The organism is Bradyrhizobium sp. Cp5.3 (genome assembly GCF_000426265.1).
In the GTDB taxonomy this organism is placed as follows: Bacteria; Pseudomonadota; Alphaproteobacteria; order Rhizobiales; family Xanthobacteraceae; genus Bradyrhizobium; species Bradyrhizobium neotropicale.
This window is the reverse complement of record NZ_AUFA01000001.1, coordinates 56,766-170,599: the sequence shown is the minus strand read 5'-3', so window position 1 is coordinate 170,599 and position 113,834 is coordinate 56,766. Positions and strand designations below refer to the sequence as shown.

Genomic DNA, 113,834 nt, shown 5'->3' with positions numbered 1-113,834 from the left:
GCCACTCCTGGAGCTTCAGCTATCCCGACGTCGAAGGCGGGTCGGCGGTGTGCTGGCTCAAGAACACCGTGCCGCCGCGCGTGCCGGAAAATTGCTGCATCTCCGGTGTGCGCGGCGCCGGCGTGATCGAGCCGCGCATCGAGGGCGTGGAGACGTCGATCGACCGTCCCGGCGGCGACCTGCGCAGTTTCGAGCTCAAGGTCGGCGAGGGCGAGGAGGCCTGCAAGGCCGCCTGCACCGCCGACAACAAATGCCGCGCCTTCACCTATGCCCGTCCCGGCTATACCGGCCGGGAGGCGCGCTGCTTCCTGAAAAAGGAGATCAAGCCGCCGCGCCGCAAGGCGGGGTTCACGTCGGGTGTGGTGCGGTAAAGCGCAAGCTCTCAACGTCGTCATTGCGAGTTGCGCTCGCAATGACGACGAGGCTGTATCGTGCGCCAAATATTCAGGGCCGTAGGGTGGGCAAAGGCGCGTTTGCGCCGTGCCCACCATGTCACAGCGACTACGGTTGGTCGTGGTGGCACGGCGCGCGAAGAGCGCGCCTTTGCCTACCCTACGGCGTCCTCACTCCGCCTTTATCACCGTAATCTCCGGCCACAGCGCCTTCCATCGCGCGGCTTTCACGGCGTAGTTCGCGGCGGAGAAATTCGGGCCCGGATTGGGGCGCGCGATCAATCCTGCGACATCGTCGAAGCCGTGCGGCGCATAGACATCGAAATCCCCGCCGACGCGCCTGACACCGACTTGCGTGTTCTGCGTCAGAAAGCGGTCGATCCCTTCGGTCGAACAGGTCAGTGGCGGATAGGGCAGGCCATGCTTGCCGGGGTACCATAGATGCACGCGCGCCTGGTTGCGCGCCTCGACCTTGACCCCGAGATGCGCGAGCCGCGCCTGCAGCGTGCGGATCACCGCGTCCTCGGCCTCCCATGAGGTGTCGGGATCGAAATAGAACACGTCATAATCGGCGATGCCGTGATCGACTGCGCGGCCCGTGAGCACATTCCACGCCGTCTGCACCAGGCATCCCGACACCAGCCACGCATCCGGCAGCGCGAGCTGCGCCAATTCATCGATGATGGCAACATTGACTGGATTCTTCAGCGCCAGGGCGAGGAACCGCGCCGAGTCCATCGCTTCGCTCACGCGTTCTCACCCGAATCGTATTTCGCGCACGTCGCCTTCGACGCGAGCGCACGCCAGCGCCGCCGCAGGAACGGCTCGATAATCGCGCGCTTCGCCTTGGACAGGCGGATCAGCACGATCGGGTAGACGGCGTAGTGATCGGTGAAATAAAAGATGTTTGGCTGGCTTTCGACCAGCATGGCGCGCTCGTCGACGGGGACATCCGGCATCACCAGGCTGTCGCCGTCCTCCTTCAGCCGCGCGAGCATCTTCTTGCGCACCTTCAGCGCCGGCGTGCCGTAGGAGCTGCCGTCCTCGACCTCCGGCCACGTCAGCGCAAATTTTCTGACGTCGTCGAAGGTCACGAGGAGTGGCTCAGTGCACGGCGGTGAAGAACCGCGCAAGGCGGAAGCCGGAGAGCCAGGTCCACACCGGCTGGCCGCGCATGCCGAGGTCCCAGGAGCCGAGCACGGCGTCGGCACGGCCGACCAGATTGTCGATCGGCAAGAGGCCGACGCCGCCGGAGCGCAGCGGCACGCGGCTGTCGGCGGAATTGTCCCGGTTGTCGCCGAGCACGAAGAGATGGCCGGCAGGCACCGTCACCTCCGGCGTGTTGTCGAGCGGACCGTTGTCGCGCATCTTGAAGATCAGATGCGACACCCCGTTCGGCAGTGTCTCGACATAGCGATAGGCGGGCTCGCTGCTGCCATTGTCGTCCTCGGCCGAGCCGACGCCGTCCGGCTTCAGCTCGGCGGGGCGGTCATTGATGAAGAGCTGACCCTGGCGCATCTGGATGCGGTCGCCGGGCAGACCAACGACGCGCTTGACCCAGGCCTGCGAGCGGTCGCCGGGCCAGCGGAACACCACGACGTCGCCGCGCTTCGGCGTCTCGGCGAACACGCGGCCGGTTTCGGGCAGGTTGATCTGAATCGGCAGCGACGAGGTGCCGTAGCCATAGGGGAATTTCGAAGCGAGCAGCGCATCGCCGATCAGCAGCGTCGGCTCCATCGAGCCCGACGGCACGTAGAACGGCTCGGCCAGCGCGCCCTTGGCGATGAACACGGCGGCGACGATGCCGGCGAGCTGCACGAACTGCCCGCGCCAGGTGCTGGACTTCGGCTTGCTTGTCTTCGGCTGGCTGGTCTTCGGCTCGGTGGTGGTCGCGCTCATTTTCTCCACACTCATGCGCCGGTGCCTCCGACCGTAATGCGTTCCATCAACAGCGTCGGCTGGCCGACGCCGACCGGCACGCCCTGGCCGTTCTTGCCGCAGGTGCCGATGCCGGTGTCGAGCGCGAGATCGTTGCCGATCGCGCGGATGCGGTGCAGGTCGGTCGGACCGTTGCCGATCAGCATGGCGCCCTTCAGGGGCGCGCCGATCTTGCCGTTCTCGATCTTGTAGGCCTCGGTGCACTGGAACACGTATTTGCCCGAGGTGATGTCGACCTGGCCGCCGCCGAAATTCGCGGCGAACACGCCGTTCTTGACCGAGGCGATGATCTCGCCCGGCTCGCGGTCGCCCGCGAGCATGTAAGTGTTGGTCATGCGCGGCATCGGCACATGGGCATAGCCCTGGCGGCGTCCGTTGCCGGTCGGCTTCATGTTCATCAGACGCGCGTTCTGGCGGTCCTGCATGTAGCCGACCAGAATGCCGTCCTCGATCAGCACGGTCCGGTTGGTCGGCGTGCCTTCGTCGTCGATCGACAGCGAGCCGCGCCGCGAGGCCATCGTGCCGTCGTCGACCACGGTGACGCCCTTGGCCGCGACCTGCTGGCCCATCAGGCCGGCGAAGGCCGAGGTCTTCTTGCGGTTGAAGTCGCCTTCGAGGCCATGGCCGACCGCTTCATGCAGCATCACGCCGGGCCAGCCGGCCCCGAGCACGACGTCCATCTCACCGGCGGGCGCCGGAATCGATTCCAGATTGACCAGCGCCTCGCGCAGCGCGCCATCGGCGGCTTCGCGCCAGTTCCTGGACTCGATGAATTCGGCATAGCCGGCGCGGCCGCCATAGCCCTTGCTGCCGCTCTCCTGACGGTCGCCCTGGCCGGCGACGACGGAGACGTTCACGCGCACGAGCGGACGGATGTCGCGATAGCTCTCGCCATCGGGACGCAGGATCTCGACGACCTGCCAGGTCGCGCCGAGGCTGACGCTGACCTGCCGCACCCGCGGATCCTTGTCGCGCAAATAAGCGTCGATCTCGGCGAGCAGCTTGACCTTGGTCTCGAAGCCCGGGGCATCGAGCGGATTGTCATCGGCATAGAGCCGCACATTGGTGTGTGGCGGGGGGCTTGCGAAGCTGCCGGAATAGCCGCCGCGCACGGCGGCGACTGCATCGGCGGCGCGAATCAGCGCCGGCAGCGACACGTCGGAGGAATGCGCGTAGCCGACCGCATCGTCCTTGACGGCGCGCAGGCCGAAACCCTGCGAGGTGTCATAGGTCGCCTGCTTGAGCCGCCCATTGTCGAACATCAGCGCTTCGGTCTGGCTGTATTCCAGGAACAGTTCGCCGTCGTCGGCGCCCGAAAGCCCGCGCGCGACCTCGTTGCGAACCTGGTCGCGATCGAGATTGGCGCGGTCGAGCAGGGAGGTCGTGGCAGGGTTGGTCATCTGTCCGTCCATTATCGGGGGATGTGAGGCAAGATAATGGTTTCGGGTGCATTCCGCGAGGGGGCGCACCGTCACATTACGGAAACGATAGGTACGGCTCTCCGTCATTGCGAGCGCAGCGAAGCAATCCAGAATCCCTCCGCGGAGACAGCCTGGATTGCTTCGCTGCGCTCGCAATGGCAATCGGGGCAAAGGCGCGCGCCACCCTTTCAGTCGGCATGCCCGGGCTTGTCCCGGGCATCCACATCCACGTCCGTCCTCGATCGCGGTGGTGCGTGGATGGCCGGGACAAGCCCGGCCATGACGGCGCTGATGGTGGGAGAGAAAAGGAGGCGCGGGGCGTGTGGCGCCCTACGGCAACTTGTCATATCCCTCGCCCAGCCCGTTCAGGCTGAGCGGGAAGCCGATGCCTTCCTCGGGGGTCTCGAAGATGATGAAGGTGGCGGTCTTGGCGCTGCGGAGCTGGCCGAGCAGCTTGTCGTCCATGACGACCTCGGCGACGCAGCCATTGGGCAGGCAGCGGACGAAGCCGGCGCGGCCGACGTCCTGGTTGTCGAGCTTGAGACCGAGGCCGGAGGGCAGCAGCACGCCGAGCGGGGCGACCACCCGCATCAGCCGGCTCTTCTGGTCGGCGGTCTTCAGCACGATCACGGTCAGGCCGGCATTGGAGCGGTCCTCGGCGACCACGCTCTGGATCAGGGCGCATTGCTCGGTCTGGGCGCCCGGCGGGGTGTCGCAGCGGATCTGCCAGTCGCCATGGACGGAGCGCACCGCGCCCTGCGCATGGGCGAGACCGGGCAGGGCGAGGAGCAGAACCGCAGCCAGCAGGGCTGCGAGGGTCCTGAGGCTGTTAGCCGGCCTTGCCATGCATGTCGAAAGCCCCATCGGGGTCGGTCCCTTTAATCGCTTGGGTCGCTGGTCCCTTCAGGACTGATACGGGAATGAGGGCGGCTTGAAGGCGCTTCCCAAGCAAATCTCGCGCCGCGCCAGCCGTCTCGCCCCCGATCCGAATCAGGTTCCGGCGCGGCGGTTGACCAGTGCCTACCGCGGGCAATCCCGCTGTCAAGCCGCGGCATCCCGGGAAACGGTATTTTTGTCTGAACTTACTAGGAAATATCTTGCGGGTGACGACTGACAGACAGGGCTCAAGACTGCATTGCGATAGATCAAGAATTATGGTTTGAGAGGCTTGATTTCGGCGTTCTAGCGATCTGGCCCCAATTCCTCTTAGAGGTATTCTTGAGCGGCGGTTTGTCAGACGGACGAATCGAATAAGCGTTTCCCATCAAGAGGGGGGCGCACTTGGGGTGATTTCGTAAGGGGAGCGCGACGGCATGAGGATGTCGATGGGCCGTGTGGGCCGGCACTTGCTGGGAGTGGCCGTAGCTGGCCTGACGCTGGCGACGGGCGGAGCGGCATTTGCCGAGCTGGGCCAGCCGCAGCCGTGGGAATGGACTCTGCAGGCCTCCGGCTCGCCAGTGATGGACAACATCGTCTGGTTCCACAATTTCCTGTTCGTCCTGATCGCCGCCATCACGCTGTTCGTCCTGGCGCTGCTGGTGATCGTGGTCATCAAGTTCAACGCGAGGGCCAATCCGGTGCCGTCGCGGACCACCCACAACACGCTGATCGAGGTGGTCTGGACGCTGGTGCCGGTGCTGATCCTGGTCGGCATCGCGGTGCCGTCGTTCCGCCTGCTGTTCCTCCAGTTGGACGTGCCGAAGGCGGACCTCACCATCAAGGCCACCGGCAAGCAGTGGTACTGGTCCTACGCCTATCCGGACAACGGCAAGTTCGAGTTCGACTCGCTGATGGCGCAGGACAAGCAGCCGCGGCTGCTCGGCGTCGACAACGAGATGGTGGTGCCCGTCAACAAGGTGATTCGCGTCCAGACCACCGGCGCCGACGTCATCCACGCCTTCGCGGTGCCGTCCTTTGGCGTCAAGATCGACGCCATCCCCGGCCGGCTGAACGAGACCTGGTTCAAGGCCACCAAGACCGGCATGTATTACGGCCAGTGCTCGGAGTTGTGCGGCAAGGATCACGCCTTCATGCCGATCGCGGTGCGCGTGGTCTCCGACCAGGAGTTCGCCTCCTGGGTTGAATCGGCCAAGAAGAAATTTGCGAGCGGCGGCACCAGCACTTACGCCTCCGCCGCCGGCCCGACGCAGTAAGCGAAGGGCTAAGGGGACTGAACGCGACTTGAAGGGCGGGACCGCAACAAGGTCCGAATGGGACGCAAGGCAGGATTTGAAAATGGCAACGAGCGCAGCGGCACACGGCGATCACGCGCATGACGAGCACGCCCATCCGACCGGATGGCGGCGCTACGTCTATTCGACCAACCACAAGGACATCGGCACGATGTACCTGATCTTCGCGGTCATCGCCGGCATCATCGGTGCCGCGATGTCGATCGCGATCCGTGCCGAGCTGATGTATCCGGGCGTGCAGATCTTCCACGAGACCCACACCTACAACGTCTTCGTGACCAGCCACGGCCTGATCATGATCTTCTTCATGGTCATGCCGGCGATGATCGGCGGCTTCGGCAACTGGTTCGTGCCGCTGATGATCGGCGCGCCGGACATGGCGTTCCCGCGCATGAACAACATCTCGTTCTGGCTGCTGCCGGCCTCCTTCGCGCTGCTGCTGTGCTCCACCTTCGTCGAGGGTGAGCCGGGCGCCAACGGCGTCGGCGCCGGCTGGACCATGTATGCGCCGCTGTCGACCTCGGGCCATCCGGGTCCGGCCGTCGACTTCGCGATCCTGTCGCTGCACCTTGCCGGTGCCTCGTCGATCCTCGGCGCCATCAACTTCATCACCACGATCTTCAACATGCGCGCGCCGGGCATGACCCTGCACAAGATGCCGCTGTTCGTGTGGTCGATCCTGGTGACCGTGTTCCTGCTGCTGTTGTCGCTGCCGGTGCTCGCCGGTGCGATCACCATGCTGCTCACCGATCGCAACTTCGGCACAACCTTCTTCGCGCCCGATGGCGGCGGTGATCCCGTGCTGTTCCAGCACCTGTTCTGGTTCTTCGGTCACCCCGAGGTCTACATCCTGATCCTGCCCGGCTTCGGCATGATCAGCCAGATCGTGTCGACCTTCTCGCGCAAGCCCGTGTTCGGCTATCTCGGCATGGCCTACGCCATGGTCGCGATCGGCGGCATCGGCTTCGTGGTGTGGGCGCACCACATGTACACGGTCGGCATGTCTTCGGCGACGCAGGCCTATTTCGTCGCCGCCACGATGGTGATCGCGGTCCCGACCGGCGTGAAGATCTTCTCCTGGATCGCCACAATGTGGGGCGGCTCGATCGAATTCCGCGCCCCGATGATCTGGGCGATCGGCTTCATCTTCCTGTTCACGGTCGGCGGCGTCACCGGCGTCGTGCTGGCGAATGCCGGCGTCGACCGCGTGCTGCAGGAGACCTACTACGTCGTCGCGCACTTCCACTACGTGCTGTCGCTCGGCGCCGTGTTCGCGATCTTCGCCGGCTGGTACTACTGGTTCCCGAAGATGTCGGGTTACATGTACAATGAGGCACTCGCGAAGTTGCACTTCTGGGTCACCTTCATCGGCGTCAATCTGGTGTTCTTCCCGCAACACTTCCTCGGCCTGTCGGGCATGCCGCGCCGCTATGTCGACTATCCCGATGCCTTCGCAGGCTGGAACTACATCTCGTCGCTCGGCTCCTACATCTCCGGCTTCGGCGTCCTGATCTTCCTCTACTGCGTGTTCGACGCCTTCATGAAGAAGGTGCCGGCGGGCAACAATCCCTGGGGTGCGGGTGCGACCACGCTGGAGTGGACGCTGTCCTCGCCGCCGCCCTTCCACCAGTTCGAAGTGCTGCCGCGCGTGCAGTAAGCAAACGCCCGCGGCGCCTGTCATGGGCGCCGCGGCTCTAAAGCGAAGCGAGTAGAATTAAGTGTCCGTCCTCGATCATAACGCCATCGACATCGGTCCCCGGATCTCCGAGGCGGAGGTTGGTGATTATATCGCGCTGCTCAAGCCGCGGGTGATGTCGCTCGTGATCTTCACAGCGCTGGTCGGGATGGCGATGGCGCCGGGGCATTTCCACCCCGTGCTGGCGATCACCTCGCTGCTCTGCATCGCCGTCGGCGCCGGCGCGTCCGGCGCGCTCAACATGGCGCTCGAGGGCGATGTCGACGCCAAGATGTCGCGCACGGCGAACCGGCCGATCCCGCGCGGCCGCATCACCCGGCCCGAGGCGATGACGTTCGGCATGACGCTCGCCTTCTTCTCGGTGATGACGCTCGGCATCCTCGTCAACTGGATCGCGGGCGCGCTGCTCGCCTTCACGATCTTCTTCTACGTCGTCATCTATACGATGCTCCTGAAGCGCTGGACCGCGCAGAACATCGTGATCGGGGGCGCCGCCGGCGCGTTGCCGCCGGTGGTGGCCTGGGCCGCCGTGACCGGCACGGTGGACGTCGAGCCGCTGCTGCTGTTCGCCATCATCTTCTTCTGGACCCCGCCGCATTTCTGGGCGCTGGCGCTGTTCCGGTCCGATGACTATGCCCGCGCCGGCATTCCGATGCTGCCCAACGTCGCCGGTCCCGATGCGACGCGGCTCCAGATCCTGCTCTACACGATCGTTCTGATCGCGGTGGCCGCAGCGCCCTGGGCGCTCGGCTATTTCGACGCCATTTACGGCGTCACCTCGCTGATCCTCGGTGCCGGCATGCTGGTGCTCGCGATCAACGTCTATATGCGTCGCGAGCGCAGCCAGTCGCTGCGCGCGACCCGCAAGCTGTTTGCTTTTTCCATCCTTTATCTGTTCGCGCTGTTTGCGACCCTGCTCGCCGAGGTCGTGTTCCGAGCGCTTGCTCCGATGGCAGGGGGCGCATGATAACGGAATGGCCGACAAGCAAGATCCAGATGGAATCGTCCTCACCGAGGCACAGAAAAGGAGCCGTCGTCAGCGCTCGATCGCGATCGCGCTCGCGCTCGGCGTGCTCGTGGTGCTGTTCTTCGCCGTCACCATGGTCAAGGGACCGGCAGTGCTAGTTCGGCCGTTGTAGGAAAGATGGATCAGCAACCGACCATATCGCGGGATGAGAGCCGGACGGCGGGAAAGCGCCGTGGCCTTGGTCGCGATGCGCTGGTCGCCTCGATCTGCGGCGGCGTGGTCGCGCTGATGGTCGGCGCATCCTACGCCGCGGTGCCGTTCTATAACTGGTTCTGCCGCGCCACCGGCTTCAACGGCACGACGCAGGTCGCGACCTCGGCGCCAGCCACCGGACCGATCGCGCGCAAGATCTCGGTGCGCTTCGACTCCAACGTCGCGCCCGGCCTGCCCTGGAAGTTCGAGCCGGAGCAGAGCGAGGTCGAGGTCAATATCGGCCAGGTCACGACCGTCTACTATACGGTGACCAACCAGGCCGCGCGCACCACTGCAGGCCAGGCCGCCTACAACGTCGCGCCGCTGACGGTCGGATCCTATTTCCAGAAGATCAACTGCTTCTGCTTCACCGAGCAGACCATGGCGCCCGGCGAGAAGCGGGAGATGCCGGTGGTGTTCTACGTCGACCCGTCGATCGTCGACGACCCCGAAAATGATGGGCTGAACACGATCACGCTGTCCTATACGTTCTATCCGGTGCGCGAGCCGGTGGTGAAGCCGCTCGCCTCGGGCGACGGTGACAAACGCAAGGGAAATCTCTGATTGCCGGGTGCACGTACCGGGGGTTGGATCTAAGGGGATAAGTGCCGGACAGGCACGGGATTGAGGAGACAGACGGCAATGGCCACAGCGCAAGGCAAGCATCACGACTATCACCTCGTCGATCCCTCGCCGTGGCCGGCGGTCGGCTCGATCTCGGCCTTCGTCATGGCGTTCGGTGCGATCGCCTGGATGCACCACATGTTCGCGGCCGCGCCGATCATCTTCGGTGTCGGCACTGTCGGCGTGCTCTACACCATGGCGAGCTGGTGGGCCGACGTGATCAAGGAAGCCCAGTACAAGGGCGACCATACCCGCGTCGTGCAGCTCCATCACCGCTACGGCATGATCCTGTTCATCGCCTCCGAGGTGATGTTCTTCGTCGCCTGGTTCTGGGCCTATTTCAACGCCGCGCTGTTCCCGGCCGATGCCGTCCACGCCACCCGCGATGCGGTGTTCGGCTGCGGCCTCGGCACCCAGGCCGGCGCCTGCTCCGTGCCGGGCACCTGGCCGCCCCACGGCATCGAGACCTTCGATCCCTGGCACCTGCCGCTGCTCAACACGCTGATCCTGCTGACCTCCGGCACCACGGTGACCTGGGCCCACCACGCGCTGCTCGAGAATGACCGTCAGGGCCTGAAGTACGGCCTGATCCTCACCATCCTGCTCGGTGCGACCTTCACCTGCGTGCAGGCGTACGAGTACAGCCACGCGGCGTTCTCGTTCGCCGGCAACGTCTACGGCGCGACCTTCTTCATGGCGACCGGCTTCCACGGCTTCCACGTGCTGGTCGGCACCGTGTTCCTGATCGTCTGCCTGGCGCGCGCCTATGCCGGCCACTTCACGCCGAAGCAGCACCTCGGCTTCGAGTTCGCCGCCTGGTACTGGCACTTCGTCGACGTGGTCTGGCTGTTCCTGTTCCTCTGCATCTATGTCTGGGGACGCGGCGCCGAGACCATGGCCCACGGCGCGCACTGACGCCGCGACGGATCGATCAAGAAAGGGCGGCCGGAAGGCCGCCCTTTTGCTTTCACGCGCGGCAAGTTTCGGCAGAACTGTGATAGGCTCCTTCATCATGAACGATACGGCCGGTACCCCCGAATCCCAGACCACGGTCCTGCAAAGCGCGATGCGCGGTCTTGCCTGCAAATGCCCGCGCTGCGGCGAGGGCAAGCTCTATGCGGGCTTCCTGACGCTCGCCCCGCGGTGCGACCATTGTGGCCTCGACTACGCCTTCATCGATTCCGGCGACGGCCCCGCGATCTTCATCATCATGCTGGCCGGCGCGATCGTGGTCGGCTGTGCGCTCGTCGTCGAGGTCAAGTATCAACCGCCATTCTGGCTTCACGCCGTGCTTTGGCTGCCGCTGATCCTCGCGACCACGCTGTTGCCGCTGCGCGCGATGAAGTCACTCTTGATCGCCCTGCAGTTCCACCACAAGGCGGCGCCCGGCCGGTTGATCGACCGCGCGAAATGAACGGGACTGCGCGCAAGCCTCGCGTGGCCGGCTTCGCGCTGTTCACGCTGATGATGATGGCATTCTTCATCGCGCTGGGCGTCTGGCAGTTGCAGCGCCGCGCCGCCAAGCATGAGTTGATCGACGCGCTCACCGAACGGCTCGCGGCCGCGCCGATCGCGTTGCCGCCGCCGGCGCAATGGGCTGCGCTCAATGCCGCAAGCGACGAATTCCGCCGCGTCAGCTTCACCGCGACCTACGCGCCGCTTCCGGATGCGATGGTCTATTCGTCCGGCTCCGCCGTGCGCAAGGATGCCTCCGGCCCCGGTACCTGGGCCTTCCTGCCGGCGCGCCTGCCGACCGGCGAGATGGTCGTGATCGATGCGGGCTTCGTCGAGAACACGATGCAGGACCGCGCCGTCGAGGACCGCGCGGTGAAGAAGCTCGTCACCGGCGAGCCCGTCGCGCTCACCGGTTATTTGCGGTTCCCCGAGCCGCCCGGCCTACTGACGCCGGCGGAAAATCGCGACAAGCGGCTGTGGTTCGTGCGCGATCATCTGGCGATCGCAAGCTCACTCGGCTGGGGCGCGGTCGCGCCGTTCTACGTCGACCTGGAGCAGCCGGTGCCCCAGAACGGCGTTCCGCGGCCGGGCCCGCTCGACGTGCATCTGAAGGATGATCACCTGCAATACGCCATCACCTGGTTCGCGCTCGCGCTGGCCGTGCTGATCGCCTTCGGCGTCTGGGTGCGAGGACGGCGGCAAGGTTAGGGGCAAGACCAGGTGCGCCGCGGGGATTCTTCGAAGGAACCCCGTATTTTCCGGGGTTTATTATTAAGCCGATATTCACGAGGCTAGCCCTAGGCCGCCCGGAAATTTTCCTCGGCAGAGAGGATTGCGACGTGAGCGATTTTGATCAGATGGGAATCGTCGTCGACTGGGTGGATGCCTGCCGGAAGGGCGACCTTGCGACGCTGCTCGACCTCTATGCCGATGACGCCGAGCTCGAATGCACATGCAACGACACGCGTCGCTATCGCGGCCGCGGCGAGCTCGAAGCCTATTGGGGGGCGCAGCTGAACGCCTTCTCGTCGGCGGGTTTCGGCCTGGAGGAGATCAGCCCACGGCCGTACGGGGTCGATCTCGAATATTCGGTGGCGCGCTCCCTGTGCATCCGCGTCTCGTTTCACTTCAGTCCGGACGGCAAGATCCACAGCATGCTCTGCAAGCCCGCATGGCAGGCCGCGCGCGACGGCTGTGCATGCTGAAGCGCGATGAGATTAGGATGAATCGTCATCGCGCTTCAGTTTATTGTTGGAGCATGATCTCCGCGCAAACGCGTTCCGCGTTTGTCGCGAGGGAAAACCGCTGCACACTTTTCCGGATCATGCTCTAGCCGGATGCTGGCGCGTCCCGTGCCGGTTCGACCGGCAGGCGGCAACGCACATAGGTGCGCTCGTCCGCGCGCAGCAGGGACAGCGATCCGCTGAGCGCGCGCACCCGCTCGTGCATGCCGGTCAGGCCGCGCCCGAACACGTTCTCGGCCGGAAAGCCGCAGCCGTCGTCGGAAATCTCGATGGCGATCGCGCCGCCATCGACGGTCGCCTGCACATGGGCGCTGCTCGCCCTGGCGTGGCGCAGAACGTTGGTGAGCGCCTCCTGGATCACGCGATAGACGGTCTGCGCCGGCGGCCCCTCGATTCGATCGAGCACCGGATCGAGGGTTGCCGTCAGCTCGATGTTTGGCGCCTGCTTGCGGAAATTCTGGAGCAGCGTCTGCACGCTGGTTCTAAGCCCGAGATCCGAAATGTAGAGCGGCCGCAGCCGGTCGAGGATACGGCGGTTGGCCTGCTGCAGCGCCTCGACCGACAGCAGCACCTGTTGCGTCGGATTTCCGGGATTTCCCGCATCGTTCGGCGCGGCTTCGAGCAATGCGATCGCACCGGCGCGGATGCCGAACAGAAGCGGCCCGAGCTCGTCGTGCAGCTCGCGCGCGAGATCGCGCCGCTCGTCGTCCTGGAGCGACACCAGGCGGTGCAGCAGCTGGCGATTGTCCCGGCTCAATCGTTCGAGCGTGCGCGCCAGCGCATTGGCTTCCTCGCAGCTTTGCCTGATTTCCGGCGGCCCGCCGACAGGAATCGGTTTTGCGTAGTCGCCGCGCCGCATCCGCGTCAGGCCCCGGCCGAGGTTTTCCAGAGGACGTAGCGCTGATCCAGCGAATCCGTATGCGATGATTGCCGTCATCCCGGTGAGCGCGACGATGAAGCAGGTGAGTGCCAGGAAGCCGACCCATTTTTCGAACAGGTCTGCCGACAGGTCGGGCTGGAATAGGATGTCGCCGACATGCTTGCCGTCAATCAGGACAGGTGACGCGGCACTCACGTCTGGAATGGCAAGCAGGTCAGCGAACCATTGCGGGATGCTATGCGTGTCGCGCAACGCATCCTTCGGGGACGGCGATTGACCCGATTCCACAGAGCGGAATTGGATATCGGAAGGCGCGCCGAGAGAATGCACAAATGCATCCAGCGTCTGCCGCGGGTTGTCGGAGGCGCGCAGCGCCTCGTTCAGAGCCGCAGCGACGATAACAGCCGAGCGCCGTCCCGGTTCGTTCTCGTCGGCCAACTGGCCGGTCGCGAACTCGTGCAGCAGTGCGCCGCCCATGATCAGCGCTATGATGAACATCACGCCGAGCGGGAGGAATAATTGGGTCCTGAAGGAGAGCCGCTGCCACATTAGGTCAATTCTAACGCGTATTGGCGGGATTCTCTCTTTCCATTTGTTCCCGCCGGTCTATGACTTCGTCAAACGAGAGTGCGCGATGCAAGATAGTGCCAAAGCCGCTACCCGGGTGCTGATCGTCGACGACCATCCGGTGGTTCTGTCCGGCTGCCGGACCCTGTTCGCCTCCGACCAGTCGATCCGCATCGACGAGGCGAGCGACGCCAAATCCGGTCACCGCGCCTTTATCAGCAAGCGTCCGGACGTGACGGTCATCGACATCAGCCTGCCGGACGTGTCGGGCTTCGAGCTGATGCGGCGGATCCGCAAGGACGACCCGGACGCCAAAATCATCATGTTCAGCATGAACGACGACCCGGCCTTCGTGGTGCGGGCGGTCGAGCTGGGTGCGCAGGGCTACGTCTCCAAGGGCGACGATCCCAGGATTCTGCTGAAGGCGGTGCGCAAGGTGGTCGCGGGCGACAACTTCATCTCGCCGCAACTCGCTGAGGCCGTGACGTTCTCGGGCGCGGCGATCAAGGCCAATCCGGCCTCGCAGATGACACCGCGCGAACTCGAAATTCTCCGCCTGCTTGGCCGCGGCGACAAGATCGTCGAGGTCGCCGAGGCGCTCGGCATCTCCTACAAGACGGTCGCCAACACCACGTCCCTGCTCAAGCAGAAGCTCGGCGCCAAGAACCATTCCGACCTGATCCGGATCGCCGTCGAAATCGGTATGAGCTGATTGTCCCGGCAGGGACCGGACCGGGCGGCTCGGGGCTGCAGCCGGTCCGGCCGGCGGGGATCGGTGCCGTCTCTGGGTTGGGCAATGCGTGGACAAGGCGGACACCATCCGCCGACACAATCGGCGGATGCCGCCGTTGTTCCTGGCATTGCCCGACGATCGGGAAAAAATGGCAAGAAAAGGGAGTGCCACGCTCGCTTGCGTTGAGCGCGGCTAAATCTGCATCGGGAAGAATCGGAACATTTGCAGAGGTACGTCGTTTTTGCCCTTGACGATTTGATGACACGCGGGGAAAGCTCGCGCGAGCAATTCAACGGGTAGGCGTCCCGAACGAGGCAAACGGGTCTGCAAGAAACAACGACAGACCTTCCAAGAGAGGGCTGCGGCATCGCCGCAGCCCTTTTTCGTGGGGCGCCAAGCGGAGCGGGAAGCGGTTTCCCGAGGCCGCAAAACACTTTATGGTGCCGGTGAGCTTGTGGCGAAAGAACTAGGAACATCATGAAATCAAAGGCTTAAGGTGCAAGCTTGGGCTTGGGCCGGCCTTTGGAGGGCGGTTTTGACTCGTTATATCTCGACCAGGGGCGAGGCCCCCGAACTCGGCTTCTGCGACGTGATGCTGACCGGGCTTGCCCGCGACGGCGGCCTCTACGTTCCGGTGACCTGGCCGCAACTCTCGGCTGCGACGATCGCGAGCTTCTTCGGCCGCCCCTATTGGGAGGTCGCGGTCGACGTCATCCGCCCCTTCACCGGCGGTGAGATTTCGGATGCCGAGCTCGGCCGCATGGCGAACGAGGCCTATGCCACCTTCCGCCATCCGGCGGTGGTGCCGTTGCGGCAGATGTCGCCGCACCAGTTCGTGCTGGAGCTGTTCCACGGTCCAACGCTCGCCTTCAAGGACGTCGCGATGCAGTTGATCTCGCGGCTGATGGATCACGTGCTCGCCAAGCGCGGCCAGCGCACCACCATCGTGGTCGCGACCTCAGGCGACACCGGCGGCGCGGCGGTCGAGGCGTTCGCGGGCCTTGAGAATGTCGATCTCATCGTGCTGTTCCCGCACGGGCGCATCTCCGAGGTGCAGCAGCGGATGATGACGACGACGGGGGCGGCCAACGTCCACGCGCTCGCCATCGAAGGCACGTTCGACGACTGCCAGGCGCTCGTGAAGGGGATGTTCAACAATCACCGCTTCCGCGATGCGACCGCACTGTCCGGCGTCAACTCCATCAATTGGGCGCGCATCGTCGCCCAGGTGGTCTACTACTTCACCTCCGCGGTTGCGGTCGGCGCGCCGGCGCGTGCGGTGGATTTCGTGGTGCCGACCGGCAATTTCGGCGACATCTTTGCCGGCTACGTTGCCAAGCGCATGGGCCTGCCGGTGCGGACCCTGCACATCGCCGCCAACGTCAACGACATCCTGGCGCGCACGCTCAAGACCGGGATCTACGAGGTGCGTGAGGTGCACGCCACGGCCTCGCCATCGATGGACATCCAGATCTCCTCGAATTTCGAGCGGCTGCTGTTCGAGGCGAGCCGGCGTGATGCGCCTGTCGTGCGCCGGCTGATGGACTCGCTAAAGCAGTCCGGGCGCTTCGTGCTGCCCGACGCCATGCTCGCGGCGATCCGCGAGGAGTTCGACGCCGGCCGTGCCGACGAGACCGAGACCGCAGCGGCGATCCGCGCCGCCTGGCGGGAAGCTGGCGAACTCGTCGATCCCCACACCGCGGTGGCGCTGGCGGTGGCCGACCGCGACACCACCGATACGACGGTGCCCGGCATCGTGCTCTCCACCGCGCATCCGGCCAAATTCCCCGATGCGGTGGAGGCGGCCTGCGGCCAGCGGCCGCAACTGCCGGCATGGCTGGATGGTCTGATGACCAAATCCGAACACATGAAGGTGATGAAGAACGACCAGAGCGAGGTGGAGCGGTTCGTGCTGTCGGTCAGCCGCGCCGCAAAACAGGGAGTAGCCGGATGAGCGTCGAGATCTCCAAGCTTGCATCCGGCCTCACCATCGTCACCGACAACATGCCTCACGTCGAGACCGCCGCGCTCGGCGTCTGGGCCGGCGTCGGCGGCCGCGACGAGAGGCCGAACGAGCATGGCATCTCGCATCTGCTCGAGCACATGGCATTCAAGGGCACGACGCGGCGCTCCTCGCGTGAAATCGTCGAGGAGATCGAGGCGGTCGGCGGCGACCTCAATGCCGGCACCTCGACCGAGACGACATCCTATTACGCGCGGGTGATGAAGGCCGACGTGCCGCTCGCGCTCGACGTGCTCGCCGACATCCTCGCCAATCCCGCCTTCGAGCCGGAAGAGCTCGAGCGCGAGAAGAACGTCATCGTGCAGGAGATCGGCGCCGCGCAGGACACGCCCGACGACGTCGTGTTCGAACATCTCAACGAGCTCTGCTATCCCGACCAGCCGATGGGCCGCTCGCTGCTCGGCACGGCGAAGACGTTGCGCGGCTTCAACCGCGACATGCTCCGTGGCTATCTCTCGACGCATTATCGCGGCCCCGACATGGTGGTGGCGGCCGCAGGCGCCGTCGATCACAGGCAGGTCGTCGCCGAGGTCGAGAACCGGTTTGCGAGCTTCGAGGCGGCGCCGGGCCCGAAGCCGCAGGCTGCGACCTTCGGCCAGGGCGGCGCCAAGGTGGTGCATCGCGAGCTCGAGCAGGCGCATCTGACGCTGGCGCTGGAAGGCGTGCCGCAGATCGAGCCGTCGCTGTTCTCGCTCCAGGTCTTCACCAACATCCTCGGCGGCGGAATGTCGTCGCGGCTGTTCCAGGAGGTGCGTGAGAAGCGCGGCCTCTGCTACTCGATCTACACCTTCCACGCGCCCTATAGCGATACCGGCTTCTTCGGACTCTACACCGGCACCGATCCCGCCGACGCGCCCGAGATGATGGAGGTCGTCGTCGACATCATGAACGAGTCGGTGGAGACGCTGACCGAAGCCGAGGTTGCGCGCGCCAAGGCGCAGATGAAGGCCGGCCTCCTGATGGCGCTGGAGAGCTGCAGCTCCCGGGCCGAGCAGCTCGCCCGGCACGTGCTCGCCTATGGGCGGCCGCAGACGGTGCAGGAGCTAGTGGCCCGGATCGACGCCGTCAGTGTCGAATCGACCCGCGACGCGGCGCGTGCGCTGCTTTCGCGCAGCCGACCTGCGGTGGTTGCATTGGGCAGCGGCAGGGGTCTGGACACGGCGGTGTCTTTTGCGGAAGGATTGACCCGGGCGCGCGCCAAGGCGCGGCTTCACTAGGAGCTGCGCAAGGGCTGACGCCCCCCGGAAGCATCACCATGGCTCTTTTTCGCCTGCCATCCAGTGGACCCGCCGCCCTCGCGCCACGCGGCAACGGGCTGTTGCTGCGCGCCCCGCAGATGTCGGACTTCCTGCAATGGGCACATCTGCGGGAGACCAGCCGCGACTATCTCACGCCCTGGGAGCCGATCTGGCCGTCGGACGATCTCACCCGGTCCGGCTTCCGCCGCCGCCTGCGCCGCTATGCCGAGGATATTGCCGCGGATCGCTCCTACCCCTTCCTGATCTTCCGCGAACTCGACAGCGCCATGGTCGGCGGCATCACGCTCGCCAATGTCCGGCGCGGCATCGTGCAGGCCGGCACCATCGGTTACTGGGTCGGCCAGCCCCATGCCCATCGTGGTTACATGACGGCGGCGCTGCGGGTGCTGCTCCCGACGCTGTTCGGCGAGCTCAACCTGCACCGGGTCGAAGCCGCCTGCATCCCCACCAACGCGCCGTCGATCCGGGTGCTGGAGAAATGCGGCTTCTCCCGGGAGGGGTTGGCGCGGCGCTATCTCTGCATCAACGGGGTCTGGCAGGACCATCTGCTGTTCGGCCTGCTGCACGAGGATTTCCGCGGCTGAACCTGATCCGTCCATGCAGCCAAAGTCTGGGCTTGGGCCGTCCTTCCTGCCTTGTTTCCTGCCTTGGGTTCGCCGATTTTGACGATATAACGCGCGGGTCAGCCGGCCATTCGCCGGAACCTTTTCATGGAGTACAGGCGTTCATGGTGAAGCAGCTTCGATCATCGCGAAATGCGTTGCGCCGGGGTCCGGTGATCGCGCTGGCGCTGTCGGTTGCGCTCGCTTCCGTCTCGCCGGTGGCGGCGCAGTCGCTTTCCGACCGCTTCAAGAGCCTGTTCGGGGGCAAGTCCGACGAGCCGGCCCAGACCAATCCGGCGCCTGCGCCGGGCCAGCCGCCGGCCGACGACGTCGATTGTCCCCAGGTCACGGTGCGCGCCGGCGCGTCCACCTACGCCGCCGCAGCCCCTGGCAAGCAGGCGATCGGCAATGACGTCCGCTTCCAGGCCACGGTCACCAAGATGGCGCGCGAATGCGTCCGCAACGGCGGCGAGATCACCGCGCGCATCGGCGTCCAGGGCCGCGTCATCGCGGGCCCTGCCGGCGCGCCGAGCTCGATCGAGGTCCCCTTGCGCGTCGCCGTGGTGCAGGGCGGCGTCGGCGAGAAGGTGATCGCCTCGAAGGCCTACCGGATCACGGTGTCGCTGCCGGAAGGCGGCAGCGTGCCCTTTACCTTCGTCGCCGAGGACCTGGTCTATCCGATGCCCTCGGCCGCGGTCGCCGATGCCTATGTCTTTTACGTCGGATTTGACCCGCAGGCGCTGGCGCCCGAGCCGAAGGCGCGCGGGAAGAAGAAGTAGGTCTCTCATGCCCCGGACGCGGTGCAACGCGTAGCGGTGCTCCGCAGAGCCGGGGCCTATCCATCGCGAGCCGATGGGTCCGGCTCTGCGTCGCGTCATTTCATGCCGCGCCGCGTCCGGGACACGAGAGCAGTTCACGCATCGCCAACAAAAAAGCCGGCGCTTTCGCGCCGGCTTTTTGATTGGTGAGGGCGGAAGCCGTTAGTTCAGCTTCTGCCGGACCTCGGTGATGCCCTTGGCGAGCAGGTCGTCGGCGACCTGGCCCTTGACCGACTGCGACAGGATGGTCGAAGCGGCCTGGACGGCGGCTTCCGCGGCCGCGGCGCGGACATCGGCCAGCGCCTGGGCCTCGGCGAGCGCGATCTTGCTCTCCGCGGTCTTGGTTCTGCGAGCGACGAAGTCTTCCATTTTCGCCTTGGCGTCGGACGCGATGCGCTCGGCTTCGGCCTTGGCGTTGGCGATGATGTCGGCTGCCTCGCGCTCGGCCGTGGCGCTGCGCGCCTTGTAGTCGGCAAGCACCTTGGCGGCCTCTTCCTTGAGACGCTGGGCGTCGTCCAGCTCGGCCTTGATGCGGGCGGCGCGATGATCGAGCGTCGTCAGCACGGTCTTGAAGATCCCGAGATAGCCGAAAATCACCATCAGGACCACGAAGGCGACGGCGACCCAAAACTCAGGTTCGAGGAACATATCGACTAACCTTTCAGGGACGCATCGACCGCGGCATTGACCGAGGCCGCGTCGGGCACGACGCCCGTGAGACGCTGCACGATCGTGCCGGCCGCATCGGCCGCGATGCCGCGGACGTTGCTCATGGCGGTCGCGCGGGTCGAGGCGATGGTCTTCTCCGCCCCGGCGAGCTTGGCCGCCAACTGCTCTTCCAGCGCCTTGCGCTCGGCTTCCGCCTGAGCGTTCAGCTTGTCGCGGGTCTCGTTGCCGATCGCCTGTGCCCGCGCGCGCGCCGAAGCGAGCTCGCTCTCATAGGCCTTCAGCGCCGCGTCGGACTGGTCCTTCAGCTTCTGCGCCTCGGCGAGGTCGCCCTCGATCTTGTTCTGACGCGCCTCGATCGCACCGCCGACGCGCGGCAGAGCGAGCTTGGACACGATCACATAAAGCACGACGAAGAAGATCGCGAGCGACACCAGCTGCGAAGCATAGGTGCTGCTCTCGAACGGCGGAAAGCCGCCACCGTGGTGACCACCGTCAGCCTCGGTGTGAGCGCCCGCCGCCGGACCTTTTGCGCCGCCATGACTCTCAGCCATGGAGATCTCCTGTTGCTGTCACGCGCGCCGTCCCAAAAGCATGGAACGGCGCGAAAAACGTCGTCCTCAGAGCGGAACGAACAGCAAGAGCAGCGCGATCAGCAGCGAGAAGATGCCGAGCGCTTCGGTCACGGCGAAGCCGAAGATCAGGTTGCCGAACTGGCCCTGAGCGGCCGACGGGTTGCGAACGGCTGCGGCGAGGTAGTTTCCGAAGATCACGCCCACGCCGACGCCCGCACCGCCCATGCCGATGCACGCGATGCCCGCGCCGATAAGTTTTGCTGCTGCCGGATCCATTTTAGACTCCTTGGAAGAAAGATTGGGTTGTGGGTGGAAACTCCCCCGGACCGCTCAGTGTCCGGGATGAAGGGCGTCGTTGAGGTAGATGCAGGTCAGGATCGCGAACACGTAGGCCTGGAGGAACGCGACCAGGAGCTCCAGCGCGGTCAGCGCGACCGTGAGGGCCAGCGGCATCACGCCGCCGATCCAGCCGACGGCGCCGAGCGAGACGCCGAGCATGGCGACGAAGCCCGCGAACACCTTCAGCGCGATGTGGCCGGCCAGCATGTTGGCGAACAGACGAACGCTGTGCGAGACCGGCCGCAGGAAAAACGACAGGATCTCGATGAACATGACCAGCGGCAGGATGTAGCCGGGGACGCCGTGGGGAACGAAAATCTTGAAGAATTTCAGGCCGTTCTTGTAGACGCCGTAGATCAGGACGGTGAAGAAGACCAGAAGCGCGAGCGCGGCGGTGACGATCAGATGGCTCGAGACCGTGAAGGTGTAGGGGATGATGCCTACGAGGTTCGAGACGCAGATGAACATGAACAGCGAGAAGATCAGCGGGAAGAACTTCATGCCTTCCGCGCCGGCGTTGCTGCGGATCATGGTGGCGACGAATTCGTAGGAAATCTCGGCGATCGACTGCAGGCGGCCGGGAACGAGCTGCGTGCCGCTGGCGAGCATCAGGATCGAGATCACCGCTACCGCCACCAGCATGTAGAGCGACGAATTGGTGAAGGCGATCGTGTGATTGCCGATATGGCCGATCGTGAAGAGAGGCTCGATGTTGAACTGATGGATCGGGTCGATTGTCATCCGCGCGGCATCTCTCGGTCTGCCGGGCTAGCCGGCTGGTCTCGGTCTGCCGGCCGGGCCGGCCCGCACCGGCGAGGCCGGCGCGATCAATTCCTCAGGCCGGGCTACGAACCACCGCGTCTGTTTTGACCCGCGCCCGCCGACCTCACCACATTCACCACGCCGGCCACGAAGCCCAGCAGCGTGAACGCGATAAATCCGAAAGGCGACGTCGACAGCAAGCGGTCGAACCCCCAGCCAATCCCCGCTCCGACAATGACACCGGCGATCAACTCGGAGGATAACCGAAAACCAAGCGCCATCGCCGAGGCTCTGGCCGCTCCGTCTCCACCGTCACCTGCGGGTTGCTCGGTCTTGCTCTTGCGGTCGCGAATTTCGGACAACCGCCGATTAAGACTTCCGAGCCGTTCGGAAAGCGCAGCTTCCTCGGGCGATCTATCGCCATTTCCATTCTCGCCGTGTCCCGTGCCCTGTGTCATGCAACGAAGACCCGAAACGCCGCGGCTGAATGGAAATTACGCCCAACACCCTCAAAAGCCGCGCGGACCATACTGATGGCACATAATCAAGTCAAGCCAAGTCACGATTGCGTCTTGTTCTGCTATGGTATTGATTTGGCTGATGATATTGCCGCGCGCGTCAGCGCTGCACACAGCGTGACGCCGCACCGCAGCAGCTCTCCGCGCGATCCGCCGACACGGCTTGAGGTTCAGCCGCCATTTCCAGGATCAAACCGGCCGCCGCGATCGTTGATGTCGCAGGCGGGTTTTCCACGGGAAGCCGTGCGGCGTCGTCCGGGCGGGTGTAGGATTGCAGCTATCCACAGGCGCGTCGTGGCGGAGCAGCGCAATGAAACCAGCAGCGACGTCATTGTTGAGGTCATGGTCCTTGAAATGGTCTTTGGCGGCGGCCGTCACACTGCTCGCGATCGGCGGCGGCGGGGTGGTGGCGCAATCCGCGCCCGACACTGAAAACGGCCGCTACACAATGACGCCGATTCCCGAGGGCGTGCTTCGGCTCGACACCCGCACCGGCACGGTCTCGACATGCACCAAGAATGATGCCGGCTGGGCCTGCTATGCGGTGCCTGACGAACGTTCCGCGCTCGACGCCGAAATCGGCCGCCTGCAGGCCGAGGTCGAGAAGTTGAAGGCTGACCTCGCGGCCGGGCCGACCGTGTCGGGCAAGGTCGAGGAGGCTCTGCCGAAATCCGATCAGTTGAAGAAGGGGCCGCCGAAGGTCGCCGAAGGCGACCGCAGGATCGAGATCCCGCTGCCCAGCGACCAGGACGTGGATCGCGTGATGTCGTTCCTCGAGCGGACATGGCGGCGGCTGATCGAGATGGCCAACCGGGTGCAGAAGGACGTGTCGGGGAAGATTTGACGCGGAGCATTCGCGAACGGATGGCTCGCAAACGCGTTCTTCGTAGGGTGGGCAAAGGCGTCCTTGCGCCGTGCCCACCACCTTTTTCACGATTGCGGCAGAAGAGGTGGGCACGGCGCTGACGCGCCTTTGCCCACCCTACAAGAGCGTTCGAGACAACGAGACCCTTTATGACATCGACTACGCGATCAGCGCCATCAACGGCGCAGGCCACCACCATCACCTCGTCGCTGCTCACGGTGCAGACGCAAGGTCGCGGCTTCACCGATCTCACCGGTGAAGCTGCGAAGTTCATCGCGGAGGCCGGCGCCGGGACCGGCGCGTTGACGCTGTTCATCCGTCACACCTCGGCCTCGCTGACGATCCAGGAAAACGCCGACCCTTCCGTTCTGGTCGATCTCACCACCGCGCTGGCGCGGCTCGCGCCGGAGGATGCGCCCTGGACGCATGATGCCGAAGGGCCCGACGACATGCCCGGGCACGTCAAGACGATGCTGACGCAGACCTCGCTCAACGTGCCGGTCCTGAACGGCAGGCTCGCACTTGGCACGTGGCAGGCGATCTATCTCATCGAGCACCGCAGGCGCCCGCACCAGCGCGAGGTCGTGCTGCAGTTCATTGGCGGCAATCGGTAGCCGCCCAAAACAAAACCGGCCGCGGGATCCGCGGCCGGCTTGTATTTGGCAGGGATCGGCCCGTCCGATCAGGTCGCCTTGATATCGACGTCCTTCGTCTCGGGCAGGAACAGGAAGCCGACCACCGCGGTGATCACCGCGAACACGATCGGGTACCAGAGGCCGGCATAGATGTCGCCGGTCGAGGCCACGATCGCGAACGCGGTCGCGGGCAGGAGGCCGCCGAACCAGCCGTTACCGATGTGATAGGGCAGCGACATCGAGGTGTAGCGGATGCGGGTCGGGAACAGCTCGACAAGCATCGCCGCGATCGGCCCGTACACCATGGTGACGAAGATCACCAGGATGAAGAGCAAGCCGATGATCGCAGCCACCTGCGGACGGAAGATGTCGAACGGGTTCGACATCTTCACGATGCCGGCGTCGCCCGCCTTAGGATAGCCGGCCGCCTGCACCGCGGCGAGGACCGCCGGGTTGCCGTCCTTGGCGTTCGCGTAGGGCACTTCCTTGCCATTGACGACGACCTTGACCCCCGAGCCTGCCGGGGCGGGGGCCGTCGTGTACCTGACCGACGACTGTGACAGGAAGGCGCGCACGATGTCGCAAGGTGCACTGAAGATGCGGGTGCCGACCGGATTGAACAGATCGCCGCAGGTCAGGGGATCGGCCACCACCTCGACCTTCGTCGATTCGATCGCCTTCTCCAGCGCCGGGTTGGCGTTGGTGGTGATCATCTTGAAGATCGGGAAGAAGGTCAGCGCCGCGATCAGGCAGCCGCCGAGGATGATCGGCTTGCGGCCGATCCTGTCGGAGAGCGCGCCGAACACGATGAAGAAGCCGGTGCCGAACAGCAGCGACCAGGCGATCAACAGGTTGGCGGTGTAGCCGTCGACCTTGAGGATCGATTGCAGGAAGAACAGCGCATAGAACTGGCCGGTGTACCAGACCACGCCCTGGCCCATGGTGCCACCGAGTAAAGCGAGCAGGACGAGCTTGCCGTTCTGCCAGTTCGCGAAGGCCTCCGTCAGCGGCGCCTTCGAGCTCTTCCCCTCGTCCTTCATCTTCTGGAAGATCGGCGATTCATTGAGCCGCAGCCGGATCCAGACCGAGATGCCGAGCAGCAGCACCGAGACCAGGAACGGGATGCGCCAGCCCCACTTCGCGAAGTCGGCTTCGCCCGTCGCGGTGCGGGTGAACAGGATCACCAGCAGCGACAGGAACAGGCCGAGCGTGGCAGTGGTCTGGATGAAGGAGGTGTAGTAGCCGCGCCTGCCGTTCGGGGCATGCTCGGCAACGTAGGTCGCCGCACCGCCATATTCGCCGCCGAGTGCCAGACCCTGGGCGAGGCGCAGCGCGATCAGGATGATCGGGGCCGCGATGCCGATGGTTGCCGCGTTCGGCAGCAGGCCGACGATGAAGGTCGACATACCCATGATGAGGATGGTGACGAGGAAGGTGTATTTGCGGCCGACGATGTCGCCGACGCGCCCGAACACGATCGCGCCGAACGGACGCACCAGGAAGCCGGCCGCGAAGGCGAGCAGCGCGAAGATGTCGCGGGTGGCGGGCGGATAATCCGAGAAGAACTGCGCGCCGATGATGCCGGCCAGCGAGCCGTAGAGGTAGAAATCGTACCACTCGAAGACGGTACCGAGCGAAGAGGCGAGAATGACGAACCGTTCGTCCTTCGTCATACCCCCCGCGCGTGCCTGAGACACAGCAACTGTCGACATATTGGGTCGCTCCCCGAAATGCGTTTCCTCGCGTCCCGGGTTGTCCGGACGAGCCGGATCAACCTGGGTCTTGCGGTGAAGGTAACATCGGCGTGAAACTCGCCCCAATACGACTTTCGGCCTTGCGCACTGACATTGGCCTGACGCCGCGGGTACCCGGGGCCACGCTTTGCGGATTAACCCCTTTGCAGCAAAGGGATAATGTGTACTTGCATGCCACGGCCGGCCGGGAAAGAATTGACCGAGGCGCGGGTCCAGCTAACCGGCCCGTCGAACCACAGAAGAGATCGATGAACGCTCCCTCCACCCATCTCGTCATCGCCGATGATCATCCCCTGTTCCGCGACGCGCTACGGCAGGCCGTGGCGGGCGTCCTGACCTCGGCCAAGATCGACGAGGCGGGATCGTTCGAGGATCTGACGAAACTCCTGGAGCAGACCCCCGACTTCGACCTGATCCTGCTCGACCTCTCGATGCCCGGGATCTCGGGCTTTTCCGGCCTGATCTATCTGCGAGCGCAATATCCTGCGATCCCGGTGGTGATCGTCTCGGCTTCTGACGACAGCGCCACCATCCGCCGCTCGCTCGATTTCGGCGCCTCCGGCTTCATCCCCAAGCGCTTCGGCGTCGAGACGCTGCGCGACGCCATCCTCAAGATCATGGACGGCGACGTCTGGGTTCCCGCCGACACCGACCTGTCGGCCGTGGCCGATCCCGACATGACCCGCCTGCGCGACCGCCTGGTGACGCTGACCCCGCAGCAGGTGCGGGTCCTGATGATGCTGTCGGAAGGGCTGCTCAACAAGCAAATCGCCTACGAGCTCGGTGTCTCCGAGGCGACCATCAAGGCGCATGTCTCTGCGATCCTGCAAAAGCTCGGCGTCGAGAGCCGCACGCAGGCCGTGATCGCCGCCGCCAAGATCGCCGGCGGCCAGTGGAAACAGGGCTCGCCGACGGGGTAAGAGCCGTTCGCTGCTATTAGACCGTCATCCCCGCGCAATGGCGAAGCCATTGTCGCTGGAGGTGCCGGAGCGTAGCGGAGGCCTCGAAGGATGACGGGACGCGTGAAAGCACGTCCTGCTTCCGTTCCGCCGCTCACTCCGCCGCTGCCACCATCTGCTGCGTGCGCCACTGCCCGAGCAAAGCGCGGAGCGAGGCGGGCTTTACCGGCTTGTTCAGCACCGCGATGTTTTCCTCGCGCGCGGCGACCTGCACGGCAGGACTGCGGTCGGCGGTGATCAGGATCGCGGGAATGCTGTCGCCGAAGCGGCGGCGGATGTCGCGGATGGCGGCGATACCGTTGCCGCGGTCGAGATGGTAGTCGACGAGGAGGCCGGTGACGCGGCGGCCGGCGACCTCGATCGCCGCGATCGCGGCTTCCGGATCGGCCACCGCGATGACCTCGGCGTCCCAGGCCTTCAGCAGCGTGCGCATGCCGTCGAGGATCGCCGCATCGTTCTCGATGCAGACGATCAGCGCGCCCGCGATCGGCGTGCGCGCCAGCGGCGTCGCGCTGGTGACCGCAGCGGTGTGGGTCACCGCCTTTGCCGTCGGCACGGTCACGGAGAATACCGAGCCGCCGCTGGCATTGGCGTCGATCGCGATGCCGTGCTTGAGCACGCGCGCCAGCCGCTCGACGATCGACAGCCCGAGCCCCAGGCCGCGCGCAATTCGCGCACCCTGCTCGAGGCGGTGGAATTCCTTGAAGATCTCGCCGCGCTTGACGGCGGGGATGCCGACGCCGGTGTCGTAGACACAGATCTTGAGCGATTCGCCGCGGCGGCGGCAGCCGACCAGCACGCGGCCGCGCGGGGTGTATTTGATCGCATTGGAGATCAGGTTCTGAAGCAACCGCCGCAGCAGAAGCCTGTCCGACTTCACCGGCAGCGAGCAGGGCACGAAGACAAGCTCGAGGCCCTTGGCGCGCGCGATCGGAGCGAACTCGATCTCCAGCGAGCGCATCAGATCGGCCATCCTGAAGCTCGAGATCGAGGTCGTCATCGCGCCGGCATCGAGCCGCGAGATGTCGAGCAGCGCGCCGAGGATCTCCTCGATCGCCTGCAGCGACTCGTCGATGTTCTCGACCAGCCGCGTCTCCTCGCCACTGTGCTGGCGCTCGACGAGGCTCGTGACATAAAGCCGTGCCGCGTTCAGCGGTTGGAGAATGTCGTGGCTGGCGGCGGCGAGGAATCGCGTCTTGGAGATGTTGGCGTCTTCCGCCGTGCTCTTGGCGAGCGCCAGCTCCGAGTTCAGCAGCGTCAGCTCCTCGGTGCGGTCGCGCACGCGCTTCTCCAGCGTCGCATTGGCGCGCTCCAGCGCTTCGGCCGCTTCGAAGGTCGGCGTGACGTCGGTGAAGGTGATGACGAAGCCGCCGCCGGGCATGCGGTTGGTCAGCACCTCGATCACCATGTGCCGGTCCGGCAGGCGCTCCAGATAGGGCTCGCTGTCGGTGGTGTAGGCCGCGAGGCGTACCTCCAGCAGGGTTTCGCGCTCGGCCGGGTCGGTGGGATTGCTCGCTCCCATGAATTCCAGGATCTCGCGCAAAGGCGTACCGAACTGGATGAAATGCGGCGGCACGTTGAGGAGATCGCCGAACTGGCGGTTGGAGCAGATCAGCTGCAGGTCGGCGTCGAACACCGCGATGCCCTGGCGCACATGGTTGAGCGCGGTCTGCAGGACCTCGCGGTTGAAATGCAGCGCTGCATGGGAATCATCGAGCAGTTTCAGCGCGGCCTTCGCCGAGACCGTCCGCTTGCGCAGCAAGAGCGACATCACGAGCCGCGAGGAGGCCGCGCCAATCGAGGAGGCAATCAAATGCTCGGCGTGCTGCAACAGCTCGAAATCGGCGGGCGCGCCGGGCTCCAGCCGCATGTTGCGCCGGGCCGCGAAGGCCTCGAAGGAGTGCCGCGCGCGGTCGGGGCCGAGATATTGCGCGACCGTGCTCTGGATGTCCTGCACCGTGATCGTGGTGCGCCAGCGGCGGAAGTTCGGGGCGATCGGCGCAAGCGTGTTCGGCACGAACAGGTCGGCCTGGACAAGCTCGATCGAGGTCGGCTGCCGTGCCAGCGACAGAGCGACATAGGTGAGGATGTTGAGCGACAGCGACCAGGCGACACCGTGCAGCAGCGGCGGGAGGTCGGCACCGAACAGTGCCTGCGGCCGCAGCGCCTCGATGCCGAACGGGCCGTGCTGCAGCAGCAGGATGCCTGACGTCGAGGAGTCCATGAAGCTCGGCAGGAACAGCGTGTAGACCCACACCGCGAATCCGACCAGCATGCCGCCGATCGCGCCGCGCGCGGTCGCGCGCCGCCAGAGCAGCCCGCCGAAGAAGCTGGGTGCGAGTTGGGCGATGGCGGCGAAGGAGAGCAGGCCGATCGCCGCGAGCTGGGTGTTGCCGAGCGCGCGATAGTAGAAATAGGCCATCACCATGATGGCGAAGATCGCAAGCCGCCGCGAGCGCAGCAGGAAGTCGCTGAAATCGGCCCCGCCGGTGCGCCCCTCGGGCCGGCGCTGCAGCACCAGCGGCACCACGAGGTCGTTCGAGACCATGATCGAGAGCGCGACGCATTCGACGATGACCATCGCGGTTGCCGCCGACAGGCCGCCGACGAAGATCGCGACGCTGAGCAGCTCCGCGCCGCCCTCCATCGGCAACGCCAGCACATACATGTCGGGATCGACGGCGCCGAACGGGAAGCTGACGAGGCCGGCGAGGGCGATCGGGATCACGAACAAATTGATGGCGACGAGATAGAGCGGGAACAGCCAGCGCGCGCGGCCGACCTCGGCATCGGACGAATTCTCCACCACGCTGACGTGGAACTGGCGCGGCAGCAGCATGATCGCGCAGAACGACAGCAGCGTCATGGTGAGGAAGTTGCCGATCGACGGCGAATAGTTGATCGTGCGCACCGCCTCCGGCGTCTTCATGGCGCGCTCGACCAGCTCGTGCGGCGAGAACATCCAGAACGTGACGAAGATGCCGGCAGCGAGGAAGGCGACCAGCTTGACGATGGATTCGGTCGCGATCGCGAGCATCAGGCCGTGCTGGTGCTCGGTCGCGTCGGTCTGCCGCGTGCCGAACAGCACGGCGAAGGCCGCCATCGCCAGCGTCACCATCAGCGCCATGTCGCCGAGGATCGGGATGTGGGAGAAGGCCTGGTCCTCGCTCAAGATCGTCTCCAGCGAGGAGGCCACTGCCTTGAGCTGGAGCGCGATGTAGGGCACCGAGCCGATGATCGCGATCAGCGCCACGGTCGCGGCCACCGCCTGGCTCTTGCCGTAGCGCGCGCCGATGAAGTCGGCGGTCGAGGTGATGTTGTGGGTTTTGGCGAGCTGGATCACGCGGCGCAGCACGCCGGTGCCGAGCCCGATCATCAGGACAGGGCCGACATAGATCGCGAGGAAGTCGGTCGAGGTGCGGGTGGCGAAGCCGACCGAGCCGAAGAAGGTCCAGGAGGTGCAGTAGATCGCCAGCGACAGCGGATAGATCAGCCCGGAGGCACGGCCGGGCTTGGCCGGCGAGCGGCGGTCGCCGTGGCTCGCCACCAGGAACAGGAAGCCGATGTAGCCGAAGGCGGCAACGATCACGCCCCAGTCGTGCAGCATGGCGAGCGCGCTCTCCCTGGGCGCGAAACCTCGCGCCCGATCTCATTTTCCGAGCAAATTTAGCGCGTTAAGCCGCCGCAAGCGACAGCGATTTTCCCGGGGCGTTTAGGAACTATCATCGAGGTTAAGCCGCTGGCGCGCTGCCGTGTGCGCGAGGGCGGCCTTGGGAATACTGAGCGAGTCCCCGTGTGGCACCCCCCTCCCTGACCCTCCCCCGCAAGGGGGGAGGGAACGGAAAGAGCGGAGTGCGAGGCTAGATGAGCGCGCCGTGTACTTTGCCTGATTCCGCAAGCAACACTGTGCTCCCTCCCCCCTTGCGGGGGAGGGCTGGGGAGGGGGGGTAGCCCCGGGGACGGTGCGCGTTGGATTGGAGAAAGACGAGCGCCCTACTCCGCGGCCAGCGACTTCTCGCGGAGCGGCAGGCCGAGGCGGTCCCAGACTTGCAGCAGGGCTTCGGCGAGCTGATCGATCAGGCCGTCGTCGTGATAGGGCGAGGGCGTGATGCGCAGCCGCTCGGTGCCCTTGGCGACGGTCGGATAGTTGATCGGCTGGATGTAGATGCCGTGGTTTTCCAGCAGCAGGTCGGAGGCCTGCTTGCACTTCTCGGGATCGCCGACGAACAGCGGCACGATGTGGGTGTCGCTCGACATCACCGGCAGGCCGGCGGCGTTGAGGATCGCCTTGACGCGGGCGGCGCGGTCCTGGTGGCGCTCGCGCTCCCAGTTCGAGGTCTTCAGATGCTTGATCGCGGCGGTCGCGGCCGAGCAGATCGCCGGCGGCAGCGCGGTGGTGAAGATGAAGCCCGGCGCGTAGGAGCGCACGGCGTCGATGATCTGGCCGTTGGCGGCGATGTAGCCGCCGAGGCAGCCGAACGCTTTCGCCAGCGTGCCTTCGAGGATGTCGATGCGATGCATCACGCCGTCACGCTCGGCGATGCCGCCGCCGCGCGGGCCGTACATGCCGACCGCGTGGACCTCGTCGACATAGGTCATCGCGCCATACTTCTCGGCGAGATCGCAGATTTTTGCGAGCGGAGCCACGTCGCCGTCCATGGAATAGAGGCTCTCGCAGGCGATCAGCTTCGGCCGGTTCGGACCGGCGGCCTTCAACAGCTCTTCGAGATCGGCGAGATCGTTGTGGCGGAACACGATCCGCTCGCAGCCGGACTGGCGGATGCCCTCGATCATCGAATTGTGGTTGAGCTCGTCCGACAAGATCAGGCAGTTCGGAATGAGCTTGGCGATGGTTGCAATGCCGGTCTGGTTCGAGACGTAGCCGGAGGTGAACAGCAGCGCGGCTTCCTTGCCGTGGAGATCGGCGAGCTCGGCCTCGAGCTGCACCAGCGGATGGTGCGTGCCGGCGATGTTGCGCGTTCCCCCGGCGCCGGTGCCGACGCGGGTCGCGGTCTCGACCATGGCGCCCACGACCTTCGGGTGCTGGCCCATTCCGAGATAATCGTTGGAGCACCAGATCACGACGTCGCGCTTGCCCTTCGGCGAGTGCCAGACCGCATGCGGGAACCGGCCGGCCATGCGCTCGAGGTCGGCGAAAACGCGGTAGCGGCGCTCGGTGTGGAGACGATCGAGGGCGGAATTGAAGAAGTGGTTATAATCCATCGACAGACCTGCAGCGGAACCCGGCCAATGCGGCCGCTCATTTTTAGAGCTTTTCCAGCTCCAATGTCCATGTGCCGGCCCACATTTCGGGCGCGGCGACCGGGCAAATTGATAATAGCCGGCCAGCCGTAATTGTTGATTTGGATCAACCGGCTAGCGCAGGCCTGCCGCGCCTGAGGCCGGATCGAACAGGCGACGGCGTCGCCAAGCCTGGCATGGACATTTTGTCCATGGCGCCCATCCGTTCATGATTGCCCGAGCGGGCTGAGCCGCCGCGATCCCTCTTTCAAGCGGGATCAGGCGTCAGCTCCAGATATTCCATGCGAAAGGATGGCCCATGAAGCGCGTATTGATCCTCAACGGTCCCAATCTGAATCTCCTGGGTATCCGTGAGCCGCATATCTACGGCACGACGACGCTCGACCAGATCAGGGCGAACTGCGAGGAGAATGCCGCAAAGCTCGGGCTTTCCGTCGCCTTCCACCAGTCCAACCACGAGGGTGTCATCGTCGACCTGATCCAGTCGGCGCGGCAGGATGCGGATGCCATCATCATCAATCCGGCCGGCTTCTCCTTCACATCGGTCGCGATCATGGACGCGATCAAGGTGTTCGACGGCCCGGTGCTGGAGGTCCACATCTCCAACATCCACGCCCGGGACGAATATCACCGCCACTCGAAGATCTCGTTCGTGGCGACGGGCGTGATCTGCGGGCTGGGGCCTTATGGCTACATTGCGGCGATGCACGCGATTGCGAACATGAAGTGAGCTGTGGCCGCGGCGGAGGTCTGCTCCCTCGCCCCGCTTGCGGGGAGAGGGTCGGGGTGAGGGGGACTCTCCACGGGGGCGGTGATAGTGGGATTCGTGGAGAGTCCCCCTCACCCGGATTGCATCTCCGATGCAATCCGGCCTCTCCCCGCAAGCGGGGAGAGGCGAAGCAGCGTTCACGTCGTCCTGAACTGGAGCACGCCGTCCTGCGTCTCGGCCGTCAGCCGGCCCTCGACCAGCATGTAATTGACGTGGGCGACCAGTTCGCCGGAGGCAAAGCCCATCTGGTGTTCGTCCAGCACGTGCTTGTTGAACACCACGGGCACCAACTCCCGCGAGGTCTTCGGCACCTCGCGGCAGGCATCCGCGATCAGCCGGCAGCGCTCCTCGTGGTGATCGGCGAGCTGCTTGATGCGGGTCTTCAGGCCGTAGAATGGCACGCCGTGGCCGGGCAGCACCAGCACGTCATAGGGCAGGGTGGTGGTGAGGCTCGCCAGCGAGGCCAGATATTCGCCGAGCGAGTTCTGGTCGGGCTCGACCGCCCAGACGCTGACGTTCGGCGAGATCTTGCTCAGCACCTGGTCGGCGGACAGGAACAGCTTGTCGTCGGCGCAATAGAGCATCACCTGGTCGAGCGCGTGCCCGCCGCCGGTGATCACCTTGAACCGGCGGGTGCCGATCACGACCTCGTCGCCATGCGAGATGCGGCGATAGGATGGTGGCAGCACCGAGACGCGCTTGAGATAATCCTGGCCGCGGCCGAGCAGTTTTTCGGTGAGCGACTCGTCCATGCCGTGACGGCGGAAGAACAGCCGCTGCGCGTTGCGCCGCTCCTCGGTGCCGCGGTTCTGGTGATAAACCGATTGGAGATATTCGACCTGCGACATCACCAGCGGGCAGTTGAACCGCTCGACGATCCAGCCCGCGAGCCCGACATGATCAGGGTGCGAATGAGTGACGATGAGCCGGGTGATGTTGACGCTCTTCAGCGGACCCTCGAACAGTTTCGTCCAGGCCTCGATCGTCTCTTCGTTGCCGAAGCCGGTATCCACCATGGCGTAACCGTCGCCGTCGGCGAGCAGGTAGATGTTCACGTGGTTGAGGCGGAACGGCAGTGTCAGCCGCACCCACAACACACCGGATCGCACCTCCACGACCTCTTCGGGGCCGGGATGCTGTTCCCAGGGATAACGCAGCGCCTCGGCCGAGGACTGCACGCTGTCGGTCTTCGTATGCATGCTACCGGCTTAAACCCACCGGGGACGCCGCGCCAGCCGAAAAAGGGCACTGGGCGGCGTGCATGGTCGTCATACCGGGCCTGATTTTTCCGTCGTATGGGATGGCGTGCCGCGAATTCGCTTACCTCTCCCGCTTGCGGGGGAGGTCGGCGCGAAGCGCCGGGTGGGGGTTCTCTCCCCAGAGGGATTTTCTCCGAGAATCTCCGACATGCGGAGGCACCTCCACCCCGGCCCTCCCGCAACCGCAGGGCTATCGCATATGCTCTTGCGGCGGGAACGCGCTCGGCCTTCATGGTTCGAGACGCGCCGTAAGGCGGCGCTCCTCACCATGAGGGTCTAAGATTTTGCCGAAAAACAAGACCTCATCCTGAGGAGCCCGCCAAAAGCGGGCGTCTCGAAGGATGGGCCGCAAGGAGCCTACCTGCCAAGCTCTCTCTCATATGCGATTGCCCTACCCGCAAGCGGGAGAGGGAGGGGCAGTCCTTTTGCGGTAGGCGCGTTACGCCGCCCGCATGTTGTTGAGGAACGCGTCGATCTCCGAGCGCAGCGTGTCGGCTTCGCGGCGGAGCGCGTCGGAGGCGCTCAGCACTTCGGTGGCAGCGGCGCCGGCTTCGGCCGAGGCGGTGGAGACGCCGACGATGTTGCTGGAGACCTCGCTGGTGCCGCCGGCCGCATGCTGGATGTTGCGGGCGATCTCGCGGGTTGCCGCGCCCTGTTGCTCGACCGCAGCCGCGATCGCCGTGGTCACGTCGTTGATCTCGCCGATGGTCTGGCCGATGTCCCTGATGGCACCGACCGCGGAGGTCGTGACTGACTGCATGCTGGCGATCTGGGTGCGGATCTCCTCCGTCGCCTTCGCGGTCTGGCTTGCCAGGCTCTTCACCTCCGAGGCGACCACGGCGAAGCCGCGGCCGGCCTCGCCCGCGCGCGCCGCCTCGATGGTGGCGTTGAGCGCGAGCAGGTTGGTCTGCGAGGCGATGGTCTGGATCAGATCGACCACGACGCTGATGCGGCTCGCGCTGTCGGCAAGGCCCTGCACGGTGGTGTCGGTGGCGCCGGCTTCGCTGACGGCCTTCCTGGCGATCTCGGACGAGGTGACCACCTGGCGGCTGATCTCCTGGATCGAGGACGACAGCTGCTCGGTGCCGGCGGACACGGTCTGTACGTTGACCGAGGTCTCCTCGGCCGCGGACGCGACCGCGTTCACCAGCGCGCTTGACTGGTCGGCCGTGTTCGACATGCTCTGCGCAGTCGCCTGCATCGAATTGGCTGACAGCGCGAGGTTGTCGAGCGCGGTTCGCACCGTGCCCTCGAACTCCGCGATCTTCGCCTCCATGCGTGCGGCACGCTCGGCCTTGGCGACGCGATCCTTGTCCTGCTCGCCCGACAGCGCGCGGGCCTCGAGCATGCTTTCGCGGAACACCTGGAGCGTATCGGTCATCGCGCCGATCTCGTCATTGTGCTTCGAGCGCGCGATCTCGGTGTCGAGATCGCCGGCGGAAAGCAGCTGCATCGCGCGCTGCAGGGAGCCGATCCGGCGCAGGATGTTGCGGCCGACATAAAGCCAGACGAACAGGGCCGAGCCGACCAGCGTCAGCGCGCCGAGCGCCAGCATGACGGCGGTGGCGAGCGAGATCTCCTGGCGCGCCTGGAAGGTCGACGCGTTGGTCTCCTTCTGCACGCCGTCGACGAGCTGCTGCACGCTAATGCTGAGGCCGACATTGAGCTTGCGCGTCTCGTCCAGAATGGTCTGGCCGTAGTCGATGGAGTCGAGCTCCTTCTCACGCAGGTTGAACACGCCGGTCTTGCCGGTGCCGAGCGCGAGCAGCTTTTCGGCCGTCTCGCGCAGCATCTTGGTGCCCTGATTGTTCGGCAACAGATCGAGGTTGGACCGCAGGCGCCCCTGTGCCGTCTTGAATTCCTTCTGGATGTCGTCGAGCTTGTCGCTCGTGTTCGCCGACAGGGCCGCGCTCATGTCGGCGGCTGCGAGATTGCCGCTGGCGACGACGTTGCCGAGCTGGCCGACGGTCTGCGCGGCTTCGGTGGCATCTTCGGCGGAGAGGTTGGCCGACCCGAGAATGGCGTTGACCTGGGTCTGAGCGTTCAGCATCGCCGGACTGGCCGCGCCGACGAACTCGCTCTGCGCGCTGCGCAGGGCGTCATATTGCTTGTCATGGAGGGCGGCGATATCCAGCCGCTCGCGGGCGGCCTTGGCCAGGCTCTGGGCCGCCTCGTTGATGCTCTTGATGGTCTCGCTGAGCCCGGAGACGACGCTCTTGTCGGCGCCGAGCTCGATGATCTCGCCGAGCTTCTGCTGTGTCTGCTCCTGCAATTCCCTGAGCTTCCTGGTGCGCTCGTTCAGGGCGTCCTCGCTTTGAGCTGCAAGCAGCGCCGGTCCCTGTGCCGCGAGGCTCGCGCTCAGTGCCGACAATTGCAGGCTTGCGGCAAGGCGTGGAATGTCCCGCCCGCTCAGCTCGGTCATGCGTCCGCCGAGATTCTGCAGCACGAAGCCGGCGCCGGCCGAGATCACGAGGCCCATGCCCGCGATCACCGCGAAGGCGGCGAACAGGCTGAAGCGCACGCCCCATTTCGGCAACGAGAAACGAGGCCGGAAACGGCCAAGGCCCAGACGGATCGCCATCGATATTCCCCCAACGCTCTTGCTTGTTTTCGGGGCGCAGTATCGACGGGGCCGGTTAAAAAATCGCAATTTGCGCAATTGCTTGCGCGCGTTCCGCAGAGCGAAAAAAGCAGGGCGAAAAAGAAGGGCCGGCAAGACTGCCGGCCCTTCACGGTAAGGTTTTGCTAACCGGTCAGTAACGCGCGGCCGGGCTCGCCCAGTTGAAGCGGTAGTTGACGCCGGCCTTGACGGTGTGGTCGTCGGTCGTGAAGTTGCGGGCCGCAACGAGCGGACCCGCGGGTGCGACGAAATGCGCGTCGCCGAAATTGTAGTACTGGTACTCGGCCTTGGCCGACCAGTTCGGCGCGAACATGTATTCGATGCCGGCGCCGACGGTGTAGCCGTTGCGGTGATCGCCATCGATGAGGAAGCCGACCGGCGTGCCGCCGAGCGTCACCTTCTCGTTGTTGTCGGAATAGGCGTAGCCGCCCTTCACGTAGACGAGGCCCGGACCCCAGGTGTAGCCGACGCGACCGGTGATCGAGCCGAGCCCGCGCTGGTCGTTGGTGTAGGCAAAGCCACCGGGGAACACCGCGCCGACATTGCCGGAGAGCCAGGAATACTGGCCTTCGAGGCCGACAACGAAATTCGGGTTGAGCTGCCAGTCCGCGCCGACCTGCACGCCGCCGAGGAAACGGCCATTGCCGTTGTTGCCGGTGGAGAGGCCGTTGAAATTGTTGTCGCTGGAGAATGCGCCGCCGACATGCCCGCCGATATAGAATCCCGTCCAGTTGTAGATCGGCGCGACATAGGCCGGCGCGGCCGACTTGTAATAGTTGCGGGCGCCCAGATCGGCACCGACGGCCGGCGCGGCCGCGCCCACCACGAGCAGCGCCACGGTCGCAAACAGAATCTTCTTCATCGTCCTAAACTCCAACACTTCATTCCCGGCAGGCGCGCTTGCCGCGCCGTCGTTGCTTTCGCAGATAGCTTGCTTTTGAAGAAAATGCTGTCACATCCGTGGCACAGCGGCAGCCAACGTAACTTATTGGGCTGTAAATGCTTTTCGTGCTTAATGGCGACTTAAGAAGTGATGAAGGAAGGCTTAAGATTGCAAGCCTCGAGCAGCTTGTGTGCGCCTTTCGTTAACCAAGACGGCGCCGCACCTCGTCGCACATCTGCGCGCGGAAGGCCGCGCGCCGCGCCGGGCGGTCTTCCTCGCGCACGTCGTGCCGATCGAAGACGTTGAAGTTGTCCAGGATCGGATGGCGCTCGCTCGCCATCGCGAGCACGCGCAGCACCTTGGTCGCGGACGGCGTCGGGCCGCTCACCTCCCAGCGCCGGATCGTGTCGGCGCCGCCCTTCTCCGGCAATCCGCACAGTTTTGCCATGTCGACCGCGGTCAGCTTCCGCTCGATGGCGTCGGAGAGGTCGGTGCGGAGTTGCTTCAGTTCGGGGCCTGTCATGTCCATCGCGTCCAGGGGAGTCTCTGAAGGCAATGCACTAGCGCTGATTCGGGTCCATCCGAAGGCGGCCGGTCTCAGCCGCCGGGACCTGCCAGCGCGACGCAGTCGACCTCCACGTCGAACGGCCCGGGCCATGACGGGACATGCACGAAGATGCGCGCAGGCGATTCCTCCTGGAAGTAGCGGGCGTAGACTTCGTTGAACGCGGTGAAGTGCGCCGGATCTGGCGTGCAATAGACGTTGCACTTGATGACCTGTGCCAGCGAGGACCCCGCCGCTTCCAGGCAGCGCTTCATCTGATCGAACACGATCTCGACTTGTCGCTCGAACGGCAGCCGCTTGATGTCGCCTGTATCAGGGTCGAACGGCGGCAGGCCGGACAGATAGACCAGGCCCTCGGCGACGACGACCGGATAGACCGGGCCTTTGCGGCGACGCTCCAGATAGGTCGACAGCGGCTCCACGCGGATTCGTTTCATGCGGCTCCTCCGGATTTGGAAGGCTACGATAGGGCGCGCTCAGCACCGAATGGTTCGGCCGGCGCCAAACCATTCCCGTTGTCGCGCCGGGATCGCCGCGATACGATTTCTCCATGGTCGCGGCGGCAAACATGGTCGAGGTGGCGGCGCTGGTTGGCGACACCGCCCGCGCCACCATGCTGGCGGCGCTGATGGGCGGACAGGCGCTGACTGCGAGCGAGCTCGCCGCGCGCGCACGAATATCAAGATCCACTGCGAGCGGACATCTCGGCAAGCTGGTCGGCGCGCGGCTGCTTCACGTGACGCAGAAGCGCCGCAACCGCTATTACCGCATTGCCTCGCCCCTGGTCGCCAGGATGCTGGAGGGCATCAAGGCCGTTGCCGCGATCGAAGTCCCGCAGCGCCACCAGCCGCGCTCGATCGCCGACGACCGGCTCCGTTTCGCGCGCACCTGCTATGACCATCTGGCCGGCTATCTGGGCGTCGCCATCGCCGACGGCCTCGTTGCCAAGGGGCACGTCGTCCTCACCGATGACGGCGGCGAGCTGACGGTTTCGGGGGCACGTTTCCTCACCGCGTTTGGTGCCGAGCTGGCGCCGAAGCCCGGGAGCAGGCGCATCTTCTGCCGACCATGCCTGGACTGGAGCGAGCGCCGCTATCACGTCGCCGGTCACGTCGGTGCGGAAATTCACCGGTGCTGCCTGGAGCGTGGCTGGCTGAGGCGGGATCGCGACACTCGGATCGTGCGCATCACGCCGGCCGGCCAAATCGGCTTGCGCAGGACATTCGGCATTGATCTGGGCGATGGCGATCGGCGCGGCTTGTCGAATGCGCGCCCCTGAATTCGCGTGCTGATCTCTCGCCGCCGGAAGTCGAGCGCGACGTCCTGTCGGATGTCGCCAGCTACGGAAAGCAGATCGGCCAGATCGCCGACGCGTTGCTCGCCGTGATCGAGCGTCTGGAAACGCATCCCGACAACGTGATCGGCGACGGCAAGGCGGTCGCGGCCTTCAAGGATATGATGCATGCGGTCGCGACCGTGAAGGAGCGGCATAACCGCAAGCCGTGCCGCCCCAAGCGCCGCTGATCACAACGTTGTTGCACTCCGGCACATTCCGACGTGCGCGGCGTTGTAAGTCTGGCCTGCACGCATCCATTGCATCGATGAGCGGCAGGCGCGCCGACGAAAGGATCAGCCATGACAAGCACCAGACTCGCCATTACCGCAATCATCACTGTCGGGCTGCTTGCGGCACCCTTCGCCGCCGAGGCGAAGAGCAGGTCTGTCCGACACCATGCCACGCGTGTGGTGGCTCCGAGCTACGGGAGCGTCGGAGTGTCCGCAGCAGCGCAACCCAGGACCTACGGCAGCTCCGGACCGGCGATCGGGACGGTCACGGCGCCATCGATCGGCACATATAATTGGCCGTCGGTCGGCGTGACCAACGCCGTCCCCACTTGGAGCAACACCAACCCGCCGATCAGGTAGAGGCTCAGCCCGGCACGCCAACTGGCAACTGGCCGTTAACCACGGCTGCTTTTCGATCGCGAAAAGATGCTTGCGCAGCCGCCCTTTACTCCACTTTAGATCGTGTTGCTCTAATCGCTGTCATCACGCCTGCCGACGATCCTCCTGACGCGGGTGCGCGACGCTCTCGCGCGAAGGCATTCTCATGGCCGAAAGAAACTTCTCGGCGCACCCGCTTGCCCGACAGCGATCCGAGATCTGGCTGACATTCTTGATCGGTGTCGTCGCCGCGCTCCTTTTGGGAAGCCTCGTCTCCGACGCCAGCCTGGATGCGCAGTACGGCTGGGATACCCGGGTCAACTGCGCGGCCGTCGATGCGCATGCCGCGGGCCTGGATCCGTACTACGTCAAAAATCTGAAGGATACGAAGCTCTCCTATCCCTATCTGCCGGTAACGCTCGATGCCTTTCGCCCGATCTGCGCCGGCGGACTCCTTTTAACGCACTACCGAGGTCTATTCCTGGCGATCGCACTTCTCTGCGGTCTGCTCCTGCCTGGCATCGCTTCCGGTCGCTCGACCGTTCGGGATGTGTCTCTGCGCGTGCTCTGTATCGGCGGCTTCCTCGGCTTCGAATGGACTTGGGCCTCGGGGAATTTCGTTATCTTCACCGGGCTCCTGACCGCAGTATCGCTTGCGCTCCTCCTGCCTTCCGAACGCCCGGCAGGCGAGAGCGAGCTCGACTTCCCATTCCGTCTGATCGGTGCGGCGCTGCTGGGCCTGCTCCTGTCGTTCAAGCTCGTCTTCTTTCCGGTCGTGGCTGCCCTTTACCTGCTGCCGTTGTCTCGCGCCAGGAAGGTCACCTTGATCGCGACGGCTTCGGCAATGTTCGCGCTCCCCATTGTCATCTCCATGACTCTGTACGCCGATCTGTTCCACAGCTGGCTCAGCGCGATCTCGGGTCAAATACAGGGGCAACATAGCGTCGCCCTGGGCGAGAGAAATCCGTCCTTCTTCGTCCTGGCTATGGATCTGGCCACGCGTCTCGGGTTGGCCGATCAACGACCGGTCGTTTTCGCCTTGTATGCGGCCTGCGTACTGGGCGTTGTCGCGCCTCTCGTCCTGACGGCGGTGCGATCGATGGGAGACTACGGGAAGTCCCGCCGCAACTCCTTCCTGATGCGGCTCGATTGCTGGCTGATCGAACACCCGCGTCAGGCAGCGCGGCTGACAGCGATCGCGATGTACGCCCTCTATCTGTGTTCGCCGCGCCTCAAGGAATATGCCTTCTTCGAATTGGCGATCTACGCCGCAGTGTTGATCGCGGGTCTCAGGCCGGCATCGATCGCGATCATTCTGGTCTGTGCCATCGGCCTTCCTGCGTCAGCCTCCCTGTTCGGATACGCCTTCATGGACAGTTTCGGGCCCCTGAGCGCCGCCGTCATTTGCTACGGCACCATGTTGCTTGATTTCGGCGCTGTGCAGGCCGCGAGTTCTGGCGACCGGCTCGCGCCGAGATCGCTGGCAGCATCCTGCGATGATGCCTGTCTCGCGCCAGAGGAGGTCCCGTCTTTGGGCGATTGGCGTGCGCGTCAGCTCGCGACCGTCGCCAGTCCGGAAAGCAGGTAGAGCGCGACCAGCAATGTCCCGACCGACAGCATCGTCGTGATCGAAACCGTGGCCGCGACCAGTTTCTCCTCGACCTTGTGCTCGTGGGCCAAGACGTACACGGTCTTTGCCGTCGGCACGGCCGCGCAGACGACTGCGGCGACGGTGTAGAGTGGATTGAGGCCTGAGACGACGCAAAGTCCGTAGACGATCAGCGGCATGATCACCAGCTTCACGGCCGCGAGCGCGAACGATGCCCTGAGGTTGGAACGCAGGCCTTCGACCGACAGACCAAGTCCGATGGCAAACAGCGCGCAGGGCGTGAGCGCGGCTGCGATCATGTTCAGATAAGCTGCGACCGGCTTCGGAATCGGCAAGCCTGTGATTGCCCACACGAGACCGATGAGGGTCGACAGCACCATCGGATTGAGCAGGATCTGCTTCGCCAATCCGGCGGGGTGCGAAGATCGCCCGTGCGCGTTCTGCCGTTCAAGCAGGATGACCGTGATCGGAAACATCACGGCTGCCACGAACACGGTCGCTACCGCGGCGGGCAGGACGGCAGGCTGGCCGTAGATGGCGTGCAGGATCGGCAGCGCCACGAACCCGGTATTGGTCATCGCCGCGGCCATTCCATGGATCGTGCTGCTGGCGAGATCATGCTCTGATCCGGCGCGAACCGTCAGGAAGACCAGCGCGAAGCAGAGCAGCGAGCCGCCGCCGAAGGCGAGCAGAAAGCGCCATTCGAGGAGATTGCGTGCCGGCTCCTGCGCGATCGTGACGATCAGCAGCGCCGGCATTGCCACGTTGTAGGCAAAATGCACCAGCGCGTCGGCAAGCGAGCGCGAGAGATAGCCGAGCTCCCCGGCGAGCCAGCCGGTGACGATGATCGCGAACACGGGAAGGACGAGGCTGGCGACTTCCATCCGGTTTCCCCCTGCTGCCAAACGGCTGCACGGCAAGGTTACTCCGATGATGGATTGTCGTCACCGTTCGATTTGCTTGAGCCGGTCTTGGCTCGATAGGTCCTCGTCAGTCACCGCGGCTGTTGCGACGAAGCGGATCGAATCGCCCAGGGAAAGCGGCCGCGCGACCCTAAATTCCCCTGCCGTTCTGTTGACCAATCACGCAACGCCATGCCGCGAGGCGCTCGGCCGGATGCTGGTTCATCCATTCGGCGAGCTGGGGCGCGCCCGTCAGGCAGGACTGCACCGAGATGTTGGCGAAGTCCGAGGTGGTGACGATCTGCTCGTGGCAATTTGCCGGGGACGAGAGGCTGCAGAGCACGGCGATGATCTTGATCACGCGAGGTTGCCCCCGTCGTTGCCGCTGACCGCGCGAGTGATCGCTGCGTTGCCCTGCGGCGCGCTCGCCGGATCAGCCGGCGGGAAGATGCTGTCATAGATCGCGCGCGCCTCCTTGATGAGGCGCAGTCGCTCGCGCTCGGACCTTGAGACAAACTGAATAACCTCGCCCATGTCGACTCCAATCATTAACTGGCGTCCATCATGAGATGATGGATATCATTCGATGTTGAAGTAGGGTGTCGGTTGCGGCTTTGAAGCCGTGCTTCGGTCACGAGGAATAAAAAACGCGTGACTGCGCCGCGGTCCGATTCGGTCCCATCCCGGTTCCGGGTCAAAAGCGCCCGCAAGGCCTGCGCTTAGACGCAGGTCTCCGCTCCTCCCTTCAGCGTCACGGGAATGGTGAGATAGCGTACTCCGTTGGCTTCGGCCGGCGGGAATTTGCCGGCGCGAATGTTGACCTGGATGGAGGGCAGCAGCAATCGCGGCGCCGAGAGCCTGGCGTCGCGCGCCTGGCGCAGGGCCACAAACTCATCCTCTGTGACGCCCTCCCTGACCTGGACGTTCTTCTCGCGCTCCTCGCGCACCGTCGTCTCCCAGGCGTAAGTGTCGCGGCCGGGAGCCTTATAGTCGTGACACATGAACAGCCGCGTCTCGGGCGGCAGCGCCAGGAGCCGCCGTATCGACCGGTAGAGCTGGTGCGCGTCGCCGCCGGGGAAGTCGGCGCGAGCCGTGCCGTAGTCCGGCATGAACAGGGTATCGCCGACGAACACGGCATCGTCGATCTTGTAAGAGACGTCGGCAGGCGTGTGCCCTGGCGTGTAGATCACCTCGACGTCGAGTTGGCCGATCTTGAAGCGCTCGCCGTCCCGGAAGAGGCGGTCGAAGTCGCTGCCGTCGGTCTTCAGGTCGGTGGCGTTGAATAACGGCCGGAAGATGCGCTGCACGTCCTTGATGTGCTCGCCGATGCCGATTTGGGCGCCGGTTTTCGCCTTGATGAAAGGGGCGCCCGAGAGGTGGTCGGCATGGGCATGCGTCTCGAGCACCCATTCGATCGTGTAGCCTGCTGCTTCCGCGGCCTTCAACATCGCCTCGACCGAGCGCGTGTCCACCTCGCCCGAGTTGTGGTCGTAGTCAAATACCGGGTCGATGATGGCGGCCTTCTTGGTCGCCGGATCGGCGACCAGATAGCTCACCGTGTTGGTCGGCTCGTCGAAGAACGCGCGGATGATGGGTTGTCCTGACATGGCTTGAACCTCCTGATGCCACCGGTTCGGTCGGTCTTGACGGATATATTAGCAATAGCTAAATAAGCAATGCCTAAAATAAGGAGTGGGCCAATGGCCTCCCAAGCCTTCGATCTGGAGACTTTCGAAAAGCAGGCGGTTGAGGTCGCCGGCATCCTGCGCGCGCTCGCCAACGAGCGTCGGCTGATGATCCTGTGCCAGCTCGTCGAACGCGGCGAGAGCAACGTGAATGCTCTCGCGGAAGCCGTCGGTCTGTCGCAATCGGCCCTGTCGCAGCACCTCGCAAGGATGCGCGAGGAGGGCCTCGTCACCTTTCGGCGCGAAAGCCAGACGCTCTGGTATCGCATCGCCGATCCGCGCATCGAGCAACTCTTTGCCACGCTGCACAGGCTGTTTTGCAAGCCCACCAAGGCGAAGAACTAATTCAGGAAAGTAGAGGAGCTAATCATGTCACTACCCGCAATCAAGCCAGCCGACGCGCGCCGCCTTCTCGACAGCGGCGCCCTCCTGATCGACATCCGCGAAGTCGATGAGCACGCCCGCGAGAAGATCCCAGGCGCGCGGCATCTCCCCCTGTCGAAGCTCGACGAGATCGACCTCGCCGTGCATCAGGGCAAGCCGGTCATCTTCCACTGTAAAAGCGGCGCCCGCACTCAGGCCAACGCGCCGCGGCTCGCCCGGAAGCTCGGCGACGCCTGTGAAGCCTTCATCGTCGAAGGCGGGCTCGACGCCTGGCGCAAGGCGGGCCTGCCGGTCGTGACCGACCGGCGCCAGCCGCTGGAGCTTCAGCGCCAGGTGCAGATCGGCGCCGGCAGTCTTGCTGTCATGGGTACGCTGCTCGGCCTCTTCGTGTCGCCGTGGTTCTTCGCGGTGCCGGCCTTCGTCGGCGCCGGGCTGATCACAGCCGGTGTCACCGGCTTTTGCGGCATGGCCCCTATTCTCATGCGGGCGCCCTGGAACCGCAGCGTGTACGGCTCGCCCGCGCGGGCCGCGTGAGCGGGGCTTAAAATCAGGAGTCGTCCACTATGCTGGCGCTGACCCAAGGTGCGCTCGGCCTCGCCTCCGGCTCGTTGGTCGGATTTTCGTTGGGGCTGGTTGGCGGCGGCGGCTCGATTTTGGCCGTGCCGCTCCTCGTCTATCTGGTCGGCGTGTCGGATCCGCACGTGGCGATCGGCACCAGCGCGATCGCCGTCGCGGCGAACGCCGCCGCGAACCTCGTCAACCACGCCCGCGCCGGCAACGTGAAATGGCGCTGCGCCTCCGTGTTCGCATTCGCAGGCGTCGCCGGTGCCTTTCTCGGCTCTACCCTCGGCAAGATCGTCGAGGGCCAGAAGCTGCTGGCGTTGTTCGCCATTGTCATGATGGTCGTGGGCGCACTGATGCTGAAGGGCCGCTCCGGCGAGGGCGAGCCATCGGTCCGGCTCAACCGGGGAAATCTGCCGAAGCTTCTCGCCTTGGGGCTTGCCACGGGAGCTTTGTCCGGCTTCTTCGGCATAGGCGGCGGTTTCCTGATCGTGCCGGCGCTCATCGCGGCCACCGGCATGCCGATCCTCTATGCGGTCGGCTCCTCTCTTGTAGCGGTGACCGCCTTCGGGCTGACGACGGCGGCCAACTACGCTCTGTCCGGTCTCGTGGATTGGTATCTTGCCGCGTTGTTTGTCTCCGGCGGAGTTCTCGGCGGGCTCTTTGGCGCCCGCTCCGCCAGCTTGCTCGCCGAGCGCAAAGGTGCGTTGAACACCGTGTTCGCTGCGCTCATATTCGCGGTGGCGATCTATATGCTGGTCCGCAACCTCGGCCTGACGTGATTCAGGCCGCCGGCACGCGTTCCTTCCGCCCCGGCACCGCGGCCAGCAACTCGCGCGTATAGGCGTGCTCGGGCGCGGCGAAGAGCTGTGCCGTCGGCTTCAGCTCGACGATGGCGCCGCGCTGCATCACCGCGATGCGGTCGCAGATTTGCGCGGCGACGCGCAAGTCGTGGGTGATGAACAGCATCGACAGGCCGAGCCGCGCCTTGAGGTCTTCGAGCAGCCTCAAGACCTGGGCCTGCACGGAGACGTCGAGCGCGGAGACGGCCTCGTCGGCAACGATGATCTCGGGCTCGAGCGCGAGCGCGCGTGCAATGCCGATGCGCTGGCGCTGGCCGCCGGAGAATTCGTGCGGATAGCGCTCGAGCGCGCCGGCATCCAGCCCGACCATCTTGAGGAGATCGCGGGCACGATCGAACGCCACCTTCGGCGCGGTCCCGGCCGCGATCGGGCCGTCGGCGATGATGTGGCCGATCTTGCGGCGCGGATTGAGCGAGGCGAACGGATCCTGGAAGATCATCTGGATGCGATGGCGCTCGGAGCGTAGCGCCTTGCCGGACAGCGAGGTGAGATCGGTCTCACCGATCCGCACCGTGCCGCGATCGGCTTCGACCAGCCGCATCACGAGGCGCGCCACCGAGGATTTGCCGGAGCCGGACTCGCCGACGAGGCCGAGCGTCTCGCCCTTCAGGATGGTGAAGTTGACCTCGCGCGCGGCCTCGACGCGGCGGTCCTCGCGAAACCAGCCACCCGAGGTGACATACGTCTTGTCCAGGCCGATCACCTCGACGGCCCTGGCCTGATCGTCGAGGGGGCTGCGCGCCGGCGGATCCATCGACGGCACGGCGGCGAGCAGCGCCTTGGTGTAGTCGTGTTGCGGCGCGTTGAACACGGTCGCGGCGGGGCCTTCCTCCACCACCTTGCCATGCCTGAGCACCACGACCTGGTCGGCGATGTCTGAGACCACGCCGAAATCATGGGTGATGAACATCACCGCCATGTTGCGATTGCGCTGGAGGTTGCGGATCAGCTTCAGGATCTGCGCCTGGGTGGTGACGTCGAGCGCGGTGGTCGGCTCGTCCGCGACCAGCACCGCGGGCTCCAGCGCGAGCGCCATCGCGATCATCGCACGCTGGCGCTGGCCGCCCGAGAGCTGATGCGGATAGGCGCGCACGATGCGCTCGGGGTCGGGCAGGCCGACCTCGCGCGCCAGCGCCAGCGCCTTGGCGCGCCGTTCCTTCGGCGTGAGCAGGCCGTGCGCCTCGAACATCTCCGCCATCTGGTCGCCGATCCGCATCAACGGATTGAGCGCGGTCATCGGCTCCTGAAAAATCATCGCGAGCCTGCGGCCGCGAAGGTCGCGCCAGGCATCGTCGTCGAGCTTGAGCAAATCGCGGCCTTCGAACTGGATCTCGCCGGAGGTGACGCTGACCGTGTCCGGCAATAGGCCCATCAGCGCATGCGCGCACATCGACTTGCCGGAGCCGGATTCGCCGACGACGCAGACGATCTTGCCGGGCTTCAGATCCAGCGAGACGCCGTCGACCGCGAACGGCCGCTCGGCGCCCTTGGGCAGCGCGATCTTGAGGTTCCTGATGGAGACGACGGCCAGCGCGGTCATCGTCAGCGTCCCTCCCGCGACAGGCGCGGATTGAACGCGTCGTTTAGGCCTTCGCCGATCAGGTTGAGGCCGAGCACCGAGATCAGGATGGCGACGCCGGGGAACACGGTGATCCACCAGGCCTGGCGGATCACGGTGCGGCCCGCGCCGACCATGTAGCCCCAAGAGATCAGATTGGGATCGCCGAGGCCGAGGAAGGACAGCGAGGATTCCAGCAGGATCGCGGTCGCCACCATCAGCGAGGCCAGCACGATCACCGGCGACAGCGCATTGGGCAGGATCTCGCGCAGGATGATCCAGGTGTTGCTCTGGCCTGTGACCACGGCGGCCTGGACATATTCGCGTGTGCGCAGCGACAGCACCTCGCCGCGCACGAGGCGCGCCACCGGCGGCCAGCTCACCACCGCGATCGAGGCCACGATCGAATAGATCGAGGGCTGCAGGATCGCGACCAGCACGATTGCGAGCGCGAAGCTCGGAATGGTCTGGAAGAATTCGGTGAAGCGCATCAGGGCGTCGTCGACCTTGCCGCCGAAATAGCCGGCCATGGCGCCGATCGGCACGCCGAGGACCAGCGCGACGAACGTGGAAACCAGACCGACCAGCAGAGAGACGCGCGCGCCAAAGATCATGCCGGCGAACACGTCGCGGCCGAGCGCGTCGGTGCCGAGCGGCACGGCCGAGAGCGTGAAGGGTGGCAGGAACGGCCGCTGCACCATGCGCCAGGGCGAATTCGGGAACAGCATCGGCCCGAACACGGCGATCGAGATCGCGAGCAGAAGGATAATGAGCCCGATGACGCCGCTCGGGCTGCGTAGCATCGATGTCCAGAACTGTTTCATGAGGCGAATTCGATGCGCGGGTCGACCAGTCGATAGACCAGGTCAGTGATGAGATTGAAGATCAGCACCATGGCGGAGCAGATCACGAAGACGCCGAGCAGCAGGTTGTAGTCGCGCTGGAGGAGCGCGTCGTACATCAGCCGCCCGATGCCGGGCCAGGCGAACACGGTCTCGGTGATGACGGCGCCGCCGATCAGCGTGCCGGAATGCACGCCGGCGAGCGTCACGACGGGAAGCAGCGCGTTGCGCAGCACGTGGCGGCGCTGGATCACGGCGTCGGAGAGGCCCTTGGCGCGCGCGGTCTTGACGAAGTCGAGCCGCTTCACTTCCAGCATCGAGGCCCGCGTCATGCGGGTGTAGGTCGCCATGAAGAACAGGCCGAGCGTCATCGCCGGCATGATCAGGTGCTTTGCGACGTCGATCACACGGGCAAAGCCGGTGTAGTTGCCGCCGACCGTCTCGTAGCCGAAGCTCGGCAGCCAATCGACCGTGACGGAGAACAGCAGGATGCCCATCAGCGCCACCCAGAACAGCGGCATGGCGTAGAAGATCAGCGCGAAGATCGTGACGGCGGTATCGAGCCAGGTGCCGGCGAAGCGCGCGGCGCAAGTGCCGAACAGGATGCCGAGCGTGAGCGAGATCGCGAACGCCGTCAGGGTCAGCAGCAGCGTCGCCGGCAGCCGCTCGAGGATCAGCTTCGACACCGGCGCCTGCTGGCGGAAGGAGAAGCCAAGGTCGAGGGTGACGACGCCCTTGACGTAGATGAAGAGCTGCTCGGGCAGCGGCTTGTCGAGGCCGAATTTCTCCCTGAGCTGCTTGACGAAGACCTGGTCGCTGGCCCCGGCCTCGCCCGCCATCACGACCGCGGGGTCACCGGGCGCAAGCCGGATCAGGACGAAATTGAGGACGACGATCGCAAGCAGGACGATCACGCCCTTGAGGACACGCTGAGCGATGAAGGAGAGCATCTTAGAGAATCTTATGGGGTGACGTGACCTTAAGCCATTGAGGCGGTGCGCTCCCTCGCCCCGCTCTTGCGGGGAGAGGGGCCTCTCTCCACGCATGAGAATGCTGATGGACCTGTACCCCCTCACCCGCCGCGCTCTCCGAGCGCGTCGACCTCTCCCCGCATCCGCCTTCGCTTGAGCTTCGGCGGACAAGAGCGGGGAGAGGTGAAGTCGAGTGCGCCCTCACTTGTCGAGCCATGCGTCCTTGAAGCCGTCATTGACGCCGATGGCGGTGGTGATCAGGTTCTTGACCTTGCAGTGCGTGATGGTCGGGAATTGCAGCTCGAGCATCCAGGCCACCGGCACGTCCTCGACCAGGATCTTCTGCGCCTTCTCGTAGATCTCCTTGCGCTTGGCGTCGGGCGTCGCGACCGCGCCGTCGGCGAAGAGCTTGTCGATCTCCGCATTGGAGTAACCCTCGACATTGTTGAACACCTGGCCCTTGGCAATCGCGCTGGAGACGTAGTTGCGCCCCACCCCGAGCGCGGGATCGCCGTACTGGTAGAGATAGGTGAAGGCGATGTCGTAATCCCAGTCGCCGATCTTCTGGTTGCCGCCGGCAACATCGGTTGCGATCGTCTCGATGTTCATGCCGACGTCCTGGAGATTCTGCTTCACGGCCTCACCCCAGCGCTGCCAGGTCTCGCCGTAGGCGAGGGGGAGCAGGCGGATCTTCTCGCCCTTGTAGCCGGCCTCCTTCAGCAGCGCCTTGGCCTTCGCCGGGTCATATGGATATTTCGGCACGTCGTCGGTGTAGAACCTGATGGTCGAGGCCGACGGCCCAGTGGCAACCTTGCCCAGCCCGTTCCAGATCACGTCCTTCGCAAAGTCACGATCGATCGCATACAGGATCGCCTGCCGCACCCGCTTGTCGGCGAGCGGACCCTGGCGGTTGTTGAGCCACAGCCAGGCCAGCGGCGAGAAGAACTCCCAGCCGGCGCCGGTGACGCAGGTGTCCTTCAGCTTGGACAGCCGCGGCACGTCGAAATTCTCGACCGAGCCGCCGGGCAGCACGTCGACCTTGCCGGTCTCGAACGCCACCGAGCGCGCGGCGGCGTCCGGGATGATCTGCCAGTAGATCTCGTCGAGATGGGGCTTGCCCTTCTCGTAGTAGTTCGGATTCCTGACCAGGCGAATGAACGAGCCCTTCTGCCACTCCTTGAACATGAAGGGGCCGGTGCCGACCGGCGCGTTGTTGTAGGGATTGGTCTTCCAGTCGGTGCCTTCATAGAGATGTTTTGGCACCATCGGCATCGAGCCGACCTCGAAGATGCCGAGGAACGGACCGAACGGCTGCTTCAGCGTGAACACCACCGTGGTGTCGTCGGGCGCCTCGACCTTGTCGACCTGCCCGAGATTGTTGCGGGCGCGGGCATGCGTCTGTTTCAGCATCTCGACCGAGAACAGCACGTCGGCGGAGGTGAAGGGCTTTCCGTCATGCCAGGTCACGCCCTTCCTGAGCTTGAAGGTGTAGGTCTTGGCGTCCTCGCTGACGCTCCAGCTTTCGGCGAGCTCCGGCTGCGGCTCGAGCTTGGGGCTGTAGCGGAGCAGGCCCTCGAAGATATTGCCCGACACCATCTGGGTCGGGCCGTTCTGGATCATCGCAAGCATCAGGCCGGGCGGCTCGGGCTGGATCACCACATTGATCACGCCTCCCGTCTTCGGCTCTTGCGCCATCGCCGAGGCCGTGAGGCCGCAAGCCAGGAGGAGACCAAGCAACACTCGTTTCGGCATCTCGTATCTTTCTCAAGCGAGACCAGCCGTAGACGCGCAAAGCTACGGCCGGCCCATCCCAGTCCCCATCCGATATCGAGGCTCACATGGTCCCGTTCGGCGCCGCAAGATGAAAGTCGCGACAGCGATCGCACAAAAAATGTACAGCGCGTCCTGTTTTCACTTGATTCATTCGCTTGTCACGGAGACAAGTCGGCCATGGACAATGCGACGCGCTCCGAACGATCCCGCAATGCTGCGCTCGAAGCGGCGATCGCGATCATCGCGCGCGACGGGCCCGGCCGGCTGACGCTCGATGCCATCGCGCGCGAGAGTGGCCTCAGCAAGGGCGGCGTAATGCATCAGTTCCGCACCAAGGAAGCGGTGCTGAAGGCGCTGCTGGAGCGGCAGATGGCGTATTTCGAGGAGTTCTCGACCGGCTACATGGCGAAGGTGAGTGAGACCTCCGCGAATCCCAATTTGGCGACTCAGCTCGCGACCGTGCGCGAAGCGGCAACCTCGCCGAATTCCGCCGCGCTGGCACTGGTTGCGGCCATGGTCGAGAATCCCCGCCTGATGGCGCTGCCGCGCGAGCGCGAGATGGAGAGGATGGCGGCGATCAGGGAAGAGGCCGCCGACCCGGATCTCGCGATGCTGCGCTGGGCTGGAGCGATGGGACTGCTGCTGAGTTCGTTGTTCGGCATGTCGCCGCTCAGCAAGGACGAGCATCAGCGCCTGTTCGCGCGCCTGCTCGACGACAGCCAGTGGGGCGCGCTGGAAAAGCCCGCGAAATCACGCACCGCCAAGGCCGGCGCCCCGGCGCTGAAGCGCGCGACGGCGCGCAAGCGCGCCTGATTCGCCGTTAACGATCTTCCACCGGTCACTGCCCAAATCCGCGCCTGCGGCCAAATGCGCCAGGCCCATATTTCGGGACTTTACAAACCAACTGGTCGGTTTTATAGACGGGGGCACTGAGGCGGCCCAAGGCATCCGAGATGGCCCCGGACGATGCCTTCGGGCCGGCGATGGTGAGCCCCGCAGCCGCGTCTGGTCCCGTACGCGGCTGCGGTCGCCATCGCCTGACCTGAAAAGCCGCAAGAGGAGTCTTGAATGGATCGCTCGATCGCCCTGCGCGGTCTGGGAACGCTGCTGCTGTGCGCCGTCGTGGTCGGCTGCGCTTCGGTCGCGCCCGTGCCCTATTCGGAGATGGCATCATCGGCCTACATGGCGCCGGACAAGTCGGACGCCTCCGGCCGCGTGCCCTACCGCTATTCCACCGCGGCCGACTGGCGCGCTTACAACAAGGTCATCCTCGAACCCGTCGTGATCTACCGCGGCAGGGATCATCAGTTCGGCGACATGTCCGACAAGGACAAGGCGACACTCGCCGCCTACATGCAGACCCGCTTCGCCGACCGGCTGCGCGGCCGCTTCGCGCTCGTGCGCGAGCGCGAAGCGGGCACGCTGCGCATCAGGCTGACGCTCACCGGTGCCGTCGCCAATACGCCGGTGCTCGGCACGCTCTCCCGCTTCGATCTCGCCGGCGCCGTCTATAACGGCGTGCAGGCCGCGCGCGACGGCGAGGGGATGATGACCGGCTCGGTCGTCTACGGTGTCGAGATCTTCGACGCGACGACCTCGCGCCTGCTCAGCGCCTACGTCACCAAGCAATATCCGGCCGCCTACGACATCAAGGCCAGCGTCGGCTCGCTCGCGGCCGCCACCGCCGGCGTCGACAAGGGCGCCGATGCGCTGCTCGCGCAGTTGAACTGACGCGCAATCCCTCCAACGAAAGGTGTCGCAGATGAACTTCCTCCTTCGCTTCGCCCTGCGCGTCGCGATCACCATCATCATGATGAGCTTTGGCGGCCGCGCGGGAGCGGCGACGCTTGCCGATCCCACGGGCACATGGCTCGTCGAAGACGGTCGCGCACGCGTCAGGCTCGAACGCTGCGGCGCATCGCGCGATCGCATCTGTGGCTTCATCGTCTGGATGAAGGAACCGGTCGACAAGCGCGGCCAGCCTTATCGTGACAGCGAAAATCCAGATCCCGACAAGCGCGCCCGCGCGCTGCTCGGTCACCAGCTCATCATGGGACTGCAGCAGACGCCCGAGGGTCGGTTTGCCGGCGACATCTACAACGCCGAGGACGGCAAGCTCTATTCGGTCTCGCTGTGGCGCGACGCCATCGACCGCCTCAAGCTCAAGGGCTGCCTGATCAGGCTGTTGTGCCAGACCCAGACCTGGCAGCAGACCCTCGACGTGCTGCCCGGCCAGCTCGTCGGCCTGACCGGCGATCTCAACGGCCCCCGCGCAGACAAGGAATGGGCGGCCATGCCGGCCCCGAAGCCGACCCAGGCCAAAGCGAAGTAGAGGCGAAGTAGCCGCCGGCTTCAGGACGCCCTTAGAGCCTGCTGTAACTCGGCCAGCGCGCCGGCGAGTTGCTCGCGGTGCGCGATATCCTCCTTGGGAGTGGCGGCGACATCAGTGGCGAGGTCGCGCAGAATGCCCGCGAGCAGGCCGAAATTGATGTGCAGGTGAACCGACTTGCGCTCGTCCTCCGCCCCCGGACGCTCGAGCACGAGCACGACGCCACTTCCGTCGAGATGGGCCTCGAACCGTGATGAATGCTCGAAGGTCCCGACATAGAACTTGTCGGGATATTCGAGCGCGACCTCTGCCTTGTCGGGAACCGGTCTGGACATGTGGGCCTCATTGATACCGGCGCAGTCTCGCCGGGAATAAACCTGGCCACTTTGCGATAGATCAGAAGCGGATTTGATCGGGATCAAAGCCACCACGCCGCTTTTGCGATTCAGTGGCAACTAGCGGACGAGGAGCTGCGTCCGGCACCCAACCATGGGATGATCGATGGATTTCCACGCCACGACCACGCGTGCGGGCGATGACAGCGACGGCGCGATTGAAACGTCCGGCCTGCACCTGCCCGCGGATGATGGCATGACGCGCTGCGCGCAATTGCTGTGCGATGCGGGCCTGCGTCTGACGCGCCAGCGTCTGCTGCTCGGGCGTCTGCTGTTTCTCGGCGGCCATCGTCACGTCACCGCGGAACAGCTTTATGAGGAAGCTGTCGCCTCCGATATGCGCCTGTCGCTGGCGACCGTCTACAACACGCTCAATCAGTTCACCGATGCGGGCCTGTTGCGCCGGATCGCGGCCGACGGCATCAAGTCGTTCTTCGACACCAATATCAGCGTACATCCGCATTTCTATCTGGAGGGTGAGGACATGCTGGTGGATGTCCCCGGCGAGCTCACTTTCACGCGAGTGCCGGAGCCGCTTCCCGGCCACGAGATCGCGCGGCTCGACGTCATCGTCCATCTGCGCAGGAAGACCGCGTAGCGGCGTCGGCCGCACCTCACGTCAACCCCGCGCGCCGAAACCCTTCCAGATAGTGCTCGCGGTCGGCCGCGTTCCTCCATGGCAGCTGCGTCGCGATCCAGTCGAGCGAAATGTTGGGCTGGGTGCGGCGGAGTTCGCGCAGCGCCAGCTCCGCGAGCGCGACATCGCCGGTCATACCGGCGGAGACCGCGAGCACGCGATAGGCGCCGGTGAGGTCGCCGCGATGGCGGATCGCCTCGCGCGCAAGCGCGACGGCCTCGTCATAACGCCGCTCGGTGAAGCGCGCATAGCCGGCGATGCCGTGATAGATCGCCAGCGATGGATCGCGCGGTGAGAGCCTGATCGCCTTCTGCGCGGCCTCGAATGAATCGCCGGAACGGCCGGCATAGGACAGCGCCAGCGCGTAATAGCCCTGCGCCAGCGAGAAGTTCGGATTGAGCGTGAGCGCCTGCTCGAACTCGGACAGCGCGTCAGCGAGCCTGCGCGTTGAGAAGAAGACGCTGCCGAGCGCGGTATGCGCCCAGGCATCCTCATGGTCGCAGCGCACCGCGGCGAGCGCGGCGGCTTCCGCGACCGGTGCCGCCTTGGCAAGCTCGGCCCAGCCGAGATGCACGCCGAACATGTGGCTCGCCGCCAGCACCGACAGCGCCTGGCCGTAAGCCGGGTCGATCGCGATCGCGCGTTCGAGCAGCGCCTGCGCCGCGATGTGGTCCTGCCGCGTCACGCGCCAGTAGTGCGACAGCGCCCGCATCACCAGGTCCCAGGCATCGAGGCTGGCCGGCGGCTTGCGATGCGCGCGAAAATTCTCCGCCGCATGGATCTGCGGCTCGATCGCCGCGACGATCGCATTGGTGATCTCGTCCTGCACGGCGAAGACGTCGACGAGCTCGCGGTCGTAGCGCTCGGCCCAGAGATGGCTGCCGGTGGTGGTGTCATTGAGCTGCGCGGTGATCCGCACGCGGTTGTCCGCCTTGCGCACGCTGCCTTCGACGACGTAACGGACTCCGAGCTCCGCGGCGATCTGCCGGATATGGACCGCGCGCCCCTTGTAGGTGAAGGACGAATTGCGGGCGATCACCAGGAACCAGCGCTGCTTGGACAGCGCGGTGAGGATGTCCTCGCTGATGCCGTCGCCGAAATATTCCTGCTCGGGGTCGCCGCTCATGTTCTCGAAGGCGAGCACCGCGATCGCCGGGCGGCCGGGCGCCGGCCGCGCGGATGCGGATCGCGCCTCGGCCGGCGCGGGCGAGGGCGCGGTTTCCTCCACGACGTCGCCGATGAAGCGAAAGCCCTTGCGCGGAACCGTCTTGATCAGCCGTTGCGCCGCGCCATCGTCACCAAGCGCCTTCCGCGCGGCGTTGATGCGGCTGTTCAGGGCGGAATCCGAGACGACGCGGTCGTCCCAGACATGCCGGATCAGGTCATCCTTGCTGACCACGCGCGCGCGCTCAGTGACAAGATAGAGCAGCAGATCGAACACCTGCGGCTGCAGCGGCACGGCGGCGCCGTCGCAGGTCAGCTCGCGACGGTCAGCATCGAGGACATTGTTTTCGAGGCGAAATCGCACGGCTCTGTCGTCTCAAGCAAAAATCAAAGTCGTCTCAGGCTAAAATCAATCGTCCGCAAAAGCTTAGACCCGTCCAATGCGGCATGGTGCAGCGACCAAATAGTGCCGGCAACCCGGCACAACGGAGCTGTCTATGACCCAAATTGATCACCAGGTGCATTCTATCGGCCCGGAGATTGCGGGCCCGCGGATATTCAAATTCTTCGCCTTTCTGTACGGAATTGCGGCCTATCTCGTGTTTTTCGTGACCATTCTCTATGCCATCGGCTTCGTCATGGGGCTGGTGGTGCCCAAGAGCATCGACACCGGAACCGACACGTCCGCGGCAGAGGCCGTCATCATCAATCTCCTCCTGATGGCGCTATTCGCCGTTCAACACAGCGTGATGGCGCGCCAGCGCTTCAAGGCGTGGTGGACGCAGGTGATCCCGAAGGCCGTCGAGCGCAGCACCTATGTGCTGCTGGCGAGCCTGTCGTTGCTCCTTCTGTTCTGGCAGTGGCGTCCGCTGCCCGCGATCGTATGGGATGTCCAGGATCCCGATCTCGCCGTGACGCTGGTCACGGTCTCGTTCGCAGGCTGGGTGCTAGTGTTCACGTCGACTTTCGTGATCAATCATTTCGAGCTGTTCGGGCTGCACCAGGTGACCAATCATCTGCTCGACAAGGAAGCGCCGCCGCCGCGCTTCCGGACCCCGCTGTTCTACAAATTCGTCCGCCATCCGATCTACCTCGGCTTCATCATCGCGTTCTGGGCGGCGCCGACCATGACCGTGGGCCATCTGCTGTTCGCGGCCGTGACCACGCTCTACATCCTCGTCGGCATCGCGCTGGAGGAGCGCGACCTCGTCGCCCTCTTCGGCGACGAGTACCGGCAGTACAAACAACGCGTGTCGATGCTTATTCCCTGGCGCAGATCGGCGTAAGCTTGAGATGCGGGCGGCGCCACTTCGCCTCTCCCCCGCCTGCGGGGAGAGGCCGACGCGCGCCGAGCGATGCGAATCATCGTCCGGAGCGCGGCGGGTGAGGGGGAGCCACCGCGAGTTCCTCTGCCGCCGTCACTGCCGAAGCAGGCCCTCGCCCCGACGCTCTCAGCGCGAGCGAAGCTCGTCGCGGCCCCGTAAGGACGGGGAGAGGGCTAGAAGCAGATTGCTCGCCTCACGAATTTCAGTTTCACCCAAGGAGAAGACAAAGATGAAACATGTCGGAAATTGCTTCTGCGGCGCTGTTACGGTCGAGGTCACGGGCGCGCCGGAGGCGATGGGCTATTGCCATTGCCGCTCCTGCCGCTCGTGGTCGGGTGGGCCGGTCAACGCCTTCAGCCTGTGGAAGCCGGAAGCCGTGCGCATCACGGCCGGCGCCGAGAACGTCGAGACCTACGCCAAGACGCCGCTCAGCCAGCGCAAATGGTGCAGGAAGTGCGGCGGTCATCTCATGACCAACCATCCGCCGCTCGACATGATCGACGTGTTCGCCGCCACCATTCCCACGCTCGCCTTCGCGCCCGGCGTCCACGTCAATTATGCCGAGGCCGTGCTCCCGATGCGCGACGGCCTGCCCAAGCTGAAGGATTTTCCCGCCGAGTTCGGCGGCAGCGGCGAGACGATGCAGGAGTAGGGGCGCTCTCACCCTCCCCCTCCAGGGGAGGGTGAACCAAGCACCAACACCTACCTCAATCCCGCGCGCCGGAATCCCTCGAGATAGTGCTTGCGGTCCTTCTCCTGCTGCATCGGGAGCTCGTTCATGATCCAGCCGAGCGAGATGTTCGGCTGGGCGCGGCGCAAGCCCTGCAGCGCGGAGGCGGCGAGCTCGCGATTGCCGAGCATGCCGGCCGAGGCCGTGAGCACGCGATGCGCGCCGACGAAATCGCTGCGCTGCCTGAGCGACTCGCGCGCCATTTGAATGGCCTCGTCATAGTTGCGGCCGATGAACTGGGCATAGGCGGCAACACCGCAATAGATCGCCGCGAACGGGTCGCGCGGGCTCAGCCGCAGTGCGCGGCGGGCTGCGGCATCGCCGTCCTGCCAGCGGCCGGCGTAGCACAGCGTGACGCCGTAGAACGCGTGCGACATCGCGAAATTCGGGTTGAGCCGCAGCGCCAGCTCGAATTCGGCCAGCGCGTCGTCGAAGCGGCGGCGGAACAGGTAGGTGTAGGCGAGGCCGTGATGGGCCCAGGGATCGTCGCGGTCGGCCGCGACAGCCGCCAGCGCGGCGCGTTCGGCGATCGGGATGGTCGCGTCCATGTCGGCCCAGCCCATATGCGCGCCGAACATGTGGCTGGTCGCGAGCAGGCCGAGCGCCTTGCCATAGGCGGGGTCGATCGCGATCGCGTCCGCGAGCAGCGTCTGCGCAACCGCATTGTCCTCGCGCGTGATGCGCCAATAGTGCGACAGCGCACGCATCAAGAGGTCCCAGGCATCCAGGCTGCCCGGCGGCTTCTGCTGTGCGCGAAAGCTTTCGGCGGCGTAGAGCTGAGGCTCGATCGCCGAAACGATCGCCTCGGTGATCTCGTCCTGGACGGTGAAGACGTCGGCAAGGCCGCGGTCGTAGCGCTCGGCCCAGAGATGGCTCCCGGTCGAGACGTCGTTGAGCTGCGCCGAGATCCGCAAGCGCTCGCCGCTCCGGCGCACGCTGCCTTCGACCACGTAGCGTACGCCGAGCTCGCGTGCGATCTCGTGGATGTGCACGGCGCGGCCCTTGTAGACGAAGGACGAGTTGCGCGCGACGACGAAGAACCAGCGTAGCTTCGACAGCGCGGTGATGATGTCCTCGCTGATCCCGTCGGAGAAATAGTCCTGTTCGCGATCCCCGCTCATGTTGGTGAAGGGCAGCACGGCTATCGCGGGCCGGTCGGGCAGCGCCGGCGCGGCCTGCGCTTGTCCGGGTTCCCGGCCGGGTTCCAAGGTCATCGTGCCCGTCTTCATCGCGACGTCGCCGACGAAGCGAAAGCCCTTGCGCGCGACGGTGCGGATCAGCGCCTGGCTCGCGCCGTCATCGCCGATCGCCTTGCGGGCCGCGTTGATCCGGCTGGTCAGGGTGGATTCCGAGACGATGCGCCCATGCCAGATCTTGTCGATCAGCTCGTCCTTGCTGACGACCCGGTCACGATTTTCCATGAGGTGGACGACGAGGTCGAAAACCTGCGGCTCCACGGAAACGGGAACCTGCTCGCGGCTCAGCTCACGCCGGTCGGTATCGAGAAGGTGGTCCCTGAACACAAACTGCACGTCGAAATCTCTGGCCTCACGACAAAGTCACGCAAATGAAATGTCAGAATGGATTCCGGCTTGAAGTCTGTGAGTCCATTGGCGGGCATGCCTGGTTCATCCTATTGAGGGATGCCTGCCATGCCATTTGCGGATAGGAATTCAACCTCGAAGAGAATATGGCGGTTCTGCGCGAATTGTCGGGAGACGCTGCGTCAATCACGCGAACGTCAGATCGCGGTGATGTGGTCGCGCTGCATGCGATCTGCGCGGCGATGAACTCGTAGATGTGCGGGTATCGCTTCGCTCATGCGGGCTGCGGGCCACAAGTCTGGGCGCGCAACCACCTGGACATTGCCGCGAACATCAATCCATCACCGTCACCCGCGCGCAATGGCGAAGCCATTGTCGCTGGAGGAGCCGGAGCGAAGCGGAGGCCTCGAAGGGCGACGGCCCGGCTCTCGGCCGTTCATCCTTCGCGGCTCGCTTCGCGAGCCCTCAGGATGACGGGGCCAGGCTGTTTCCAGGACGACATCGACCACGGGGCGAACGGCGAATGTCCATTGCCGAACAGCGCGGCCTGCGTAAGCTGTCCCGGACAAAGCACACCAACCGCGAAGAAAACGCCCCATGCCCGCCTTTCCGACCTCCACGACAGTGCTCGATTCCATCCTGTTCCGCGACGCCTTCGGCACGCCGGCCATGCGCGAGGTGTTTTCGGATCTGGCGCTGGTCTCGCGCTATGCCGAGGTCGAGGTGGCGCTGGCGAAGGCGGAAGCCAGATGCGGCGTGATTCCGCAAGATGCGGCCGAGGCGATCGCGGCGCGGACCGATGTTGCCGCGCTCGATTTCGATCTCCTGCGCCAGGAAACCGACATCGTCGGCTATCCGATCCTGCCGCTGGTGCATCAGATGGTGAAACAATGCGGCGATGCCGGCCGCTACGTGCATTGGGGCGCGACCACTCAGGACATCATGGACACCGCCGTGGTGCTGCAATTGCGTGCGGCGCTCGAGATCATCGAACGCGACATCACCGAACTTCGCGGCATCCTCGCGCATCTGTCGAAGCGCTACCGCGACACGCCGATGGCCGGCCGCACCCATCTGCAGCAGGCGCTGCCGGTGACGTTCGGCTACAAGACCGCGATCTGGCTTGCGATGTTCGATCGCCACGCCGAGCGGCTCGCGCAACTGAAGCCGCGCGTCCTGGTCGGCCAGTTCGCCGGCGCCGCCGGCACGCTGGCCTCACTCGGCGACAAGGGGTTCGAGGTGCAGGAGGCGCTTTGCGCCGAGCTGAAGCTCGGCGTTCCGGCCTCGACCTGGCACGTCGCCCGCGACGGTTTTGCGGAGGCCGTGAACTTCCTCGCGCTCGTCACCGGCTCGCTCGGCAAGATCGCGCTCGACATCATGATCATGGCCTCGACCGAGTTCGCGGAGGTCTACGAGCCCTTCGTCAAGGGGCGCGGCGCGTCCTCGACCATGCCGCAGAAGCGCAACCCGATCTCCTCCGAACTGATGCTCGCCGCCTCCAAGGCGGTGCGCCAGCATGCCGGCCTGATGCTGGATGCGATGGTGCAGGATTTCGAGCGCGCCACCGGTCCGTGGCACGCCGAGTGGATGGCGATCCCGGACAGCTTCGTGCTGACCGCCGGCGCGCTGCATCAGGCGAAGTTCGCGCTCGCGGGCCTGATCGTGGACGAAAAGAAGATGGACGACAATCTCGCCATCAGCCGCGGCCTGATCGTGGCGGAGGCGGTGATGATGGGACTGGCGCCGCAGATCGGCCGGCAGGAGGCACATGACGTCGTTTACGACGCCTGCCGGCTTGCCAACGAGAATGGCCTGAGCCTCGCGGACGCGCTCTCGGCCGATCCGCGCGTTTCGAGCAGAATCGATCGTGCCACCATCGAGGCGCTCACTTCACCGAAAAATTACCTTGGTCTTGCTCCGGCCATGGTCGATCGGGTGCTGAAATCGTCAACGCGTTGAAAACCAGGATGCGTGAAACTCCGTATCTTCCAGGTGTCGCAAGACGCTCGCGCTATTGCGCCTCGCGATGCTAGACTTAGATGAGACAGAGACCCTGACAGAGGACCACGCATGACCGATCACCGCAATTCCGCCACTCCCATCGATCCCGCAAAACTCGACCGGCTGGCCGAGGTGGCGGTGAAGGTGGGCCTGGGCTTGCGGCCTGGACAGGACCTTCTCTTGACGGCGCCGGCGATCGCGCTGCCCCTGGTGCGGCGGATCGCCGTGCACGCCTACAAGGCGGGCGCGGGCATCGTCACGCCGATCCTGTCGGATGAAGAGATGACGCTGGCGCGCTATCGCAACGGCCACGACAACAGCTTCGATCGCGCCGCCGGCTGGCTCTATGAGGGCATGGCCAAGGCATTCTCGGACAAGACCGCGCGGCTCGCCATCGTCGGCGACAATCCGATGCTGCTCTCGGGCGAGGACCCGACGAAAGTCGCACGCGCCAGCAAGGCCAACTCCATGGCCTATCAGCCGGCGCTGGAGAAAATCGTCAATTTCGACACCAACTGGAACATCATCGCCTATCCGAGCCCGTCCTGGGCCAAGCAGGTATTCCCCGGCGATGCCGAGGAGGTCGCGATCGGCAAGCTGGCGGATGCGATCTTCGCGGCGTCCCGCGTCGACCGCGAGGATGCGATCGCGAACTGGGCGAGCCACAATGCGGTGCTGCGCGAGCGCACCAACTGGCTCAACGGCAAGCGTTTCCGCGCGCTGCAATACACCGGGCCGGGCACCGATCTCACCATCGGCCTCGCCGATGGACATGAGTGGGAAGGCGGCGCCTCGCTCGCCAAGAACGGCATCAGCTGCAACGCCAACATCCCGACCGAGGAAGTCTTCACCACGCCGCATTGCCGGCGGGTCTATGGTCATGTCGTGAGCTCGAAGCCGCTGTCCTATCAAGGCACGCTGATCGACAACATTGCGGTGCGTTTCGAGGACGGCAAGATCGTCGACGCCAGGGCCTCGCGCGGCGAGGAGGTGCTGAACAAGGTGCTCGACACCGACGAGGGCGCGCGGCGTCTCGGCGAGGTGGCGCTGGTGCCGCATTCCTCGCCGATCTCGCAGAGCGGGCTGTTGTTCTTCAACACGCTGTTCGACGAGAACGCGGCCTCGCACATCGCGCTCGGCCAGTGCTACTCGAAATGCTTCGTCAACGGCGCCAAGCTCACGCCGCAGCAGATCGCGGCGCAGGGCGGCAACCAGAGCCTGATCCACATCGACTGGATGATCGGCTCGGCCGAGACCGACATCGACGGCATCCTCTCCGACGGCAGCAAGGAGCCGGTGTTCCGCAAGGGCGAGTGGGCGAAGTAACGCGCGATGAATTCGTGGGTGCGAGCCAAGGAACGCGTTCCATCTCTCCCCGCTGGGGAGAGGTAAACTCCCGGCGAAGGGCTCTGCTTGACTTCTTCACATCGAGCGTATCGCCTCAGGCCGCGGCGTCGCGCAGCATCGGATTGCTGTCGACGCTGAAGCGGTTGAACAGCGTCGTGAACGGGCTGCCATCGGTGGCTCGCACGATGGGGTCGGAAGCCGCGACCGCGTCGTACAGGGCGCCGACCGGATCATCGAATTCGGAGAGGTCGAGCGCGTCGCGGACCCCGTCGCGCGCGCCATTGATGTCGTCTTCGTCGTCGAGCGTCGCCTCCAGCGCCATCGCCGCGCGCCGCATCTCGACGAGGTCGCCGCCCGCGGAGAATTTGAGGATATCGAGCCAATAGGGGCAGGCGACGACGAGCTGGACGAATGCCTCGAAGGTACCTGCGATGATCCCGGCGCGGCCTCCCGATGAGACGTAGAGCACATTCTGCGAGGGCAGCAGCACGAACGCGCCGCCGGCCCCGTCGCTGCCGATCTGCCGGGGCTTTTCGACGCCGTCGACGGAGAACCACGGCTCGTCGTCCGGCTCGAGCGTGAGATCGAAAGCCCTGAGCCACGCGACGGCTTCGCTGTTGCTGCTCAGGACCTCGGGACTCAGGGGCATCGGCGTCGCTCCGTCTCTATTGTTCCGCGCATTTTGTCGCACCCTGGAAAAGACGGGTTCATATGCGCGAATCTGCAGGCAAATCTGCACGTTAGGCGCTTCGCACATGCAACTTACGGCTGATTGTCGGTGCTCGCGTAAGGAAGAATTAAAAGCCCCCGACTAGCGTCTCGGACATCTTTTGAAACGTCCGGGCCTAACGACCCGGCCACCATAGTGTATCTGTTGAGGAAGCCGATGTCGCGCGCGTTGATTGAAACTGGAAGCTGTAATGTGGATCTGGAGCTGCGGCCGATCGAGCCGGCCTGGATCATCGAGGGCAATCCGGTGTCGCGCTCGCACATGCTGTCGATCAGCAGCGACGGCACCGCTTCGACCATCATCTGGTCGTGCACCGAAGGGCGCTTCAACTGGTACTACGATATCGACGAGACGATCATGATCCTGGAAGGATCGATCGTGCTCGAGAGCGAAGGCATGCCGCCGAAGCGCTACGGCGTCGGCGACGTGGTGTTCTTCCGCGAGGGCGCCCACGCCAAATGGCATGTCGAAGGCCACGTCAAGAAGATCGCCTTCTGCCGCAAGACCAACCCGGTGCTGATCGGCTTCATGGTCCGCGTCATCAACAGGCTCAAGAAGATGTTCCTCTCGCCCGGTGAGCGTCGCCCCGCGACTCTCATGGGGGCCAGCTAGTCTCTCCGAGACGCTTCCCAGCGACCGCGACGGAAGAGGGGCCGGGAATTCATCCCGGCCCCTCTTCACGTCAGGGCAATCGCAAATGAAAGGAAGTTTGGCAGGCAGCCTCGTTGCGGTTCATCCTTCGAGACGCCCGCCGTGGGCGTGCTCCTCGGGATGAGGTCTTGTTGCGCGATGAAATCCTAGGCTCTCATGGCGAGGAGCGCCGCCCTGCGGCGCGTCCCGAACCATGCGACCGCCTTTCGTCAGTCCTTGCGGCGCCGCGCCCTCACGTCCACGGCCAGCCGCCAGCCTGGCGCCGCGGCGGACTTTGCTTCGCCGAGCCAGTGGAAGGAATCCTCGGTGATCTCGGTGAAGCTCCAGCGCGTCAGGTCACCGGAGTCTGTCGTGCCTTCCTGCACGATATCCGGCCCTCGGGGACGGCCGATCTGCTGGCGGAACACGCTGCGGCCGGGATCGAACCAGGAGATCCGCCAGGCCGTGATGGTCGGATCGTAGACCCGCAGCGTCGTGCCGTACCAGTTGCCGGCGATCGGAAAGGCCGGCGCGCCCGCCGGGCGCGGAATCATCCAGACGTCCTGGACGGCGCGCCCTTCGAGCACCCAGCCGAAATGGATTTCGCCGGGTGCGGTGTGCGTGGTGCCGTCGGGCCCATGGGCGGTGATTTCGGCGACCCAGTCGCCGACGAACTGTCCGTAAAGCTGGAGTGCAGCGGCGTGCTCGGGGTGCGGTCCGTCCGCGTGCAGCAATCGCGCAAAGTCGCTCATGATGATCTCCCGTCAAGAGCAGATCAGCACGAACGGATGGCCGGCGACTTGGAGAAAATTGCGCGTCAGACCCCGTCGAGGATGATCACCGTCGGCGTCGCCGGCAGCGCATCGCGCGACATGCGGAAGCTGCGCTCGAGCCGCCGGTCGATCTCGAAATCCTTGCCGATCCGGCGCATGAAGTCGTCGAGCGGGGTGGCGAAGCGGTGCATCGGCAGCACCACGGAGGCGCGCAACCGTTTGGTGATCTCCGAGATGCCTTCCAGCGACATGGTGTAGGTGCCGTCGATCGGCACCATCACGATGTCGAGCCGGCCGATCTGGGCGAAATGGCTGTCATCGAGCTTGTGGTGGAGATGGCCGAGATGGCCGATGCAGAGGCCCGCGACCTCGAAGATGAAGATCGAATTGCCGTCGCGGATCATGTCGGCGCCGATATCGTCGCCGAAATAGCGGCGGATGTCGGTCGTGACGTTGCGGATGAAGGTGTCGCCGATACGCTCCGAGATCAGCGCCGGCTTGCCGTCCTCGCCCCAGCCATGCAGCACATGCGGGATGCGCCTGTCGGGGAATAGGCTGTAGTGGGTGCTGTGGGCCCGGTTCATGGTGACGACATCGGGCAGGCGGCCGACCTGATAGGCGCCGCTATAGTCGGTCGCGATGCGCAGGCCGGCCGGCGTGTCGATGAAATAGGTGGAGTGACCGGCATAGGTGATCTCGACCTCGGCCACATTCGACGCCTGCCGAAACGCGACCGGCACCGCGCGCGGCGCCGCGTTCGCCATCGCCAGGCACTCGCTGCGCTGCGGCTGCTGTTGGGCGAGGGCAGGTGCCAGCAGCCAGCCGAGGAACGCAAAAGCCGTCAGCAACAGTCGCGACATCATCGATCCGCCCGCCGTTCAGTCGACAATCCAGTCAGTGTATCTTCGAATTGTTCTGGCGTCATGCCGTCGCGTGCATGATCCGGAAAAGTGAGGCCAGCTCAAGAGAGTTGGGCGGTGACATAGTGGATCGCGGCGCTGGTGTTCTGGATGCTCAACGTATAGGTCGAGACATCGGGAGCGATGCTGGCCCAGCCGCGAGGAGTGCTGCTTGGTGCCGGGATCGCGTCCCACATTAAGCATAGATTCAACCGTTGCTTGTGACGGTGGGGTATCTTGCCTACCCGTTCGCAATGGACTCGGCTGAAAATATCACCCGATATCATGCACTCGACAGTTGGCGTGGCATTTGCGCTTGCATGGTCGCGATGTTTCACTTCGACGTGATCAGCCATCTGTCCTTCCTGCCGCTCACCAGGAATGCGTACCTGTTCGTAGATTTCTTCTTCGTGTTGAGCGGCTTTGTCATTGCGTCGAACTATCGTTCGCGTCTTGCCGAGGGCTTCGGCACGGGCCGTTTCCTCGCCCTGCGGCTTGGGCGGATCTATCCGCTGCATCTCGTGACGTTGCTGCTGTTCATTCCTATCGACGCTGCGAAGGACGGTATCGGCCCGAACCTCCTGCAGGCCATCGTCACCAACATTCTTCTCCTCCAGGGACTCGGCGTTAATCCGCAGAACTGGCTGAACTTTGCGAGCTGGAGCATCAGCGCCGAGTTCGCAGCCTATGTGATCTTCGCCGCGGTCGTAAGCAGGATCGGGCCGACGATCTGGCCTTGGCTGCTGCCGATCATTGCCGGGCCGGCCGTGCTCGCCACCATCAGCCCGGATGGGATGAATGCGACTTATGACTATGGCCTCGTGCGCTGCCTTCATGGTTTCGCGCTTAGCGTTGTCTCCTTCGATTTACGAGAGCGCTTTCCGGTGTTGCGCGCACGCCTGGTGCCGTCCGGCGAGACATGGCTGGAGACTGCGAGTTTCATGCTCGTCGTGGGCTATGTTTCGGTCGCCGGAAGCAGCGTCACTCTACAGGTGGCATCGCCACTGGTGTTTACGCTGGTCGTTCTGGTGTTCGCGCGTGAAGCTGGCGCGGTCAGCCGCCGGTTGACGGTGCCGTTCATGCTCATGATCGGGACGCTGACCTATTCGATCTACATGCTGCATCCGCTCGTCAGGGCGGTTGCGCGGGCAGTCCTCATGGTCGTCGAGCGCCACGGGCATATGGACCTGTTTGTCTCTTATGCGTTGAGCTCGGGCCATGAACCGACGAAAGTGGTCTCCATAAATGGATCGCTTTGGCTTGGTGATCTCCTGCAAATTGCGATGCTGCTGTTGACCGTCCTGCTGTCGGTAGCAACGTATCGATTTGTCGAAGAGCCCGGACGTAACTGGGTCAGGCGCTTGATGGATCGGCGGAAGGTCGGCGCGGTACGCAGCGCGCAACCGGCTTTCGATACCTAACGTCCGAGGCTCCAAAGCGTGATCCGGACCCGAAGGGCCGCGCTAGCGCAAAACCGCGCAGCGGTTTTCCGAAAGATCATGCTCAAACAACAACCCATAGCGCGACGACGATTCATTCCAGGCTCATCGCGCTCTGGAGCATGAGCTCTCACTCCCTGCGCGGGCTGAACTTCCAGGTGATGGCGACGAGGCCCGCGGTGATCAGGCCGCTGACGAGGCCCGCAATGGGCAAGGCGAGCAGGAGCGCGGCGGTGGCGGCCCAGCCGATCGACGAGAAGGCTTCCGCGAAGGTCGCAAGCCGCGAGGAGGTCTGGCGGCGGCGGAACTGGCTGCGCCGGGCCTGCACGCGGAACCAGAGCTGGATCGCGGTGGCGGAGGCCGCGCCGACGATGATGGCTCCGGCGGTGATCGCAGCCTGGAACAGTGATGCGAAGGCGAGCGCTGCGACCAGCGGCGTGAAGATGACGGCGATCGCGATCAGGACCACTTCGATCTTGGCGCGGATGACGCGCGCCGGCGACAGCGGTGCGGTCGCAACCAGGTCCGGCGCATCCTCGCCCGAAATGGTCAGCCAGGCGAGCCCGCCGGCGAGCTGGCCGGCCGCCATCACCATCACCGGCGTGATCAGCGTCAGCGCGGCCGAACTGTCGGAAAAGCTGCGCCAGAGCAGCAGCGCCGGCGGCACGAGATAGAGCAACTGCATCAAGGTCTGCGAGATCAGCCAGGGATCGCGCCAGAGCAGCAGGAACTCCTTGCGCCGCAGCGCCTGCTGGCGCGATCCGGCGCGGAAGGGACGCTCCTTGGCACGCCGGCGGCCGGCGGTGCCGTAGCCGGCGGCGTCGATCGCGGTGTCGGCGAAGCGGCCCGAGAACAGCGCCATCACGCTTCCGAGCAGCACCAGCCCGAGGGCGAGCAGAGACAATAGCGCCGCGCTGTCGCCCATGGTCGCGCGCGCCGGCCACCACAATATGCTGTCGACATCGGGCGCGTAGGCGGCGGTGGCATCGGACGTCAAAATGGTGAAGCGCGACAGCGTGCCGTAGTTCATGATCGCGGCGATCTGGAGCGCAATCACGAAGCCCGCGCCGATGATCGCGGCCAGGATCTGGGCAACGAACCGCGTCCGCGCCGGCCCGATCAGCCGGAACAGGAGGATGGTGACGGCGATCGCGATCGCCGCGGCCGACAGGCCCATGGAAATGACCACGCCGAACGCCGTAAGCCAGCGCACGCCGCCGCCGAACACCAGCACGTCGATGAACGGCGTCGAGAACAAGAGCGCCATCACCGTGATCGCCAGCGCTATCGCGGCGATGCGCACCGAGAACAAATTGGTCAGGGTCGCCGGCGAGGACATGATGAGGTCGAGGTCGGCGCGGGCGTAAAACACCCGCGTCACCGATTCGATGGCCTGCGACAGCATCAACGTCCAGGCCAGCACGATCGTCGTCGTGATCACGATCAGCGATGACTTGTCGAGGGGCAGTTGCAGGTCGGCGAAGCGGCCGATCACCGCCCAGGCCGGCACATGCAGCAATGCGGCGAAGAGGATGAGGCCGATGACGGCGGCGCGCCGGCGCTTGCGCCCGCCCGTCATCATCGCGAGCCATTCGCGCCAGGCGAGCCGGAGCTCGTGGCGCGCAAACCAGGAGAGGGCCGTCGCCGAGCTCATGCCGCAGCCTGGAGCGTCACCAGCGCGATGAAGAGATCCTCGAGGCTGGTATCGGCATGACCGTTCTGCCGGCGCAGGTCGGCAAGCGTGCCCTCGGCGACCAGACGGCCGGACGCGATCACGCCGATGCGGTCGGCCATGCGCTCGGCGACCTCGAGAATATGCGTGGTCATGATGACGGTGCAGCCGGCGCGGACGCGCTCGCTCAGCAGCCCCTTCACGTGGCGGGCGGAGACGGCGTCCAATCCGGTCAGCGGCTCGTCGAGGATGATGAGGCGGGGATCGTGCACCAGCGCGCCGGCGAGCGCCACCTTCTGGCGCATGCCCTTGGAAAAGCCCTCGCAGCGCTCGTGCCGGTGCGCGTCGAGACCGAGCGAGCTCAACAGCTCCTGCGCGACCGGTTCCGAGACCGACGGGGCGATGCCCCAGAGGCCGGCGACGAATTCGAGATATTCGAGCGGCGTCAGCTTGTCATAAATCATGGGCTCGTCGGACACCCACGCCATCACCTGCTTGGCGGCGACGGGACTTGCGAGCGCATCGATACCGAAGATCGACACCGCGCCGACATCGGGCCTGAGCAGGCCCGCAACCATGCGCAGGGTGGTGGTCTTGCCGGCGCCGTTGGGGCCGACCAGCGCATAGAATTCACCGGCATGGATGGTGAGATCGAGGCTATCGACCGCCAAACGGTCAAAACGCTTCGTTAACCCTCGGACTTCCAGTGCCGAGTTGTCCGGCTTCATGACGGCCATACCATCCGGTTTTGCATTGCCGCGACCATGGCCCGAAGATGTTTCGGCACCGTGAATCTACGGCCGCAAATTTCGTCATCCGGTATCGACTAAAGGCAAGTCACCGTTTGTTGACAGCGCTGGACGGTTCAGGCTGAATTGGCGCAGGGACAAGTGGCGCTAACGCGGCGAAACGACTGCGTAGCGACTGGACACAAGATGCGACGAGGCGGTCAAAAGAACCGCTGGTTGCATCGGGAGGATGCACGGCGATGCTGGACTTCGTTCAGCAGCTGGTCAGCGGCGTTGCGCTCGGCTGCGTCTACGGCCTGATCGCGCTTGGCTTCGTGCTTGTCTACAAGGCCACCGAGGTCGTCAATTTCGCCCAGGGCGATCTGATGATGCTGGGCGGCTTCTTCGCCTTCACCTTCATCGGCATGATGGGCCTGAACTACTGGGTCGGCTTCGCCGGCGCGGTTGCGGCGATGGCGCTGTTCGGCATGCTGGCCGAGCGCGTGGTGGTGCGGCCGATCCTCGGCTATCCGCAATTCTCCATCATCATGGCGACCATCGGGCTCGGCTATTTCTTGCGCTCGGTCGCCGGCATGATCTGGGGCACCGACGATTTCAAGATTGACACCCCGTTCAGCCAGGGCGTGCTGCGTATCGGCTCGCTGGTGCTCGCCTATGACAAGCTCTCGGTGATCGCCGCGACGATCATCCTCTGCACGCTGCTCTATCTCTTCTTCAACAAGACGACGCTCGGCACCGCGATGCGCGCCAGCTCCGAGAACATGCTGGCCGCCTACTACATGGGTATCCCGGTCAAGCGCGTCGTGTCGATCGTCTGGGCGATCAGCGCCGCGGTTGCGACCTGCGCCGGCGTGCTGCTGGCACCGATCACCTTCATCCACTCCAATGTCGGCCTCGTGCTCGGCCTCAAGGCGTTTCCCGCCGCCGTGCTCGGCGGCTTCGGCTCGATTCCCGGCGCGGTCGTCGGCGGCGTGCTGATCGGCGTGATCGAGAGCATGGCCGGCTTCTATCTGCCCGAGGGATGGAAGGACGTCGCGCCCTACATCGTGCTGCTTGCCGTGCTGCTGCTCAAGCCCGAAGGCCTGTTCGGCCTTCACGTCCGCAAGAAGGTCTGAACGCCATGCGCTTTTTGTTCAAGACCGACTATGAGGACGACATCAGGCTGTTTCCGCATTCGGGCTACGTAGTCTCGTATGGCCTGCTGATCGCTGTGCTGTTGATCGCGCCCTACGTGCTCTCCAGCTATCTGATGAGCCAGCTCGTCTTCGTCTGCATCTATGCGACCGTCGGCGTGGCGCTGTTGATCCTGACCGGCTTCACCGGGCAGGCCTCGCTCGGCCATGCCGCGTTCCTTGCGATCGGGGCCTACACGGCGGCCTACCTGCAGAAATACAACGTGCCGTTCCCGATCTACTTCCTCGCCGCCGGCGCCCTGACCGGCCTGATCGGCGCGCTGGTCGGCTTTCCGGCGCTGCGGCTCCAGGGCATCTATCTGGTCATCGCCACCATTTCCTTCGCCTTCATCGTCGAGGAGATCCTGGCGCGCTGGGAAAGCGTCACCAACGGCAACGAGGGCATGCGGATCAAGACGCTGTCGCTCTTCGGCGTCGCGGTGCCGCGGGACAGCCCGATGTTCTATTTCCTCTGCCTTGGGGTGCTGGTGCTGACCATCGTCGGCACGCTCAATCTGCTGCGCTCGCCGACGGGGCGCGCCTTCGTCGCGATCCGCGACAGCGAGACGGCGGCGCGCAGCATGGGCGTCAATGTCGCGCTCTACAAGGTGAAATCCTTCGCGATCTCGGCGGCGATCACCGGATTTGCCGGCGTGCTGTTCGCGCACAAGCTCTCCTTCATCTCGCCGGAGATGTTCACGCTCCAGCTCTCGATCGAGTTCATCATCGTGATCCTGATCGGCGGCACCTTCAGCCTGCACGGCGCCGTGTTGGGGGCGATCTTCATCGTGATGATCGACCCGTTCCTGACCTACCTCAAGGACGACATGCCCGGCATCATCGCCGGCGTTGCCGCGACGCTCGGGGCGGGCACGGAGACGGCCGGAAACATCCAGTCCAAGGTTGCGGCCTTCGCCTCGCTGAACGGCCTCAAAGGCGCGATCTACGGCATCATCATCGTGCTGTTCGTCTTGTTCGAGCCGCTCGGGCTCTACGGCCGCTGGCTCAAGATCAAGCTCTTCTTCCAGCTCTTCCCGCTCTACAAGCGCGCCACCTTCAAGCGGCAGAAGATCTACGTCAAATCGGAGCGGAACCGATGAGCTATTTCCGCGCCGAGAATCTGTCGCTGCACTTCGGCGGACTGAAGGCGGTCGATGCGGTCTCGTTCGCGGTCGAGAAGGGCGAGATCCTCTCGATCATCGGGCCGAACGGCGCCGGCAAGAGCTCGATCTTCAACCTGATCTCGCGGATCTACCGGCCGACCTCGGGCCGGATCTTCTTCGAGGACCAGGACATCACCGAGCAGCCGCCCTACGACATCGCAAAACTCGGAATCGCCCGCACCTTCCAGAACATCGAACTATTCGAGAATGCGACCGTGCTCTCCAACCTCCTGGTCGGACGCCACCGGCATTCGACCACGCAGCTATGGCAGGAATTGCTGTTCCTGCCGAGCGTGCGGGCCAATGAGAAGGTGCATCGCCGCCGCGTCGAGCAGGTCATCGAGTTCCTCGATCTCGAGCCCTATCGCGACAAGCTGATTTCGGGCCTGCCTTACGGCGTGCGCAAGGTGATCGAGCTCGCGCGTGCGCTGTGCTCCGAACCGAAAATGATTTTGCTGGACGAGCCGTCCTCGGGGTTGAACGTGGAGGAGACCGACGACATGTCGTTCTGGATCCGCGACATGAAGAGCGAGCTCGGCATTACCGTGCTGATGGTCGAGCACGACATGACGCTGGTCAACCGTGTCTCCGACCGTGTCATCGCGCTGAACTACGGCCGGGTGCTGGCGATGGGCTCGCCCGCCGAGGTACAGCAGCATCCCGACGTCGTCGCCGCGTATCTCGGAGCCTGACGCGATGGATGCGACCGCGACGCCCGACATCATCCTGAAGCTCTCCAACGTCGAGAGCTATTACGGGCCGATCATGGCGATCCGCGGCATCTCGCTGGAGGTGCCCCGCGGCCGCATCGTCGCGCTGCTCGGCGCCAACGGCGCCGGCAAGACCACGGTGCTGAAGACCATCTCGGGCATTCTCGATCCGCAGAAGGGCACGATCGAGTTCCTGGGCAAGCCGATCCAGCGCATGGAGGCGGACCGCATTGTGCGCCTCGGCCTCAGCCACGTGCCGGAGGGGCGCGAGGTGTTCCCGTTCCTCTCGGTGCGCGAGAACCTGATGATGGGGGCCTATCCGCGCAGGGATCGCGACGGCGTCGCGGAGGATCTGGAGCGGGTCTACGGCTATTTCCCGCGACTGAAGGAGCGCATCGACCAGCCGGCCGGCCAGCTCTCCGGCGGCGAGCAGCAGATGCTCGCGATCGGGCGCGCCTTGATGAACCGGCCGACGCTGCTGCTGCTCGACGAGCCGTCGCTGGGGCTGTCGCCGATCCTCGTGAAGGAGATTTTCACGATCATCCGCCGCGTCAACGAGGAGCAGGGCATGTCGATCCTGCTGGTCGAGCAGAACGCCAAGGTGGCGCTGGAGACGGCGCATTACGGCTATGTGCTGGAGATCGGGCGTGTCGTGATGAACGACACCTGCGACCGCTTGATGCATTCCCAGGACATCCAGGAATTCTACCTTGGCGCCAAAGAGCAAGGCGCGCGGGGCGAACGGCGCTGGAAAAAGAAGAAAACGTGGCGTTAAATGAGGTTGCCCGTCCGCAAGACATAGACCGCCGGCAAGGCAGGCAGCGGAGGGGAAGCGACAAGGAGGGAATGGCATGGCCCGACCGGCGGTGCTGACGGTCGCTGACACGATCGCGAGGAGCTTTCTGCGCGCGGTTGCGACGCGCGGAGACCGGCCTGCGATTCGCGAAAAGAAGTTCGGTATCTGGCAGCCGACGAGCTGGCGCGAGTGGCTCGCGATTTCCAAGGAGATCGCCTACGCGCTTCATGCGACCGGCTTCCGGCCCGGCGACGTCGCCTCCATCATCGCCAACGCCGTGCCGGAATGGGTCTATGCCGACATGGGCATCCTGTGCGCCGGCGGCGTCTCCTCCGGGATCTATCCGACCGACGCGTCGGCCCAGGTCGAATATCTCGTGAACGATTCCCGCACGAAGGTGATCTTCGCCGAGGACGAGGAGCAGCTCGACAAGATCCTCGCCTGCCGTGCGCGCTGCCCGAGCTTGCAGAAGATCATCGTGTTCGACATGGAGGGCCTCGGCGGCTTCGTCGACGACATGGTGATGTCGCTGGACGAGTTTCGCGCGCTCGGCCGCAATCACATGGTCGGCCGCGAGGCGCTGTGGCAGGAGATGACCGACAGCCGCAGCGCGGACGATCTTGTCATTCTCGTCTACACCTCCGGCACGACCGGCCCGCCCAAGGGGGCGATGCATTCCAACCGCAGCGTGACGCATCAGATGCGCCACGCCAACGAGTTCATTCCTTCTCGGGAGGATGAGGACCGGCTGATCTTCCTGCCGCTCTGCCACGTCGCCGAGCGGGTCGCCGGCTACTACATCTCGGTCGCGCTCGGCTCGGTGATGAATTTCGCGGAAAGCCCGGAGACCGTGCCGGACAATCTGCGCGAGGTGCAGCCAACCGTCTTCTTTGCGGTGCCGCGCATCTGGGAGAAGTTCTACTCCGCCATCACCATTGCGCTCAAGGACGCGACGCCGCTTCAGCAATGGGTCTATCGCCGCGCCATCGACGTTGGCCTCCGCATGACCGATTGCCGGCTCGAGGGAAAGGCGCCGCCGCTCCTGCTTCGGATTGCCAACCGCGTCGCCTATCGCCTGGTGTTCCGCAACATCCGCCGCATGATTGGACTGGATCGCTGCCACACCGCGTTCACCGGTGCGGCGCCGATCGCGCCGGACCTGATCCGCTGGTATCTCGCGCTCGGCATCGACATGCACGAGGTCTACGGCCAGACCGAGAATTGCGGGGTCGCGACCATGATGCCGGGCGAGCACATCAAGCTCGGCTCGGTCGGCAAGGCGGTGCCCTGGGGCGAGGTGTCGCTCTCGCCCGAGGGCGAGATCCTGATCCGGGGCGACTTCCTGTTCATGGGCTATCTGAACCAGCCGGAGAAGACGGCCGAGACGATCGATGCGCGCGGCTGGCTGCACACTGGCGACGTCGGCAGCATCGACAACGAAGGCTTCGTCAGGATCACCGACCGGATGAAGGACATCATCATCACCTCCGGCGGCAAAAACATCACGCCGTCGGAGATCGAGAACCAGCTCAAATTCTCACCCTACATCTCCGACGCCGTGGTGATCGGCGACAAGCGGCCATACCTCACCTGCCTCGTCATGATCGACCAGGAGAATGTCGAGAAATTCGCCCAGGACCACGACATCCCCTTCACCAATTATGCGAGCCTGTGTCGGGCGATGGAGATCCAGGATCTGATCTGGCGCGAGATCGAGCAGGTCAATGTGAACTTCGCCCGCGTCGAGGCCATCAAGAAGTTCTACCTGATCGAGCGTCAGCTCACCCCCGAGGATGAGGAGCTGACGCCCACCATGAAGCTGAAGCGCAGCTTCGTGAACAAGCGTTATGCCGCCGAGATCGACGCGATGTATCGCGAGCGCGCGGTGGCGTGAAGACGCGTGTCCCCGAAGGGGCATGCGCAGAAAAGAAGAAGGAGCGGTGGCCCCCGCCTTCGCGCAACACGGGCCTTAAGGGAGAGGAGACGTCAATGGCGAAATCGTTGAGAGCGTTCGGCCTTGCGGTAGGCGCGGTGGCGCTCACCTGTCTGCCGGCCGCGGCGCAAACCAAGGTCACCAATGAGGGCATCTCGGGATCCGAGATCGTCATCGGCACCCATCAGGATCTGTCGGGGCCGATCAAGGTCTGGGGCGTGCCGGTCTCCAACGGCATGAAGATGGCGGTCGAGGAGGTCAACGCGGCCGGCGGCATCAATGGCCGCAAGATCAAGATGATCCTCGAGGACAACGGCTATGATCCGAAGAAGGCGGTGCTCGCCACGCAGAAGATGGTCGAGCGCGACAAGATCTTCGCGATGATCGGGCCGATGGGCTCGCCGACCGTGTTGGCGGCGCAGGACACGCTGTTCGACGCCGGCGTGCTGCAGCTCTTCCCGCTGACGGCGGCCGAGTTCACCTTCAAGTTCGATCCGGCCAAGCCGCAGGAGCGGCTGAAGTTCAACAACCTCCTGCCTTACGTCGAGAGCACGCGCGCCGCGCTCAAATACATGATGGAGTGGAAGAACTTCAAGAAGCCCTGCATCATGCATCAGGACGACGAGTACGGGAAGAACGTGCTCGACGGCTTCAACCAGCAGCTCGCGGCCATGAAGGTGCAGCCGGCTTCGGTGACGAGCTACAAGCGCGGCGCATCCGATTTCAGCGCGCAGGTCGCCAAGATGAAGTCCGACGGCTGCGATCTCGTCGTGCTCGGCACCGTGATCCGCGAGACCATCGGCGCGATGACGGAAGCCAGGAAGCTCGGCTGGGACGTCACCTTCCTCGGCGCAACCCCGACCAACGTGCTGGAAGTGCCGACCCTCGGCAAGGAGGCCGTCGAAGGGCTCTATGCCGCGAGCGGCTTCGAGATCCCGTACGAGGACTCGGCCAAGGGCAAGGTCCACGACTGGCTCGTCAACTACAAGAAGATGTTCAACACCGATGCCAATACCCAGGCGATCATCGGCTACAACGCGGTGATGACCTTCGCCTTCTATGCGCAGAAGGCGGGCAAGGATCTCACGGGCCAGAAGATGCTGGACTCGCTGGAGTCGGGCGACAAATTCCTCGACATCTTCAGCTCGCCGCCGACCAAGTTCTCCAAGACCGACCACCTCGCCAACACCATCACCCAGGTGCAGCAGGTCAAGGGCGGCCGCTGGGTCCTGGTGAAGGACAATCTGATGTTCTGATGCGGTGTTGTTCACCCTCCCCTTGAGGGCAGGGCTATCGCATATGCCCTTGTGGCGCGCGCTCGGCCTTCATGGTTCGAGACGCGCTGCAAGGCGGCGTTCCTCACCATGAGGGTCGAAGATTTTGCCGCGCACCAAGACCTCATCCTGAGGAGCCCGCCAAGAGCGGGCGTCTCGAAGGATGGGCCGCAAGGAGGAGCCTGCCAAACTCCCTCTCATATGCGATAGCCCTGCCCTTGAGGAGGATGCCGGAGTTTACCGGTGCGAGTTCGTCTTCGCGGCATCGCCCCTAGGTGAACCGCCAAAATCTCAATACCCGCTTCCAGAGCGGCAGGGATGCGGGATCGTCTTGACGGCCCGGAGCGATTGAGGGCGTGCCGTCCACCTCGGTAAGCCGCTCGACCAGTCCTTGCAGTCGTGATGGTAACGGCGCGGCATCCTCCGCGAGGGCGCCGCGAAGTTGCCCGCCAATTTCGTCGCAAATCGCTCGGCGGTGCTCCGGCTCCAAACCGGGGAATGGATCATGGGCACGGGTTGGAGGAGGGTCCACCATGGCTGCCACCGTTAGCCCTGATGTGCACAAGCCTCCTTGCATGTGCACGGCCTTCCTGCCGCCGCCATGACAACGCGCATCGAACTTATCCCGATCCGGTGGAACCGAAATCTTTTGTCATAGGTGAATTTATCGTGGCTGCTCGTAGCCTCAAGGCGGCGTGCAGCTCGAGCCGGCTTAGCAACCTTGGCCGTGTGGAGGCGTTGCCCTGCATGACCGGCCAAGACTGAACCAGCCAAGACTGAACCAGCCAAGACTGAACCAGCCAAGACCGACTTTCTGTAGGCGCCGGTAGCTGAGAGAGCGATCGCGCTCCCACCTGCATTCCAGGGAGCAAGGCCATGCTGAGAAGACTTCGTTTCAAGAATACCACTTTGGAAGAACTGCTCGTGGAGGAGGCGCAGCGTCTGAGGGAAGAGGCTCAAGGCGTTCCGCCTGGCAGAGAGCGGCTTGTTCGCCAAGCTCGACGAGCCAAGACCGCTTCTCACCTGAGAGAATGGCTGGCCACGCCGGGCCTACAGCCGTAGTAAGAATTAGGCCGCCCCAAGTTGGCGGTCTTCTCATTCCCGTGGTCGTGGGCGAGCAATCTGCCCATCGCGAGCAGGACCAAAGCGCGACCGCCCCCGGCTTGGCGCTGACGCGGCTCTCTGAGGGCCCGTAGTTCTCCGATCGCCAACTGAGTTCCGTGATATCATGCCCTTGGTACCCGCGCGGGCTTGGGAGGCCAAGAACATGTCTACTTACCTGGGATCGCACACCCTCGATTTGGACGCGGAAATGGTCAGCCGCATCACGGCAGCGTACGGCCAGGCGCTCCATACACTTTGCGTGAAGGATCGCGACGACCCGCTTGCGGAGATGGTCGCGAAGAAGATCATCGAGATCGCCCAAAGCGGTGTCCATCACCCGGCCGAAATCGCGGCTTTGGCGATCAAGGAGCTCGAAATGCGGTAGTGGCGGGCAACGCCCGCATCCGCTACCCGCAAGTGTATCGCCATCGCGATCGTTTATGCCCCAAAGTACACTAGTCCCGAGTGAGGTCATGCTTTGAAATGACAACTCAACATCCCGGCAGGGGCCACCCGCGCGGGAGCGGAGACGATTGGCTGCATTGTCGCGCGTTGGCCTTAGGAGAGCGACTGGCTCGTGTCTCTGCAATTCCACCGTGCCGTCGAGCACATGGACGTATGGAGCGCGAGGAGCGACGGCTTTTCGTTTGCAATCAGCTTCGAAAGTCGGACCGGGACCGGCTTTCACGGAAGCCCCGGCTATGTCGCGTCTTGGCGACCCCTCTATGAGACCAGAGGCGCGATCAAGATCAGCGGATCACCATTCAAGACCTTTGGTGAGGCCGAGGAGGCCTGCAATCGGATGCTGGAGCATTTGCGCGCTGAATGAGACTTGGCAATGAGACTTGGCAATGAGACTTGGCAATGAAACTTGGCGGTGAGCCTCTTCGGACCCACCGCCAACAAGGGGAGAAGGAAGAGGAAACTCGCGGCTAAGACCCGCCTGTGGCGACGCCCGAGCTCACCGGCGCGAGTTCGTCTTCCCGGCATCGCCAGCCGTCGGCGGCTTTCACGAAGGCGAAGGTCCGCTGGATCCTCAAGCGGCGTGTCACGTTGAAGGCTTCTGCGGAGCGCTCTTTGTTGGCGGCGCCCGGCTGCGGCCGGCCGGATCTGGTGTCCCAGCAGGTGCCGGTACAGGTCGAGGCAATCTTGCTGCAGGCGGTGAAGGGGGCCAGCACGACCATTTCGATCTCGCCCATGACCTGCGCCTCCTGCTCGCTCACCTGGCTGTCGACCGCGTAGACGCGGTTGATCCGGATGAAATTGCCGCAGGCATTGGCCGCATGAATTCGCGCGGCGCAGAAGTCGACGGCATCGGTGTCGGGCAGCCGCGCCGCGACCTGCCGGCCGAACACCTTCTTCGGATCGCCCTTGGCGGCGGAGATCTCAGCGGTCTTGCGGTTCAGATACTCGGTGAGACAGTCTTCCGCAGGCGAAAGCTCCTGGAGCGGCACGTTCTCCTTGCCGACCAGATTGCATTTGCGGTCGCGCTCCCTGGTCCAGCGGCCATATTCGGCGAAGGCAAAGCGCGCCTCGGTCGGGTTCAGCTTGTTGATCAGGCCGAGGACTTGGCCGTTGAGCTCCGTTTCGGTGAGCGCCAGCGACGGATCGGCACAGATCAGCGCGCCCGCCGCCGTGTTGGCCGCGAGGCAATCGAAATCGGGATCGCGCAGGATGGCAGTGCGCTCCTCGGTCACCTTGAGGAGACAGGCCTTGACCCGGTCGACGTCCTCGTAGCGGACCGCGGCCTGGCCGATGATGCCGCAACCGAGACTGCGCTGCCGGATCCAGATCGCGTTCTCCTCGATCGCCGGCAGGCGATCAGGCAGGCGGGCCAGCCGCGCTTCGATCGCTCCGCTCAATTTTTCGGCGGCGGCGGCGAGCTCGGCGTCACCGCAGAACATTTGATTGGCGGGATCGCGATTCTGCGCGCAGTTGTTCTTGGCGAACAGCGGCAGCTTGTCGGTGATGGAGCGGTCGGAATTGCCGGATTGCGCGCAGGCCGGCGACGCCAGCAGCGCAAGCACAGTCAGCACGATGAGTCGCATTCCACTCGCCCCCGCATGGTCGGACCATGCTAGCGCCCCGGATCGCGCGGCGAAATGCCTTTGTGGCAGGGCGGCTGTCCGATAATCCTAGCCCGGATGGAGCGGGGATCCGCACGAGAAGCGAGAGAGACCCGGATTTCGCTTCGCTCCATCCGGGTTACAGTTCGCAGGATCAATGCGCCTCGGCGCTCAGGGCGACCAGCGACATCCGCGGGCTCTCCCGCACCGGCTCGTCGGCATATTTCAGCACGGCGGACTGGTAGAGCACGAACAGCGGCTGGTAGCTGCGGGCATTCTCGTCCTCGACCATCGCCATGCGGCGGTTGTCGAGCATCAGCCAGCGGCCGTCGAGCCGCGCGGCAGCAACCGCATGTCCTTCGCCCGAATGCGCATCGCGCACCACCACGATGCGGAGGTCTTCGGCCGCAACGCCGGCGAGCCGCAGCGCAGCCAGCTTGGCAATGGCATAGTCCTCGCAGTCGCCGGCGCCGCGCTGGAAGGTCGCAAGCGGCGAGCTCCAGACGTCTTCGGCGCCATCACTTGCGGCCCTGATGGCAAGGTTGATGGCGCGATTGGTCTCACCCAGTCGCGCGCGGCCCTCGCGGGCGCGGGCCTTGTCGACGATGGCGAGCAGCTTCAGGGCCGCGGGCGAGGCGCAGTTGTCGCGATCGCCGTCGCACAGTGCGAGCTGCACCATGTCGTCGTCGATCCTGTCTTTGAGCGCGAACCATTTCTGCCGGAGGTCGCCGGCGGAGAGCGCGAAGGCGAATACGCCGAACGGCTCGGTGGATTTGCGCACCAGCAGGGCGGATCCAGGCGACAGCAGCGTGCCGGCGCGAAGTTCGGCGGCCGATCCGAGCAGGATCAATCCGCAGACGACAAGGATTGCGCGCCAGGCGCGGCTGTAAGCGGCGGTCTCCATCTGACATCCCCTTCCGGCTACGTCAGATCCCCTCGACCCGTCCGCGCCGGCTTTGTTGCTTTCGCGCAGATGGTGCGAGGCGGGGCGTTCCGTTCAGCTTAACGCGCCGGGCGGGGGGCGCCAAAACCAATAAACAGACTGAAATCAGACTCGACGGTTTGCGTAAAATTTTACGAATCGGCGGCTAGGAGGGCGCGGCTGCCGCGAAATGGAACAAATTGCAGGTCCAGGCTGTGGAACAATTGATTCTGGGTTCTATGGCTAACGGCCCGCTATTTCACGGCTTCTGTTATCTACCTCACAGTTTTAGTTCCGTATTTGCCGCAGGATGGTGCAGGGAACCAGACATAAAAGACGACTGAAGTATTCGCTGGCGAGCATCTACGACGAAATACATTGGAATACGGGGCATGCGCTCGAACGAGCCGATATCTACCGGAAATATTCGAATGATTACTTTGCTTTCTCTGGGATCTGACGGTCCGAGACGGGTCGAGCGGCCTCGTCACGCGAAATCACACAAGCAATCAATGGTTTCGCTAAGGACTTGGTAATGCTATGCAAGCTTAGGCGGGGCCCGAGCGCCCGATACTTATTTAAATATTAACTCTTTTGCGGTGCCCCGTTGAATTACGCTGGCAAATTTGACGCCGCGCTCTCCTTGGATGGCCAGGGTTCCCCATTGGCCGCCTACGTCCATGTCGATTCCTTCACGGCGAAGGGCCATGGACACGTGCCGGATGGCGCCGTCGTTGTTCCCGATCCGAACCTGATCTTCCACGGTGAGTTCCGCCGCGCGGGCCTTGATCTCGTGCTCTCCAACGACGGTCATGAGTTCGTCGTTCACGATTACTTCAAGGGCGACAAGCGCGCGGCGATCGCCTCGCCGGACGGCGCGCATCTCACCGGCGACGTCGTCAGCGCGCTCACGGGGCACGTCCAGTATGCGCAGGCGGCGCCCGGCGCTGCCAGCGCAGAGGTCATCGGTCACGTCACCAAGCTCGCCGGCAGCGCGACCGCAGTCCGCAACGGCGTCTCGATCATCCTGAACAATGGCGACAACGTCGAGAAGGGCGACGTGGTCTCGACCGGCGCGGATTCGACGCTCGGCGTCACCTTCATCGACGGCACCGTGTTCGGCCTGTCCTCCAACGCGCGGATGGTGCTGAACGAGATGGTCTACGACCCCAACGGGTCGAGCAATTCCTCGCTGCTCAGCCTGGTCGCGGGCACCATCACCTTCGTCGCCGGCGAGACCGCCAAGCACGGCGACATGAAGATCGACACGCCGGTTGCCACCATGGGCATCCGCGGCACCGCGGTGCTGACCCAGATCAATTTCGTCGTTCCGCCGGGCGGCGGCGATCCGCAGCCGCAGGCGAGCTTCCAGGTGCTGGTCGAGCCGAACGGCACGACGGGCTCCTACATCCTGTTCGACAAGATCACGCTGTTGCCCATCGCGACCGTCAACCAGGCCGGTCAGATGATCCAGATCAGCGGTGGCAACGTCTCGGTCAGCAATGCGCTGTTGTCGCCGGATGTGCAGAAGCTGATCACGGACGTGTTCACGCTGAAGTTCACCGACAACAACACCAACACCAAGCAGACCACGAACTTCACCGACACGATCACGCAGACCAGCGACGGACTCGTGATCAAGACGGCCTCCGGCTACGTCGCGATCCCGATCTTCGTCAATCTCAACCAGCAGGGTGCGACTCCGCAGGCGCCGAGCGATCACACGACGTCGAACAACCGCATCCCCGGTGCGCCCCAGTCGCGGAGCCTCGACCTCAACGACAATCCGGCGACGGCGTTCGCCGTCACCGAGCGGACGGGCAAGACAGGCGACGCGACCGACGTCGACACGGTCAGCGGCAGGGTCACCTTCCTCGACTTCAACCTGGCCGACCAGCCGACGGTGAAGGTGGATCTCGCCCAAGCGCCCAACTTCGTCTACCAGAACGCCGGCCATCAGGACGTCACTGCCACGCTCACGGCCCTCCAGAAGCAGGACATCGCGGCAACCCAGATCAATATCTCGGTCGTGCCCGATGCCAGCAACCACAACAACGGCTCGGCGGTCTGGACCTATAGCGTCCCCGACAAGCTCTTCGACTTCCTCGCGGCGGGCGAGACGCTGACGCTGACCTACATCGTTCGCGTCGACAACAATTTCGCCGCGAACAACGAAACGGCGTACATCCCGATCACCATCACGATCACCGGCACCAACGATAAGCCGGCGATCACCACCAGCGTGCCGACCATCACCTTCGACGGCGGCACCAGCGTGGAGGGCGGCTTGCTCACCAGCAAGGTGCCGACCTCGGGGACGCTGACCTTCACCGACGTCGATCTGACCGACACGCACACGGTCTCGGTATCGGACTTCAGCGCGGTCCTGCCCGGCGGCACGGTGCCCGACGCCATCTTCAAGTTCTTCAAGACTGCCATGTCGGTCTCGATTGCGGCCGGCCACGACAGCACCGGGACCGGCACGGGAGCGATCACCTGGGCTCTGGGCGAAATTCCCGTCTACCTCGCCGACTTCATCCCGAAGGACGCGGTGCTGACGCTGACCTACACGGTCAAGGTCACGGATTCGCAGGGCGTCAGCGCGGACCAGACCATCACGGTCACGATCACGGGCACTGACAGCCCGGCGGTGGTGTGGATCGCGACCGCGGAGAACGGCGCTCCACTCGGTGGCCTCTGGAGCGATGGAACCAACTGGGAGACCGGCGTTGCTCCGACGATCGACGACGACGTCATCGTCATCACCAACCAGCTGATCGGGCTGACGCCATCCTATCCGGTGACGATCGACGTGGCGGCGTTTGCGAAGTCGTTGACGATGAACGACTACGACATCACGCCTCTGCACAAGGTCCCGGAGGTCATCAACAAGAGCACGTTGACGATCGCCGGCGCGCTCAGCATGAGCGCCGATTCGAAGCTCACCAATTTCGCTGCGGGCATCATCCTGGTCGGCGGCAAGGCCGAGATCCTCGGCACCAGCGTGCTCGCCAATGCCGGCTATCTGACGCTCGCGGGCGGCGGCGATTTCGCCGGCGGGACGTCGATCACAAATTCCGGCACGATCGAGCTGTCCGGCACGTTGACGACGCTGACGACGCAGGCGGACATTCACAATGCCGGCGGCACGCTGAAGGTCGATGCCGGCGCGACGCTGATCGTCGACAACGCGACCATCGATGGCGGCACGGTGACGATCGCCGGAACGCTGGAATCGATCGGCACGAGCGCCATCACGAACAGCGACGTCACCAACACCGGCACGATCACCGTCACCAGCGGCACGCTGACGATCGATCCCGCGGTGCTTCACATCATTACCAACGACAGCCTGATCCAGGCGATCAATGGCGGCACGCTGAAGCTCTCGACCATGATCGTCAACAACGCCAGCACCGGCGTGATCACGGTCGACGGCATCTCGAAGCTCTATTTGTCGGACGTGACGATCAACGACGGCAATCTGAACAATTCCGGCCATCTCTACAGCGTCTCCGGCTCCAACAAGGTCACGGCCGCCGTCACCAACACCGGCACCATCGAAGTGCAGGGCGATACGCTGAATCTTGCCGGCGGCCTCAGCGGCATCGGCACGCTGATCATCGACAATGGTGCCAAGCTCGAGCTCGCGGGGGCGGACGCCCAGGCCATCACCTTTGCCGGCGGCGCCGGCACGCTGCAGCTCGACAAGGTCGCGGGCCAGAACTTTACCGGCACCATTGCCGGCCAGACCTCGGCCGACGGCGCGTTCACGATCACCGGCGCGGCCGACATCAAGACATCAAGTGGCGACGCGCTCGACTTCACCGGGTTGAAGGGCTCGCATGCCGGCATCGTGCTGACGCCGACCGGCGCGCTGAAGGGCAAGGCCAACGGCATTGTCGTCACCCAGGACGGCACCGGCGATATCTCGCTGACGGCGACCGGCGACATCACGGGTCTCGCCGGCCATGGCATCTGGCTGAGCGACAGTGCGAACGGCGCCGGCAGCATCACGGTGAAGAACCTCACCGGCAAGGCCACCGGGACGGGGGCGGGTTCGGAAGGCATCCTCGTCGAGAATCTCAACGCCGCCAACAGTGGCGACATCTCGATCACCCAGCTCGGCGGCGCTGCAGGCGGTGCCTACGGCATCGATGCAACCACGCAGGGTAACGGCAAGATCACCATCGAGGCCGGCGGCAATATCACGGGCGCCTCGATCTACGGCATTCGCGCGCGCAGCTATGGCAGCGGCAGCGAGACGATCACGACCGACGCCGGCAGTGTCGTTACCTCGGGAAGCTCCGGCATCGTTGCGGTCAATCGTGCAGCCTCGCTCGATGCGTCCGTCGGGAGCACGATCACCGTCAATGCCTACGGCACCATCCACTCCGGCGCCTCGCTCAACCAGAGCAACACTTCGCCGGCCGGGATTCAGGCCGGCTACACCGGTGCGAACACCGGTAGTGTCGCCAACACCAAAGTCGCCGGCTCAGTTGTCGTCAACAACCACGCCGACATCTCGGCCGCGGGTGGTTACGGCATTCATGCCTACAACTACGGCAATGGCGACGTTACGGTGAACGACGGTGCCGGCACGACGATCGTCGGCGCCGACGAGGGTATCCGCGCCCAGGCGCTGAGCGGCGGCACCGGCAACGTCAGCATCAGCCTCGGCATCAACACATCGGTGACGGGAACGTCGGGCTTTGGCATCTACGGCAGCAGCATCGATCAGGGCGACATCACGATCACGCTCGGGGCCGGTGCGACGGTCACGGGCGGTGACGATGCCATTCGCGCCAACGCGCTGGGCGGGGTTGCGGGCGACATCAGCATCACTCTCGGCAGCGACGTGTCGGTGACGAGCACGACCGGCTACGGCATCATCGCCTATAGTGAGGACCAGGGGAACATCAGCGTCGCCATGGCGAAGGGCGACAACATCGACACGAGCGGCTCGGGCAGCTCGGGCATCGTCGCGGTCAACTATGCGACGGCAATTGATAGCAGTCTGCACAGCAAGATTGATGTCGAGGCGCACGGTGCCATTCATTCCGGCTCGACCCTGAATAATGATCTCACCACGCCAGGTGCGATCATCGCGGGCTACAAGCCGGGCGGCAACGGGACTTTCAACGGCGCCGTCACCGGCGCCGTCACGGTCACCAGCGATGCCACGATCATCACGGATGCGGGCTACGGCATCGAGGCGTTCACCTGGGGCGCCGGTGCTGTGTCGGTTACGACAGGCCTGGATTCGTCGATCACCGCCGCGGGCACGGCGATCGCCGCTTTCGACCATGGCGGCGGCGACGTCAGCGTCACCAATGAAGGCGGCGCCACCGGCACTGTCGGCTTGGCCGCCCTTGCCACGGGCGCCGGCAACGTCACCATCACCAATGACGGCCATATCACCAGCACGAGCCTGGCCGGTATCAGCGTTACACAGAACGATGCGGGCGCCATCGGTTCGACGCATATCACCAACAGCGGCTCGATCTTGGCCCCGACCGGCCATGCGGCGATCTTCATCCAGGAGAATACGCACGGCGCCGCGGTGATCGACAATTCCGGCACCATCGGGCCGGCTGTCGGCTCGACCGTGACCGCCACGACCTACGCGATCGTCGAGACCGGCGGCGCCATCACGATCAACAACACCGGCCACATCAACGGCAACATTTCGGTTGCCTCCGCGACCTTCAACAATGAGGCGCACGGAGTCTGGACGGTGTCCGGAACGAGCGTCTTCGGCACACTGTCCTCGATCAGCAATGCCGGCGAGATCGATCTGCACAACGGTGCCTCGATCGCGGGCGCCGATGGAACGGCGTTCACCATCGGCAATTCCGGCGAGATCGAGAGCTGGGGCACGGCGTCGATCACCGGCACCATCATCAATACCGACTCGATCGAGGTTCACACCGGAACCCTGACGCTGTTCGGTTCGCTGTCGGGCTCCGGCTCGGTCAAGATCGATGCCGGCGCGACGCTCGATGTCCACGGTACGGTGTCGCAGACCGTCACCTTCGCCGGCGGCGGCGCCGAACTCCAGATCGATACGTCGGATTTCGGCGGTTCGATCGCGGGGTTTGCCGCGACCGACAAGATCGATCTGTCGACGATCGAATATGGGCTCGGCACCAGCGCGGCCTATGTCAGCAACGCCGCACACAACGGCGGCGTGCTCACCGTCACCGATGCCGATGGTCACAGCATCAGCCTGACCCTGGTCGGCGACTACAGCAATGCGCATTTCGCCGGCAGCACCGACGGCCATGGCGGCACGTTGATCACGTACAGTGCCGACGACGACCAGCCGACCTTTACCCCGTCGGAGACCTCGCAAAGCGCCGGCGTCGCGGAGCAGGCGAACCTCACGGGCTCGTCGACGTCGGATCAGTCGACCCCCGCGACCGGCACGATCCATTTCACCGACGTCGACCTGACCGACCGGCCGACGGCGACGATCAGCCACCAGGCCGTGACCGGGCTCGATGCCGACCACACGACCCAACTTACGCTGACGCCGGGTGAGGTCACCGCGCTGGAAAATGCGCTGACGATCCAGACGACCGGCAAGAACAATGGCGCCGTTGGCTGGAGCTATTCGATCACTGACAGCGCGCTGGACTTCCTCGGCGAGGGACAGACCGCGACGGTGGTCTCCACCATCACGCTCGACGACCATCAGGGCAAGACCGACACGGCGCAGGTCACCGTGACGATCGCCGGCAGCAACGACGCGCCGGTCATTGACACCGAGAACGTCAGCGTCACGCAAACCAGCGACGAGCGCGTGACCGTACACGGTCTGTCGGTCACCGATGTCGATGCAGTCGCCGATGAAACGTTCGCGATCACTGCCAGCACTGCCGTATCGGGCAGCAATGTCACCCCCTCGACAGGGTCCGGTTCGCTAGCCGGCATCAACTCGGCATTGCAGACCATTACCTACAGCGAGGGCACCGCTGAGCCTTCCACCGACACGGTTGCGCTCACCGTGACCGATGGTCACGGTGCGACCGATACGGTCAATCTGATATTCAATCTCGCTGAAAGCGCGAACGATCGGGTGAGCCTCAACAGTACGACCGGCAAGGATGTGCTGTTCGGAACCGGCTATGAGGACCGGTTCGTGTTCTCGGCCAATTCGAACCACGATACCATCGTGAACTTCACGTCGGGTCAAGATCAGATCGACCTGTCAGCGGTCGTGACGACGGACAATGCTTCCGCCTGGATGGCTCAGCACGTCACCGCATCTCCGGCAAACTCGGCAGATACCTTGATCACAATCGATGCAGCAGACACCATCGTCCTGAAGGGCGTCAGCGTCGGCAGTCTCCATGCAAGCGACTTCGTCGTCCACTGATCGTCACCTGGAAGTCGTCGGCGCATTCGATCGAGGCTGCCTTTGGACGTGAAAGCGTGATATTCGACAAGTATGAAGCGCCTCAAAATCCTATGGCGGTGGTTCGCGCGAAAGTTCGGGTTTGCCCGGCTGATGTGCCTGGCGCTGCTGATCGGATTCGCCGGGCTTCGCGTCTGGGATCCGCCGCCGATCCAGGAACTGCGCCTGCGCACCTTCGACATGTTTCAGCTGATCGATCCGCGCCACAAGGCGGCGCGGCCGGTCACCATCATCGACATCGACGATAGGAGCCTGGGCAAGCTCGGCCAGTGGCCGTGGCCGCGCACGCGGATCGCCGACATGATCCTGAATCTCACCAATCTCGGCGCGGTGGCGATCGGTTTCGACGTGGTGTTCTCCGAGCCCGACCGGCTCAATCCGGATATCGTCGCTGGCCAGATGCGCTATCTGGACGACGTCACCCGTGCCAAGCTGCGCGAGCTGCCGACCAACGACCAGACCCTCTCGGAAGCCATCAAGGGCTCGCGCGTGGTGCTGGGTGAGACCGGACAGCCGGCCGCTACCGCCGAGATCGACAAGACGCTTCCCTTCACGGGCGTGGCGACGGTCGGCGAGGAGGGGGCCGAACGCTTCCTGTTCGAATTCCCGGGCCTGCTCCGCAACGTGCCCGTCATCGAGAAGGTTGCCGCCGGCCGCGGCCTGTTTACCATCAGGACCGAGCGCGACGGCTTGATCCGCCGCGTGCCGATGATCATGCGTGCGCAGGGCAATATCATGCCCTCGCTCAGCCTCGAGATCCTGCGCGTCGTCACCAGCACGCCGACGCTGCTGGTCAGGACCGACAAGACCGGCGTCAGGGCGATCCGCCTCAAGGGCGTCGAGATTCCGACCGACAAGAACGGCCAGCTCTGGGTTCACTATGCCCGCCAGGACCCCTCGATCTACGTCTCGGCGGCCGATGTGCTCGACAACAGCGTGTCGCCCAGCAAGATCGCCGGCAAGCTGGTGCTGATCGGCACCTCCGCGGTGGGGCTGAACGACATCAAGACCACGCCGGTGTCGGCGAACATGCCGGGTGTCGAGATCCACGCCCAGGTGCTCGAAAGCGTGCTGAGCGGCGCGGTGATCTCGCAGCCGAACTATGCGCTCGGCGTCGAGCTGCTGGCGGCGCTCATCATCGGCCTGCTCGTCATCATCTTCACGCCGAACCTCGGCCCGGTGCGGCTTGTGCTCGCGGGTGGAATGTTCGCGGCGGTCCTGGTCGGCGTGTCCTGGTTCTTCTACGCGCAGTACCGCTACCTCATCGACTTCACCTATCCGCTCTTGTCGACCACCGCGATCTACCTGACGCTGATCTTCGCGAGCTTCGTGCGCGAGCAGCGCCAGCGCGTGCAGATCCGCGGCATGTTCGCGCAGTACATGTCGCCCGTTCTGGTCGAGCAGCTCGCGCAGTCGCCGGAAAAGCTCGTGCTCGGCGGCGAGGAGCGCGAGATGACGATCATGTTCTCCGACGTGCGCGGCTTCACCACGATCTCCGAGAGCTACAAGCAGGATCCGCAGGGCCTGATCGCGCTGATGAACCGCTTCCTGACGCCGCTGACCGACGTGATCATCGAGCAGAAGGGCTATATCGACAAATACATGGGGGACGCCATCATGGCGTTCTGGAATGCGCCGCTCGACGATGCGCAACACGAGGTCAACGCCTGCGAGGCCGCGATCCAGATGCTCGAGCAGATCGACACGGTCAACAAGGCGCGCGAGCAGGAGGCCGCCGAGGGCGGCCACGTCTACATCCCGCTCAATGTCGGCATCGGCCTCAATACCGGCATCGGCGTGGTCGGCAACATGGGTTCCGATCTGAAGAAGAACTATTCGGTGCTGGGCGACAGCGTGAACCTGGCCTCGCGCCTGGAAGGGCAGTCGAAGGAATACGGTTTCCCAATCATCGTCGGCTCCAAGACGGCGCTCGCCGCCAAGGACAAGTTCGCGATCCTCGAGCTCGACTTCATCATGGTCAAGGGCAAGACCGAGCCGGAGGTGATCTACGCCATTGCCGGCCGGGAGGACGTGATGCATTCCGCCGCGTTCCAGCGGCTGCGCAACATCACCATCGAGATGCTCGGCTGCTACCGCGGCCGTGACTGGCAGGGCGCGCTCGCCGCGATCGATCGCGGCCGCAAAAGCGAGGACGCCGACACGCTGGAAAAGCTGTTCAAACTCTACGAAGCGCGCATCAAGGATTTCCAGCTCAATCCGCCACCCGACGGCTGGACCGGGGCGTATGCGCTGCTGACGAAGTAGCGCTGCGAGTGATTGGGCTCCCCGTCGCCCACACTCGTCATTGCGAGCGGAGCGAAGCAATCCAGAGTGTCTCCGCGGATGCATTTCTGGATTGCTTCGCTCCGCTCGCAATGACGATTCTGTTGAGGCATTTGCGCGTAGTAGCTCCCGGCGGTCGTCCCGGCGAAGGCCGCGACGACCGCGTTCATTGAGGCGGCCGCACGGGAGCCGCCTCACTCCACCCCGATCGTGGTCAGATCCTGGAACCAGTGCTGCGCCTGGACGAACTGCTTGATCCTTGGCGACAGCGCGTGCGGGTTGGTGTCGTGGACGACCCACACCAGCACGGAATCGTCGACGATCAGGGCATGCGCCTGCGCGATCAGATCGTCCTGCTTGGCGGTGTCGAAGGTCTGCTTGGCCTCGTTGATCAGGGCGTCGACCTTCGGGTTCTTGTAGCCGCCCCAGTTGACGCCGACCGGCGCGATCTGGTCGGAGGCGAAGAAGCGCACGATGGCGTAGAGCGGGTCGGAGGTGACATAGGCGATGTTGTTGGCGGTGATGCCGGCGTTCATTTCGTCGGCCGCGCCCTTGCGCCAGTGCGTGTATAACGTCTCGAGCTCGACGACCTTGAAGTCGATGTCGATGCCGATCTCCTTGAAACTCTGCTGCAGGAATTCGTTCATCGGCAGCGACAGCATCTGCCCGGTGCCGCCTTGCGCGATGATGAAGGTCGTCTTCAGCGGCTTGTCCTTGGAGTAGCCGGCCTCCTCGACCAGCTTCTTGGCCGCTGCGAGGTCGTACTTGATGTCGAAGCTCGGCTTGCCGAACCACGGGCTCGACGGGTCGACCTGGCCTTTTGCGGGCTTGGCGAGGCCGTTCATCAGCCCGACCACGCCCTCGCGGTCGATCGCGAGGTTGAGCGCCTTGCGCAGGCGGATGTCGGTCCAGGGCGAGCCCGGCAGCATGCTGAGATGATAATTCCAGACATGCGGCGTGATGTTGTCGACGATCTTCATGCCGGCGGCCTTGAGCTGCGGCACGGCGTCCGGCGCTGGGGTCTCGATCAGGTCGACCTGTCCGGCCAGCAGCGCGTTGGTGCGCGTCAGCGCTTCGGGCATCGGCACCAGCACGATCTTGTCGACCTTCGGAATGCGCGTCTTGTTCCAGTAATCCGGGTTCTTGGTCAGCTCAGCAAGCTCGCGCGGCACCAGCTTGGTCAGCTTGAACGGGCCGGTGCCGGAGGGTTGGCTCGCGAACTTGTCCCAGTCCTTGCCGAGCTTTTCGTACTGCGCGGGGCTCGAGACCAGGAACCAGAGCATCTGATAGGGAAAGAAGGAGTCGACCGTCTTGGTGGTGATCTCCACCGTGAAGTCGTCGATCTTGGCGTAGCTGGCAACGGAGGGCAGGCGCGTCTTCACCTGCGCGCTCTGGCGCTTGTCGAATTGCGGCGCCTTGTCGTTGAGCACCTTGTCGAGATTCCAGATCACCGCGTCGGCATTGAACTCGCTGCCGTCGTGAAATTTCACGCCCTTGCGCAAGGTGAAGCGCCATTTGGTCTTGTCGCTGTCGTCGACCTTCCACTCGGTGGCGAGCCCCGGCACCAGCTTGCCGGGCCGGTCGGCGACGTCCATCTCCCAGGCGACCAGCGGATCGTAGATCGTGTAGGCCGTGAACTGATAGGCGCCGGCGCCGCGATCCGGCTGGCCGGTCGTCAGCGGAATATCCGCCATCGAAATGCCGTAGCGCACCACGGTTTCGGCGCGCGCCGAGATTGCAGAGAACGCCAGTGCAAGCACGGCGAGGCAAATCGATGATCGGGTATGCATGGCCCAAGGCTCCCAGGGAGAAATCGGGGCCAAACCTGCAAGCTCGATGCCAGAATAGGCAGCGCGACGCGTTTAGCGGCGCGCGATCACAAGGACTTGTCGTCGCAGGGGCAATTTGCAGAATAAGTTTCCCCATTGGCATGGCCATTGCATACGATTGCATCAAAAATAGTCATCGAAAGCCGGAAAAGGATTGAGGCGATGCTTATCAAGACGACTCCAACTCGCGCGGCGCTGATCGCGTTGCTGGCGCTCGGCACCGCGGCCGCATGGCCGCGCGTGGCCGGTGCCGAAACCGTGCTGCGCATCGGCATGACCGCTGCCGATATTCCGCGCACGCTCGGCCAGCCCGACCAGGGCTTTGAGGGCAACCGCTTTACCGGCCTCACGATGTATGACGGGCTCACCGGGTGGGACCTGTCGTCCGCCGACAAGGCGAGCGTGGTGATCCCCGGCCTTGCCACCGAGTGGAAGGTCGACGATGCCGACAAGACCAAGTGGATCTTCAAGCTGCGTCCCGGCGTCACCTTCCATGACGGCTCGCCGTTCAACGCCGACGCCGTGGTGTGGAATGTCGAGAAGGTGCTGAAGCAGGACGCGCCGCAGTTCGATGCGAGCCAGGTCGGCGTCACCGCCTCACGCATGCCGACGCTCGCCTCCGCGAAGAAGATCGACGACATGACGGTCGAGCTTACCACCAAGGAGCCCGACAGCTTCCTGCCGATCAACCTCACCAATCTCTTCATGGCGAGCCCGGCGAAGTGGCAGGCCTTCTATGACAAGGCCGAAGGCGCCGACGCCAAGGCGAAGTCGCAGGCCGCCTGGACCGCGTTCGCCAAGGATGCCTCGGGCACAGGCCCGTGGAAGATGGCGAGCTTCACGCCGCGCGAGCGGCTCGAGCTCGTGAAGAACGCCAGCTATTGGGACAAGGCTCGCGTGCCCAAGGTCGACAAGATGGTGCTTCTGCCGATGCCGGAACCCAACGCGCGCACTGCGGCGCTGCTCTCCGGCCAGGTCGACTGGGTCGAGGCGCCGGCGCCGGATGCGCTGCCCGAGCTCAAGCAGCGCGGCTTCAAGCTCTACGCCAACGAGCAGCCGCACGTCTGGCCGTGGCAGTTCTCGCGTGTCGAGGGCTCGCCCTGGAACGACATCCGCGTGCGCAAGGCTGCAAACCTCTGCGTCGATCGTGAAGGCCTCAGGGACGGCCTGCTCGCCGGCCTGATGGTGCCGGCGACCGGCACCTTCGAGCCCGGCCATCCCTGGCGGGGAAAGCCGACCTTCGAGATCAAATACGACAAGGCTGCCGCGCAAAAACTGATGCAGGAGGCCGGCTTTGGTCCGAACAAGAGGCTGGCGGTGAAGATCCAGACCTCGGCGTCCGGCTCGGGCCAGATGCAGCCGCTGCCGATGAACGAATATCTGCAGCAGGCGCTGGCCGAATGCTACTTCGATGTGCAGCTCGACGTCATCGAGTGGAATACGCTGTTCACCAACTGGCGCCGCGGCGCCAAGGATCCCACCGCCAACGGCTCGAACGCGACCAACGTCACCTATGCGGCGATGGACCCGTTCTTCGCGCTGGTGCGCTTCCTGCAATCGAGCATGGCACCGCCGGTGTCGAACAATTGGGGCTTCATCAACAATCCCAAGTTCGATGAGCTGGTGAAGAAGGCGCGGCAGACCTTCGATCCCGCCGCGCGTGACGCTGCGCTCGCCGAGCTGCACGCCGCCTCCGTCGACGATGCAGCCTTCCTCTACGTCGCCCATGACGTCGGCCCCCGCGCCATGAGCCCGAAGGTGACCGGCGTCGTGCAGCCGAAGAGCTGGTTCATCGACTTCTCGCCGGTCTCTCGCGCAGTAGTTCGAGCAACGCACTCGGTGCACCCTCTCCCCTTATGGGAGAGGGTGGCTTCGCGAAAGCGAAGCCGGGTGAGGGGTCTGTTTCCGCGGATGCCCCTCACTCATGCGAATGACCGTAGTCGCGGATAGAACCCCTCATCCGGCTCGCTCAGGAGCGCAATTGCGCTCCAGAGCGAGCCACCTTCTCCCACAAGGGGAAGGAAGAAAGAACCAAACGTGCTCGCCTATATCGCCAGACGCATCGTCTACGTCGTCCCGATCATCATCAGCGTGGCGCTGGTGTGTTTTCTGCTCGTGCACATCACGCCGGGCGATCCGCTGGTGGCCGTGCTGCCGGCCGACGCGTCGCAGGAGCTCGCGGCGCAGCTTCGCGCCGCCTACGGCTTTGACCGGCCGCTGCCGGTGCAGTTCGGCCTCTGGCTGCTGCGCGCGCTGCATGGCGATCTCGGCAACTCCATCGCGACGGGGCGGCCCGTGCTCGCCGAAGTCATGCGCGCGGTCGGCAACACCGTCACGCTCGCGATCGCCGCGGCCATCATCGGCTTCACGATGGGCATCCTGCTCGGCCTGATCGCCGGCTATTTCCGCGAGACCTGGATCGACAAGCTGGCGACGTCCTTTGCCATCGCCGGCGTCTCGGTGCCGCATTACTGGCTCGGCATGCTGCTCGTCATCATCTTCTCGGTTGAGCTGAACTGGCTGCCCGCGGTCGGCGCCGGTCCCGGCGGCTCCGGCGCATGGGCATGGGACTGGGCGCATCTCAAATACCTGGTGCTGCCGGCGATCACGACCTCGGTGATCCCGATGGGCATCGTCACCCGCACGGTGCGCGCGCTCACCGGCGACATTCTCTCGCAGGACTTCGTCGAGGCGCTGCGGGCAAAAGGCCTGCACGAGCGAGGGGTGTTCCGCCACGTCATCAAGAATGCCGCGCCGACTGCGCTCGCGGTGATGGGCTTGCAACTCGGCTACATGCTCGGCGGCTCGATCCTGATCGAGACCGTGTTCTCCTGGCCGGGCTCGGGCTTCCTGTTGAATTCGGCGATCTTCCAGCGTGACCTGCCGCTGCTGCAGGGCACGATCCTGGTGCTGGCGCTGTTCTTCGTCTTCCTCAATCTGCTGGTCGATATCGCGCAAGCCGCGATCGACCCGCGCATCAAGCGGGGCTAGCGGGATGAGATTGAGCCCAGCTATAGCCGCGAAGGCAGTGCGCTCCCTCCCCCGCCTGCGGGGGAGGGCTGGGGAGAGGGTGTCTCCGCAATCGAGAACCCCCAAGAGGAGAGAACCCTCACCCGGCGCTTCGCGCCGACCTCTCCCGCAAGCGGGAGAGGTGGACTGCATCCTGGGCTCGCATCGATCAAATCTGTGCCCGCCGGAGGCTAGCCGATGAGCTCTGGTCTGGCTGTAGCCGCAAAGAAGGTGCGCTCCCTCCCCCGCCTGCGGGGGAGGGCTGGGGAGAGGGTGTCTCCGCAATCGAGAACCCCCAAGAGGAGAGAACCCTCACCCGGCGCTTCGCGCCGACCTCTCCCGCAAGCGGGAGAGGTGCACCGCGTCCTCGGCTTGCATCGATTGAACCAATACCTGCCGGGAGCCGGACGATGAGCGAGCTTCCGCTGTCCGCGATGAACGAGGCGGCGCTCCAGGCGGCGCCGGCGACCAAGGCGCGCGGCTATTGGGCGACCGTCGGCCGCCGCATCCTGCGCGACAAGGTCAGCATGGCCTGCGCGCTGGTGCTGCTCTTGATCTTCCTCTCCGCGCTGCTCGCGCCGTGGCTGGGCCTGGAGGATCCCTACAAGGGCTCGATGATCCGCCGTCTCCGTCATATCGCGACACCGGGCTATCCGCTCGGCACCGACGAGCTCGGCCGCGACATGCTGGCGCGGTTGATCTATGGCGGGCGGCTGTCGCTCGTCATCGGCATCCTGCCCGTGATCCTCGCCTTCGGCATCGGCACCTCGCTCGGCATCATTGCCGGCTATGTCGGCGGCAGGCTCAACACCGCGATCATGCGCACGGTCGACGTGTTCTACGCCTTTCCTTCCGTGCTGCTGGCGATTGCGATCTCCGGCGCGTTGGGCGCCGGCATCCTCAACTCCATCGTCGCGCTGACCATCGTGTTCGTGCCGCAGATCACCCGTGTTGCCGAGAGCGTCACCACCGGCGTGCGCAACATGGACTTTGTCGAAGCCGCGCGCGCTTCCGGCGCAGGCCCCTTCACGATCATGCGCGTGCACATTCTCGGCAACGTGCTCGGCGCGATCTTCGTCTATGCCACCAGCCTGATCTCGGTCTCGATGATCTTGGCCGCCGGGCTCTCCTTCCTCGGCCTCGGCACCAAGCCGCCGGAGCCGGAATGGGGGTTGATGCTGAACACGCTGCGCACCGCGATCTACGTCAATCCCTGGGTCGCGGCGCTTCCCGGCGCGATGATCTTCGCGGTCTCGATCTGCTTCAATTTGCTCTCGGACGGCCTGCGCAGCGCCATGGACATCAGGAACTAGGCCATGAGCGAGACCATCACCCCTTTCGAAATGCTCGAGCCGGTCGAAGACCGCGGCGGCGTGGCGCAGCCGCTGTTGCAGGTGAGCGGCCTCACAAAACATTTTCCGGTTCGCGGCGAGTTGTTCGGCGCCAAGCGCACCGTGCGCGCCGTCGACAACGTGTCCTTCTCCGTCGCCAAGGGCGAGACCGTCGGCATCGTCGGCGAGTCCGGCTGCGGCAAGTCGACCACCGCGCGGCTGTTGATGCATCTGATGCCGCGCGATGCCGGCGACATCATCTATGACGGCATGACCGTCGGCCAGTCGCTCTCCCTGCGCGAATTGCGCAGGGGCATGCAGATGGTGTTCCAGGATTCCTATGCCTCGCTCAATCCGCGCCTGACGATCGAGGAGTCGATCGCCTTCGGCCCCAAGGTCCACGGTATGGCGGACGCTGCGGCGCGCGCGCTGGCGCGCGAGCTGCTCGGCAAGGTGGGATTGCGACCGGAGAACTTCGCCAACCGCTATCCGCATGAGATCTCCGGCGGCCAGCGCCAGCGCGTCAATATCGCGCGTGCGCTGGCACTGTCGCCGCGGCTGGTGATCCTGGACGAGGCCGTCTCCGCGCTCGACAAATCGGTCGAGGCGCAGGTGCTCAACCTGCTCGCCGACCTCAAGCGCGAGTTCGGCCTGACCTATCTCTTCATCAGCCACGACCTCAACGTGGTGCGCTACATCAGTGATCGCGTGCTGGTGATGTATCTCGGCGAGGTGGTCGAGCTCGGCCCGGTCGACCAGGTCTGGGACCGGCCGGCGCATCCCTATACGCGTGCGCTGCTCGCCGCGATGCCGTCGTCCGATCCCGACAGGCGCACCGAGAAGCCGCCGATCACGGGCGATCCGCCCAATCCGATCGATCCGCCCCCGGGCTGCCGCTTCCACACCCGTTGCCCGTTTGCGGAGCCGCTCTGCGCAAATGCTACACCAAAGCTCACCGCCCTCGATAAGATGGGCCACGAGGCCGCGTGCTACATGGCGATCCCGGGTTCAGGCCATAGCCGCGCGCCGACGGAGGAAATGGCATGACGAGACCAACGACAAGAGAAATCATGGCGGCGGCGCAGGTCGCCGGTGTTCCCGTGGATGACGAGATCGCGACGCGCATCTCCAATTCGATCGGCCCTGCTTTCGACGGCTTCGCCGCCATTGCCGGCACGCTGCCGTTCGATCTCGAGCCGGCGCTCTACGTGGTCGCGCAGAACGCCAAGGTTTCGAAATGAGCACTGAGCCCGCCTTGATGACGCTCACCGAGGTCGCACGCGCGATCGCGATGAAGCAGGTGTCTTCGCATGAGGTGACGCGCGCCCTGCTGCATCGCATCGCGCAGTGGCAGCCGCATCTCAACGCCTTCATGTCGATCGAATCGGAGGCTGCGCTGAAAGCGGCCGATGCTGCCGACGCTCAACTGGCCAACGGCGAAGTACGCGGGCCGCTGCACGGCGTGCCGCTTGCGCACAAGGACATGTATTACGATGCCGGCAAGGTCGCGACCTGCGGCTCGCTGATCCGCCGCGACTTCGTTGCCACCACCACATCGACCGCCCTGCAGCGGCTGAAGGACGCCGGCCAGATCCGGCTCGGCACGCTGCATCTTGCCGAATTCGCCTATGGCCCGACCGGCCACAACAGCCATTACGGCCCGGTGTGCAACCCCTGGAATGTCGCGCACATCACCGGCGGCTCGTCGTCGGGCTCCGGCTCGTCGGTCGCGGCGCGGCTCACCTATGCGGCGCTCGGCTCCGACACCGGCGGCTCGATCCGCATGCCCGCGCATTTCTGCGGCGTCACCGGGCTGAAGACCACCTGGAGCCGCGTCAGCCGCGCCGGTGCGATGCCGCTGTCGCAATCGCTCGATACGGTCGGCCCGCTCGCCCGCACCGCCGAGGACTGCGCGCTGCTGCTGGCCTTGATGGCCGGCCCCGATCCGGAGGATCCGACCGCGAGCCACGAGCCGGTCTCGGACTACGTCGCTGCGACGAAGGGTTCGCTCAAGGGCCTGAAGATCGGCGTGCCCGCCTCGTTCTACGTCGACGATCTCGACAGCGAGGTCGCGCGTGTCCTCGACGAGACCATCGCGGTGCTCAAGCGCGAGGGCGCCGACATCGCCAAGGTCGAGTTGCCGGACCAGCGGCAATTGTCCGCGGCCAGCCAGCTCGTGCTCGCCGCCGAGGCCGCCGCCTTCCACAAGCGCTGGATGATCGAGCGTCCGCAGGATTATGGCCCGCAGGTCCTGATGCGGCTTCAGAACGGGCTCGCTGTTCCCGCCATCACCTATCTTGAGGCGATGCGCTGGCGCGGGCCTGCGCTTGCCGCGCACAACGCGGCGACCGCCGGCGTCGATGCGGTGATCGCGCCGGCTTCACCGGTGCCGGCGCCGACGATCGCGGAGAGTGACGTCGGCGGCGGACCGAACGCGCCGGCGCTGTTGCAGCGGCTGACGCTGTTCACTCGCCCGGTGAACTATCTCGGCCTGCCGTCGCTGACGGTTCCGTCCGGCTTCACCAAAAGCGGCCTGCCGATCGGCATGCAGCTCATCGGCCGCTCCTTCGATGAAGCGACCTTGCTCACCATCGGCGCCGCATTCCAGCGCGTGACCGATCACCACGACCGGGTCCCAAAACTGCCGTCATGACAAAGCTTGTCGAGATCTCAGGCCTCAATATCCGCTTCACTGGCGAGCGCACGGTCTTTGCCGTGAACGATCTCAATCTCTCGCTCGGCAACAGCGAGGTGCTGGGCCTGCTCGGCGAGTCCGGTTCGGGCAAGAGCGTGACGCTGCGTGCGCTGATGCGGCTGTTGCCGCGGAAACGCACGCAGATATCGGGCACGGTCAATGTGATGGGCCGCGACGTGCTCGCCATGAACGACGAGGAGCTTTCGTCCTTCCGCGGCCAGACCGTCTCGATGATTTTTCAGGAGCCCGCGCTCGCGCTCGATCCGGTCTACACGATCGGCGCGCAGATCGCCGAAAGCGTCGTGCGCCACGAGGGCAAGAGCTTTGCGGAGGGCAGGGCGCGCGCTCTCGAAATGCTCGAGGTCGTGCGCATCCCATCGGCAAAACGCCGGCTCGACGCCTATCCGCATGAGATGTCCGGCGGCATGCGCCAGCGCGCCATGATCGCGCTGGCGCTCGCCTGCCGGCCCAAGATCCTGCTCGCGGACGAGCCGACCACGGCGCTCGACGCCACCGTGCAGATCCAGATCCTGTTGCTGCTGCGCGAATTGCAGCGCGAGTTCGGAATGTCCGTCATCTTCGTCACCCATGACATCGGCGTCGCGATCGAGATCTGCGACCGCGTCGCGGTGATGTATGCCGGCCAGATCGTGGAGCAGGGCAGCCTGCGCGACATCGTCCGCGCGCCGATGCATCCCTATGCCAGGGGCCTGCTCGCCTCCACCATCCATGGCGCCAAGCGGGGACAGCGGCTCGAGACCATCCCCGGCACGCCGCCCTCGCTGGCGGAGAAGCCGCACAACTGCTCCTTCGCCCCCCGCTGCGCCGCCGCTCAGCCGCGCTGCCTGGAGCAACTGCCGCCGAATGTGGAGGTGGGGCCGGGCCGGGCGGCAAGGTGCGTGCTGGCGGAGAAGGTGACGGCCGGCTCGTAGTGCTCTCTTGTTGATGTGGAGTTAGCTGCGGCCACGCGCACACTGCGCTCCCTCCCCCGCAAGGGGGGAGGGAATGAGAGAGAAGCGCGCCCCTGACAGTGAGTGCACTCCTCACTTCGTGCGCGCCTCAATTCGAAAATCTTCTGCGCCTGCACCGAGTTGTCACGATTGACCGGGCGCATCCCGTCCGGCGCCGTTCTACTTTGCATGGGGTTGTTTTCGCGTTTTGGTCGAAGTGCGGCCGCCAGAGCGGAGGGGTTAACAGCATTCAGACCCCGTTCATCCCGGTTCCCGTTCCATGCCCCCCGTTCATGGAGAGGGACTTCAACTTATGTACATTTCTGGCCAAAGCCTCATCGTCATCCTGTTCGTCGGCCTGGTTGCCGGCTGGCTCGCTGGCAAGGTGGTCCGCGGAAGCGGGTTCGGCATCATCGGCGACATCGTGATCGGCATCGCCGGCGCGTTTGTCGCGAGCTTCCTATTCCCGAAGCTCGGCATCCATCTTGGCGTCGGGATGGTCTCGGAGATCATCTATTCCGCCATCGGCGCCATCATCCTGCTGCTGGTGGTGCGTCTGGTGCGCGGTGGCGGCCGGCTCTAGCGGGAGGCTCAACACGTCGGGAACTCCAACGCCTCTCCCCAAGCTGGGGAGAGGCGTTAAGCTTGCAAGAAAAAGCCGTATCCCTGTGAGATTCCGGACTTGCGCAGGTGCGCGGTCGGGGTAGATGATGAGCCATCGGTTTCGAGGATCAATTCGACGGCGTTGGGCGAGCGCCGAAAACACAATATTAATCCGGGTCAAGTAGCCCTGAAATTGCTTTTTAAAACAGGGGCTTCGCCCGTTACCCGAAAGAGATCAGACTGATGGCAGCCGTTCCCGGCTTTCGCCGTTCAGAGCTCGGTGAAGCGCTGCGCGCCTGTCGCTCGGCGTTCATCGGCGTTGGCCTGATGAGCTGCATGATCAACCTGCTCTATCTGACCGGGTCGATCTTCATGCTCGAGGTCTATGACCGCGTGCTGCCGAGCCGCAGCATCCCGACCCTGGTCGGCCTGATCATCCTGGCTGGCGGCCTCTATATCGCGCAGGGCGTGCTCGACATGATCCGCGGGCGCATCCTCGGGCGGGTCGGCACCGCGCTCGACGAAGCGCTCAACAAGCGCGTGTTCGACACCATCGTTCGCCTGCCGCTCCTGGTCGGCGGCCGCAATGAGGGACTGCAGCCGCTCCGCGACCTCGACAATGTCCGCTCCTTCCTCGGCGGCATGGGACCGAGCGCGTTCTTCGACCTGCCCTGGCTGCCGCTCTATCTCGCCATCTGCTTCGCCTTCCACGTCTTGATCGGCGTGACCGCGCTGGTCGGCGCCATCATTCTGGTCGGGCTGACGCTGGTCACCGAGTTCCTGTCCCGCCAGCCGGCGCGCGAGGCGATGGGGCTCGCCGCGCAGCGCAACGATCTCGCCCAGTCCAGCCGCCGCAACGCCGAGGTGCTGGTGTCGATGGGCATGGCCGGCCGGCTGAACCAGCGCTGGAGCGAGGCCAACGAAAAATATCTCGCCGGCAATCAGCGCGCGAGCGACGTCGCCGGCGGTCTCGGTGCGGTCGCAAAAGTGCTGCGCATGATGCTGCAATCGGCCGTGCTCGCGGTCGGTGCCTATCTCGTCATCCACCAGGAAGCGACCGCGGGCATCATCATCGCCGGCTCGATCCTGTCCGCGCGCGCGCTGGCGCCGGTTGATCTGGCGATCGCGCACTGGAAGTCCTTCGTCGCCGCCCGCCAGAGCTGGCACCGCCTGACCCGGCTGCTGGAGCAGATGCCGGCGCAGACGATGCCGACGCAGTTGCAGGCACCTACCAGCCGGCTGTCGGTCGAAGGTGTCTCCATCGTGCCGCCGGGCGATCAGCGCCTGATCGTGCAGGACGCCACCTTCGCGCTGACCGCGGGCAATGGTCTCGGGGTGATCGGGCCGAGCGGCTCCGGCAAGTCGTCGCTGATCCGCGCGCTCGTCGGCGTCTGGCAGCCGGTCCGCGGCAAGGTGCGGCTCGACGGCGCCGCGCTCGACCAATGGTCGTCGGATGCGCTCGGCCGCCATATCGGCTACCTGCCGCAGGACGTCGAACTGTTCGGCGGCACCATCGCGCAGAACATCAGCCGCTTCGATCCCGAGGCGACGTCGGACGGCATCATCGCCGCGGCGAAAGAGGCCGGCGTGCACGAGATGATCATCAAGATGCGCGAGGGCTACAACACGCAAGTCGGCGAGCAGGGCGCCGCGCTCTCCGCAGGGCAGGCGCAGCGCGTCGCGCTGGCGCGCGCGCTCTACGGCAATCCGTTCCTGATCGTGCTCGACGAGCCCAACTCCAACCTCGACACCGAGGGTGACGAGGCGCTGACCCGCGCGATCCGCTCGGCGCGCGAACGCGGCGCCATCGTGATTGTAGTGGCGCACCGGCCGATCGGCGTCGAGGCGGTCGACCAGATCCTGGTGCTGCGCGATGGCAAGGTGCAGGCCTTCGGTCCCAAGGAGCAGGTGCTTGCCCAGGTGCTCCAGCCCCGTGTTGCGCCGCCGGCGCCGATCAAGATCGTCAGCGAAGGCGGGGTGACCAAGCCATGAGCGCAGCGGGAAACCTGTCATGAGCGCAGCGGGAAACCTGTCATGAGCACGATGACGATTGGCGGCGTGAAGGGCGCGGACAAACAGGGCGTACGGCACTCGATCAGGTTTCACCTGATCCTCGGGCTGTCGATCGTGCTGTTCCTCGCCTTCGGGCTCGGCGGCTGGGCGTCGACGGTGCTGATTTCGGGCGCACTGATCGCGCCCGGGCAGGTCGTCGTCGAATCCAACGTCAAGAAGGTGCAGCACCCGACCGGCGGCGTGGTCGGCGAGCTGCGGGCCCGCGACGGCGACGTGGTCAAGGCCGGCGACATCGTGGTGCGGCTCGACGACACCGTCACCAAGGCGAACCTCGCCATCGTGACCAAGAATCTCGATGCAGCGCTGGCGCGTGCGGCGCGGTTGCAGGCCGAGCAGCGCGCTCTCGACAAGATCGAGTTCCCGCAGTTATTGCTCGATCGTGCCGCCGATCCCGACGTCAGGACGCTGGTCGCCAGCGAAAGCAAGCTGTTCGACGTCCGCGTCAACGGCCGCGCCGGCCAGAAGGCGCAGCTCCGCGAGCGCATCCAGCAGCTCAACGAGGAAATCGAAGGTCTCGCCGCGCAGGAAAAGGCCAAGGACAAGGAAATCGCCCTGGTGCAGCAGGAGCTCACCGGCGTTCGCGATCTCTACGACAAGCACCTGGTGCAGCTCTCGCGCCTGACCACGCTCGAGCGCGACTCCGCCCGCCTCAACGGCGAGCGCGCGCAATACATCGCCTCGCGGGCGCAGGCCAAGGGCAAGATCACCGAGACCGAGCTCCAGATCATCCAGGTCGACAAGGACATGGTGAGCGAGGTCTCCAAGGATCTGCGCGAGACCAACGACAAGATCGGCGAGCTGATCGAGCGCAAGGTCACCGCGGAGGATCAGCTCCGCCGCGTCGACATCCGCGCGCCGCAGGACGGCATGGTGCTGCAATCGACCGTGCACACGGTCGGCGGCGTCGTCACCGCCGGCGACACTCTGATGCTGATCGTGCCGCAGGCCGACGACCTCCAGGTCGAGGCCAAGGTCAATCCGGTCGATATCGACAAGCTCCAGGTCGGCCAGAAGACGCTGCTGCGCCTCTCCGCGTTCAACCAGCGCACCACGCCCGAGCTCAACGGCGTCGTCAGCCGCGTCTCGCCCGACGTCACCACCGATCAGCGCACCGGCCAGAGCTACTACACCATCCGCGTCTCGATGCCGGCCGAAGAGGTCGCCCGCCTCGGCGACGTCAAGCTGATCCCCGGCATGCCGGTCGAGGCCTTCGTCCAGACCGGCGACCGCACCATGCTGTCCTACCTGATGAAGCCGCTGCACGACCAGCTCATGCGGGCGTTCCGCGAGAAGTGACGCGCGAAAGCGCGTCATCCCGGAGCGCGCTTGGCGTGCATCCGGGATCTCGATCCATAGTTTCGGTCCCGCAGGGTGGGCAAAGGCGCGTAGCGCCGTGCCCAGCATTCACCTCCTGATATTTGAAAGGGTGGTCACGCTTCGCTTTGCCCACCCTACGACAGCTTCCACTCGTCATTGCGAGCGCAGCGAAGCAATTCAGGCCATCTCCGTGGAGAGATTTCCGGATTGCTTCGCTGCGCTCGCAATGACGGCGTCGCCATCTTCTTGCTATACTCCGACACCAAGCGGCTCTTCAAAGCAACTGGCGCAAAAATGCATCCCATCCCAATCCAATCCCCGCCGTCCATCGCCACCGAAGCCTTCACCGATGCGGCCGCGGCCGTCGCCCGCCTCGAAGAAATCTACGAACGCAACACAAGATTCCTGCGCGAACGGTTCGAGGCCTATGTTGGCGGCGAGGCGATCACGACGCATATGCGCGCCTACTATCCCTTCGTCCGCATCACCACCGCGACCTATGCGCGGCTCGATTCGCGTCTCTCCTACGGCTTCGTCGCCGGACCTGGCGTGCATGAGACCAGCGTGACGCGTCCCGATCTGTTCCGGAGCTACCTGACCGAGCAGATCGGCCTGTTGATCCAGAATCACGGTGTGCCCGTCGAGATCGGCGAATCCGGCGAACCGATCCCGATCCACTTCGCCTATCGCCGCGATATCAACATCGAAGCCGCCATTTCCACCAGCGAGAAGTCGCCGGTAATGCGGTCGCTGCGCGACGTGTTCGACGTGCCTGATCTCGCCACCATGGACGATGCGATCGCCGACGGCACGTTCGAGCTGAAGCCCGGACTGCCCGAACCGCTCTCCCTGTTCCGGGCCGCCCGCGTCGATTATTCGCTGCGGCGGCTCTATCACTACACGGGCACCGATCCCGAGCATTTCCAGAATTTCGTGATCTTCACGAACTACCAGTTCTATGTCGATGCCTTCGCGCAGCTCTGCCAGCAGCGGCTGCAGTCCGGCGAGGCCGGTCTCGACGCTTTTGTGGCGCCGGGCAACGTGATCACGCGCAATGGCGGCGCGATGACCGGGCTTGCGCCCGAGCGCACGCCGCAGATGCCGGCCTTCCATCTCGTCATGCCCGGCTATCGCGGCATCTCCCTAATCAACATCGGCACCGGTCCGTCGAACGCGCGGAACGTCACCGACCACGTCGCCGTGTTGCGCCCGCATGCCTGGCTCATGCTCGGCCATTGCGCGGGCCTGCGCAATACGCAGCGGCTCGGCGACTATGTGCTCGCCCATGGCTATGTGCGCGAGGATCACGTGCTCGATCGCGAGCTGCCACTGTGGGTGCCGATCCCGGCGCTGGCCGAGATGCAGGTCGCGCTCGAAGAGGCGGTCGAAGATGTCACTGGCCTCGAAGGCTTCGAGCTCAAGCGCTTGATGCGCACGGGCACCGTTGCGAGCGTCGACAATCGCAACTGGGAGATCAGCGGGCCTGCGGTGATCCGCCGCCTGTCGCAATCGCGCGCCGTGGCGCTCGACATGGAATCGGCAGCGATCGCGGCCAACGGCTATCGCTTCCGCGTCCCCTACGGCACGCTGCTGTGCGTCTCCGACAAGCCATTGCACGGCGAGATCAAGCTTGCGGGCATGGCGAGCGAGTTCTACCGCCGCCGCGTCGGCCAGCATCTCGAGATCGGGCTGAAGGCGCTCGAGCGGCTGAAGCAGCAGGAATCGGAGCGGCTGCATTCGCGCAAGCTCCGCAGCTTCGCCGAGGTGGCGTTCCAGTAGCTCGTCTGTCGCGTTGGATGGAAGGACAGGAGAACTGTCGTACGAACGCTGACGTCTCCGTGACCGGAGCGTCCTGGAATATCGCTGCCGCGGCAGTGTTATCAACTCGTCCGGGGCCGCTTCGATCAAGACAGGAGACAGGCATGATCTCAGGGATGATCAGAATCCTCGTGCTGGGCACGTTTGCGGCGGCCCTGTTGGCCTCGCCGACCTTTGCCGCAGGCGGAGGCGGCGGTGGTGGAGGCGGCGGCAGCGGCATCAGTACCAGCGATCCCTATGCCGGCGCCTATGCGACGCCGAGCACCACCACTACCCAGCCGACCTATCCGAGACGTCCGGGAACGAAGGCCAGCAAGGCCAGGAAGCCCAACAACCAGTCCAGCATCGACGATCCGGCATTCGCGGCCGGCTATCGCGTGGCCTATGACACGATCTACGAGCGCAATGATTACGCGGCCGCGATCGAGCAATTGAAGGCGCTCGGCCATGACGACCATCCGAACGTCGCCAACCTCATCGGCTACTCCTATCGCAAGCTCGGCGACTACAAGCAGTCACAGGTCTGGTACGAGCGCGCATTGAAGGCGGATCCGAACCACGTGCTGACCTGGCAGTACTACGGCCTGTGGCAGCTCGAGCAGGGCAATCGCGAGCAGGCGCTCTATCACCTGAGCCGGATCGCGGCCATCTGCGGGACGGATTGCGAGGAGTACAAGTCCTTGGCCGCAGCGCTGGAAAAGCCGACCGGTACGGCGCTCGTCTACTGAGGTGAAGCTGCTGAATGAGAGCGCGTCCGGGCATGCGCTGCTGACGCGCTCCCCATGATTGCGCTGTCCCTTGGATTGCCCTGTCCCTTGGCCCATGGTGACAAGGCGTCAGATTTTCAGCATTGTCCCGCGCGGGGGCGCGAACGGAACAATTGGATGCCGCTGACGCGCGACAAGATCGTGGGCCATGATCTGGAACGTCTGGCCTTTCGTTTCACCATGCTGAACGACGGTGACGTCGTGCAGTGTCAGATCAGCGACGCCGCCATGGACGAGCTGGCGGGCATGGAAGGCACCGAGAGCAGCGCGCGCCAGGCGCAGTTCCTGTCGCTGCGCGAGACCATCGAACGGATCGCGTCAGACCTCTACGACGAGGCACCGCGGGTCCGGGGCCATGTGGTGCGGATTTTCACGCGACATTTGGAGAGGTAGGCGCGCCCGATCTTCCGCCGTCATCGCTCGGCTTGACCGGGCGATCCAGTATTCCAGAGGCGGTTGTGATTCAATCGATAGGCCTCGGCGTACTGGATACCCCGGTGCCGGCTCCGCCAAGGCTACGCCGGGCCACAAGGGTGCTCGGCCGCCGAAGCTTCAGCGAAGGCGGCATGCTGGAGCATGACTGCGGTACATGCGGGATGGTTGTCCCGATTCACTTGAGCCGCGATACAAATCACCGCTCCAAATTCTTCAGCAGCAGCCTCAGCGCCGTTGCCGCAAAAGTCTGCATGTTCGCGAGTCGATCCTTGCTGCCGGTCTCCAGCGTCATGACCTCCGCCGCGGGTCCTGCGACCGCCATGCAGCTATGGCCAGCGGCATCGCCGTAGCTGTTGCCGGAGGGGCCGGCTGCGCCGGTCTCGGACAGGCCCCAGTCGCAGCCGAAGCGGCCGCGCATCTGCTCGGCGAGAAGTTTCGCGTAAGGCTCCGATGAGGATCGAAAGCCCTTCATGCCGTCATCCGAAATATCCATCAGCACCCGCCGCGCATCGCGCGTATAGACCACGGCGCCCCCGAGGAAATAGGCCGACGCGCCGGGCACTGCGAGCAGGCTTGCCGCGATCAGGCCGCCGGCCGAGGATTCCGCGACCGCGATGGTCTCTTTGCGCGCGATCAATTTCGCTGCGACCTGTTCCGCAATGCCAACGAGCTCTTTCATTTCTTTAGCCTCCCATCCTCGCAACCGAGCTGCGACTTCCTAGCATATGACAGCGGCCTTGGCCGAGTTGCAGGGGGCGGGCAGGCCTGCTTGAATGGTGGGCGCAAGACGGCGCGGCGAAGCGCTGCGCAAGGGGAAACGTGAAGAGGAGACGTCATGACGTCCCTGATCGCCGGCGGTGTGGATTGCGACGTGCACCCGGCGGTGCCGCATCTGACGAGCCTGTTGCCCTATCTGAGCGACTACTGGCGCGACCAGGTGACGACGCGCGGCATGGTCGACCTCATCTCGCAATCCTATCCGAAGAACTCGCCGATCACGGCGCGCGAGGACTGGCGTCCCGACGCCGGCAAGCCCGGTTCGAGCCTGGAGGACATGCAGCGCCATGTGCTCGATCCCTTCGCGGTCGGCCACGCCATCTGCAATCCGCTCTACGGCGTGCAGATGGTGTTTTCCGAGGACATGCAAGCCGCGTTCTGCCGCGCGCTGAACGACTGGCTGGCGAAGGAATGGCTCGATCGCGACACGCGGCTGTGCGGCTCGATCGTGATCCCCACGCAAAGCATCGAGAAAGCCGTCGCCGAGATCGAGCGTTGCGCGCAGGACCGGCGCTTCGTGCAGGTCTTGATGCTGGTGATGGGCGACACGCCGCTGGGAAAGCGCGCGCTGTGGCCGATCTATGCGGCTGCGGAACGGCTGGACCTCGCCATCGGCGTCCACGCCGGTTCCGCCTATCACAATCCGCCGACCTCGGTCGGCTGGGGTTCCTATCACATCGAGGATTATGTCGGTCAGGCCCAGGCGTTCCAGACCCAGCTCACCAGCCTGATCGTCGAGGGCGTGTTCGCGCGTCATCCGCGGCTGAAGATGGTGATGCTGGAATCCGGAATCTCCTGGCTGCCGCCCTATCTCTGGCGCCTGCACAAGTTCTGGCGCGGCGTGCGAATGGAGACGCCCTGGGTCGACCGCGCTCCGCTGGAAATTGTGCGCAGCAACATCCGTTTCTCATTACAACCATTTGACGCGCCGCCGGAACCGGAGACATTAATTCGCCTGTTTGATCATATGCAGTCCGATGAATTGGTCCTATTCTCCACGGACTATCCGCACTGGCAGTTCGACGGCCAGGATGCGCTGCCCGAAGGTCTGTCCCCCGATCTCGTGCGCAAGATCATGATCGACAATCCGCATGCAACCTATCCCCGCCTGACTTAGCCGCTGCCAAAGGAGGCAAGGCGATGAATATCCAGTTCCGCGAGAGCTCCGAAGCCGCTTCCCCCCTGACCGCAAAAACCGCGATCGCGGATTGCGATATCCATCCGGCACGCGCGACCCGAACCGAGCTCTATCCCTATCTCGCCAAGCGCTGGCAGCATCATCTCGAGATCTACGGTGTCCATGCCTATCAGGGCATGATGGAAGGCCCGCCCTATCCGAAGGCGCAGCCCAACGCTTCGCGTCGCGATGCCTATCCGCCGGAAGGCGGTCCGCAGGGTTCCTCGCTCTCCTTCATGCAGAAGCAGCATCTCGATCCCAACAATGTGCAGCTCGGCGTACTCAATCCGCTCAACACCGGGCAGGGCATCCGCAATCACGAGCTCTCGGCAGCTTTGTGCTCGGCGATCAACGACTGGCAGATCGACAAATGGACCAGCAAGGACAAGCGGCTGAGAGCCTCCATCGTCGTCGGCAATGAGGACGGCCTGTCGGCCGCCGCCGAAATCCGCGAGCGCGCCGGCGACAAGAATTTTGTCCAGGTGCTGCTGCTCAGCCGCAATGTCGAGCCGCTGGGTCAGCGCCGCTACTGGCCGATCTATCAGGCCGCGGAAGAGGCGGGGCTGCCAGTCGGCGTGCACGCCTTCGGCTTCGGCGGCAATCCGATCACGCCGTCGGGTTGGCCGAGCTACTACATCGAGGAGATGGTCGGACATTCGCAGTGCCAGCAATCGGCACTCGCAAGCCTCGTGCTCGAAGGCGTGTTCGAGCGCTTCCCGAAGCTGAAGATGGTGATGATCGAGGCCGGCTTCGGCTGGGCGCCGTCACTGGCCTGGCGGCTCGACAAGGTCTGGCAGCGGCTGCGCAGCGAGGTGCCGCACGTGAAGCGGCCACCGTCGGAATATATCCGCGAGCAGGTGTGGTGGACCACGCAGCCGATGGAGGATCCGGAGCGGCGCGAGGATCTGTTCGACGTCATCAAGTGGATCGGCTGGGACCGGCTCCTGTTCGCGACGGACTATCCGCATTGGGACTATGACGAGCCGTCGCGCGTGCTGCCGCCGGGCGTCAGCGAAACCAATCGTGAGGCGTTCTATCGCGACAACGCGCGGAAGCTGTATGGAATCAATTGATGGCGCGTCATGTGATCGCGTCGGTCGATGAGCTCCCGCCCGGTACGCGAAAGTTTTTGGAGATCGACGGCCGGCCGATCGCGGTTTTCAACATCAAGGGCGAATATTTCGGCCTGTTGAACCGCTGCCCGCATCAGGGGGCGGCGCTGTGCGAGGGCTCGTTGATCGGGCTCGCTCGGTCAAAAGATCCCGGCGAGATCGAATACACCAAGCTCGGCGAAATCATCCGCTGCCCGTGGCACGGCTGGGAATTCGACGTGCGCACCGGCCAATCCTACTGCGATCCCCGCCGCTTCCGCGTGAAAGCGTATCCGGCCCATGTCGAGCCCGGCACGAGCGTGGTGAAGGGCCCGTATGTCGCCGAGACGATCCCCGTGCGGGTCGAGAGCGATTACGTGGTGGTGGAGCTCTAACCCCCACCGTGTAGTCGAACTCTAACCCCACTGTCATTCCGGGGCGATGCGACGGGACCGCGCGAAGCGCGGCCCGAGAGCATCGAGCCCGGAATGCATCGGGCCGCAGGAATACTCGGAGAAATGCATTCCGGGCTCGCCTCTTCGAGGCGCCCCGGAATGACGATCAATGGCCGGCCACCGGCTCCGCCACCGGATCATACGTCGCCACCGCCTTGCCGCCGCCGCGGTAGACGGTCGAGGCGGCGATGATGCCGAGCAGGGCAGCGAACATCAGCCAGAAGCCGGGCGAGGCCTTGTCGCCGGTTCTCTCGATCAGCCAGGTCGAGGCGAACGGGGTGAAGGTGCCGAACAGGGCGGCCGCGAGCGCAAAGGCGAGCGAGAAGCAGGTGGTGCGCACATGCGCCGGCACGATCTCGACCAGCGCGCCGAGCATGGTTCCGCTGTAGACGCCGAAATAGAACGAGAACATCATCTCGACCGCGAGCAGCTTGCCGAAGGTCGGCGCCGCCACCAGCCAGTGCAGCGCCGGATAGGCGGTCACGAGCGAGAGGCAGGCGATGGTCAGCAGCACCGGCTTGCGGCCGATGCGATCAGAGAGTGCGCCGCCGACCGGATTCCAGATGAAGTTGGTCACCGCCACCAGCAGCGTGACGAGCAGCGCGTCCTGCGTCGTCAGTTTCAGCACGTTCTTGCCGAAGGTCGGCGTGTACACCGTGACGAAATAGAATGTCGTGGTGGTCAGGATCGCGATCATCATGCCGAGGATGACGATGCGCCAGTTTGCGAGCGCCGAGGAAAACACCTGCGCAGCGGTCGGATGCTTCTTCATCGCCAGGAATTCCGGCGTTTCCTGCAGCGTGCGCCGCAGGAAGAAGATCAGAGGGATGATCAGGCAGCCGACGAAGAACGGGATGCGCCAGCCCCAGGCGGTGACGATGTCGGCGGGCATGACCTCGGAGAGGATGTAGCCGAGGATCGACGCCACGAAGATCGCGACCTGCTGGCTCGACGACTGGAACGAGGTGTAGAAGCCGCGATTGCCCGGCGTCGAGATCTCAGCGAGGTAGACCGAGACGCCGCCGAGTTCGACGCCGGCGGAGAAGCCCTGAAGCAGGCGGCCGAGCAGCACGATGATCGGCGCGGCGATGCCGATGGTCGCGTAGCTCGGGCAGAACGCGATCACCACGGTGCCGGCGGCCATGATGCCGAGCGTGACGATCAGGCCCTGGCGGCGGCCGATGCGGTCGATGTACGCGCCGAGCACGATCGCGCCGACCGGCCGCATCAATGCGCCGAGCCAGAACACGCCGAAGGTGTTGAGCAGCGAGGCCGTCTCGTTGGTGGAGGGGAAGAACGCCTTGCCGATCGCGGCGGCATAGAAGCCGAACAGGAAGAAGTCGAACTGCTCGAGAAAATTGCCGCTGGTCGCGCGCAGGATGGCGCCGATGCGCGACTTGATCTCGGGCGGATTGGTTGAGGCTGGTCCAGCCATGGCGTTGCTCCCCTTGAAGGCTTGCCTTGAAGACTCGGCCGGACCGGAACTCATTTTCACGGCAGGCGACAGATTGCTGCGACAATCTGTCATAACCCCTCCCGCGCGGGGCGCTGCGAGTCAACCGATTTTGCTGCGGAAGCCGATTGATTTTTCAGGCTTTATTCTGCGCTGCAGCGACCACCCATTGGCGGAAGGCGGCGAGCTTCGGCGCTTCGCGGCGGCCGTTGGGCGAAACCAGATAGAAGCCGGCATCCGCTGGCAGGGCGATCTTGAAGGGCACCACGAGGCGGCCCTTCGCGATGTCGTCCTGGACGTACGAGGTCCGTCCCATCGCAACGCCCATGCCGTCGATCGCCGCCTGGACCGTCATGAGGGTCATGTCGAAAGTGATGCCGGGCAGCCGGGAAATGCCGGTCGACAGGCCTGCCGCCGTCAGCCAGAGACGCCAGTCGTCGCTGTTGTTGGTGTGCAGCAGCGCATGCTCATGCAGATCCTCGGGCCGGCGCAACGGCTTGTCGCCGCGGAGCAGCGACGGGCTGCACACCGGGAACAATTCGTCCGCCATCAGCCAGTCGGCGCGCAGGCCCGCCCACTGGCCTCTCCCGTAGCGGATCGCGGCGTCGACATTGTCGCGCTGGAAGTCGACGAGGCTGGTCGAGGTGGTGATGCGAACGTCGACGCCGGGATGTGTCTCCTGGAAATCGGTCAGCCGCGGCAGCAGCCATTTCGCGGCGAGCGAGGCGATCGTCGAGACGGTCAGCACCTTGTCGTCGTCCTTGCGCAGCAGGCGGTCGGTCGCGAGCCTGAGATCGTTGAAGGCGGCGCGGACGCCGGGCAGGTAGTCGCGCGCCTCCGGCGTCAGCGCCAGCGCGCGGTTCTGCCGGATGAAGAGGCGGATGCCGAGCTCCTCCTCGAGCCGCCGGATCTGATGGCTGATCGCGGTCTGGGTCACGTTCAGCTCGGCAGCGGCCAGCGTGAAGCTGAGGTGCCGCGCAGCGGCCTCGAACGCCCGCAATCCGTTCAGGGAAGGCAATCTGGCAGTCATTTGGCAGCAGGATGCATGAGCTTAATTCATGCGAAAAGGTACAAATTGTCGTTTGTCGAGGCGCGTTCGCAGGCGGATATTACGGTGAAATTTAGCTCGAGGAGCTGAAAATGTCTACCTGCACCACAAATTCGATGACAAATCATCATGCGCATGGGCTGATCGACCAGATCAGCGAGACCCTGCATGTCTGGCACGAGCGCTACCGGACCCGTCGCGAGCTCGCCGAATGGACCACCCGCGATCTCCAGGACATCGGCCTGTCCTGGGCTGACGTTGCTTACGAAGCCGACAAACCCTTCTGGCGGGCCTGAACGGCAGCCAGGCCGGCGCCGCCTGATCAGGGGCGCCGGCGGTCACTTTTTCTCAAGGCGCGTGTCATGAGCACCCTTCGCCTCGACGATCTCAAGCAATATTCGGATACGCTGCGCACTCGCCACGGCGATGCGCTGACCGTGCGCTTCGTCGAACCGCGCGACATCGACGAGCTTCAGCACTATTTCCGCTCGCTTACGACGCGGTCCCGCTACAACCGCTTCTTCGGCGCGATCAGCGAGTTGCCGAAGGGCCTGCTGCACGACTTCCTGCAGGTCGGCGAGCGCGAGCGCTTCACCGTCGTCGCGAGCATGATGGTCGATGGCTTCGAGACCATCGTCGCGGAAGCGCGCTACGCCCTCCATGCCGAGACCTCGACGCTCGAATTCGGCCTGTCGGTCGACGACCGCTGGCAGGGTCACGGCATCGGCACCGCGTTGCTCAAGAATTTGGAATGCCGCGCGGCGGCGCTCGGCGCCGAGCACATGTTCGGCGACACGCTGCGCTCCAACGACACAATGATCTCGCTCGCGCGCAAATCCGGCTTCGCCTTCACCAATCACCCGGACGACTGGAAGCTGGTGCGCTTCGACAAGGAGATCACGGTCGCGCCGAAGGAGATCCCCTGCGCAAGCTGGCGCCTCGCTGCCCTTTCCCGTCAGGCCGACAGCCCCTCAGCCGCGGCCTGACACTACTCCAAGCCCGGCCCTGGTGAACCAGAGCCGGGCCTTTTTTTGACCCCATCGGCGCGATTGATGGAGAGCGTCCGGCAGGCCGGCGAAAGTTATTTCCCCGTGAACACCGGCTTGCGCTTGTCGATGAAGGCCTGCACCGCCTCCTTGTGATCGGCCGTTGCGGTCAGGCGGATCAGCCGTCCGGCCTCGTGGTCGCGGGCGGTCTCGAAGTCGAACAGCAG

The 113,834-nt window shown here is 64.7% G+C and carries 104 protein-coding genes and 1 pseudogene (2 of these 105 cut by a window edge); 63 read left to right on the top strand and 42 right to left on the bottom strand.

The window, feature by feature from the left end:
• Positions 1-371, top strand: the 3' portion of a protein-coding gene (locus tag K289_RS0100800) for a PAN domain-containing protein (RefSeq protein WP_027549697.1). It extends 193 nt beyond the left edge of the window; 371 of the gene's 564 nt are visible here — the last part of the coding sequence; its start codon lies off the left edge, out of view; it ends in the stop codon at positions 369-371.
• Positions 372-563: 192 nt separating this feature from the next.
• On the opposite strand, the gene K289_RS0100795 is transcribed toward K289_RS0100800, so the two are convergent.
• The 5 genes from K289_RS0100795 to K289_RS0100775 all read right to left on the bottom strand — a co-directional run bounded on the left by K289_RS0100795 (position 564) and on the right by K289_RS0100775 (position 4,615).
• Positions 564-1,130, bottom strand: coding sequence for a nucleotidyltransferase family protein (locus K289_RS0100795; protein ID WP_027549696.1), 567 nt, complete (start codon positions 1,128-1,130; stop codon positions 564-566).
• Between the two features lie 8 nt (positions 1,131-1,138).
• Positions 1,139-1,486, bottom strand: coding sequence for an MmcQ/YjbR family DNA-binding protein (locus tag K289_RS0100790; protein WP_027549695.1), 348 nt, complete (start codon positions 1,484-1,486; stop codon positions 1,139-1,141).
• A gap of 10 nt (positions 1,487-1,496) precedes the next feature.
• Entirely contained in the window at positions 1,497-2,306 is an 810-nt protein-coding gene (lepB, locus tag K289_RS0100785) for a signal peptidase I (protein WP_027549694.1), read from the bottom strand.
• Entirely contained in the window at positions 2,303-3,730 is a 1,428-nt protein-coding gene (gene tldD / locus K289_RS0100780) for a metalloprotease TldD (protein ID WP_027549693.1), read from the bottom strand. Before tldD ends, lepB begins: the two co-directional genes overlap by 4 nt.
• A 351-nt stretch (positions 3,731-4,081) precedes the next feature.
• The gene (locus K289_RS0100775; RefSeq protein WP_027549692.1) at positions 4,082-4,615 is read right to left on the bottom strand and encodes an invasion associated locus B family protein; all 534 of its coding nucleotides are present in this window, start codon (positions 4,613-4,615) and stop codon (positions 4,082-4,084) included.
• 449 nt (positions 4,616-5,064) lie between these two features.
• On the opposite strand from K289_RS0100775, the gene coxB reads away from it, so the two are divergent.
• The 9 genes from coxB to K289_RS0100730 all read left to right on the top strand — a co-directional run bounded on the left by coxB (position 5,065) and on the right by K289_RS0100730 (position 12,142).
• Positions 5,065-5,904 (top strand): cytochrome c oxidase subunit II, encoded by an 840-nt coding sequence (gene coxB / locus K289_RS0100770; RefSeq protein ID WP_027549691.1) that lies wholly within the window; start codon positions 5,065-5,067, stop codon positions 5,902-5,904.
• Between the two features lie 82 nt (positions 5,905-5,986).
• Positions 5,987-7,600: a cytochrome c oxidase subunit I gene (gene ctaD, locus K289_RS0100765; protein WP_027549690.1), complete on the top strand. Its 1,614-nt coding sequence runs from the start codon at positions 5,987-5,989 to the stop codon at positions 7,598-7,600.
• 61 nt (positions 7,601-7,661) lie between these two features.
• Positions 7,662-8,606 (top strand): heme o synthase, encoded by a 945-nt coding sequence (locus K289_RS0100760; protein WP_027549689.1) that lies wholly within the window; start codon positions 7,662-7,664, stop codon positions 8,604-8,606.
• Between the two features lie 7 nt (positions 8,607-8,613).
• Positions 8,614-8,778, top strand: coding sequence for a hypothetical protein (locus K289_RS0100755; protein ID WP_027549688.1), 165 nt, complete (start codon positions 8,614-8,616; stop codon positions 8,776-8,778).
• A 5-nt stretch (positions 8,779-8,783) separates the two neighbouring features.
• Complete coding sequence (locus K289_RS0100750) at positions 8,784-9,422, top strand: cytochrome c oxidase assembly protein (protein ID WP_027549687.1); 639 nt, start codon at positions 8,784-8,786, stop codon at positions 9,420-9,422.
• 78 nt (positions 9,423-9,500) lie between these two features.
• Entirely contained in the window at positions 9,501-10,397 is an 897-nt protein-coding gene (locus tag K289_RS0100745) for a cytochrome c oxidase subunit 3 (protein ID WP_027549686.1), read from the top strand.
• A 97-nt stretch (positions 10,398-10,494) separates the two neighbouring features.
• Positions 10,495-10,896: a DUF983 domain-containing protein gene (locus K289_RS0100740; protein WP_027549685.1), complete on the top strand. Its 402-nt coding sequence runs from the start codon at positions 10,495-10,497 to the stop codon at positions 10,894-10,896.
• Positions 10,893-11,645, top strand: a complete 753-nt coding sequence (locus K289_RS0100735; protein WP_027549684.1) for an SURF1 family protein — start codon at positions 10,893-10,895, stop codon at positions 11,643-11,645. The genes K289_RS0100740 and K289_RS0100735 overlap by 4 nt, the downstream gene beginning before the upstream one ends.
• A gap of 131 nt (positions 11,646-11,776) precedes the next feature.
• A complete protein-coding gene (locus K289_RS0100730; protein WP_027549683.1) occupies positions 11,777-12,142 on the top strand; it encodes a nuclear transport factor 2 family protein in 366 nt (121 codons plus the stop codon).
• A gap of 124 nt (positions 12,143-12,266) precedes the next feature.
• Here K289_RS0100730 and K289_RS0100725 read toward each other — a convergent pair whose 3' ends face one another.
• On the bottom strand, positions 12,267-13,610 hold the full coding sequence (locus K289_RS0100725) for an ATP-binding protein (protein WP_027549682.1): 1,344 nt from the start codon (positions 13,608-13,610) through the stop codon (positions 12,267-12,269).
• An 85-nt stretch (positions 13,611-13,695) separates the two neighbouring features.
• On the opposite strand from K289_RS0100725, the gene K289_RS0100720 reads away from it, so the two are divergent.
• The 5 genes from K289_RS0100720 to K289_RS0100700 all read left to right on the top strand — a co-directional run bounded on the left by K289_RS0100720 (position 13,696) and on the right by K289_RS0100700 (position 19,024).
• On the top strand, positions 13,696-14,340 hold the full coding sequence (locus K289_RS0100720; protein WP_027549681.1) for a response regulator transcription factor: 645 nt from the start codon (positions 13,696-13,698) through the stop codon (positions 14,338-14,340).
• Between the two features lie 556 nt (positions 14,341-14,896).
• Positions 14,897-16,315, top strand: coding sequence for a threonine synthase (thrC, locus tag K289_RS0100715; RefSeq protein WP_027549680.1), 1,419 nt, complete (start codon positions 14,897-14,899; stop codon positions 16,313-16,315).
• The gene (locus K289_RS0100710) at positions 16,312-17,601 is read left to right on the top strand and encodes a pitrilysin family protein (RefSeq protein WP_027549679.1); all 1,290 of its coding nucleotides are present in this window, start codon (positions 16,312-16,314) and stop codon (positions 17,599-17,601) included. The genes thrC and K289_RS0100710 overlap by 4 nt, the downstream gene beginning before the upstream one ends.
• Before the next feature lie 38 nt (positions 17,602-17,639).
• Positions 17,640-18,227 (top strand): GNAT family N-acetyltransferase, encoded by a 588-nt coding sequence (locus tag K289_RS0100705; protein ID WP_027549678.1) that lies wholly within the window; start codon positions 17,640-17,642, stop codon positions 18,225-18,227.
• Positions 18,228-18,370: 143 nt separating this feature from the next.
• Complete coding sequence (locus tag K289_RS0100700) at positions 18,371-19,024, top strand: hypothetical protein (protein WP_027549677.1); 654 nt, start codon at positions 18,371-18,373, stop codon at positions 19,022-19,024.
• 201 nt (positions 19,025-19,225) lie between these two features.
• Here K289_RS0100700 and K289_RS0100695 read toward each other — a convergent pair whose 3' ends face one another.
• The 5 genes from K289_RS0100695 to K289_RS0100675 form a co-directional block, all read right to left on the bottom strand.
• Positions 19,226-19,711 carry an ATP F0F1 synthase subunit B gene (locus tag K289_RS0100695; RefSeq protein ID WP_027549676.1) on the bottom strand — a complete coding sequence of 162 codons (486 nt, stop codon included), beginning with the start codon at positions 19,709-19,711 and terminating at the stop codon, positions 19,226-19,228.
• Between the two features lie 5 nt (positions 19,712-19,716).
• Positions 19,717-20,283 (bottom strand): F0F1 ATP synthase subunit B, encoded by a 567-nt coding sequence (locus tag K289_RS0100690; RefSeq protein ID WP_027549675.1) that lies wholly within the window; start codon positions 20,281-20,283, stop codon positions 19,717-19,719.
• Between the two features lie 66 nt (positions 20,284-20,349).
• A complete protein-coding gene (locus tag K289_RS0100685; RefSeq protein WP_007599451.1) occupies positions 20,350-20,580 on the bottom strand; it encodes a F0F1 ATP synthase subunit C in 231 nt (76 codons plus the stop codon).
• 54 nt (positions 20,581-20,634) lie between these two features.
• A complete protein-coding gene (locus tag K289_RS0100680; RefSeq protein WP_027549674.1) occupies positions 20,635-21,384 on the bottom strand; it encodes a F0F1 ATP synthase subunit A in 750 nt (249 codons plus the stop codon).
• Positions 21,385-21,488: 104 nt separating this feature from the next.
• Positions 21,489-21,863 carry an AtpZ/AtpI family protein gene (locus tag K289_RS0100675; RefSeq protein WP_027549673.1) on the bottom strand — a complete coding sequence of 125 codons (375 nt, stop codon included), beginning with the start codon at positions 21,861-21,863 and terminating at the stop codon, positions 21,489-21,491.
• A gap of 370 nt (positions 21,864-22,233) precedes the next feature.
• On the opposite strand from K289_RS0100675, the gene K289_RS0100670 reads away from it, so the two are divergent.
• Both K289_RS0100670 and K289_RS0100665 read left to right on the top strand, forming a co-directional pair.
• Positions 22,234-22,767, top strand: a complete 534-nt coding sequence (locus tag K289_RS0100670; RefSeq protein ID WP_027549672.1) for a hypothetical protein — start codon at positions 22,234-22,236, stop codon at positions 22,765-22,767.
• A gap of 170 nt (positions 22,768-22,937) precedes the next feature.
• Positions 22,938-23,402: a secondary thiamine-phosphate synthase enzyme YjbQ gene (locus tag K289_RS0100665; protein WP_027549671.1), complete on the top strand. Its 465-nt coding sequence runs from the start codon at positions 22,938-22,940 to the stop codon at positions 23,400-23,402.
• A 68-nt stretch (positions 23,403-23,470) separates the two neighbouring features.
• On the opposite strand, the gene K289_RS0100660 is transcribed toward K289_RS0100665, so the two are convergent.
• Entirely contained in the window at positions 23,471-25,096 is a 1,626-nt protein-coding gene (locus K289_RS0100660) for an MFS transporter (RefSeq protein WP_198024647.1), read from the bottom strand.
• A 329-nt stretch (positions 25,097-25,425) separates the two neighbouring features.
• Here K289_RS0100660 and K289_RS0100655 point away from each other — a divergent pair, with 329 nt between their 5' ends.
• A complete protein-coding gene (locus K289_RS0100655) occupies positions 25,426-26,097 on the top strand; it encodes a response regulator transcription factor (RefSeq protein WP_027549669.1) in 672 nt (223 codons plus the stop codon).
• Positions 26,098-26,230: 133 nt separating this feature from the next.
• On the opposite strand, the gene K289_RS0100650 is transcribed toward K289_RS0100655, so the two are convergent.
• Positions 26,231-29,743, bottom strand: a complete 3,513-nt coding sequence (locus tag K289_RS0100650; protein WP_027549668.1) for a PAS domain-containing hybrid sensor histidine kinase/response regulator — start codon at positions 29,741-29,743, stop codon at positions 26,231-26,233.
• A 386-nt stretch (positions 29,744-30,129) separates the two neighbouring features.
• Positions 30,130-31,359: a 5-aminolevulinate synthase gene (gene hemA, locus K289_RS0100645; protein WP_027549667.1), complete on the bottom strand. Its 1,230-nt coding sequence runs from the start codon at positions 31,357-31,359 to the stop codon at positions 30,130-30,132.
• 337 nt (positions 31,360-31,696) lie between these two features.
• On the opposite strand from hemA, the gene aroQ reads away from it, so the two are divergent.
• Positions 31,697-32,128 carry a type II 3-dehydroquinate dehydratase gene (aroQ, locus tag K289_RS0100640; protein ID WP_027549666.1) on the top strand — a complete coding sequence of 144 codons (432 nt, stop codon included), beginning with the start codon at positions 31,697-31,699 and terminating at the stop codon, positions 32,126-32,128.
• Positions 32,129-32,304: 176 nt separating this feature from the next.
• On the opposite strand, the gene K289_RS0100635 is transcribed toward aroQ, so the two are convergent.
• The 5 genes from K289_RS0100635 to K289_RS0100615 form a co-directional block, all read right to left on the bottom strand.
• Positions 32,305-33,366: an MBL fold metallo-hydrolase gene (locus K289_RS0100635; protein ID WP_027549665.1), complete on the bottom strand. Its 1,062-nt coding sequence runs from the start codon at positions 33,364-33,366 to the stop codon at positions 32,305-32,307.
• Positions 33,367-33,865: 499 nt separating this feature from the next.
• Complete coding sequence (locus K289_RS0100630; RefSeq protein ID WP_027549664.1) at positions 33,866-36,007, bottom strand: methyl-accepting chemotaxis protein; 2,142 nt, start codon at positions 36,005-36,007, stop codon at positions 33,866-33,868.
• 172 nt (positions 36,008-36,179) lie between these two features.
• A complete protein-coding gene (locus tag K289_RS0100625; protein ID WP_027549663.1) occupies positions 36,180-36,908 on the bottom strand; it encodes an outer membrane protein in 729 nt (242 codons plus the stop codon).
• 223 nt (positions 36,909-37,131) lie between these two features.
• Positions 37,132-37,452 carry a hypothetical protein gene (locus K289_RS0100620; RefSeq protein WP_027549662.1) on the bottom strand — a complete coding sequence of 107 codons (321 nt, stop codon included), beginning with the start codon at positions 37,450-37,452 and terminating at the stop codon, positions 37,132-37,134.
• 74 nt (positions 37,453-37,526) lie between these two features.
• Positions 37,527-37,931: a RidA family protein gene (locus K289_RS0100615; RefSeq protein WP_027549661.1), complete on the bottom strand. Its 405-nt coding sequence runs from the start codon at positions 37,929-37,931 to the stop codon at positions 37,527-37,529.
• A gap of 113 nt (positions 37,932-38,044) precedes the next feature.
• On the opposite strand from K289_RS0100615, the gene K289_RS43755 reads away from it, so the two are divergent.
• The 4 genes from K289_RS43755 (at position 38,045) to K289_RS43745 (ending at position 41,026) form a co-directional block, all read left to right on the top strand.
• Complete coding sequence (locus tag K289_RS43755; RefSeq protein WP_051310464.1) at positions 38,045-38,773, top strand: helix-turn-helix transcriptional regulator; 729 nt, start codon at positions 38,045-38,047, stop codon at positions 38,771-38,773.
• A 95-nt stretch (positions 38,774-38,868) separates the two neighbouring features.
• On the top strand, positions 38,869-39,018 hold the full coding sequence (locus K289_RS43750; RefSeq protein WP_245283826.1) for a hypothetical protein: 150 nt from the start codon (positions 38,869-38,871) through the stop codon (positions 39,016-39,018).
• Positions 39,019-39,129: 111 nt separating this feature from the next.
• Positions 39,130-39,420: a hypothetical protein gene (locus tag K289_RS48370; protein ID WP_082908046.1), complete on the top strand. Its 291-nt coding sequence runs from the start codon at positions 39,130-39,132 to the stop codon at positions 39,418-39,420.
• Positions 39,421-39,604: 184 nt separating this feature from the next.
• Positions 39,605-41,026, top strand: a complete 1,422-nt coding sequence (locus tag K289_RS43745; protein ID WP_063614111.1) for a hypothetical protein — start codon at positions 39,605-39,607, stop codon at positions 41,024-41,026.
• Here K289_RS43745 and K289_RS0100590 read toward each other — a convergent pair.
• From K289_RS0100590 to K289_RS43735, 4 genes are all read right to left on the bottom strand, one after another.
• Positions 40,990-41,931, bottom strand: a complete 942-nt coding sequence (locus K289_RS0100590; protein WP_027549660.1) for an AEC family transporter — start codon at positions 41,929-41,931, stop codon at positions 40,990-40,992. The genes K289_RS43745 and K289_RS0100590 overlap by 37 nt on opposite strands.
• A gap of 169 nt (positions 41,932-42,100) precedes the next feature.
• Positions 42,101-42,310 (bottom strand): hypothetical protein, encoded by a 210-nt coding sequence (locus tag K289_RS0100585; protein WP_027549659.1) that lies wholly within the window; start codon positions 42,308-42,310, stop codon positions 42,101-42,103.
• On the bottom strand, positions 42,307-42,483 hold the full coding sequence (locus K289_RS51400; RefSeq protein WP_198024646.1) for a hypothetical protein: 177 nt from the start codon (positions 42,481-42,483) through the stop codon (positions 42,307-42,309). Before K289_RS51400 ends, K289_RS0100585 begins: the two co-directional genes overlap by 4 nt.
• 185 nt (positions 42,484-42,668) lie before the next feature.
• Positions 42,669-43,556 carry an MBL fold metallo-hydrolase gene (locus K289_RS43735; RefSeq protein ID WP_035683523.1) on the bottom strand — a complete coding sequence of 296 codons (888 nt, stop codon included), beginning with the start codon at positions 43,554-43,556 and terminating at the stop codon, positions 42,669-42,671.
• A 93-nt stretch (positions 43,557-43,649) separates the two neighbouring features.
• On the opposite strand from K289_RS43735, the gene K289_RS0100570 reads away from it, so the two are divergent.
• From K289_RS0100570 to K289_RS0100560, 3 genes are read left to right on the top strand one after another with little or no spacing between them, the layout of a single operon-like run.
• Entirely contained in the window at positions 43,650-43,979 is a 330-nt protein-coding gene (locus K289_RS0100570; protein WP_027549658.1) for a helix-turn-helix transcriptional regulator, read from the top strand.
• A 24-nt stretch (positions 43,980-44,003) separates the two neighbouring features.
• Positions 44,004-44,552: a rhodanese family protein gene (locus tag K289_RS0100565; RefSeq protein WP_027549657.1), complete on the top strand. Its 549-nt coding sequence runs from the start codon at positions 44,004-44,006 to the stop codon at positions 44,550-44,552.
• Positions 44,553-44,581: 29 nt separating this feature from the next.
• Positions 44,582-45,361 carry a sulfite exporter TauE/SafE family protein gene (locus K289_RS0100560; protein WP_027549656.1) on the top strand — a complete coding sequence of 260 codons (780 nt, stop codon included), beginning with the start codon at positions 44,582-44,584 and terminating at the stop codon, positions 45,359-45,361.
• 1 nt (position 45,362) lies between these two features.
• Here K289_RS0100560 and K289_RS0100555 read toward each other — a convergent pair whose 3' ends face one another.
• From K289_RS0100555 to K289_RS0100540, 4 genes are all read right to left on the bottom strand, one after another.
• Positions 45,363-46,982 carry an ABC transporter ATP-binding protein gene (locus tag K289_RS0100555; protein WP_027549655.1) on the bottom strand — a complete coding sequence of 540 codons (1,620 nt, stop codon included), beginning with the start codon at positions 46,980-46,982 and terminating at the stop codon, positions 45,363-45,365.
• A gap of 2 nt (positions 46,983-46,984) precedes the next feature.
• On the bottom strand, positions 46,985-47,824 hold the full coding sequence (locus tag K289_RS0100550; protein WP_027549654.1) for an ABC transporter permease: 840 nt from the start codon (positions 47,822-47,824) through the stop codon (positions 46,985-46,987).
• Positions 47,821-48,792, bottom strand: a complete 972-nt coding sequence (locus K289_RS0100545) for an ABC transporter permease (protein WP_027549653.1) — start codon at positions 48,790-48,792, stop codon at positions 47,821-47,823. Before K289_RS0100545 ends, K289_RS0100550 begins: the two co-directional genes overlap by 4 nt.
• 222 nt (positions 48,793-49,014) lie before the next feature.
• Positions 49,015-50,565 (bottom strand): ABC transporter substrate-binding protein, encoded by a 1,551-nt coding sequence (locus K289_RS0100540; protein ID WP_027549652.1) that lies wholly within the window; start codon positions 50,563-50,565, stop codon positions 49,015-49,017.
• Positions 50,566-50,763: 198 nt separating this feature from the next.
• On the opposite strand from K289_RS0100540, the gene K289_RS0100535 reads away from it, so the two are divergent.
• From K289_RS0100535 to K289_RS0100525, 3 genes are all read left to right on the top strand, one after another.
• Entirely contained in the window at positions 50,764-51,399 is a 636-nt protein-coding gene (locus K289_RS0100535) for a TetR/AcrR family transcriptional regulator (RefSeq protein WP_027549651.1), read from the top strand.
• A 255-nt stretch (positions 51,400-51,654) separates the two neighbouring features.
• Positions 51,655-52,317 (top strand): DUF3313 domain-containing protein, encoded by a 663-nt coding sequence (locus K289_RS0100530; RefSeq protein WP_027549650.1) that lies wholly within the window; start codon positions 51,655-51,657, stop codon positions 52,315-52,317.
• Between the two features lie 31 nt (positions 52,318-52,348).
• A complete protein-coding gene (locus tag K289_RS0100525) occupies positions 52,349-52,918 on the top strand; it encodes a DUF2147 domain-containing protein (protein ID WP_027549649.1) in 570 nt (189 codons plus the stop codon).
• A gap of 20 nt (positions 52,919-52,938) precedes the next feature.
• Here the strand turns inward: K289_RS0100525 and K289_RS0100520 are convergent, their stop codons facing one another.
• Positions 52,939-53,250 carry a hypothetical protein gene (locus tag K289_RS0100520; protein ID WP_027549648.1) on the bottom strand — a complete coding sequence of 104 codons (312 nt, stop codon included), beginning with the start codon at positions 53,248-53,250 and terminating at the stop codon, positions 52,939-52,941.
• A gap of 166 nt (positions 53,251-53,416) precedes the next feature.
• Here K289_RS0100520 and irr point away from each other — a divergent pair, with 166 nt between their 5' ends.
• A complete protein-coding gene (irr, locus tag K289_RS0100515) occupies positions 53,417-53,908 on the top strand; it encodes a Fur family transcriptional regulator Irr (protein WP_027549647.1) in 492 nt (163 codons plus the stop codon).
• Between the two features lie 16 nt (positions 53,909-53,924).
• On the opposite strand, the gene K289_RS0100510 is transcribed toward irr, so the two are convergent.
• Entirely contained in the window at positions 53,925-55,475 is a 1,551-nt protein-coding gene (locus K289_RS0100510; RefSeq protein WP_027549646.1) for a winged helix-turn-helix domain-containing tetratricopeptide repeat protein, read from the bottom strand.
• Between the two features lie 133 nt (positions 55,476-55,608).
• On the opposite strand from K289_RS0100510, the gene mddA reads away from it, so the two are divergent.
• Positions 55,609-56,397 carry a methanethiol S-methyltransferase gene (gene mddA, locus K289_RS0100505; protein WP_027549645.1) on the top strand — a complete coding sequence of 263 codons (789 nt, stop codon included), beginning with the start codon at positions 55,609-55,611 and terminating at the stop codon, positions 56,395-56,397.
• A gap of 268 nt (positions 56,398-56,665) precedes the next feature.
• Positions 56,666-57,088 (top strand): GFA family protein, encoded by a 423-nt coding sequence (locus K289_RS0100500; protein WP_027549644.1) that lies wholly within the window; start codon positions 56,666-56,668, stop codon positions 57,086-57,088.
• 50 nt (positions 57,089-57,138) lie between these two features.
• Here the strand turns inward: K289_RS0100500 and K289_RS0100495 are convergent, their stop codons facing one another.
• A complete protein-coding gene (locus K289_RS0100495) occupies positions 57,139-58,698 on the bottom strand; it encodes a winged helix-turn-helix domain-containing protein (protein ID WP_027549643.1) in 1,560 nt (519 codons plus the stop codon).
• 609 nt (positions 58,699-59,307) lie between these two features.
• On the opposite strand from K289_RS0100495, the gene pcaB reads away from it, so the two are divergent.
• Both pcaB and K289_RS0100480 read left to right on the top strand, forming a co-directional pair.
• On the top strand, positions 59,308-60,669 hold the full coding sequence (pcaB, locus tag K289_RS0100485) for a 3-carboxy-cis,cis-muconate cycloisomerase (RefSeq protein ID WP_027549642.1): 1,362 nt from the start codon (positions 59,308-59,310) through the stop codon (positions 60,667-60,669).
• Between the two features lie 111 nt (positions 60,670-60,780).
• Positions 60,781-62,037 (top strand): aminopeptidase, encoded by a 1,257-nt coding sequence (locus tag K289_RS0100480; RefSeq protein WP_027549641.1) that lies wholly within the window; start codon positions 60,781-60,783, stop codon positions 62,035-62,037.
• Between the two features lie 115 nt (positions 62,038-62,152).
• Here K289_RS0100480 and K289_RS0100475 read toward each other — a convergent pair whose 3' ends face one another.
• On the bottom strand, positions 62,153-62,797 hold the full coding sequence (locus K289_RS0100475) for a hypothetical protein (RefSeq protein WP_245283825.1): 645 nt from the start codon (positions 62,795-62,797) through the stop codon (positions 62,153-62,155).
• Positions 62,798-62,944: 147 nt separating this feature from the next.
• Between K289_RS0100475 and K289_RS0100470 the strand changes: the two genes are divergently transcribed.
• On the top strand, positions 62,945-63,400 hold the full coding sequence (locus K289_RS0100470) for a cupin domain-containing protein (protein WP_027549639.1): 456 nt from the start codon (positions 62,945-62,947) through the stop codon (positions 63,398-63,400).
• Between the two features lie 248 nt (positions 63,401-63,648).
• Here K289_RS0100470 and K289_RS0100465 read toward each other — a convergent pair whose 3' ends face one another.
• The gene (locus K289_RS0100465) at positions 63,649-64,170 is read right to left on the bottom strand and encodes a hypothetical protein (protein ID WP_027549638.1); all 522 of its coding nucleotides are present in this window, start codon (positions 64,168-64,170) and stop codon (positions 63,649-63,651) included.
• 65 nt (positions 64,171-64,235) lie between these two features.
• Entirely contained in the window at positions 64,236-65,051 is an 816-nt protein-coding gene (locus K289_RS0100460; RefSeq protein WP_027549637.1) for an MBL fold metallo-hydrolase, read from the bottom strand.
• 260 nt (positions 65,052-65,311) lie between these two features.
• On the opposite strand from K289_RS0100460, the gene K289_RS43730 reads away from it, so the two are divergent.
• Positions 65,312-66,511 (top strand): acyltransferase, encoded by a 1,200-nt coding sequence (locus K289_RS43730; protein WP_245283837.1) that lies wholly within the window; start codon positions 65,312-65,314, stop codon positions 66,509-66,511.
• A gap of 148 nt (positions 66,512-66,659) precedes the next feature.
• Here the strand turns inward: K289_RS43730 and K289_RS0100450 are convergent, their stop codons facing one another.
• Both K289_RS0100450 and K289_RS0100445 read right to left on the bottom strand, forming a co-directional pair.
• Positions 66,660-68,183 carry a hypothetical protein gene (locus tag K289_RS0100450; RefSeq protein WP_027549636.1) on the bottom strand — a complete coding sequence of 508 codons (1,524 nt, stop codon included), beginning with the start codon at positions 68,181-68,183 and terminating at the stop codon, positions 66,660-66,662.
• Entirely contained in the window at positions 68,180-68,929 is a 750-nt protein-coding gene (locus K289_RS0100445; RefSeq protein WP_027549635.1) for an ABC transporter ATP-binding protein, read from the bottom strand. The genes K289_RS0100450 and K289_RS0100445 overlap by 4 nt, the downstream gene beginning before the upstream one ends.
• Before the next feature lie 260 nt (positions 68,930-69,189).
• Here K289_RS0100445 and K289_RS0100440 point away from each other — a divergent pair, with 260 nt between their 5' ends.
• The 7 genes from K289_RS0100440 to K289_RS0100410 all read left to right on the top strand — a co-directional run bounded on the left by K289_RS0100440 (position 69,190) and on the right by K289_RS0100410 (position 77,487).
• Positions 69,190-70,065 carry a branched-chain amino acid ABC transporter permease gene (locus K289_RS0100440; RefSeq protein WP_027549634.1) on the top strand — a complete coding sequence of 292 codons (876 nt, stop codon included), beginning with the start codon at positions 69,190-69,192 and terminating at the stop codon, positions 70,063-70,065.
• A gap of 5 nt (positions 70,066-70,070) precedes the next feature.
• Positions 70,071-71,222, top strand: a complete 1,152-nt coding sequence (locus K289_RS0100435) for a branched-chain amino acid ABC transporter permease (protein ID WP_027549633.1) — start codon at positions 70,071-70,073, stop codon at positions 71,220-71,222.
• A complete protein-coding gene (locus K289_RS0100430) occupies positions 71,219-71,977 on the top strand; it encodes an ABC transporter ATP-binding protein (protein WP_027549632.1) in 759 nt (252 codons plus the stop codon). The genes K289_RS0100435 and K289_RS0100430 overlap by 4 nt, the downstream gene beginning before the upstream one ends.
• A 4-nt stretch (positions 71,978-71,981) precedes the next feature.
• Complete coding sequence (locus K289_RS0100425) at positions 71,982-72,770, top strand: ABC transporter ATP-binding protein (protein WP_027549631.1); 789 nt, start codon at positions 71,982-71,984, stop codon at positions 72,768-72,770.
• A gap of 76 nt (positions 72,771-72,846) precedes the next feature.
• Positions 72,847-74,685, top strand: a complete 1,839-nt coding sequence (locus K289_RS0100420; protein WP_027549630.1) for a long-chain fatty acid--CoA ligase — start codon at positions 72,847-72,849, stop codon at positions 74,683-74,685.
• Positions 74,686-74,780: 95 nt separating this feature from the next.
• Complete coding sequence (locus tag K289_RS0100415) at positions 74,781-75,980, top strand: ABC transporter substrate-binding protein (RefSeq protein WP_027549629.1); 1,200 nt, start codon at positions 74,781-74,783, stop codon at positions 75,978-75,980.
• Positions 75,981-77,226: 1,246 nt separating this feature from the next.
• Positions 77,227-77,487, top strand: coding sequence for a hypothetical protein (locus tag K289_RS0100410; protein ID WP_245283824.1), 261 nt, complete (start codon positions 77,227-77,229; stop codon positions 77,485-77,487).
• A gap of 547 nt (positions 77,488-78,034) precedes the next feature.
• Here the strand turns inward: K289_RS0100410 and K289_RS0100400 are convergent.
• Together K289_RS0100400 and K289_RS0100395 are read right to left on the bottom strand one after the other, a co-directional pair.
• On the bottom strand, positions 78,035-79,150 hold the full coding sequence (locus K289_RS0100400; RefSeq protein WP_027549626.1) for a hypothetical protein: 1,116 nt from the start codon (positions 79,148-79,150) through the stop codon (positions 78,035-78,037).
• A gap of 172 nt (positions 79,151-79,322) precedes the next feature.
• Entirely contained in the window at positions 79,323-80,072 is a 750-nt protein-coding gene (locus tag K289_RS0100395) for a transglutaminase-like cysteine peptidase (RefSeq protein WP_027549625.1), read from the bottom strand.
• Between the two features lie 682 nt (positions 80,073-80,754).
• Here K289_RS0100395 and K289_RS0100390 point away from each other — a divergent pair.
• Positions 80,755-87,471, top strand: coding sequence for a FecR domain-containing protein (locus K289_RS0100390; RefSeq protein WP_245283823.1), 6,717 nt, complete (start codon positions 80,755-80,757; stop codon positions 87,469-87,471).
• 72 nt (positions 87,472-87,543) lie between these two features.
• The gene (locus K289_RS0100385) at positions 87,544-89,775 is read left to right on the top strand and encodes a CHASE2 domain-containing protein (RefSeq protein WP_027549623.1); all 2,232 of its coding nucleotides are present in this window, start codon (positions 87,544-87,546) and stop codon (positions 89,773-89,775) included.
• Positions 89,776-89,987: 212 nt separating this feature from the next.
• Here K289_RS0100385 and K289_RS0100380 read toward each other — a convergent pair whose 3' ends face one another.
• Positions 89,988-91,583 carry an ABC transporter substrate-binding protein gene (locus tag K289_RS0100380; RefSeq protein ID WP_027549622.1) on the bottom strand — a complete coding sequence of 532 codons (1,596 nt, stop codon included), beginning with the start codon at positions 91,581-91,583 and terminating at the stop codon, positions 89,988-89,990.
• Positions 91,584-91,784: 201 nt separating this feature from the next.
• Between K289_RS0100380 and K289_RS43725 the strand changes: the two are divergent.
• From K289_RS43725 to K289_RS0100315, 13 genes and pseudogenes are all read left to right on the top strand, one after another.
• Positions 91,785-93,434: pseudogene (locus K289_RS43725) on the top strand (ABC transporter substrate-binding protein); the annotation flags it as partial.
• Between the two features lie 225 nt (positions 93,435-93,659).
• On the top strand, positions 93,660-94,613 hold the full coding sequence (locus tag K289_RS0100370; protein WP_027549621.1) for an ABC transporter permease: 954 nt from the start codon (positions 93,660-93,662) through the stop codon (positions 94,611-94,613).
• Positions 94,614-95,041: 428 nt separating this feature from the next.
• A complete protein-coding gene (locus K289_RS0100365; RefSeq protein WP_027549620.1) occupies positions 95,042-95,944 on the top strand; it encodes an ABC transporter permease in 903 nt (300 codons plus the stop codon).
• Positions 95,945-95,947: 3 nt separating this feature from the next.
• Positions 95,948-97,009: an ABC transporter ATP-binding protein gene (locus K289_RS0100360; RefSeq protein WP_027549619.1), complete on the top strand. Its 1,062-nt coding sequence runs from the start codon at positions 95,948-95,950 to the stop codon at positions 97,007-97,009.
• Positions 97,006-97,203: a hypothetical protein gene (locus tag K289_RS0100355; protein WP_027549618.1), complete on the top strand. Its 198-nt coding sequence runs from the start codon at positions 97,006-97,008 to the stop codon at positions 97,201-97,203. Before K289_RS0100360 ends, K289_RS0100355 begins: the two co-directional genes overlap by 4 nt.
• Entirely contained in the window at positions 97,200-98,615 is a 1,416-nt protein-coding gene (locus K289_RS0100350; RefSeq protein WP_027549617.1) for an Asp-tRNA(Asn)/Glu-tRNA(Gln) amidotransferase GatCAB subunit A, read from the top strand. Before K289_RS0100355 ends, K289_RS0100350 begins: the two co-directional genes overlap by 4 nt.
• Entirely contained in the window at positions 98,612-99,589 is a 978-nt protein-coding gene (locus K289_RS0100345; protein ID WP_027549616.1) for an ABC transporter ATP-binding protein, read from the top strand. Before K289_RS0100350 ends, K289_RS0100345 begins: the two co-directional genes overlap by 4 nt.
• 331 nt (positions 99,590-99,920) lie before the next feature.
• Positions 99,921-100,190, top strand: a complete 270-nt coding sequence (locus tag K289_RS0100340; RefSeq protein ID WP_027549615.1) for a GlsB/YeaQ/YmgE family stress response membrane protein — start codon at positions 99,921-99,923, stop codon at positions 100,188-100,190.
• A gap of 263 nt (positions 100,191-100,453) precedes the next feature.
• A complete protein-coding gene (locus K289_RS0100335) occupies positions 100,454-102,202 on the top strand; it encodes a type I secretion system permease/ATPase (protein ID WP_027549614.1) in 1,749 nt (582 codons plus the stop codon).
• 42 nt (positions 102,203-102,244) lie between these two features.
• Positions 102,245-103,579 (top strand): HlyD family type I secretion periplasmic adaptor subunit, encoded by a 1,335-nt coding sequence (locus K289_RS0100330; RefSeq protein WP_027549613.1) that lies wholly within the window; start codon positions 102,245-102,247, stop codon positions 103,577-103,579.
• Positions 103,580-103,894: 315 nt separating this feature from the next.
• Complete coding sequence (locus tag K289_RS0100325) at positions 103,895-105,379, top strand: AMP nucleosidase (RefSeq protein ID WP_084788530.1); 1,485 nt, start codon at positions 103,895-103,897, stop codon at positions 105,377-105,379.
• 143 nt (positions 105,380-105,522) lie between these two features.
• Positions 105,523-106,146 (top strand): lipopolysaccharide assembly protein LapB, encoded by a 624-nt coding sequence (locus K289_RS0100320; protein WP_027549611.1) that lies wholly within the window; start codon positions 105,523-105,525, stop codon positions 106,144-106,146.
• A 156-nt stretch (positions 106,147-106,302) separates the two neighbouring features.
• A complete protein-coding gene (locus K289_RS0100315) occupies positions 106,303-106,578 on the top strand; it encodes a DUF1488 family protein (RefSeq protein WP_027549610.1) in 276 nt (91 codons plus the stop codon).
• A 238-nt stretch (positions 106,579-106,816) separates the two neighbouring features.
• Here K289_RS0100315 and K289_RS0100310 read toward each other — a convergent pair whose 3' ends face one another.
• Entirely contained in the window at positions 106,817-107,299 is a 483-nt protein-coding gene (locus K289_RS0100310) for a CinA family protein (protein ID WP_027549609.1), read from the bottom strand.
• Positions 107,300-107,455: 156 nt separating this feature from the next.
• On the opposite strand from K289_RS0100310, the gene K289_RS0100305 reads away from it, so the two are divergent.
• Genes K289_RS0100305 through K289_RS0100295 form a run of 3 tightly spaced genes read left to right on the top strand, consistent with a single transcriptional unit; the run spans position 107,456 to position 110,060 of the window.
• Positions 107,456-108,514 carry an amidohydrolase family protein gene (locus tag K289_RS0100305; RefSeq protein ID WP_027549608.1) on the top strand — a complete coding sequence of 353 codons (1,059 nt, stop codon included), beginning with the start codon at positions 107,456-107,458 and terminating at the stop codon, positions 108,512-108,514.
• A gap of 23 nt (positions 108,515-108,537) precedes the next feature.
• The gene (locus K289_RS0100300; RefSeq protein WP_027549607.1) at positions 108,538-109,647 is read left to right on the top strand and encodes an amidohydrolase family protein; all 1,110 of its coding nucleotides are present in this window, start codon (positions 108,538-108,540) and stop codon (positions 109,645-109,647) included.
• Positions 109,647-110,060 carry a Rieske (2Fe-2S) protein gene (locus K289_RS0100295; RefSeq protein ID WP_027549606.1) on the top strand — a complete coding sequence of 138 codons (414 nt, stop codon included), beginning with the start codon at positions 109,647-109,649 and terminating at the stop codon, positions 110,058-110,060. Before K289_RS0100300 ends, K289_RS0100295 begins: the two co-directional genes overlap by 1 nt.
• A 166-nt stretch (positions 110,061-110,226) precedes the next feature.
• On the opposite strand, the gene K289_RS0100290 is transcribed toward K289_RS0100295, so the two are convergent.
• Both K289_RS0100290 and K289_RS0100285 read right to left on the bottom strand, forming a co-directional pair.
• The gene (locus K289_RS0100290) at positions 110,227-111,555 is read right to left on the bottom strand and encodes an MFS transporter (protein WP_027549605.1); all 1,329 of its coding nucleotides are present in this window, start codon (positions 111,553-111,555) and stop codon (positions 110,227-110,229) included.
• Positions 111,556-111,709: 154 nt separating this feature from the next.
• Positions 111,710-112,603, bottom strand: a complete 894-nt coding sequence (locus K289_RS0100285) for a transcriptional regulator GcvA (protein ID WP_027549604.1) — start codon at positions 112,601-112,603, stop codon at positions 111,710-111,712.
• A gap of 110 nt (positions 112,604-112,713) precedes the next feature.
• Between K289_RS0100285 and K289_RS0100280 the strand changes: the two genes are divergently transcribed.
• The gene (locus tag K289_RS0100280; protein ID WP_027549603.1) at positions 112,714-112,917 is read left to right on the top strand and encodes a DUF1127 domain-containing protein; all 204 of its coding nucleotides are present in this window, start codon (positions 112,714-112,716) and stop codon (positions 112,915-112,917) included.
• A 66-nt stretch (positions 112,918-112,983) separates the two neighbouring features.
• Positions 112,984-113,607, top strand: coding sequence for a GNAT family N-acetyltransferase (locus K289_RS0100275; protein ID WP_027549602.1), 624 nt, complete (start codon positions 112,984-112,986; stop codon positions 113,605-113,607).
• Positions 113,608-113,702: 95 nt separating this feature from the next.
• Here the strand turns inward: K289_RS0100275 and K289_RS0100270 are convergent, their stop codons facing one another.
• Positions 113,703-113,834, bottom strand: partial view of an enoyl-CoA hydratase gene (locus K289_RS0100270; protein ID WP_027549601.1) — the final stretch only. The gene runs 699 nt beyond the window's last position; 132 of the gene's 831 nt are visible here — the last part of the coding sequence; its start codon lies off the right edge, out of view — the gene reads right to left on this strand; the stop codon is at positions 113,703-113,705.

Bases quoted from the DNA above. Each gene is read 5' to 3' on its own strand.
- K289_RS0100795 (WP_027549696.1), bottom strand. From the start codon at position 1,130: ATGGACTCGGCGCGGTTCCTCGCCCTGGCGCTGAAGAATCCAGTCAAT.
- lepB (WP_027549694.1), bottom strand. From the start codon at position 2,306: ATGAGTGTGGAGAAAATGAGCGCGACCACCACCGAGCCGAAGACCAGC.
- tldD (WP_027549693.1), bottom strand. From the start codon at position 3,730: ATGACCAACCCTGCCACGACCTCCCTGCTCGACCGCGCCAATCTCGAT.
- K289_RS0100775 (WP_027549692.1), bottom strand. From the start codon at position 4,615: ATGGGGCTTTCGACATGCATGGCAAGGCCGGCTAACAGCCTCAGGACC.
- coxB (WP_027549691.1), top strand. From the start codon at position 5,065: ATGAGGATGTCGATGGGCCGTGTGGGCCGGCACTTGCTGGGAGTGGCC.
- ctaD (WP_027549690.1), top strand. From the start codon at position 5,987: ATGGCAACGAGCGCAGCGGCACACGGCGATCACGCGCATGACGAGCAC.
- K289_RS0100755 (WP_027549688.1), top strand. From the start codon at position 8,614: ATGGCCGACAAGCAAGATCCAGATGGAATCGTCCTCACCGAGGCACAG.
- K289_RS0100750 (WP_027549687.1), top strand. From the start codon at position 8,784: ATGGATCAGCAACCGACCATATCGCGGGATGAGAGCCGGACGGCGGGA.
- K289_RS0100745 (WP_027549686.1), top strand. From the start codon at position 9,501: ATGGCCACAGCGCAAGGCAAGCATCACGACTATCACCTCGTCGATCCC.
- K289_RS0100740 (WP_027549685.1), top strand. From the start codon at position 10,495: ATGAACGATACGGCCGGTACCCCCGAATCCCAGACCACGGTCCTGCAA.
- K289_RS0100735 (WP_027549684.1), top strand. From the start codon at position 10,893: ATGAACGGGACTGCGCGCAAGCCTCGCGTGGCCGGCTTCGCGCTGTTC.
- K289_RS0100725 (WP_027549682.1), bottom strand. From the start codon at position 13,610: ATGTGGCAGCGGCTCTCCTTCAGGACCCAATTATTCCTCCCGCTCGGC.
- K289_RS0100720 (WP_027549681.1), top strand. From the start codon at position 13,696: ATGCAAGATAGTGCCAAAGCCGCTACCCGGGTGCTGATCGTCGACGAC.
- K289_RS0100710 (WP_027549679.1), top strand. From the start codon at position 16,312: ATGAGCGTCGAGATCTCCAAGCTTGCATCCGGCCTCACCATCGTCACC.
- K289_RS0100705 (WP_027549678.1), top strand. From the start codon at position 17,640: ATGGCTCTTTTTCGCCTGCCATCCAGTGGACCCGCCGCCCTCGCGCCA.
- K289_RS0100700 (WP_027549677.1), top strand. From the start codon at position 18,371: ATGGTGAAGCAGCTTCGATCATCGCGAAATGCGTTGCGCCGGGGTCCG.
- K289_RS0100695 (WP_027549676.1), bottom strand. From the start codon at position 19,711: ATGTTCCTCGAACCTGAGTTTTGGGTCGCCGTCGCCTTCGTGGTCCTG.
- K289_RS0100690 (WP_027549675.1), bottom strand. From the start codon at position 20,283: ATGGCTGAGAGTCATGGCGGCGCAAAAGGTCCGGCGGCGGGCGCTCAC.
- K289_RS0100685 (WP_007599451.1), bottom strand. From the start codon at position 20,580: ATGGATCCGGCAGCAGCAAAACTTATCGGCGCGGGCATCGCGTGCATC.
- K289_RS0100680 (WP_027549674.1), bottom strand. From the start codon at position 21,384: ATGACAATCGACCCGATCCATCAGTTCAACATCGAGCCTCTCTTCACG.
- K289_RS0100675 (WP_027549673.1), bottom strand. From the start codon at position 21,863: ATGACACAGGGCACGGGACACGGCGAGAATGGAAATGGCGATAGATCG.
- K289_RS0100670 (WP_027549672.1), top strand. From the start codon at position 22,234: ATGAAACCAGCAGCGACGTCATTGTTGAGGTCATGGTCCTTGAAATGG.
- K289_RS0100665 (WP_027549671.1), top strand. From the start codon at position 22,938: ATGACATCGACTACGCGATCAGCGCCATCAACGGCGCAGGCCACCACC.
- K289_RS0100660 (WP_198024647.1), bottom strand. From the start codon at position 25,096: ATGACGAAGGACGAACGGTTCGTCATTCTCGCCTCTTCGCTCGGTACC.
- K289_RS0100655 (WP_027549669.1), top strand. From the start codon at position 25,426: ATGAACGCTCCCTCCACCCATCTCGTCATCGCCGATGATCATCCCCTG.
- K289_RS0100650 (WP_027549668.1), bottom strand. From the start codon at position 29,743: ATGCTGCACGACTGGGGCGTGATCGTTGCCGCCTTCGGCTACATCGGC.
- hemA (WP_027549667.1), bottom strand. From the start codon at position 31,359: ATGGATTATAACCACTTCTTCAATTCCGCCCTCGATCGTCTCCACACC.
- aroQ (WP_027549666.1), top strand. From the start codon at position 31,697: ATGAAGCGCGTATTGATCCTCAACGGTCCCAATCTGAATCTCCTGGGT.
- K289_RS0100635 (WP_027549665.1), bottom strand. From the start codon at position 33,366: ATGCATACGAAGACCGACAGCGTGCAGTCCTCGGCCGAGGCGCTGCGT.
- K289_RS0100630 (WP_027549664.1), bottom strand. From the start codon at position 36,007: ATGGCGATCCGTCTGGGCCTTGGCCGTTTCCGGCCTCGTTTCTCGTTG.
- K289_RS0100625 (WP_027549663.1), bottom strand. From the start codon at position 36,908: ATGAAGAAGATTCTGTTTGCGACCGTGGCGCTGCTCGTGGTGGGCGCG.
- K289_RS0100620 (WP_027549662.1), bottom strand. From the start codon at position 37,452: ATGACAGGCCCCGAACTGAAGCAACTCCGCACCGACCTCTCCGACGCC.
- K289_RS0100615 (WP_027549661.1), bottom strand. From the start codon at position 37,931: ATGAAACGAATCCGCGTGGAGCCGCTGTCGACCTATCTGGAGCGTCGC.
- K289_RS43755 (WP_051310464.1), top strand. From the start codon at position 38,045: ATGGTCGCGGCGGCAAACATGGTCGAGGTGGCGGCGCTGGTTGGCGAC.
- K289_RS48370 (WP_082908046.1), top strand. From the start codon at position 39,130: ATGACAAGCACCAGACTCGCCATTACCGCAATCATCACTGTCGGGCTG.
- K289_RS43745 (WP_063614111.1), top strand. From the start codon at position 39,605: ATGGCCGAAAGAAACTTCTCGGCGCACCCGCTTGCCCGACAGCGATCC.
- K289_RS0100590 (WP_027549660.1), bottom strand. From the start codon at position 41,931: ATGGAAGTCGCCAGCCTCGTCCTTCCCGTGTTCGCGATCATCGTCACC.
- K289_RS51400 (WP_198024646.1), bottom strand. From the start codon at position 42,483: ATGGGCGAGGTTATTCAGTTTGTCTCAAGGTCCGAGCGCGAGCGACTG.
- K289_RS43735 (WP_035683523.1), bottom strand. From the start codon at position 43,556: ATGTCAGGACAACCCATCATCCGCGCGTTCTTCGACGAGCCGACCAAC.
- K289_RS0100570 (WP_027549658.1), top strand. From the start codon at position 43,650: ATGGCCTCCCAAGCCTTCGATCTGGAGACTTTCGAAAAGCAGGCGGTT.
- K289_RS0100565 (WP_027549657.1), top strand. From the start codon at position 44,004: ATGTCACTACCCGCAATCAAGCCAGCCGACGCGCGCCGCCTTCTCGAC.
- K289_RS0100560 (WP_027549656.1), top strand. From the start codon at position 44,582: ATGCTGGCGCTGACCCAAGGTGCGCTCGGCCTCGCCTCCGGCTCGTTG.
- K289_RS0100555 (WP_027549655.1), bottom strand. From the start codon at position 46,982: ATGACCGCGCTGGCCGTCGTCTCCATCAGGAACCTCAAGATCGCGCTG.
- K289_RS0100550 (WP_027549654.1), bottom strand. From the start codon at position 47,824: ATGAAACAGTTCTGGACATCGATGCTACGCAGCCCGAGCGGCGTCATC.
- K289_RS0100545 (WP_027549653.1), bottom strand. From the start codon at position 48,792: ATGCTCTCCTTCATCGCTCAGCGTGTCCTCAAGGGCGTGATCGTCCTG.
- K289_RS0100540 (WP_027549652.1), bottom strand. From the start codon at position 50,565: ATGCCGAAACGAGTGTTGCTTGGTCTCCTCCTGGCTTGCGGCCTCACG.
- K289_RS0100535 (WP_027549651.1), top strand. From the start codon at position 50,764: ATGGACAATGCGACGCGCTCCGAACGATCCCGCAATGCTGCGCTCGAA.
- K289_RS0100530 (WP_027549650.1), top strand. From the start codon at position 51,655: ATGGATCGCTCGATCGCCCTGCGCGGTCTGGGAACGCTGCTGCTGTGC.
- K289_RS0100525 (WP_027549649.1), top strand. From the start codon at position 52,349: ATGAACTTCCTCCTTCGCTTCGCCCTGCGCGTCGCGATCACCATCATC.
- K289_RS0100520 (WP_027549648.1), bottom strand. From the start codon at position 53,250: ATGTCCAGACCGGTTCCCGACAAGGCAGAGGTCGCGCTCGAATATCCC.
- irr (WP_027549647.1), top strand. From the start codon at position 53,417: ATGGATTTCCACGCCACGACCACGCGTGCGGGCGATGACAGCGACGGC.
- mddA (WP_027549645.1), top strand. From the start codon at position 55,609: ATGACCCAAATTGATCACCAGGTGCATTCTATCGGCCCGGAGATTGCG.
- K289_RS0100500 (WP_027549644.1), top strand. From the start codon at position 56,666: ATGAAACATGTCGGAAATTGCTTCTGCGGCGCTGTTACGGTCGAGGTC.
- pcaB (WP_027549642.1), top strand. From the start codon at position 59,308: ATGCCCGCCTTTCCGACCTCCACGACAGTGCTCGATTCCATCCTGTTC.
- K289_RS0100480 (WP_027549641.1), top strand. From the start codon at position 60,781: ATGACCGATCACCGCAATTCCGCCACTCCCATCGATCCCGCAAAACTC.
- K289_RS0100470 (WP_027549639.1), top strand. From the start codon at position 62,945: ATGTCGCGCGCGTTGATTGAAACTGGAAGCTGTAATGTGGATCTGGAG.
- K289_RS0100465 (WP_027549638.1), bottom strand. From the start codon at position 64,170: ATGAGCGACTTTGCGCGATTGCTGCACGCGGACGGACCGCACCCCGAG.
- K289_RS0100460 (WP_027549637.1), bottom strand. From the start codon at position 65,051: ATGTCGCGACTGTTGCTGACGGCTTTTGCGTTCCTCGGCTGGCTGCTG.
- K289_RS0100450 (WP_027549636.1), bottom strand. From the start codon at position 68,183: ATGAGCTCGGCGACGGCCCTCTCCTGGTTTGCGCGCCACGAGCTCCGG.
- K289_RS0100445 (WP_027549635.1), bottom strand. From the start codon at position 68,929: ATGAAGCCGGACAACTCGGCACTGGAAGTCCGAGGGTTAACGAAGCGT.
- K289_RS0100440 (WP_027549634.1), top strand. From the start codon at position 69,190: ATGCTGGACTTCGTTCAGCAGCTGGTCAGCGGCGTTGCGCTCGGCTGC.
- K289_RS0100435 (WP_027549633.1), top strand. From the start codon at position 70,071: ATGCGCTTTTTGTTCAAGACCGACTATGAGGACGACATCAGGCTGTTT.
- K289_RS0100430 (WP_027549632.1), top strand. From the start codon at position 71,219: ATGAGCTATTTCCGCGCCGAGAATCTGTCGCTGCACTTCGGCGGACTG.
- K289_RS0100425 (WP_027549631.1), top strand. From the start codon at position 71,982: ATGGATGCGACCGCGACGCCCGACATCATCCTGAAGCTCTCCAACGTC.
- K289_RS0100420 (WP_027549630.1), top strand. From the start codon at position 72,847: ATGGCCCGACCGGCGGTGCTGACGGTCGCTGACACGATCGCGAGGAGC.
- K289_RS0100415 (WP_027549629.1), top strand. From the start codon at position 74,781: ATGGCGAAATCGTTGAGAGCGTTCGGCCTTGCGGTAGGCGCGGTGGCG.
- K289_RS0100410 (WP_245283824.1), top strand. From the start codon at position 77,227: ATGCCCTTGGTACCCGCGCGGGCTTGGGAGGCCAAGAACATGTCTACT.
- K289_RS0100400 (WP_027549626.1), bottom strand. From the start codon at position 79,150: ATGCGACTCATCGTGCTGACTGTGCTTGCGCTGCTGGCGTCGCCGGCC.
- K289_RS0100395 (WP_027549625.1), bottom strand. From the start codon at position 80,072: ATGGAGACCGCCGCTTACAGCCGCGCCTGGCGCGCAATCCTTGTCGTC.
- K289_RS0100385 (WP_027549623.1), top strand. From the start codon at position 87,544: ATGAAGCGCCTCAAAATCCTATGGCGGTGGTTCGCGCGAAAGTTCGGG.
- K289_RS0100380 (WP_027549622.1), bottom strand. From the start codon at position 91,583: ATGCATACCCGATCATCGATTTGCCTCGCCGTGCTTGCACTGGCGTTC.
- K289_RS0100365 (WP_027549620.1), top strand. From the start codon at position 95,042: ATGAGCGAGCTTCCGCTGTCCGCGATGAACGAGGCGGCGCTCCAGGCG.
- K289_RS0100360 (WP_027549619.1), top strand. From the start codon at position 95,948: ATGAGCGAGACCATCACCCCTTTCGAAATGCTCGAGCCGGTCGAAGAC.
- K289_RS0100355 (WP_027549618.1), top strand. From the start codon at position 97,006: ATGACGAGACCAACGACAAGAGAAATCATGGCGGCGGCGCAGGTCGCC.
- K289_RS0100350 (WP_027549617.1), top strand. From the start codon at position 97,200: ATGAGCACTGAGCCCGCCTTGATGACGCTCACCGAGGTCGCACGCGCG.
- K289_RS0100345 (WP_027549616.1), top strand. From the start codon at position 98,612: ATGACAAAGCTTGTCGAGATCTCAGGCCTCAATATCCGCTTCACTGGC.
- K289_RS0100340 (WP_027549615.1), top strand. From the start codon at position 99,921: ATGTACATTTCTGGCCAAAGCCTCATCGTCATCCTGTTCGTCGGCCTG.
- K289_RS0100335 (WP_027549614.1), top strand. From the start codon at position 100,454: ATGGCAGCCGTTCCCGGCTTTCGCCGTTCAGAGCTCGGTGAAGCGCTG.
- K289_RS0100330 (WP_027549613.1), top strand. From the start codon at position 102,245: ATGAGCACGATGACGATTGGCGGCGTGAAGGGCGCGGACAAACAGGGC.
- K289_RS0100325 (WP_084788530.1), top strand. From the start codon at position 103,895: ATGCATCCCATCCCAATCCAATCCCCGCCGTCCATCGCCACCGAAGCC.
- K289_RS0100320 (WP_027549611.1), top strand. From the start codon at position 105,523: ATGATCTCAGGGATGATCAGAATCCTCGTGCTGGGCACGTTTGCGGCG.
- K289_RS0100315 (WP_027549610.1), top strand. From the start codon at position 106,303: ATGCCGCTGACGCGCGACAAGATCGTGGGCCATGATCTGGAACGTCTG.
- K289_RS0100310 (WP_027549609.1), bottom strand. From the start codon at position 107,299: ATGAAAGAGCTCGTTGGCATTGCGGAACAGGTCGCAGCGAAATTGATC.
- K289_RS0100305 (WP_027549608.1), top strand. From the start codon at position 107,456: ATGACGTCCCTGATCGCCGGCGGTGTGGATTGCGACGTGCACCCGGCG.
- K289_RS0100300 (WP_027549607.1), top strand. From the start codon at position 108,538: ATGAATATCCAGTTCCGCGAGAGCTCCGAAGCCGCTTCCCCCCTGACC.
- K289_RS0100295 (WP_027549606.1), top strand. From the start codon at position 109,647: ATGGCGCGTCATGTGATCGCGTCGGTCGATGAGCTCCCGCCCGGTACG.
- K289_RS0100290 (WP_027549605.1), bottom strand. From the start codon at position 111,555: ATGGCTGGACCAGCCTCAACCAATCCGCCCGAGATCAAGTCGCGCATC.
- K289_RS0100285 (WP_027549604.1), bottom strand. From the start codon at position 112,603: ATGACTGCCAGATTGCCTTCCCTGAACGGATTGCGGGCGTTCGAGGCC.
- K289_RS0100280 (WP_027549603.1), top strand. From the start codon at position 112,714: ATGTCTACCTGCACCACAAATTCGATGACAAATCATCATGCGCATGGG.
- K289_RS0100275 (WP_027549602.1), top strand. From the start codon at position 112,984: ATGAGCACCCTTCGCCTCGACGATCTCAAGCAATATTCGGATACGCTG.